Source organism: Burkholderia sp. YIM B11467 (assembly GCF_052952715.1).
This window is the reverse complement of the sequence record NZ_JBQVSQ010000001.1, coordinates 114810-228826: the sequence shown is the minus strand read 5'-3', so window position 1 is coordinate 228826 and position 114017 is coordinate 114810. Positions and strand designations below refer to the sequence as shown.

The following is a 114017-nucleotide window of genomic DNA, read 5'->3' as shown; positions in this document are numbered from 1 at the left end:
AGGGGAGAGCCTGCTGAACGACGCGGCCGGCCTCGTGCTGTTTCGCTTTGCCGTCGCGGCCGCGCTGACCGGCGCGTTCAGCCTCGAGCATGCGGTCGTGCGCTTCGCGGAGCTCGGGCTCGGCGGCGTGGTGGTCGGCTTCCTGGTCGGCAAGCTTGTCGTATGGTTCCTGAAGCTGCTCGACGACGACTATCTCGTGATCACCGTCGCGGTAATCGCCGGCTGGATCGCGTACATCGCGGGCGAAATGGTCGAGGTGTCGGGCGTGATCGCGACCGTCACGGCAGGCATGATCATCGGCTGGCATCAGCACGAGGTGTTCTCGGCGGCCGTGCGCACGCGCGGCACCGCGTTCTGGCAGGTCATCGTGTTCCTGCTCGAGGCGATGGTGTTCGTGCTGATCGGGTTGTCGCTGCGCGGCGCGATGCACCGGCTCGGCGGTTTCGAGCAGGTACTCGGCACGATGGTGCCGCCGGTGCTCGCGGTGCTGGCGGCGGTGATCGTGTCGCGCTTCGTATGGATTTATGTGGTCGAGGCGCTGAAGTGGCCGGTGCGCGGGATCGCGCGGCGCGGCGACACGCCCGACTGGAAGGCCGCGACGATCATGAGCTGGGCCGGGATGCGCGGCGTCGTCACGCTGGCGATCGCGCTGTCGCTGCCCGAGGCGATGCCCGGCCGCGACGTGATCCTGGTCGCGTCGTTCGCGGTGATCCTCGTCACGGTGCTGCTGCAGGGCACGACGATCGGGCCGCTGATCCGGCTGCTGCGCCTGCCGCAGCGCGAAGAGCGCGCCGCGCATCACCTGACCGAGCCGCAGACGTGGGCGTACGTCGAGGCCGCGCAGCTTGCGGCGATCCAGCCGCTCGTGCGCGACGAGAACGGGGTCGTGATCCATCCACGCCTGCTCGAGCAATACACGTACCGCGCGGAACTGACCGAGCGGGCGAAGAACGAGCCCACGTACCCGCCGGAAGTGCGCACCGCGCACTACGACGTCGTGCTGGCCGCGATCAAGGCCGGGCGCGCGGAGCTGTTGCGCCTGCATCGTTCGGGCCATATCCACGACGAGATGCTGCACACGGTCGAACGCGACCTCGACCTGCAGGAAGTGTCCGCGCAGCACGGGCGCGGGTAAGCGGCCACCCGCCACCATCGCACGGGCCGGCTCCCTGCCGGCCCGCCGTACGCACGGGTCGATCCTCGCCCGGCGCTTTTTTTCTTGCACTTGCCCCCTGATCCGGCCCATTTTCATCCGGCCCCCAATGCGACAGGCAGCCAGCCTTGCAGCGCATGCAAGCCTTATGGCGCCGAACTCGCAAACGTTATCGTCTTTCGAATCCGGAAATGATCCGATTTATCTGATTCCGGCTCTTTCTGAATATTTGGCAAATCTAAACCGAAGGAGATAGATGCTGTGTTCTATTTTCATTTAGAATCAGCCGGTTATCTTTATTGAGAGAAAGAATGCGGAGGTAATGCGGCCGTCGACGGGGAAAAAAACGACGTCCGGTGCCCTGCAAGGCAGTGCCGACAGGCCAAATCGGCGAAATCAGGTGGGGTTTTCAGCCGCCAAAATGAGATAGTGTCCAAGTCGGATAAACAACTCCTATGAAAGAATCGATTGGAGTTTCGGCGTTTGAAACTGTATTTATGAAAGAATCAAGCGGTGATAATGCCTCGGATTGTCTTGAATCGGGGTTATCAGTCCTTCTCGTCGACGATCAACCGTTCGTCGGCGAGGTGATCCGTCGCGCGCTGCGCAGCGAACACGACATCGACCTGCACGTGTGCACCGACGCGCACCGGGCGATGGCGGTCGCGCGCGACGTGAAGCCGACGGTCATCCTGCAGGATCTCGTGATGCCGGAGATCGACGGCCTCGATCTCGTCCGCGCATGGCGCGCGGACGCCGGCACCGCACGCGTGCCGATCATCGTGCTGTCCGCGAAGGAGGAGCCGATCGTCAAGCGCGAAGCGTTCATCGCCGGCGCGAACGACTATCTGGTGAAGCTCCCCGACGCGATGGAGCTGACCGCGCGGATCCGCTATCACTCGAATTCGTACCTGATGTCGCGGCAGCGCGACGAGGCGCTCGATTTCCTGTCGCACGACATGCGTTCGCCGCAGACGTCGATCCTCGCGCTGCTCGACGTCTACCGGACCGAGCACGGCGACATGCCGGCGATCATGGAGCGCATCGCCGGCCATGCGCGGCGCGCGCTCGCGCTCGCCGACGGCTTCATCCACCTGACCCGCGCGCAGTCCGAGCGGCGCGCACACGAGGTCGTCAGCCTCAACGAGATCGTGGTCGATGCCGTCGACCAGCTTTGGGAGAAGGCGGCCGGGCTCGGCAGCCGGGTCGTCGCGCACGTGCCCGACACCGAGTGCGTGACGATGGGCGATCGCATGATGCTCACGCGCGCGGTCGCGAACCTGATCGACAACGGGTTGAAGTACGGCCCGGTCGGCACGGACGTGCACTGCACGCTGAGCGGCGAGGACGGCGCCTGGCAGATCGGCGTCGAGGATACCGGCGCCGGCATCGCACCGGAGCAGCGCACGGCCGCGACCGAGTCGTTCGTGCAGCTCGAATCCGCGCATGGCGCGTCGCGCGGCGGTTTCGGCCTCGGGCTCGCGTTCGTCCGCGCGACGGCGGCGCGGCATCGCGGCCAGATCCTGATGCGCAATACGGCGCGCGGCTTCATGGTCGCGCTTCGGCTGCCGGTGCAAGCGGAGCGGTGATTTCGCGGCGCGGCCTGCCGGCGCCGCGTCTTCCGCATCCGACCCCGATGCGCTCGTGGCGCGCCGTCCGGCGCGCAGGCGGGCGCGGATTTTTTCAACGCTGATTTTAGAAAGCCCATAACGAACATGGCCACCGTGACGCCCCGCGCGACCAATGAAAGCCTGCATCCGACGATCGGCGCTGCCCGGCTGACGCTCGGCAATCGCATCCTGCTCAGCTTCGGCGTGCTGTTCGTGCTGATGCTGGTGACAGCCGGCGTGTCGTACGAGCGACTGCGCGCGATCAACAGCGAAGCCGTCAGCATCGAGCGCGACTCGCTGCCCGGCGTGTACCTCGCGTCGTCGCTGCGCGGTTCGGTCAACGAATCGTTCACGCTGCTGCAGCAGTCGATCTTCGTCGAAACCGACCCCGACAACGTGCATCGCGATCTCGCGAAGATCGCCGATGCGGTGAAGGAGATCGACGCGCTGTCGGTCGACTATCAGGCCACGACGTTCCGCGACGACGACCGGCAGCGCTTCGCGACCTTCCGTGGCGCGTATGACCGCTACCTGCCGCTCCTGAACGATGCGGTGCAGCAGAGCCGCACGTCGCACAGCGACGCGGTCGCCGCCTATGCGAAGGCGCTGCCGGCGTGGACCGAGGTCGTGCGCAACGCGAACATCCTGGTACAGGAAAACCGCAAGTTCGCCGAGCAGTCGGCGAAGCTGATTCGCGAATCCGTGCAGGACACCGAGGTCGTGCTCGCGACGGCGCTGGCGATCATGCTGCTGTCCGCGCTGGGGCTCGGCTACGGGCTGTTCCGTTCGGTCACGGTGCCGATGGCGCGGCTCGTCGAGGTGCATGACGTGATGCGCACCGGCAACCTGACGCGCCGCCTCGACCTGCGCCGCCGCGACGAATTCGGCACGCTCGAGACGGGCTTCAACCGGATGGCCGACGAGCTGACCGAACTCGTCTCGCGCGCGCAGCAGTCGTCGCTGCAGGTGACGACGTCGGTCGCCGAGATCGCGGCGACGTCGCGCGAACAGCAGGCGACCGCGAACGAAACCGCGGCGACGACGACCGAGATCGGCGCGACCTCGCGCGAGATCTTCGCGACGTCGCGCGACCTGCTGCGCACGATGAACGAGGTGGCCGGCGTGGCCGAACAGTCGGCGACGCTCGCGGGCGTGAGCCAGAGCGGGCTCACGCGGATGGGCGAGACGATGCGCAGCGTGATGGACGCGGCCGGTTCGGTGAACGCGAAGCTCGCGATCCTCAACGAGAAGGCGCTGAACATCAACCAGGTGGTCGCGACGATCACCAAGGTGGCCGACCAGACCAACCTGCTGTCGCTGAACGCGGCGATCGAGGCCGAGAAGGCCGGCGAGTACGGCCGCGGTTTCGCGGTCGTCGCGACCGAGATCCGTCGCCTCGCCGATCAGACGGCCGTGGCGACCTACGACATCGAGCAGACGGTGAAGGAAATCCAGTCGGCCGTGTCGGCCGGCGTGATGGGGATGGACAAGTTCTCCGAGGAAGTGCGTCGCGGGATGCTCGACGTGCAGCAGGTCGGCGGGCAGCTGTCGCAGATCATCGCCGAGGTGCAGACGCTCGCGCCGCGCTTCCAGATGGTCAACGAAGGGATGCAGACGCAGGCGAACGGCGCCGAGCAAATCACGCAGGCGCTGTCGCAGCTGTCGGAGGCCGCGCAGCAGACGGCCGAGTCGCTGCGCCAGTCGTCGCAGGCGATCGACGACCTGACGCTGGTCGCGAACCAGTTGCGTACCAGCGTGTCGCGTTTCAAGGTCGACGCGTGACGCGCGCGGATCCGCAGAACGGCGCACACGCGCTGTTCCTGATGTTCGAGCTCGACGGCGGGCGCTATGCGCTCGACGCGGCCGGCATCGAGGAGGTGCTGCCGCTCGCGACCACGAAGGCCGTGCCCGGCGCACCCGAATGGATCGCCGGGCTGCTGATGCGCGGCGGCCAGCCGGTGCCGGTGATCGACGTGCCGATGCTGGCGCTCGGGCGGCGTGCGCAAGCGCTGCGCTCGACGCGGCTCGTGATGGTGCGCTACGGCGCGGGCCAGGGCGATGGCGAGCGCGTGATCGGCCTGATCGTCGAGCGCGCGACGCAGACGATGCGGATCGACCGCGCGGCGTTTCGCGCAAGCGGCATCTCGACCGCGCGCACGCGCTGGCTCGGGCTCGTCGCGAACACGCCCGACGGCGTCGTGCAGCAGGTGTCGGTGACCGACCTGATCGACGACGTCGCGCGCCTGTATCTGTTCGACGGCCTGCCGGGCCACGGGGGGGAGTCCGCATGAAAGAGTCCGAATCGCGATTTCGCGGCTGGCTGCTGCGCGAGACCGGCATCGACCCCGATTCGCTCGGCAACGAATTTCTGACGCGTGCGCTGACGGAACGCGTGCATGCGCTGCAGGCGGACGGCGAGCGCCTGCTGTCGGCCGCGCGGCCGCCGGTGACGCAGGAAGCGCTCGACGCGTACTGGCAGCAGCTCAACGCGTCGGCCGACGAGCGGCGCGCGCTGATCGAGCTGTTCGTCGTGCCCGAGACGTGGTTCTTCCGCGACCGCGAGGCATTCGCGACGCTCGCGCGGCTCGCGGCGGAACGGTTCGCCGCGATGCCCGGCCGTGTGATTCGCGTGCTGAGCGCGCCGTGCTCGACGGGCGAGGAGCCGTATTCGGCGGCAATGGCGCTGCTCGACGCGGGGCTCGAACCGGCCAGCTTCGCGATCGACGCGATCGACCTCAGCGCGCGCGCGATCGAGCAGGCGCGGCTCGGCTGTTACGGGCGCAACGCGTTTCGCGGTACGGCGACGGAGTTTCGCGCGCGGTACTTCACGCCGGCCAACGACGGCTGGCTGCTCGACGAGCGCGTGCGCGCGTGCGTGCAGTTTCGTCATGCGAACCTCGTCGATCCGGGTGCCGATACGGGCATTCGCTACGATTTCGTGTTCTGCCGCAACGTGCTGATCTACTTCGATCGCGATGCGCAGGATCGCGTGATCCGCTCGCTCGACGGGCTTCTCGTCGATGATGGCATGCTGTTCGTCGGGCCGGCCGAAACGGGCGTCGCGATGCGGCACGGGATGCGCTCGGCGCGCGTGCCGCTGGCATTCGCGTTTCATCGCGAGCCGGCCGGCGCGGTGGCCGATGCGTACGCGGCCCGGCCGGCCGCGCCGCTGCACACGGCGGCGCCGTACCGGCGCGCGGAGCGCTTCACGGTTGCCCCGGTCGCGGCGCCGCGACCGGTGGTGGCGGTCGCGCCGCCGGCCTGGCTCGGCGACGGGCTGCAGCCGTTCGCGGCGACGCCGCCGGCCGTGATCACGGCCGCGTTCGACGCGCGGGCCGGGCGATCGGTGGTGACGGCGGAAGCCGCCGCGCCCGTCGCCGAAGGTATCGCGCCGACGCTCGAGGATGCGCAGGCGCTCGCGAATGCGGGTGCGTTCGACGAGGCCGAACGCGTGCTCGCGCAGTTCTCGGCGCGCGTCGGGCCGCATGCCGATGCGTTCTACCTGAACGGGCTGATCGCGGATGCGCGCGGGCGCGCCTCGGAAGCCGGCGACTTCTACCGGAAGGCGCTGTACCTGCGGCCCACGCACCACGAGGCGCTGACCCATCTCGCGACGCTGCTCGACGTCGGCGGCGACCGCGCGGGCGCGCAATGGCTGCTCGAGCGCGCACGGCGCTCGGCCGGCTGATACGAATACGGGATCGGGATCGACACCGCGATGACCAGAGGACTCCATGAACCGCGACGCCGCTGCCACTGACGACACGACGATCGACGTCGACGATTGCTGGAACCGGATCGGCACGCGCGGCGACCGCTCGTGCGAGCGGCTGAACGACTGCCAGCGCTGCCTGAATTGCCCGGTCTACGCGTATCACGCGGCGAGGCTGCTCGAGCGTCCGCTGGGTGACGCCGAGATGGCCGACGCCACGCGCCGGATCAGCGCGTACGGCACGACCCGCGTGCGCGCCGACGACGATACGCACCATGCGGCGCTGGCGTTTCGCGTGGCCGACGAATGGCTCGCGCTGCCGATCGGCGTGCTGCGCGAGATCGCCGGCACGCGCCCGATTCATTCGCTGCCGCATCGCCGCAATTCGGCCGTGCGCGGCGTGGTCAACATCCGCGGCACGCTGCGCATCGCGATTTCGATCGGCGCGCTGCTCGGCCTCGGTGCGGGCAAGGGCGGCAACGGCGGCGGCGACGGCCGGTTCACGCGGCTGCTGGTCGCCGCGCACCAGGGCGAGCCGGTCGTGTTTCCGGTCGACGAAGTCGAGGGCGTGCTGCGCTTCGGCGCCTCCGACTGGGTGCCCGTGCCGGCGACGGTCGGGCGCGCGAGCGCCGGCCTGTCGCGCGGCGTGCTGTCGTGGCGCGGCAAGTCGGTGGGTCTGCTCGACGACGACCGTTTGTTCGACGCCGTGACACGGAGCATGCGATGAGCGGCGATGACGATCTGAGCCACCTGTCGCTGCTCGAGCTGTATCGAGAGGAGACGCGCACGCAGACCCAGGCGCTGTCCGAGCGGCTGCTCGCGCTCGAATCGGGCGAGCCCGATTCCGTCGCGCTCGAGGCATGCATGCGCGCCGCGCATTCGCTGAAGGGCGCCGCGCGCATCGTCGGCGTGCCGCTCGGCGTCGACATCGCGGGGCGGATGGAGGAGTGCTTCGTCGCCGCGCAGGCCGGCACGATCGCACTGACGGCCACGCACGTCGACGTGCTGCTTGCCGGCGTCGACCTGCTGGTGCGCGTCGGCGATCCGCAGGGTCAGCCGGTGACGTCGACCGAGATCGACGTGTTCGCGGCGGCGCTGACGGGCGCCGACGGCGCCCGGACCATGCACGCATCGGCCGTCGTCCCGCCGCCGGTGCCGCCATCGGTCGTGCCGTACCGCGACCACGACGGCGCCGCGAACGAGCCCGTTGGCGCAAGCGCCGCGGTGCCGCCGCTCGCGGTGTCGGGCACGGTGCCCGATCCGGCCCAGGCTGGTCGTATCGCCGGCGCCGGCGCGATGCGCCGCGTGCGCGCCGATACGCTGAACCGGCTGCTGAGCCTGTCCGGCGAATCGCTGGTCGAATCGCGCTGGCTCAAGCCGTTCGCCGAATCGATGCTGCGCGTGAAGCGCGCGCAGCGCGACGCCGCCCGGTCGCTCGATCTGATGGTCGAACAGTTCGCCGACGATCTCGACTCGGGCATGCTCGCGTCGATGAACGAAGTGCGGCACATGCTCAACGACCTGCAGCGTTCGCTCGCCGAGCGCATGGACGAATTCGACCGCTTCGAGCGGCGCAGCACGCATATCGCCGAGCAGCTGTACGACGAGGCGCTGCAATGCCGGATGCGGCCGTTCGGCGATGCGACGCGTGCGTATCCGCGTATCGTCCGCGATCTCGCGCGTTCGCTCGGCAAGCAGGTGCGCTTCTCGATCGTCGGCGAGGGCACGCAGGTCGATCGCGACATCCTCGACCTGCTCGACGCGCCGCTCGGCCATCTGCTGCGCAACGCGATCGATCACGGCGTCGATTCGCCCGACGCGCGGCGCGCGCGCGGCAAACCGGCCGAGGCCAGCGTGACGCTGGAGGCGCGCCATAGCGCCGGCTCGCTGCTCGTCAGCGTGATCGACGACGGGCCGGGCGTCGACATGGACGCGCTGCGCGCGGCGGTCGTGCGCCAGCGCCTGACCGACGACGAGACGGCCGCGCGGCTGTCCGATCCCGAACTGCTCGAATTCCTGCTGCTGCCGGGCTTCTCGATGCGCGACGCGGTGACCGACGTGTCGGGCCGCGGCGTCGGCCTCGACGCGGTGCAGGAGATGGTGCGCGGCGTGCGCGGCGCGGTGCGGATCTTCAACGAACCGGGCGCGGGCATGCGCTTCGTGCTGCAGCTGCCGCTCACGCTGTCGGTGATCCGCAGCCTGCTCGTCGAGGTCGGCGGCGAACCGTATGCGTTCCCGCTCGCGCATGTGCGCCGCACGCTCGAACTCGCGCACGACGATATCGACGTGCTCGAAGGCCAGCCGCATTTTCCGTTCGACGGCCGGCGCGCGGGCCTCGTCGCCGCGCACCAGTTGCTCGATGCGGGCGAGCCCGACGCGGCGCGCACGAGCACGGCGGTCGTGGTCGTCGGCGGCGAGCCCGAGCTGTACGGCGTCGCGGTCGACCGCTTCCTGGGCGAGCGGATGCTCGTCGTGCAGCCGCTCGACAGCCGCCTGCAGAAGATCCAGAACATCGCGGCCGGCGCGCTGCTCGAGAACGGCGACCCGGTGCTGATCGTCGACGTCGAGGATCTGATCCGCTCGGTCGACAAGCTCGTGCGCGGCGGGCAGCTTGCGCGCGTCACGCGCGATCCGCAGTTCGCGCTCGCCGACCGGCGCCGCCGCGTGCTCGTCGTCGACGATTCGCTGACGGTGCGCGAACTCGAACGCAAGCTGCTGGAGAAGCGCGGCTACGACGTGACGGTCGCGGTCGACGGGATGGACGGCTGGAACGCGGTGCGCAGCGACGCGTTCGACCTCGTCGTCACCGACGTCGACATGCCGCGCATGGACGGCATCGAACTCGTCACGCTGATCAAGAGCGATCCGATGCTCAAGCGCGTGCCGGTGATGATCGTATCGTACAAGGATCGCGACGAGGATCGCCGCCGCGGGCTCGACGCCGGCGCCGACTACTACCTCGCGAAGAGCAGCTTCCACGACGAGGCGCTGCTCGATGCCGTACACGACCTGATCGGGGGCGCGCGCGGATGAACATCGGTATCGTCAACGACCTGCCGCTGGCCGTGGAGGCGCTGCGCCGCGTGCTCGCGCTGCGTGCGGACCACCGCGTGCTGTGGGTCGCGACCGACGGCGACGAGGCGGTGGATTTCTGCGTCGCGCATCCGCCCGACGTCGTGCTGATGGATCTCGTGATGCCGAAGGTCGACGGCGTCGCCGCGACGCGCCGGATCATGGAGCGCGCACCGTGCGCGATCCTGATCGTGACGGCAAGCGTCAGCGCGAACACGTCGTCGGTCTACGAGGCGATGGGCGCCGGCGCGCTCGACGCGGTCGACACGCCGACGCTCGCGCTCGGGCTGTCGACCGACGCGTCGCCGCAGGCGCTGCTCGCGAAGATCGACCAGATCGGCCGGCTGCTCGAAAGCCGCACCGCGGCGCTCGTGCCGCCGGGGCCGACGCCCGCGCGCGGCCAGCCGACGCTCGTCGCGATCGGCGCGTCGGCGGGCGGGCCGACCGCGCTCACCGCGCTGCTGCGCGCGCTGCCGGCCGACTTCCCGGCCGCGATCGTGATCGTCCAGCACGTCGACCAGGCGTTCGCGCTCGGCATGGCCGAGTGGCTCGACGGTTATACGCGGCTGCCGGTGCGCGTCGCACGGCAGGGCAGCGTGCCGCAGGCCGGCGAGGTCCTGCTCGCGGCGACCAACGATCACCTGACCCTGTCGCCGCGCGGCGTGCTCGGCTATACGCGGCATCCGGTCGAGACGCCGTATCGGCCGTCGATCGACGTGTTCTTCAACAGCGTCGCCGACGGCTGGCAGGGCGATGCGTTCGGCGTGCTGCTGACGGGAATGGGGCGCGATGGTGCGCTCGGCCTGAAGGCGATGCGCGCGAAGGGCTGCTACACGATCGCGCAGGACGAGGCGACCAGCGCCGTCTACGGGATGCCGAAGGCGGCTGCGGCGATCGGCGCGGCGTCGGCGATCCTGCCGCTCGATCGGATCGCGCCCCAACTGATCTCGCGCATCACGCGTCCGCTGCGCGACTGACGGCGCGCCGGGGCGCGACACCGTCCGGTTCCGGTGTGCCGGCGGCCGCATTGCGTGCGATGCGCGGCGTCACGTACAATTGCGGCCTGCGGAGATGGCATGCCTCCCTGCGGTCGTTCCTGGCGCGTTGCGCGCGGTACGGCCCTCAACCGCCGGTTTGCCCGGCTGATGATGCCTGCGTGTTCCTGGGTCGTCAGGAGGTCGCAGGCCGTCCATGCGGTATTCTGCCGCCCAGGTTTTGATGTTCTGTCGAATCTGGAAATCATGTTTTTCACGACTTCTGCCGATCTTCTCGCGACCGTGCGCTACGTGTGCCGCTGGCTCGCGCTCTCGGCCCTGCTCGGCGCGCTGGCCGGCACGGCTTCCGCGCTGTTCCTGATCGCGCTCGACTGGGCGACCGGCACGCGCGTTGCGCATCCGTGGCTGCTGTGGGGGCTGCCGGCCGCCGGTTTCGCGACCGGGTGGATCTACCATCGTTTCGGCCAGTCGGTCGCGCGCGGCAACAACCTGCTGATCGACGAGATTCACGACCCGAAGGCGCTCGTGCCGAAGCGGATGGCGCCGCTCGTGCTCGTCGCGACTGTCGTCACGCACCTGTTCGGCGGCTCGGCCGGCCGCGAGGGCACCGCCGTGCAGATGGGCGGCGCGCTCGCCGATCGCGTCACGCACATGTTCCGCCTCGATCGCGAGCATCGTCGCGTGCTGCTGATGGGCGGCATTGCAGCCGGCTTCGCGTCGGTGTTCGGCACGCCGCTCGCGGGCGCCGTGTTCGGGCTGGAGGTGCTTGCGATCGGGCGCGTGCGGTACGACGCACTGCTGACCTGCGTCGCATCGGCGATCGTCGCGGACGTCGTGTGCCGCGCATGGGGCGTGCATCACACGGCCTATGCGATTCCGTTCGTGCCGGCCGTGTCGGCGACGGGGCTGGCCGTGACGGTCGTCGCGGGCATTGCGTTCGGTGTCGTCGGCCGGCTGTTCGCGTATGCGACGCATGCGCTGACCGCGTGGTTCCGCCGCGTGATCCGCTATGCGCCGCTGCAGCCGGTGCTCGGCGGCCTGCTGGTCGCCGCGGCCGCCACCGTGCTGAACGTGCCGCAGTATCTCGGTCTTGGCATCCCGACGATCGAGGCTGCGTTTCACGGCCCGCTGCCGCTCTACGATTTCGCGGGCAAGTTCGCGTTCACCGTCGTCACGCTCGCGTCGGGGTTCAAGGGCGGGGAGGTGACACCGCTGTTCTACATCGGCGCGACGCTCGGCAACGCGCTCGGTCAGGTGCTGGCGCTGCCGGTGCCCGTGCTCGCGGGGCTCGGCTTCGTTGCGGTGTTCGCGGGCGCGGCCAACACGCCGATCGCGTCGACGATCATGGCGATCGAGCTGTTCGGCGCGGACATCGGCGTGTATGCGATCGTTGCATGTGTCGTCGCGTATCTGTTTTCAGGGCACGCGGGGATTTATCGCGCGCAGCGCGTGGCGGTGGGGAAGGGGGCGCAGGCTGAGGTGGAGTGAGGCGGAACCGTGGGTCGAGATGTTTGCCGACGGAAGCTGGTGCCGGGTGATCGAGCGGATCACCCGGTACACCGGAATCAGTTACTTCTTCGGCAGGCGCGCGACATTGCGGGCCAGCAGTTCCTCGATATCGACGCCTTTTTCGGCCAGCAGCGTGGTGACGATGCCGGTCAATTCGCCGAGCGTTTCCTTGACCGATTCCCGGATCGTATCGACGACAACCTGGGTGCTTCGCTCGATCTCGATGTTGACCTTGTCGTTGACGCCCTTCGCATCGAAGGTCGTCGCGCGCCGCGTTTCGGGAATCAGCCAGATCTCGAACCAGCCTTCTTCGCGATTGACGTCCGACACGGTCAGGCTGCAGCCGTTGATCGCGATATAGCCCTTCGCAAACACGTATCGCTTGAATTCGGCCGGCACGCCGATGCGGATCATCCGGTTGTGCTCGGACGTCGCGATGTGCAGGATGGTCCCCGGGAAGTCGACATGGCCGGACAGCGGATGCCCGCCGATTTCCGCGCCGTCCTTCGCGGCACGTTCCACGTTGATCCGTGCGCCGGTCGACAGGTCGGCCAGCGTGGTGATTTTCAGGCTCGGCAACATCACGTCGAAGTCGATCAGCTCCGGCGAATGGATCGTCGTCACCGTCAGGCAGACGCCGTCGACCGACACACTGGCGCCGATCTCGATGTCGTCGGTAAACCGCTCGGGGAATTCGATGCTGAAAGTGCGCAGCTCCCCGTGATCCTTGATGGCCTTGATGGCGCCTACGCCCTGGACAATTCCTGTAAACATGATCGATCCCTCGTCGCAAATTTCCTGGCCGACATGATAAGTGATCCCGGAAAAAACGACTCAGCGCCGCGCGGTGGCGGGGCAGCCGGCGATATCCGCAGACGAGAAAAAGGCCGTGCACGCGGCACGGCCTCGATCCGAATCCGGTCGGGTCGACACGGCCCGGCAGTGATGACCCCACCGCCGGGCCGCATCGCGACCCGCCTGCGTCACGCCTCGGCCGGTTCGCCCAGCGGCCCGGCGTCGTCGTCCGCGGTGCGCCGCGGCGAATCGGCGAGCCCCTTCGCGAGCTCCAGCGCCTGCCGCTCGAACAGCCGACGGTAGATACCGCCGTCGATACGGATCAGCGCGTCGTGACTGCCTTCTTCGATCACCTTGCCGCGATCGAGCACGAGCAGCCGGTCGAGCGCGCGCACGGTCGACAGCCGGTGCGCGACCACGAGCGTCGTGCGGCCGACCATCAGCCGCTCCATCGCCTGCTGGATCAGCAGCTCGCTCTCGCTGTCGAGGCTCGACGTCGCTTCGTCGAGGATCAGGATCGGCGCATCGGCGAGGAACGCGCGCGCGATCGCGACGCGCTGTCGCTCGCCGCCCGACAGCTTGATCCCGCGTTCGCCGACGAGCGTGTCATAACCGTCCGGCAGCGCGACGATGAAGTCGTGTGCGCTGGCGAGACGCGCGGCGCGCTCGATGTCCGCGCGGCTCGCGTCGGGGCGTGCATACGCGATGTTCTCCGCGAGCGTGCGGTGGAACAGCACGGGCTCCTGCTGGACGATCGCGATCTGGCCGCGCAGCGAATCCTGCCGCACGCGGGCGATGTCCTGCCCGTCGATCGTGATGCGGCCGCCCGACACGTCGTACAGCCGCTGGATCAGCTTGATGAACGTCGTCTTGCCCGACCCCGAGTGGCCGACGAGGCCCACGCGTTCGCCGGGCGCGATCCGCATCGAGAAGTCGTCGTACAGCGGCACCGGATGGTTGCCGTAGCGGAACGTCACGTGCTCGAAGCGGATCTCGCCTTGCCCGATCCGGATCGCCGGCGCGTCGGGACGATCGTCGATGCCGAGCGGCTGGCGTTCGAGCGCGACGAGTTCTTCCATGTCGTTGACCGAGCGCTGCAGGTTGCGGATGTGCATGCCGACGTCGCGCAGGTAACCCTGCAGCATGAAGAACATCGTCAGCGCGAACGCGATGTCGCCGACGCTCGCCTCGTTGTTCGCCCACAGCCGCAGCGCGACGCCGATCATCGCGGCTTGCATTGCGACGAGCATCGCGCCCTGCAACCCGCCGTTGAACGTGCCGCGCACCCACGTGCGGCGCGTGCGCTGGCGCCACTTGCCGATCACGCGTGCGAGCCGCGCTTCCTCGCGCGTTTCCGCGCCGAACGCCTTGACGACCGCGTTGCAACTGACGGCGTCGGCGAGCGCGCCGCCCATGCGCGTATCCCACAGGTTGCCGAGCCGCGCGGCCGGCGCGACGATGCCGAGCGACACGGCGACCGTCACCGAGATGTACAGCAGCGAGCCCACGCCGACGACGAGCCCCATCACGGGCCAGTGCGTGCCGAGCAGCACGGTTGCGCCGACCAGCATCGTGACCGACGGCAGCAGCGCGATCAGCACGGTGTCGTTCAGCAGGTCGAGTGCCCAGATGCCGCGCGTGATCTTGCGCACGGTCGAACCCGCGAAGCTGTTCGCGTGCCAGTCGGTCGAGAAGCGCTGCACGCGGTGGAACGACGCGGCGGCGATCTCGCTCATCATCTTCAGTGTGAGCGTGATGATGTTCAGGTAGACGCCTTGCCGCAGCAGCGTCGCGCCGATGCCGAGCGCGGCGAGCGTGCCGAACGCGGTGATGGCGGAATGCCACGCGGCGGCGCGGTCGGTCAGGCCGGTCGACAGCGCGTCGACGAGGCGGCCGGCGAACAGCGGCGTGAGCACGTCGGCGAGCGCGGCGAGCAGCGCGAACGCCGCGACCGTGGCGATACGGGCCGGCTGCTGGCGCCAGTAGCGGAAGGTGAAGCCGAAGACGGCCTGGAATGCATGGCCGCCCAGTTGGGTGGTTTTTCTGGTCATGTATCGTTGCCCGGCGCATCGCGCGACGGGACTTTCCGGTTCGGAGAACGTCGAAAACGCAACAGCCGGAGCCGCGCGGAAAACGCGGGCGGAACGAAACGGGCTGTCGGGAAAAAGCGCGGCTGACGGGTTAGCGGAAAACTCGGGAGCCGGCGCGGACGGCGGGCTGGATCAGCTGCGCCGTGAGACCACGTTCGGGAAGGTTGCTGGCATTCGGAACATCTGCACCTCCCCTGAAGTGAACGGTTGAAAGGACGCCGAAAAGACGTGTAAAGATTCTATCAGTACTGTCCGGCGCGCTGCAACGTCCGACGAATGCGGCGTTGCGGCGTCGATACGGTTAGTATTCAGGGTTTCGGCCCTGCTTTCGCGGGCTGTCCGCGGCGCGGCCCCGGCATGACGAGCGGCCCGCGACGCGGCCCTCGCAGATTCACCACGAACCATTCCTGAGGAAACGATGAGCGACGTTCAGCAAGGCATCCTGGCTCCGATCGATACGGCGGCCCGATACCTCACTTTCACGATTTCGAATGACGGCAATGTGGCGGCGGCGCTCGCCGCGTTGCGCGAGATCGTCGACGGGCGCGATACGGTCGTCGGTTTCGGACAGGCGCTGGCGGCGCACCTCGGGCGCCCGGTTCCGGGCCTGACCGATTACCCGGCGTTCGCGGTGAAGGACCGCACGCTGCCGGCGACGCCGGCCGACGTGTGGGTGTGGCTGCGCGCCGACGACCGCGGCGAGATCGTGCTGCGTGCGCGGGCGATCGAACGCGCGCTGGCGCCGGCGTTCGCGCTGCAGGACGCCGTCGACGGTTTCCGCTATTCGAACGATCGCGACCTGTCCGGCTACGAGGACGGCACCGAGAACCCGACCGGCGACGACGCGCTCGACGCGGCGATCGTGTCGGGGCAGGGCGCGGGGCTTGACGGCGCGAGTTTCGTCGCGGTGCAGCAGTGGCTGCACGACTTCGACCAGATGGAGCGCATTCCGTCGGGCGACATGGACAACATCATCGGGCGCCGCCGTTCGGACAACGAGGAACTCGACGACGCGCCCGAGTTCGCGCACGTGAAGCGCACCGCGCAGGAAAGCTTCGAGCCCGAGGCGTTCATGCTGCGCCGTTCGTCGCCGTGGTCGGACGCGCGCCGCGCGGGCCTGTACTTCGTCGCGTTCGGCTGCTCGTTCCGCGCGTTCGACGTGCAGATGCGCCGGATGAGCGGCGCGGACGACGGTATCGTCGACGGCCTGTTCCGTTTCACGCGGCCGCTGACGGGCGCGTATTTCTGGTGCCCGCCGATGAAGGGCGGCAAGCTGGATCTGTCCGCGCTCGGGCTGTAAGCGCCTGACTGCAACAAAGGACGGGCGGGCCGCGCATTGTGCGCGGCCCGCCCGTTTTGTTTTGCGCGTGGCGATCGCGCGTCAGTTCAACGTCGTCTCGATCCGCGTACCGCGCTTGATGAACTGCGTGACCGGCGTCTTCTCGCAGATCTCCGCGAGGCGCTGGCGTTGCGCGTCGTCGAGCGGGCCGTCGAGCGTCACGACGCGGCGCACGTATTGCACGCCTTCGCGATCGGCATGCAGCTCAGTGCGGACATCGATGCGCGCGGCCGGCCACGACTTGCGCTGCATATACATGCGCAGCGTCGCGGCCGTGCATTGCGCGAGACCGGCGAGCACGAACTCGTACGGCGCCGGCCCGCGGTCCTGGCCGCCTTCGCGTGGGCCTTCGTCGCCGGTCAGCGCGTGCGTGCCGGCCTGCAGCTGGACGACGTAGTCGGGCGCGTCGGCATCGAGGACGGCAGCGGCATGGATGAGCGACATGGCAAGTCTCCGGTAAGCGGGAAGAAGGCGGCAGGCGCTGCGTGGCAGCGCAAAGCCGTCAGCATACCGTTTCGCCCGGAACGGCGTCCGTAGCGTGCTACGCGTCGGCGGCGCCGGCGCTGCTGCGCACGAGCGCGGCGATGCGTTCACGCACCCACTGGTGCGCGCGGTCGGTATCGCGCGATTCGTGCCAGTACGCGAGGAGCGGGAACGGCTTGAGCCGCAGCGGCAGCGGCCGCACGACGATCGGCAGCAGCGCGGCCATCCGCACCGCATAGGTGTGCGGCAGCGTGACCAGCAGGTCGCCGGTCGCCGCGATCTGGCACGCGGCGAAATAGTGCTGGCAGGTGAGCCGGATATCGCGGAAGCGTCCATCACTGCCGAGCAGCACGTCGAGCGATTGCGGTTCGCCGAACGACGACACCGCGATATGCTGCGCCGCGAAATAATCGCCGCGCCGCAGCGCGTCGCGCGCGAGCGGATGATCGCGGCGCAGCGCGACGACGAGCGAATCGTCGAGCAGGTGTTCGGTGGCAATGCGCGGGCCCGTCTGCACGCGGCGATCGACGACGAGATCGAGATTGCCCGATGCGAGTTCGCGCTCGATGTCGGGCACCGCGATGCGGCGGCTCACGAGCCGCAGGCCCGGCGCTTCGTCGGCGAACGCGGCGACGATCCACGGCAGCGCGATCGATTCGAGCACGTCGCGAATGCCCACCGCGATGCTCAGGTCGAGCGTCGCGGGATCGAATGCCGACGGGTCGCGCGCGGTGCCCTGCAGGCCATTCAGGTGCAACTGCACGTCCGCGATGATCGAACGCGTGCGCTCGGTCGGCACGACGCGGTTGCCCTGGCGCACGAACAGCGGATCGTCGAAATGCGCGCGCAGCCGGTTGAGCGCGTGCGTGACGGCCGGCTGCGTGAGATGCAGCGCGCGGGCGGCCGCGCCGATGCCGCCGTGCACGTAGACGGCGTCGAGCACGCGAAACAGGTTCAGGTCGAGACGGTGATCGGCGGGCACGGGGTGCGGGCGGGGTGGTAAGCGGTGGATAGATTCTAAAGGATGCGCAGGCAACGGATACGCGGGCTTTCGTGCGCGGCGATCGATGGCGTTCGCCGCATGTCGATGCCGTTCGAACCGATACGCGCTGCAACACAATGCGGCCCGTGATACATGATGGCCGCAACAATCGGCCGCATAGAGAAGCGCGATTCTATTCCGGCATCGCAGCGGCCGGTGGCAGCCTGTAGTAATCCGCCATCATGCTGTCCCCGTCGGCCATTTCGCGCCAAAGGCGTGACCCGTTCGGCTAAGATGCCGTCGCTTCATATTTCGGGATAGCCGTCCTGTCGCACGCATTCAAACCAAATATAAGCCTGACAGTTCGACGGTATTAGAAGAAGTCGAAACAAGTCGGGGGCTTGGCCAGTGAATGCAGCAGATCAGAGGTGGGTCGTTATCTATTTGAGTACGGGGTTTTCGTTGGCCCAGGCCGCGCGTCTTGGCGAGGCTTTCAATCTGGCGAATCGTTTGCATGCGTTCAGTGCGGATTACCAGTTGAAGTACGTATCCGAAAGCGGGGGACTGTTGCAGTCGTCGTCCGGCGTGAGAATCGCCGCCGATCCGCTCGGCGACGAGCACAGTCGCCGTGCGCTCGCGTTCTTTCATCTTCACGGCGACCGCGCGGCCGTCAACTGGGATGACGCATTGCAGCGGCGCCTGACCGACATTCGTCATCATGCGCGCTGGATCGTCGACGCGATGGACTTGCCCGCGCTCGCGGCCACGCAGCGGCCGTCGGCGGCGATCGACATGCGGCCCGGCCGGGCCGGGCGCCGTGCCGCCACGACGATGGAACTGGAGGCCGGCGAGACCGACGTGTTCGCCGCCGCGCTCGACATGTTCCGCGACGATCTCGGCGACAGCGCCGCGCGGGAGATCGCCAGCAACATGCTGCGGCCGGTCGAGCAGCGCTATGCGCAATCGATGTGGGCGTTCCGCGAACTGAGCGCGAGCCCGTCGATCCGGATGTCGGCGCAGCGGTTGCGCGCGCAGAGCGTGAACCGCATCTCGATCGCGAACGCCGCGCAGGCCGCCGCGATGAGCGAGCGCAATTTCCTGCGGCGCTTCAAGAAGGAGATCGGCGTCACGCCGACCGAGTTCGTCCAGCACGTGCGGCTCGAGCGTGCGTGCCACATGCTGATCCACACGACGCTGCCGGCCGACAAGGTCGCGCGCCGCACGGGGTTCGGCAGCGGCGAGCGCCTCGCGAAGCTGTTTCGCCAGCGCCTGCTGATGTCGCCGACCGAATTTCGCGTCGCCGAGCGCGACAAGATCCTCGCCCACGGCACCGCGTTGCGCGATGCGGACGAGGGGCCCGCAGCCGCGTTTTGCGCGGGCGACGAGACGCGTTGTGCCGCATGCGACGATGCGCGCGAGAAAACGGGACGGATACCCGTAAAATCGTCGTGTCGCGATCTCGATCCCCTGTTTACATGCCCTTCCTCCCCACTACCGCCACTGCCCCTTTCTGCCCGTCGGAAGTAAAGGGCAGCATCACGATCGACGCCGGCGCGCCGCGCTGGCAGAAGCTCAAGCGTTTCTTCGGCCCCGGCCTGCTCGTGGCGATCGGCTACATGGATCCCGGCAACTGGGCGACCGACATCCAGGCCGGCTCGCAGTTCGGCTATTCGCTGCTGTGGGTCGTCGCGTTCTCGAGCCTCGCGGCGATCTTCCTGCAGATGCTCGCGGCGCGGCTCGGCCTCGTCGCGGGCAAGGATCTCGCGCAGGCCAGCTACGACCGCTATGGCCGGCTCGGCCGGATCGTGCAGTGGGTCACCGCCGAAGTGTCGATCATCGCGTGCGACATCGCGGAAGTTCTCGGTTGCGCGCTCGCGTTCAAGCTGCTGCTCGGCGTGCCGCTCGCGTGGGGGATCGTGTTGACCGCGCTCGACACGTTGATCGTGCTCGGCCTGCAGGGCAAGGGCTTCCGGCAGATCGAGGCGATCGTGCTCGCGCTGATCGCGACGATGGCGTTCTGCTTCGTCGCGCAGGTCGCGATCACGCCGCCCGACTGGCACGCGGTGGTCGGCGGGCTCGTGCCCGGCGATCCGGGCCACGACCGCAAGGACGCGATCGTGCTCGCGCTCGGCATCGTCGGCGCGACGATCATGCCGCACAACCTGTATCTGCATTCGTCGGTCGTGCAGACGCGGCACGTCGTCGGCGGCGCGCGCGGCGTGGTCCGCGACACGCTCGCGCTCGTGCGCATCGATACCTTCGTGTCGCTGTTCGTCGCGATGCTCGTCAATGCGGCGATCTTGATCGTCGCGGGCGCGGCGTTCCATGCGACGGGCCAGCACAACGTGACCGACATCGAGCAGGCCTACAAGCTGATCACGCCGATCGCCGGTGGTGCTGCCGCGCTGCTGTTCGGCGTCGCGCTGCTCGCGTCGGGGCAGAGCTCGACGCTGACCGGCACGATCGCCGGCCAGGTGATCATGGACGGCTTCCTGCATACGAAGATCCCGTGCTACCAGCGCCGGCTGATCACGCGCGGGCTCGCGCTCGTGCCGGCGCTGATCGGCGTGCTGTGGCTCGGCGACGGCTCGGTCGGGCAACTGCTCGTCTGGAGCCAGGTGCTGCTGAGCCTGCAGTTGCCGTTCGCGATGTGGCCGCTGATCCGGTCGGTCAGCGATCGCAACACGATGGGCGCGCACGCGATCGGCCGCGGGATGCGGGTCGCCGCGTGGGCGCTGTTCGCCGTCATCACCGGCACGAACCTGCTTTTGATTACCGGTGTCGCGGGCTGATACAGCCTGAAACAGGCTGACACAGACGCATGGCGCGCATACGGTAAACTGCGGCCTTTCGATAGCCGTCCGAAGTCCGTTATGTGGAGTGACATCAGCAACATCGGCGATGCCGCGCTGACCTTGCCGATCGCGCTGACGTGTGCGGCGTGGCTGGCGCTGACCGACTGGCGCCTCGCGGTCCGCTGGAGCGTGCTGCTCGCCGCGGGCATGAGCCTGGTCGGCGCAACGAAGATCCTGTATGCCGGGTGCGGCATCGAACTCCCGCAATTCGATTTCCGCGTGATCAGCGGCCATACGATGCTGTCGACGTCCGTGTGGACGGTCGCGCTGTCGATGCTGTGGCAGGCGTTCCGGCCGGGGAAGGCGCCCGGCATCGCGGCCGGGCTGGCCGTCGGCGCGATCACGGCGGTGGCGCGCGTATTCGATCACTCGCACACGATTCCGGAAGTCGTCGTCGGCTGGATGCTCGGCGCGCTGGTCGCACTGGTGTTCCTGCGCGGCTACGACGGTGCGCGCCAGCGTGCGTTCTCGCCGCGCGTCGCGGCGGTCTGCCTGCTGCTCGTGTCGGGCATCGCGTACGGGCACCGTGCGCCATTCCAGCAGATGATCGACACGCATTCGCCGCAGCTCTGCGCGTTCGTGCGCGCGCCATCCGGCGACGGATTCTGACGGCTGTTGGTTTCGGCGGCGGGGATTCCCACGCCGCTGTGTGGTTGCCGGCGATCGCCCGGCAATGGCCCGATTCCTTCTTCCGATCGCTTCCCGTCCATCGCGGAACGCAACGTTCGTTATCCCCCTGAATCAAACAACCGGCCGATTCGCAGGATCAGCCGCACCGGCTTGTGCATTGCCGCGGGCGTGCGAAGGTCATGAACCGAATCTATGACCGGGCATAACGAATATTCATTTCATCGATTGGCGGCATTCGCGTACGCTGGCTGTCGTTCGACCGGGGGCCGGCTGCCCGGCTTGCCCGGCGCGCGTCACGTTCGTCTCGATATACTTGCGGAAACCGTCAGGCACCTCGTCACGCCGAGGCGCCGTCAACCGGCATCTGTCAGCCGGGATACGCACGGAAAACCCGTCGCGGCAGCGTTGCGCGACGACGATTCACGATAGGAGCAGGTTCCATGACAGTCGTTTCTTCGCGCCTCGCAGGCAAGTGCGCTTACATCACGGGCGCCGCGGGCGGCCTCGGCCGCGCGATCGCACGGCGGATGGTCGAGCAGGGCGCCCGCGTGTTCGTGACCGACATCGTTGACGCGGCGGTGCTCGACGCATTCGCACAGGAACTCAACGCGGGTCATGCGACGCCGGTCGCGTTCGCCGCGACGCAGGACGTGCGCGACGAAGCGCGCTGGAAGGCGCTGCTCGCGCAGGCGACCGATGCGATGGGCGGGCTGTCGGTGCTCGTCAACAACGCGGGGGTCGGCTCGATCGGCTCGCCCGCGCAAATCGAGCTGGACGAATGGCGGCGCGTGATGGCGATTAACGTCGAGAGCATCGTGCTCGGCTGCAAGCATGCGCTGTCCTATCTGGCCGAGAGCCATCCCGCGTCGATCATCAACATCTCGTCGGTCGCCGCGTTCAAGGTCGAGCCGGATTTCACCGCGTACAACGCGTCGAAGGCGGCGGTCGCGTCGCTGACGAAGTCGGTCGCGATCGACTGCGCACGCCGCGAGATCGACGTGCGCTGCAACTCGATTCACCCGGCGTTCATCCGCACGGGGATCGTCGAGCCGCTGTTCCAGACGCTCGGCGAACGCGACGCAACGCGCAAGCTCGCCCGCGGTATTCCGCTGCGCCGGCTCGGCGAACCGGACGACGTCGCGCATGCGGCCGTGTATCTCGCATCCGACGAGAGCCGCTTCGTGACGGCCGCCGAACTCGTGATCGACGGCGGCATGTGCGCGGTCTGACGCGCATCCCGCACAACAACTACCGGAGGAGAACATCGTGTCGACACCCGTGAACCGCCAACTGCTGCTGAAGACGCGCCCGGAAGGGCGGGTCGGCCGCGAACATTTCTCCTTCGTCGAGACGCCGGTGCCGGCGCTCGCGGACGGCGAGGTGCTCGTGCGCGTGCAGTACCTGTCGATGGACCCGACCAACCGTGTGTGGATGAGCGACGTGCCGCAGTACCTGCCGCCCGTCGCGATCGGCGAGGTGATGCGCGCACTCGGCATCGGGCGCGTGGTCGCGTCGCGCCATGCCGGTTTCGCGGAAGGCGATCTCGTGCAGGGGCTCGTCGGCTGGCAGGACTACGCGGTTGTGCCGGCCGACCAGGTCGCGCAGCTCGTGAAGCTGCCCGCGCAGTCGGGCCTGCCGCTGCCGACGCTGCTCGGCGCGTGCGGGATGAGCGGGCTCACCGCGTACTACGGGCTGACCGACATCGCGCCGGTGCAGCCCGGCGAAACGTTGGTCGTGTCGGCGGCGGCCGGGTCGGTCGGCTCGATCGCCGGGCAGATCGGCAAGATCCACGGCGCGCGCGTGGTCGGTATCGCGGGCGGGGCGGACAAGTGCCGCTACCTGACCGAGACGCTCGGCTTCGATGCGGCCGTCGACTACAAGGCCGACGATTTCCGCCAGCAACTGAAGGCGGCGACGCCGGACGGCGTGCATGTCAATTTCGAGAACGTCGGCGGCGAGGTGATGCGCGCGGTGTTGTCGCGGATGGTGATCGGCGGGCGCGTCGCGCTGTGCGGCGTGATCTCGAACTACAACAGCGGGCGCGCGGCCGACGACGTCGGCGTGCTGATCTCGAAGCGGCTGACGATGCGCGGCTTCCTGATCCTCGACTACCGCAAGAGCCGCGAAGCCGTGCAGACGCTCGCGGGCTGGTTGCGCGACGGTCGGCTCAAGGCCGAGGAAACCGTGGCCGACGGTCTCGAAAACGCGCCCGACGTGCTGAATCGCCTGTTCGACGGCGACCATCGCGGCAAGCTTGTGCTGCGCGTCGATCCGGATGCGTGATCGGCGCCGCGGCGCGCGATGCCGGCCGCGGGTTGCCGTGAAGGGTTGTCGAACGCGGTGAGTTCGATCAAACGGGACTCGGTTTGGGACTTATCCCATATATCGTCCCGGCCTCTCTCCCTAAAGTGATCGCCAGCAAAAAGGCGGCGTGACAGATGAGTCACGCCGCCTTTTTTTCTGGTCACGCGGCAGTGGAGAGGGAACGTGCGGAGCAATGCGCAGCGGGCAGCATCGGCGGCGATGCGCAAGCTTCCGCGCGTGCGCGGACTACCGGCAGCCGAGTGCGTGGCACGGGGCCACGCGGGGTTGTCATTCGACCTGTTCGGCGCGCGCGTAGATATCCCAGCTCGCCATGAACAGGGCGGCGACGAGCGGCCCGATCACGAAGCCGTTGATGCCGAACAGCGCCATCCCGCCGAGCGTCGAGATCAGCACGACCCAGTCGGGCATCTTCGTGTCCTTGCCGACGAGGATCGGGCGCAGCAGGTTGTCGACGAGGCCGATCACGCCGACGCAGAACGCGACGAGGATCGCGCATTTCCAGACCTCGCCGGTCGCCAGGAAGTAGAGCGCGGCCGGTATCCACACGAGGCTCGCGCCGATCGCGGGCAGCAGCGACAGGAACGCCATCAGCGCGCCCCACAGTACGACGCCCTGGATGCCGAGGATCCAGAAGATCAGCCCGCCGAGCGCGCCCTGCACGAGCGCGACCGCGATGTTGCCTTTCACGGTCGCGCGCACGACCGTCGTGAACTTCGCGAGCAGCAGGTTCTTGTGCTCCTCGTCGAGCGGCAGCGCGCGGCGCACGCGGCGGCCGATCTCGCCGCCGTCGCGCAGCAGGAAGAACACCATGTACAGCATCACGCCGAAGCTGACGATGAACTGGAACGTGTTCTGGCCGATGCTGAATGCCTGGGCCGCCGCGAACTGGCTGATCTGCGCGGCGCCGTCCGCCAGCTTCTTCTGGATGCCGGGGATGTTGGTCAGCCCGTATTTCGCGAGCAGGCGCTGGATCGAGGTCGGCAGCGCGTGGATGATGTCCTGGAAGTACTGCGCATAGTTCGGCTGCGCGGTCTTGAGTTCCTGGTAGACGTAAGCAATTTCCTGGACGAGCGTGCCGGCGACGAACACGAGCGGCAGGATCACGATCAGGATGATCAGCGTCATCGTCACGAGCGCGGCCAGGTTGCGTCGCTTGCCGAAACGCGCGGCGAGCCAGCGCTGCACGGGCTGGAACAGGATCGCGAGAATGGTGCCCCAGAACACGGCGCCGGAGAACGGCGCGAGAATCCCGCACATGCCGACGGTGACCGCGAACAGCAGGAAATAGAAGAACTTTTGGTGGTCGTGATGTCCGCTATCCATGGGTGGCATTCGCGCAGATTGATGCTTGGTTTGATTGAATCTCGTTGCCCGGGGCGCGATCGGCTCGCGAACGTCACGGGTTCGCGGCAAAACGCATCGCAGGGGCGGCCCAACCGGAGTATGCCCGCAAAGGTGCCGCCATCATAGCCGCTGCGCGTGACCCATGCGAAAACGCCGCGGCCGGGGCCGCGGCGCTGCCGGGAAGCGGGCACGGCCTGAGGCCGCGCGCCGCGTCGTCAGATATCGAGCCGGGTGACCTTGGTGCCGTTCACCGACAGGTCGCCCATCAGGCCCGCGTTGGTCAGGACCAGCACCTCGACCGGCGCGGTGGCCGTGGTGGTATCGACCGCGCCGTTCGCACCGACCTTCACGACCGCAACCGATGCGTCGGCGCCGGCGGCCCAGCCGTCCGACTTGCGGAACGAGTCGAGTGCATCCTGCGTCATGAACAGGAACACGATCGCCTTCGACTGCGCGCCGGCCTGCAGGCCGACCGACAGCGACGACGTGTTGTAGTAGCCGACGGTGCTGCCGCCGACGCGCAGCGCGCCGTTGCCGGACTGGCCGCCGACGATGAAGCCGGCCTGCAGCACGTTCGGGAACACGAGCACGCCGCGCGATTTCCCGACGAGCTCACGCGAACCCGGCACCGTCGAATAAAGGCGCGACAGCGTTGCGTTCACGCTGGCGTCGATCGACTGTCGCTTCGACGCGCTGGTCGACGCGTTTTCGGGTTTGTCGGGCGTGGTCGTGCAGCCGGCGAGCGCGAGGCTGCCGAGCATCACGGCGGCGGCGGCTTTCATGGCGAGAGATTTCTGCATGGCGATTCTCCTTCGTTGTCTGATTGAGGACGGACGGTGCGGGCAACGGGGCGGGCAGCGGGGCGGCCGGCGCCGTTCAACGGCGGGAAAGGAGCAGGCCCGCAACGAACGCGAGGCCCGCGACGACACCGGCGGTTTGCCACGGGTTGTCGTGCACGGCCTGCGATACGCGTTCGGCCGAATCGCGCAGCCGGGCGGCCGCGCTGCCCGACGCGTGGTCGAGCGTGCTGCGCGCTTCATCGAGCCGGGACTGCACGCGCTTGCGCAGCGCGGCGATATCGCCGTCGCCATCGTTTTTTAGCAGGTCTTCCAGTTCGTCGACCAGCCCGCGCAGATCGTCGGTCACGTCGGCGTGCAGGTCACGAGCGGCCGAGCGCGTCGTGCGGCCCACGCGCCGACCGGTGCGCCGGATGTCGGACAGGCCCCGGTCCAGCTTGTGTTCGATCGAGTCGGTGAGTGCCATGGTGTTTATCCTCCTTCGATTCAAGGCTAATTTGAAGATAAGACGAATCCCAGCAACTAGTGTGATTCACTTGATCCAATTGAGTTTCGAGACAAATTTTCAATTCGTCGGCAGGATCGCCGCGAAGCCCCGTCGTGCGGGGCGGCGCAGCGGTTGAAAAAATTTCGCAATCGGGCGAGTCGGCGTATCGGGCAGCGATACGAAATGAATGCCCGGTAAATATGGCGTCGCCAGGGGCATCAGGTAAATAGTGCCGTTGCACGCGTTGTGCTGATGCAAATGCACTAGTCCACGCTGTTTCTGGGAGCACGGTTCGGGCCCGAGGCCGGCCCGGTGCCGCTGCCGTCAAGTGCGATATCGACGATGACGGGATCGTGGTCCGACGAGCGGTACGCGTCGGGTGCGTAGTAGGACGACCGTTGCGCGGGTGTCTTGTAATCGGGCACGGATTGCAGTGCAACCGGTTCGTCGGCGTTGATGTGCCAGATGTGTACGGCTTTCACGCGCGCGGCGAGCGTCGAGGTGGCAAGCGCGTGGTCGAGGTTGCCGGCTTCGCCGCGAAATACGTAGCTGTACGCAGCATCGCCGACGAAGCGGGTTATCAGGTTCGCGTAGCCGCGCGATTCGAGTGCGCGGACCGGATCTTCCTTCGCATAGCTGTTCAGGTCGCCGATCAGCAGCACGCCGTCGGCCGCGTCACCCGTCGGCGGCGCGGCGAGCCAGTCGGCAATGCGCGTGGCGGCCCGCGTGCGTGCCGCATTCCAGCAGCCCTGGCCGTCGGACTGGTCGAGGTCGGCGCCGGTCGCGTGCGGGCAGTTCTTCGACTTCAGGTGATTGACCGCGACGGTGAACGCGCGTGTGCCGCCGATGCGCCGGAATGTCTGCGCGAGCGGCGGGCGGTGCCGGCGGCCGAGCGAGACCGTGGCGGCGCGCCCGACCGGCTCGACCGTGCGGCTGTCGTACAGCAGAGCGACCGCGATCGCGTCGCGGCCGAGCCGCGCGGTGCCGGGATCGACCGCGCGCCAGCCGTCGCCGAGTTGCGCGGCGAGACGTTGCACGGCGCTCGCGTTGCCGTAGCCGTTGTTCTCGATTTCCATCAGCCCGATCACGTCGGCGCGCAGCGCACGCAACGCGGCGACGATCTTTGCTTCCTGCCGCACGAACACGGCGTGCGTTTTCGCGCCGCGGTTGGTCGGCGCGTCGAATCCGCCGCCCTGGCCGTCGCCGTTGAAATAGTTGAAGACGTTGAAGGACGCGACGCGCACATCGGCGTCCGGATGCCGGCCCGGCGCATCGGTCCGCGGATTCGCGGTGGCGTCGAACACCGGCGCCGCGCCGGCTGCCGGTTGCAGTCGCCACGTGTCGTAGCGCAGTTCGAGCACGCCTTCGACGCCGCGCACCGTGTAGCCCGCGCGCAGCGTGTTGGCGGCGCTCAACGCGGGCGGCGGATAACGGACCGTCGCGGGATCGCGGCGGTTCGAGCCGTCGTCGAGCACGATGCGGTTGAGCGCGTTGGCCGCCGCATATGCAGCGGCTTCGGCCGGCGGCGCGACCTGGGTCGGGATGCGCAACCTGCCGTTGCTGAGCACGACGCTGCCGTAGCGGCCGAGTTCGTGGGTATCGCTGACCGTCAGCGTTTGCGGCAGGCGCACCCGCATGCCTTCGTGCGCGGCCAGCACGGCCGGGGTGGCGACCGGTAGCGTGAGCGTCGCCGGCGTGACCGTCTGCCCGCGTGCGCAGACCGCGATGCCGCCCGACAGCACGAGCTGCGTGCGGCCGTATCGGTCGTCGACCCTGCCCGTGAGATGCACGAGATCGCCGGCATTCGCACGCACCTTCGGCGCGTAGACGAACAGGCCCTCCGGGACGCCCGGCCGATGCCGGCGTTGCGCGTCGGCCTGCTGGACGAAGAAACCGCCGAGGCCGTCGGCGCCGCCGAACGCCGCGGTGACGACCGCCTCGATCGAGGTCGTTTGCCCGGCCAGCGGCGACGGGCCGCGGGCGCTGCGGAGGTCGGCGATGGCCGTGGTCGCGCCGCCGCAGCCGGCGCTGACCGGCAGCGCCGCCGCGGCCGGCAGGAAGGAGAGGACGAGCGATAGCGCAACGGCAAGCGACGGAAGCAGGTGTGACATGGGACGGTCCACTGGAAGAAAATCCGACAGTTCGGGAACGCATCTTGACGGCAAAATGTCAGGAAGCGGCCGAATTGGCCGTCCGGCCAGTGCCGGATGGCTAACGATGCAGGCAGGCCCTGCCGCGGCTGTTACGCTTTCGCATCGGGTGTCGCACGCCGATCGCGCGGCGAACGCCGCTGCACCCCGTCCCCACAGGAGAAGCCCATGTCTTACATGCTGTTGATTGTCGAACCGACCGACCAGCGCGCCGAACGCACGCTCGACGAAGGGCAGGCGCTGTATGCGCGGATGGTCGATTTCGCCGAGTCACTGAAGGCGCGCGGCGTGCTGCGCGGCGTCGAGTCGCTGGAGCGCTCCGAGCGCGGCACGCGCGTGCAGGTGCGCGACGGCGAGACGCGCCTGCTCGACGGCCCGTTCGCGGAAGCCAAGGAGATGGTCGGCGGCTTCTTCCTCGTCGACGTCGACACGCGCGAAGAAGCGATCGAGATCGCGCGCCAGTGCCCGGCCGCGCAATGGTGCACGGTCGAGGTGCGCGCGGTTGGCCCGTGCTTCCTGTGAATGCGATGACTCGGTATTTACCCTGACTCGTCGCGGCGCGTGTCGATCCGGCCGGGTGCCGCCCGTCGTCAGGATAAGGCGCCGATGAACGGACGCCTCCTGCCACCGACGACAAGGAGTGAACGATGCGATTCATGATCATGATCCGGGCGAACGCCGTCAGCGAATCCGACGCGTTGCCGGACAACCGGCTGGTCGAGGCCATGACCGTCTATCACGAGGAACTGGCCAACGCCGGCGTGCTGCTCGATGCCAACGGGCTGCGGCCGAGCGCGCGCGGCTGGCGCGTGCGTTACACGGGCGGCAAGGGCACGGTGGTCGACGGCCCGTTCGCCGAGACGAAGGAGCTGATCGCCGGCTATACGCTGATCCAGGTGCGTTCACGCGACGAGGCGCTCGAATGGACGCGCCGGTTTCCCGCGCCGTTCGGCGCCGAGATGGATTGCGAGATCGAGGTGCGGCCGCTGTTCGAGCTCGACGACCTCACGCCGAGCGATGCGGTCGAGCGGTTCCGCGAACTCCACGTCGGCCGCGGCAACGCTGCCTGAATTCCCGCCTGAAGCCTGAATCCATTCCTACCGGAGCCCCCGTCATGCACAAAATGGTTTTCATCAACCTGCCCGTTACCGACCTGCCGCGCTCGAAAGCGTTCTACCAGGGGCTCGGCTTCGAGGTCGTGCCGGCCTATACGAACGACCAGGCCGCCTGCATCCGCATCAGCGACACGATCTTCGCGATGCTGCTCGTGCGGCCGTTTTTCCAGACCTTCACCGACAAGACCATCGTCGATCCGGCGACGCACGTGCAGGCGTTGTCGTGTCTGTCGTGCGAAAGCCGTGCCGAAGTCGACGAGGTCGTCGCGAAGGCGCGCGCGGCCGGCGGGTCCACGCCGCGTCCGCCGCTGGAGTACCCGGGCATGTACGGTCACGGGTTCGCCGATCCGGACGGCCACACGTGGGAGCTGATGTACATGGAGCAGGACGCGACTGCACAGGGGCACGCGTCGTGACGCGTGAGGCGACGCATCGTGCGATCGAAGCGGTCTGGCGGATCGAGGCGCCGAAAATCATCGCGCGCGCCGCGCGCGTGGTGCGGGACGTCGGCGTGGCCGAGGAACTGGCGCAGGACACGCTCGTCGCGGCGCTCGAGCACTGGCCCGTCGACGGTGTGCCCGACAACCCGGCCGCGTGGTTGATGACGGCCGTGAAGCGTCGCGCGCTCGACCGCGTCCGGCAGGAGTCACTCCATGCGGCGAAGCGCGACCAGCTTGGCCACGAAATGGACGCGCTCGAAGCGCATGTCGTTCCCGATATCGCCGATGCACTCGCCGACGCGAGCGACGACGACTTCGGCGACGATCTGCTGCGGCTGATCTTCACGTCGTGCCACCCGGTGCTGTCGACCGATGCGCGGGTCGCGCTGACGCTGCGGCTGCTCGGCGGGCTGACGACGGGCGAGATCGCGCGCGCGTACCTGACGCCCGAGCCGACGATCGCGCAGCGGATCGTGCGCGCGAAGCGCACGCTCTCGGCGGCGCGCGTGCCGTTCGAGGTGCCGGCCGCCGATGCGCGGCCCGCGCGGCTCGCATCGGTGCTCGAAGTGATCTACCTGGTGTTCAACGAAGGTTATGCGGCCACCGCCGGCGACGACTGGACGCGTCCGGCGCTGTGCGACGAGGCGTTGCGGCTCGGCCGCGTGCTGGCCGGGCTCGCGCCGGACGAAAGCGAAGTGCTCGGGCTCGTCGCGCTGATGGAGCTGCAGGCGTCGCGCATGCATGCACGCACCGACGCGCAGGGCCGGCCCGTGCTGCTGCTCGACCAGGACCGCAGCCGCTGGGATCCGCTGCTGATCCGGCGCGGTCTCGCGGCGCTCGAACGGGCGACGAAGCTCGGCGGCGTGCGCGGGCCGTATGCGCTGCAGGCCGCGCTGGCCGCCTGCCACGCGCGCGCGCGGCAGCCATCGGACACGAACTGGGCGCAGATCGTCGCGCTGTACGACGCGCTCGCCGAAGTCGCGCCGTCGCCCGTCGTCGAGCTGAATCGCGCGGTGGCCGTCGGCATGGCGTTCGGGCCGGCCGCGGCGCTCGAACTCGTCGACGCGTTGCGCGACGATCCCGCGCTCGTGCGCTATCACTGGCTGCCGAGCGTGCGCGGCGACCTGCTGGCGAAGCTCGGCCGCACCGACGAGGCCAAGACCGAGTTCCGCCGCGCGGCGGAACTGACGCGCAACGAACGCGAACGCGAATTGCTGCTCAGGCGCGCGACGGACGCGTGACGCATGAGCCGCGCGTGAGCGCGACGCACCGCGCGCCGAACCCGCGTTCCCGGCGATTCCGGCACCCGGCACTATCACCAGCATTGAAAAAGCCTATTGGGGGATGCGAACGCGAGCGCCTAGATTAAAGAGCGCGATGCGCGCCCCGGCAAACGCATCGTTCCCCACATACATCATCGGCCCGGCTTCATACGCGGCCGCGCCGACTCGCACGGAGGCGCAAATGGCTCAACTCAAGGGCAGCAAAACCGAAGAGAACCTGAAGGCCGCATTCGCGGGTGAATCGCAGGCGAATCGGCGCTATCTGTATTTCGCTTCGAAGGCTGACGTCGAAGGGCAGAACGACGTCGCCGCGCTGTTCCGCTCGACCGCCGAAGGCGAAACCGGCCATGCGCACGGCCATCTCGAATATCTGGAAGCAGTCGGCGATCCGGCAACGGGCCTGCCGTTCGGCTCGTCGCGGCTGAATCTCGAAGCGGCGATCGCCGGCGAAACGCACGAATACACCGACATGTATCCGGGCATGGCGAAGACGGCGCGTGACGAAGGCTTCGACGAAATCGCGAACTGGTTCGAGACGCTCGCGAAGGCCGAACGCAGCCACGCGAACCGCTATACGAAGGCGCTGGACAGCCTCGTCGACTGACGGGCCGCCGCGGGCCGCACGGCACGTGCCGGGTGACCGGCCAGCGGCAGGCCGTTCGTTCATCGCTGCCCGCAGCGCGCGGGCGGCGCGCTCGCGCGCATGCGCGCCACGCTGGAGCGCCCCATGCCCCACAAGGAAGGCAGTCTCGAAGCCCCGACCCGGCATCCGCTCGACTGGCAGTCCGATGCGTTCTACGACCAGGCCGCGATCGATGCGGAAATGACGCGCGTGTTCGACATCTGCGCCGGATGCCGGCGCTGCGTGTCGTTGTGCGGCGCGTTTCCGGCGCTGTTCGATCTGGTCGACGACACGCCGATGGGCGACATCGAGGAGGTGCCGAAGGAAGCGTTCGGCAAGGTCGTCGACCAGTGCTATCTGTGCGACCTCTGCTACATGACGAAATGCCCGTACGTGCCGCCGCACGCATGGAACGTGGACTTCCCGCACCTGATGCTGCGCGGCAAGGCCGCGCGCTACCAGCGCGGCGAAGCGTCGCTGCGCGACAAGATACTGTCGAACACCGATGCGCTCGGCCATTTCGCGGGTATCCCGATCGTCACGCAGACGGTGAACGCGGTGAACCGCACGCCGCCGGCGCGGCATGCGCTCGAAGCGGCGCTCGGCGTCGATCGCAACGCATGGCTGCCGGAGTTCGCGCCGCGCAAGTTCCGCCGCGCCGCGAAGCGCTCGGCCAACCCGCCCGTGCGCGACGGCGAACGCACGCCCGGCAAGGTCGCGATCTACGCGACGTGCTACGTGAATTTCAACGAACCGGGCATCGGCCACGACCTGCTCGCGATTCTCGCGCACAACGACATTCCGTACGAACTCGTCACGCGCGAAGCCTGCTGCGGGATGCCGCTGCTCGAGCAAGGCAACCTCGCCGGCGTCGCCGCGAAGAAGGCCGTGAACATGCCCGTGCTCGAACGTTATGCGCGCGAAGGCTACGCGCTGATCGGCGCGATCCCGAGCTGCGTGCTGATGTACAAGAGCGAACTGCCGCTGATGTTCCCCGGCGACGAAACCGTGCGCGCGGTGGCCGACGCATTCTGGGATCCGTTCGAATACGTGATCGCGCGACATCGCGACGGATTGCTGAAGACCGATTTCAAGACCGGCCTCGGCACCGTGTCGTATCACGTGCCGTGTCATGCGCGCGTGCAGAACATCGGCCGCAAGACGGCCGACGCGCTGTCGCTCGTGCCCGATACGCGCGTGAATGTCGTCGAGCGCTGCTCGGGGCATGCGGGCACGTTCGGCGTGAAGAAGGAATTCCATGCGGACGCGATGCGGATCGGCGCGCCCGTGTTCAAGGCGATGGCCGAGCCGAAGCCGGATTTCGTGTCGTCCGACTGCGCGCTCGCCGGCCATCACATCGTGCAGGGCATCGACGAGAAGGGGCTGCCGTCCGCGCCGCTCGCGCATCCGCTCACGCTGCTGCGTCGCGCGTACGGCATCTGAGCCGATGCCGGCCGACCCACGAGGACATCCCATGACGCTGACCCGCGATTCCCTGCTGACGCTCGAAGCGTACGCGAAGATCCGCAGGACCGAACACGCGCGGCTCGTCGCGTACAAGCGTCGCCGCGCGGTGGCGCTCGGCAACCATCTGCGTTTCCTGTTCGAGGACGAGACGACGATTCGTTATCAGATCCAGGAGATGCTGCACATCGAGAAGATCTTCGACGAGGCGGGCATCGAAGGCGAACTGGAAGCGTACCTGCCGCTCGTGCCCGACGGCACCAACCTGAAGGCGACGCTGCAGATCGAATACGAGCACGAAGTCGAGCGGCGCGCGGCGCTCGCGCGGCTGATCGGCGTCGAGGATCGCGTGTACCTGCGGGTCGACGGGCACGCGAGCGTCTACGCGCACGCCGACGAGGATCTCGAACGCGACAACGCCGAGAAGACGTCGGCCGTGCACTTCGTGCGCTTCGAACTCGATGCGCCGATGCGCGCGGCGCTCAAGGGCGGGGCCGGGCTGTCGATCGGCTGCGATCACCCGGCCTACACGATGCCGCCGCAGCGTGTGGACGCGGACGTAACCGCGTCGCTGGCCGGCGATCTGCGCTGACGCGCGCGTCTTGCACGCCGGTTTCCGTTTTTCCGTTCCGACCCGAAACAGAATTTCCGCACACGGTGCGGTGCTGCCGCGCGCCGGTCGCCGGCCGCCGGCCGCCGGCCGCCGCGAAGATGTAACAGGCGTCACGATTTGCATGCGGAGAAACAATGTGCATCGCGCGTCACCGTGTTTTCATCACTCGCGGAGAAACAATAAAAAGATTGTGCATGGAGATAATTCGACTGAGCGGTATTCGAATGATTTACCGATTCGTGAATATCTTGTTACGAAATTTCCTCTGATTTACCGATTTTCGGAAGCAATTCCGGAGATTGTTGCCGGCAGGGGCCGGAACGGCCCGAAAAGGCCTATTGGCGGGCATTCTTCAGACCCTGCGGAGCCCCGCCAGGCGGGCTTTTGCAGCGGAGCGCATAAAGATCTCGCAAAAAAATTCATGCGTAAATAGATTACCTATCCATGGCAGGTTGTTTCAGTGCGTAACATTAAGTCATTGTCATATTGAGATAAACCCTGAGGATGGTATGCTTCGTGCACAAAAATTCCCACATTGGAGTGAGACCGTGATTTGTGCGCCATTGCCGGGAATGGCGGCACCGTGAAAGTGCGGTGTCGCGCCGGCATGCACAACACCGGATAACCATAATGTGCAACCTGGCCGCCCCGCGACGCGAAGCATCGCGACGGCGCCGCCAATCGCAGCCCGGCCTGGCTGCGTGGAGAGATCTACTATGTTCTTCGATGAGCTTAACGATGAAGAGTGGTTTCGTCTTTCAACGCTGATCGCCGATGAACCCATCCGGCTGAATCGTCGTGGGCGTCCACGAGCCGAACCGCGCGTCGTTGCCAACGCGGTGCTCTGGATCCTGACGACCGGTGAAGCCTGGTCCAAGCTGCCCGGCCGTTATCCGTCCGGGCCGACGTGCCGCCGCCGCTACGAGGAATGGCTCGCGAACGGCACGTTGCTGCAGATGATCGATGCGTTGACCCAGTTCAGCGGGCGCACGTTCGCGTATATCCCGCCGCCGCCGGAGGCAGTCGTGCCTGCGCGTCGCGCGGAGCCCGTGCCCGACAACGATCGCTTGCGCGGCGTGTTCTGGCAAAACCCCGAATCGTGGCAATTGCCGGTTGCGCAGGCAAACGTTTGGGAGGGCGAAGGTGCGTCGATGAGTGCGATGCCGAACGACGAAACGGGCGATCCGTCCGGTGCGTCGTTCGCGGTGCCCGGCGCGCCGGCCGCGGAACTGCGCCATGCGCGCCCGTCGTCGGCGAGCTTCGCCGCGGCCGAACCGCAGGTCGACGAATATCGCGGTTATACGATCTGCGGTATCGCGCAGCCGGTGCAGAACCTGATGTATCGCGCATGGGCCGAGATCACGCAGGACGAACGGCGCGTCGAGCGTTCGGGCCTCATCGGTCCGCGCTTCACCGATGCCGAGGAAGCGGAGCAGTACGCGCTCGACTGGGCGCGCCAGTGGATCGATCGCCACGGTGCGAGCGACGAGCCGGCGCGCGCGCCGCAAAGCGAGGTGCTGGCCGGCTTGTCCGCGCTGGCGCGCGCGGAGTCGGACATCAAGCGCTTCATCGCCGAGCGTCATTCGGGTGCGCTGTCCGAAGGCCGCAACGATCCGGTGCAGCCGGAGCGTCGTGAATACGAGTACCGCGTAGGCTGAACGTCGTTCGAATGAAACGCGCGGGCCGTCGTGTGCCACGACGCCCGCGCGGAAGTCCCGTCTTACCACCCTGTTGCCTGCCACGCCCGCAGGCGCCGCCGTCGAAGCGGCGCCCCGGGCGCGTGATGCATTACTGCCGCATTACTGTCGGCCGTAGGTATCGTCGAAGCGGACGATGTCGTCCTCGCCGAGATACGCGCCCGACTGCACCTCGATCAGTTCGAGCGGCATCTTGCCCGGGTTCTGCAGGCGGTGCGAGACGCCGAGCGGGATGTACGTCGATTCGTTCTCGGACAACAGGAACGTTTCGTCGCCGCGCGTGATGCACGCGGTGCCGCGCACGACGATCCAGTGTTCGGCGCGGTGGTGGTGCATCTGCAGCGACAGTTGCGCGCCCGGCTTCACGACGATGCGTTTTACCTGGAAGCGCTCGCCCATGTCGATCGAGTCGTAGTGGCCCCACGGGCGATGCACCTTGCGGTGATCGGTCGCTTCCGCGCCGCGTTGCGCCTTGATGCGCCCGACGATTTTCTTCACGTCCTGCACGCGGGACTTGTCCGCGACGAGCACGGCGTCGGGCGTTTCGACGACGACCAGGTTCTGCGTGCCGACGCAGGCGACGAGCCGGCTTTCCGAATGCGCGAAAGTCGATTCGGCGTCTTCGAACAGCACGTTGCCGCGGCCGACGTTCTCGGCATCGTCCTTCGGCGAGATCTGCCAGATTGCGTCCCACGAGCCGACGTCCGACCAGCCCGCGTCGAGCGGCACGACGACGCTCTCGCACAGTTGCGGCAGGCCGGCGAGCGGTTCCATCACCGCGTAGTCGATCGAGTTCGACGGCGCCGCGGCGAACGCATCGCGATCGACGCGGAAGAAGTCGCCATCGGCCTTGCCCTGTGCGACGGCCTGTTCGCAGGCCGCGTAGATCGCGGGTTCGAGCTGGCGGATCGCCTTCAGCCAGACCGACGCGCGCACGATGAAGATGCCGCTGTTCCACCAGTATTCGCCCGACGCGACGTACTGCTGAGCAAGTTCGAGATGCGGCTTCTCGACGAAACGGTCGAGGCGGCGCACGTCGAGGCTGCCCGTCGCGGCGTCGCCGAGCGGCGCGCCGACGCGGATGTAGCCGTAGCCGGTTTCCGCGTGCTTGGGCACGATGCCCATCGTCGCGATCTTGCCTTGCGCCGCGCAGTGCACGCCGGCCGCGACGGCCGCGTGGAAGCGCGGCAGGTCGGCGACCGCATGGTCGGCCGGCATCACGGTCATCACCGCATCGTTGCCGCCGGCGACGAGCCGCAGCGCGGCGAGCGTCAGGGCGGGCGCGGTGTCGCGGCCGAGCGGCTCGAGCATGATCGTCGCGCGCTTGGCCGTCAGGCGCAGCTGTTCGGCGGTCGTGAAGCGGTGATCCTCACCGCACACGATCAGCACGTCGTCGTTCAGCGGATGGGCGGCCGTCAGGCCGTCGAGGCGCAGTGCGGTCGACTGCAGCAGCGAATGATCGCCGAGCAGGCCGATCAACTGTTTCGGAAAACGTTCGCGCGACATCGGCCACAGGCGTGTGCCGGAACCGCCGGCAAGAATCACCGGCTGCACGGCGAGGCGCGTGCCGGCGGCGGGTGCGGCGGAAGAAGAAGGGCGCGTTTCGGCTGCCACGGCCGGAGCATTCATGATGACACTCTCCACGGTTGAAGTCAGTGCCTGTCGTTTTAGCATGAAGTAAATCGACAATAAAACCGGACCCATTGCCCGCCATTCGCCGGGCGCGCATCCGGGAAATTTTCATCGATAGCATCCGATGCCAATAAAAAAATAAAAAATAATTCCGCGATTCGGCCGGGCATGACCGCCCGCAAAGGATGAGCGGAAATTGTAAAGATTCCGAAAAATTTCCAATTCCTGAACAATTCGGGAAAACGTGCCGCTTTAATTAAAAAATATCGCGGCAAGATTTTCCGATTATTTTTCGAAATACTTGTGCGCTTGAGGAGAAATTTTCTTGTCGCTTCAATAGCGTCATGCAACGTTTGAATCGAATGTGCGGCACGGGCTGCGCAAGGAGCTGTTCGGCAAACGCCTGTTCAGAGAGGAAGCAGACATGTTGAGCGTGCTGGCGAGAATCATCGATATCGCGATGGTCGTGACGGGGGCGCTGATCGCCGCCGCGCTGCACGGCGGCAGCATCTGGCTCAACGACCTGCAGCGCACGACGGTGCTGTTCGACTGCCTGCTCGTCGTTGTGTTCTTTCCGGCCGTCGGCATTTACCAGTCTTGGCGCGGCAAGCGTCTCGTCGGGCTGATGGGCCGTGTCGCGTTCGCGTGGCTCGCGGTCGAACTCGCCGGCATCCTGATGAGCTTCAGCTTTCACCAGTCGGGCGACCTGTCGCGGCTGTGGCTGGGTTACTGGGCGCTGGCGACGATGGCGCTGCTGGCCGGCTCGAAGGCCTGCGTGCACGTCGTGCTGCGGCAACTGCGCCGCGGCGGCTACAACCTGAAGGCGGTCGCGATCGTCGGCGGCACGCCGGCCGCGCGGCGGCTGATCGCACAGATGCGGGCACGGCCGGAAGCGGGCTTCAACCCGGTGTGCGTGTACGACGAAAGCGAAGCGCCGGGCGAAGTCGCGCTCGACAACGTGCGGATCGAGCGGCAGTTCGAATCGCTGGTGTGGCTGGTGCGCAGCCGGGCGATCAGCGAGCTGTGGCTCACGCTGCCGGTTTCGGAGGAGCGCCGGATTCACCAGATCGTGACGGTGTTCCGCCACGACTTCGTGAATATCCGCTTCATCCCGGACGTGCGCACGCTGTCGTTCTTCAACCAGGAGGTGGTCGAGGTGCTCGGCGTGCCGGCCATCAATCTCGCGGCGTCGCCGATCACCGATGTGCGGATCCTGCCGAAATTCGTGTTCGACCGGCTGTTCGCGCTGGCCGCGCTCGCGATGCTCGCGCCGGTGATGGTGCTGATCGCCGGCCTGATCAAGCTGACGTCGCGCGGGCCGGTGTTCTTCCGCCAGAAGCGCAAGGGCATCGACGGGCACGAGTTCGAGATCTACAAGTTCCGCTCGATGAAGGTGCATCAGGAAGTGTCCGGGCAGGTCACGCAGGCGACCAAGAACGACACGCGCGTGACGCCGGTCGGCCGGTTCCTGCGCCGCACGAGCCTCGATGAACTGCCGCAGTTCATCAACGTGCTGAAGGGCGAGATGTCGGTCGTCGGCCCGCGCCCGCATGCGCTCGCGCACGACGACATCTACAAGGATCTGGTCAAGGGCTACATGTTCCGCTACCGGATCAAGCCCGGCATCACCGGGTGGGCGCAGATCAACGGCTTTCGCGGCGAGACCGACCAGATCGAGAAGATGATGGGACGCGTGAAGCTCGATCTGTACTACATGCAGAACTGGTCGTTCTGGCTCGACATCAAGATCGTCGCGCTGACGCTCTGGAAAGGCTTCACCGGCAGCAACGCTTATTGAGCGCCCCGGGCGTGCCGCTTCGCGCCGGGTCCCCGAGACGGGACTTTCGGCGGAGCGGAAAACCCGGGGCGGCCCGGCATTTTTCCGAGCGGCAGTGCCACGCAGGCATTCCGGTTTAACGATTTTCGAATCATTGGTCACGAGGTCCGACACATCATGAATCTGACTATCATCGGCAGCGGTTACGTAGGTCTTGTCACCGGCGCCTGTCTCGCCGACATCGGGCACGACGTGTTCTGTCTCGACGTCGACCAGGCAAAGATCGACGTCCTGAACAACGGCGGCGTGCCGATCCACGAGCCGGGCCTCAAGGAAGTTATCGCGCGCAACCGCGCGGCCGGCCGCCTGCGCTTTTCGACCGACGTCGAAGCCGCGGTCGCGCACGGCGACGTGCAGTTCATCGCGGTCGGCACGCCGCCCGACGAGGACGGCTCGGCGGATCTGCAATACGTGCTCGCGGCGGCGCGCAACATCGGCCGGTACATGACGGGTTTCAAGGTGATCGTCGACAAGTCGACGGTGCCGGTCGGCACGGCCGAGCGCGTGCGCGCGGCGGTCGCCGAGGAGCTCGCGAAGCGCGGCGGCGACCAGATGTTCTCGGTCGTGTCGAATCCGGAATTCCTGAAGGAAGGCGCGGCGGTCGACGATTTCACGCGGCCGGACCGCATCGTGATCGGCTGCGACGACGACGTGCCGGGCGAGCGTGCCCGCGAGTTGATGAAGAAGCTGTACGCGCCGTTCAACCGCAACCACGAACGCACGCTGTACATGGACGTGCGCTCGGCCGAGTTCACCAAATACGCGGCGAACGCGATGCTCGCGACGCGCATCTCGTTCATGAACGAGCTGGCGAACCTCGCCGACCGCTTCGGCGCGGATATCGAGTCGGTGCGCCGCGGGATCGGTTCCGACCCGCGCATCGGTTATCACTTCCTGTATGCCGGCTGCGGCTACGGCGGCTCGTGCTTCCCGAAGGACGTCGAGGCGCTGATCCGCACGGCCGACGAGCACGGACAGGCGCTGCAGATCCTGAAGGCCGTGTCGGCGGTCAACGCCACGCAAAAGCGCGTGCTCGCCGACAAGATCGTCGCGCGCTTCGGAGAAGACCTGACCGGCCGCACGTTCGCGGTCTGGGGCCTCGCGTTCAAGCCGAACACCGACGACATGCGCGAAGCGCCGAGCCGCGAGCTGATCGCCGAGCTGCTGTCGCGCGGCGCGCGTGTCGCCGCGTACGACCCGGTCGCGCAGCAGGAAGCGCGCCGCGTGATCGCGCTCGACCTCGCCGATCACCCGAGCTGGCTCGAGCGCCTGACCTTCGTCGACGACGAAGCGCAGGCCGCGCGCGATGCCGACGCGCTCGTGATCGTCACCGAATGGAAGGTATTCAAGAGCCCCGACTTCGTCGCGCTCGGCCGTCTGTGGAAGGCGCCGGTGATCTTCGACGGCCGCAACCTGTACGAGCCGGAGACGATGAGCGAGCAGGGCATCGAATACCACCCGATCGGCCGGCCGGGCTCGCGCCAGGCCGTCGCGGCCCGCGTGCCGGGCACCGCGCGCGCCAGCGCGTAACCCTTTCCCGTCACTCGTTACGAGGCGTCATGTTCCGGAACATCCTGATCGTCTGCCACGCGAACGTCTGCCGCAGTCCGGCGGCGGAAATGCTGTTCAAGTCGCACCTCGCGTCACGCGGCGGGCCGCGCCCGACGTTTCACTCGGCCGGCGTGCATGCGAACGACGGCGACGGCATCGATCCGGTGATGCGGCGACTGCTCGCCGAGCGGGGCGTCGATGCGACGACTCACCGCTCGCGGCGGCTGTCGCGCCGGATCGTGCGCGACGCCGACCTGATTCTCGTCAGCGAGCGCGGACAGATCGCGGCCGTCGAAGCGGTCGATCCGTTCGCGCGCGGCAAGGTCCACCTGCTTGGCAAGTGGGAAGGGGCCGAGATTGCCGATCCGCACGGCGGCCCCGAGGCCGATTACCGCGAGAGCTACTCGCAGATCGAACGTCTGGTTCAAGGATGGCTACAGAAACTATGCTGAAACGCCCGATGCGCCCGGTGGCGCTTGCCGTCGCGCTGACGACTTTCCTGTCAGCCTGTGCAACCGCGCCCGGCAACTACCTCGACTCGTCGAACCTGAAGGACGAAGGCCGGCAGGAAGCGTCCGAGACCTATCCGGTTCATTACATCGACGCCAAAGTGGTGATGGACCAGCTGCAGAAGCAGCAGGTCGAGCATCCGCTGCCGCCGGGACGTTATACCGATCCGTCGCAATACGTGTACCGCGTCGGCCCGCAGGACATCCTCGGCGTCACCGTGTGGGACCACCCCGAACTGACGACGCCGCAGGGCCAGTCGTTCTCGAGCGGCGGCAACACGACGCAGACGATCGCGGGCGCGCTGCAGCAGCCCTATTCGTCGTCGCTGCCGGGCCAGGCCGATCCTTACGGCCAGACGGTGTCCGCCGACGGCACGATTTTCTTCCCGTTCGTCGGCCGTATCCACGTGGCGGGCAAGACGATCGCGCAGACCCGTGACGAGCTGGCCACGCGTCTCGCGCGCTATGTGAAGAATCCGCAGCTCGACGTGCGCGTGCTGTCGTTCCGCAGCCAGAAGGTGCAGGTGACGGGCGAAGTGAAGACGCCGGGCCCGCTCGCGGTGAGCGACGTGCCGCTGACGCTGGTCGACGCGATCTCGCGCTCGGGCGGCTCGACCACCGACGCCGACCTGCAGCGCGTGCGCCTGACGCGCGACGGCAAGCTCTACACGCTCGACGCGAACGGCGTGCTCGATCGCGGCGAAGTGCGGCAGAACGTGATGCTGCAGCCGGGCGACATCGTCAACGTGCCGGACCGCAGCGACAGCCGCGTGTTCATCATGGGCGAGGTCAAGACGCCGGTCACGGTGCCGATGCTCAAGGGCAAGCTGACCATCGCCGATGCATTGACGGCGGGCGGCGGCATCCTCGACACCGATGCGAACCCGCGCAAGATCTACGTGATGCGCGGGATGCGCGACAACCCGACGAAGCCTGAAGTGTTCCGTCTCGACATGACGCAGCCCGATGCGCTGATGCTGTCGAGCCGCTTCCCGCTTCAACCGCTCGACGTCGTCTACGTCAGCACGGCCAGCTCGGTGCAGTTCAACCGTGTGCTGCAGCAGGTGCTGCCGACGATCCAGACGATTTTCTTCATGAAGCAAATCACGCGCTGATAGCCCGCCGGGGCGGCGCCTCCGCCCCGGCACCACTCAAGCGGGAACGAATGGTGAACACGCAAGCGAAACACTCCTACGCGGATCTGTCCGTGAAAACCGAGGAAGAGGACGTCGTCCTCGGCCAGTTGCTCCAGGTGATCATGGACGACATCTGGCTGCTGCTCGGCATCGCGGTGACGGTCATCGCGCTCGCCGGCCTCTACTGCTACATCGCGAAGCCGGTCTATCAGGCCGATGTGCACGTGCGGGTCGAGAGCAACGACAACACGTCGCAGGCGCTGACGCAGACGCAGACCGGCGCGATGATCAACACCGGTCCGCAGCAGGCGCAGACCGATGCGGAAATCGAAATCATCAAGAGCCGCGGCGTCGTCGCGCCGGTCGTCGAGCAGTTCAAGCTGAACTTCTCGGTCATGCCGAAGACGCTGCCGGTGATCGGCAGCCTCGCCGCGCGCGTCGCGACGCCGGGCGTGCCGGCGCGGCCGTGGCTCGGCCTCAAGTCGTATGCATGGGGCGGTGAAGTCGCCGACATCGATTCGATCAGTGTCGCGCCCGCGCTCGAAGGCAAGAAGCTCACGCTGACGGTCGGCCCGAACGACACCTATGCGCTGGCCGACGAGAACGGCGGCCGGCTGCTGTCGGGCCGCGTCGGCGAATCGGCGCAGGGCGGCGGCGTGACGCTACTCGTGCAGAAGCTCGTCGCGCGCCCCGGCACGCAGTTCACGGTGGTCCGCTACAACGATCTCGACGCGATCAGCGGCTTCCAGACCGGCATCCAGGTGACCGAGCAGGGCAAGCAGACGGGCGTCGTGCAGATCTCGCTCGAAGGCAAGGACCCGGACCAGACCGCCGCGATCGCGAACGCGCTCGCGCAGTCGTACCTGAACCAGCACGTGGTCGCGAAGCAGGCCGAAACGACCAAGATGCTCGACTTCCTGAAGGGCGAGGAACCGCGCCTGAAGTCCGACCTCGAACGCGCGGAAGCCGCGCTGACGCAGTACCAGCGCACGTCGGGCTCGATCAACGCGAGCGACGAGGCGAAGGTCTACCTCGAGGGCAGCGTGCAGTACGAGCAGCAGATCGCCGCGCAGCGCCTGCAACTCGCGTCGCTCGCGCAGCGCTTCACCGATTCGCATCCGATGGTGATCGCCGCGAAGCAGCAGCTCGCGGAGCTGCAGGGCGAGAAGGACAAGTTCAGCAACCGCTTCCGCAGCCTGCCGGCGACCGAAGTGAAGGCCGTCCAGCTCCAGCGCGACGCGAAGGTCGCCGAGGACATCTACGTGCTGCTGCTGAACCGCGTGCAGGAGCTGTCGGTGCAGAAGGCCGGCACGGGCGGCAACATCCACCTCGTCGATTCGGCGCTGCGTCCGGGAGACCCGGTCAAGCCGAAGAAGGTGCTGATCCTGTCGGCCGCCGTGTTCCTCGGGCTGATCCTCGGCACGGGCGTCGTGTTCCTGCGCCGCAACATGTTCCAGGGCATCGAGGATCCCGACCGCGTCGAGCGAGCATTCAACCTGCCGCTGTACGGGCTGGTGCCGCAAAGCGCCGAGCTGGCGAAGCTCGACGCCGCGGCCGAGAAGGGCGGCGGCCGCGCGCGGCCGATCCTGGCGAGCCTGCGTCCGAAGGATCTCAGCGTCGAGAGCCTGCGCAGCCTGCGCACCGCGATGCAGTTCGCGATGATGGACGCGAAGAACCGCGTGATCGTGCTGACCGGCCCGACACCCGGCATCGGCAAGAGCTTCCTCGCGGTCAACCTCGCGGTGCTGCTTGCGCATTCGGGCAAGCGCGTGCTGCTGGTCGACGCCGACATGCGGCGCGGCCTGCTCGACCGCTACTTCGGCCTCACTCCGCAGCCGGGCCTGTCCGAGTTGCTGAGCGACCAGTCGGCGCTCGAGGACGCAGTGCGCGAGACGCCGATTCCGGGCCTGTCGTTCATCGCGGCCGGCACGCGCCCGCCGAACCCGTCGGAACTGCTGATGTCGACGCGCCTGCCGCAATACCTCGAAGGGCTCAGCAAGCGTTACGACGTCGTGCTGATCGATTCGCCGCCGGTGCTGGCGGTGACCGACGCGACCATCATCGGCCGCATGGCCGGCTCGACGTTCCTCGTGCTGCGCTCGGGCATGCATACCGAAGGCGAGATCGCCGATGCGATCAAGCGCCTGCGCACCGCGGGCGTCGATCTGGAAGGCGGGATCTTCAACGGCGTGCCGCCGAAGTCGCGCGGCTACGGCCGCGGTTATGCGGCCGTGCACGAATACCTGAGCGCCTGACCGGCCGACTGGAGAACCGCCATGAAAATTTCCGTGCTCGTTCCGACCTACCGGCGTCCCGCCGACCTCGCGCGCTGCCTGCTGGCGCTGCAGCGGCAGCACCGGCTGCCCGACGAGGTGATCGTCGTCGCGCGCCCGGAGGACGACGCCACGCATGAACGGCTCGCCGATCCGTCGGTCGGCGGCGCGCTGCCGCTGCGTATCGTGCCGGTCGATGTGCCGGGGCAGGTCGCCGCGCTGAACAAGGGGCTCGACTCCGCGCAAGGCGACATCGTCGCGATCACCGACGACGATGCGGCGCCGCACCCCGACTGGCTCGCGCGCATCGAGTCCGCGTTCCTGTCCGATCCGCGCGTGGGCGCGGTCGGCGGTCGCGACTGGGTGCACGAGAAGGGCCGCCTGCTCGACGAATCGCGCGAGCTGGTCGGCCGGCTCACGCTGTCGGGCAAGATCGTCGGCAATCATCACCTGGGTGTCGGCGGCGCGCGCGAAGTCGACACGCTGAAGGGCGCGAACATGAGCTACCGGCGCTCGGCGATCGGCGGGCTGCGTTTCGATACGCGGCTGCGCGGCGCCGGCGCGCAGACCCACAACGACACCGCGTTCAGCATGGAAGTGCAGCGCGCGGGCTGGAAGCTGCTGTACGACCCGGCGATCGCCGTCGATCACTATCCGGCTGAACGCTTCGACGACGACCGGCGCGACGCGGCGTCGCTGAACGCGATCAGCAACGGCGCGTACAACCTGCAACTGACGCTGCGCGAGCATCTGCCGCCGGTACGGCGCGAGATCGCGTGGTGGTGGTGGGCGCTGGTCGGCACGCGCGTCTATCCGGGCTTCGCGCATGTGCTGCTGTCGCTGCATACTGCGCGGCGCGGCCGCGTGCTCGCGCACTGGCGCGCGGTGCGCCGCGGCGCGCGCGATGCGCGCCGAGCCACCGTCGCCCCGCACCGTGCGGCCATGCCGCCGGTGACGTCATGAACGCGCCGCGCGCGATGCCGCGCGGCCGAACCCGGAGCGCTTGAATGACAGTTACCAAGGTTCACGTCCATCTGTTTTACGGCGCCGATCCGCGTACCTACCGGAAAGGCGAGAACATCGGCTGCCTGTACGGTTATCACCATGCCGAATCCGACGAGTTCCGGCTGTCCTATTCGCAGGACGGCGGCGAGAACCGCATCGCCAGCCTCGCGCGCCGCGCGCTGAAGGCGGCGCTCGGTTTCGACGTCGTGCATGCGTGGCGCAACCGCGCCGCGCTGCTGAACACCGACGTGATCTGGACGCACACCGAACAGGAGCATCTCGCCGCGTCGCTGATCCTCAAGCTCGCCGGCGCGCAGGGCAAGCGTCCGCTGCTGCTCGCGCAGAGCGTGTGGCTGTTCGACAAGTGGGGCACGTTCGGCGGCCCGCGCCGCTGGCTGTACCGCAAGCTGATCGCGCGCGCCGACACGCTGACCACGCTCGCCCGCGACAACGCCGAGCTGTGCCGTCGTTATCTCGGGCGCGATGCGGAGTTCGTCTACTACGGGCTCAACACGCAGGACTTCCCGATCATCGAGCCGCGCCAGTGGCAGCCGAACCGGCCGCTGCGGATCGCGGCGATCGGCAACGACCGCGACCGCGACTGGCGCACGTTCCTCGCCGCGTTCGGTGGCGACGAGCGCTACGACGTGCGGCTCGCGACGCGCCGCCGCGTGCCGCGCGAGTGGCATGCGCCGAACGTGAAGATCGGCTCGGCGTCGGGGCTCGCGAAGCAGCACGAGCTGTACGCGTGGGCCGACGTGATCGTCGTGCCGCTGCGGCCGAACTTCCATGCGTCGGGCATCACCGTGATGCTCGAGGCGGCAGCCGTCGGCAAGCCGATGATCGTGTCCGACGTCGGCGGGCTCAGCGATTATTTCCCGCACGATACCGCCGCCTATGTGCCGGCGTTCGACGCGCAGGCGATGCGCCAGGCCGCCGACCGCTTCGTGGCCGATCCGGTCGCGGCGCTCGACTGCGCGCGGGCTGCCGCCGCGTGCCTGCGCGAGCGCGACCTGACCACGCAGGCGTTCGCCGAGCAGCACGTGCGGATCACGCGCGACATGCTGCGCCGGCGCCGGACGCCGGCGGCCGCGGGGCGGGCGATGCCGCTCGCGGATTCGCGTCCTTCGTCGCGGTGAGTGCGCATCGATGAGTACGATTACCGCCGAACGCGCACCGTCGCGCAATCGCAGCTGGTTTGCCGAGCCGAAACACTGGGCCGGGCAGGCCGGGCTGTGGACGTTCACCGCCGCGCTGATCGCCGTTCACCAGGGCAAGGTGCTGACGCTCGCGTTTCCGGTGCTGGCCATCGCGGTCGGCATCTGGCTGTATTTCAAGAGCCCGGCGCGCTATGTCGGCTTCATGTGGTGGGTGTGGTTCCTGAGCCCGGAAGTGCGGCGTCTCGCCGACTGGTCGAAGGGGGCGTTCACGCCGACGAGCCTGATCCAGGTCGCGCCGCTCGCGGTGACGATGATCGCCGGCTTCGGGCTGATCCGGCATTACCGCGTGCTCGCGCAGCGGCGCGGCATACCGGTACTGTTGATGCTGTTCGGGCTCATGTACGCGTACCTCGTCGGGATCGTGTCGAGCGGCGTGATGGCCGCGACCTACGACCTCGCGAACTGGGTGTACCCGGTGCTGATCGGCTTTCACATCATGGTCAACGCGCGCGACTATCCCGAGTACCGCGATGTGCTGCTGTCCACGTTCATGTGGGGCATGCTCGTGATGGGCGTGTACGGGGTCGTGCAGTACTTCGTGATGCCGCAGTGGGACGTGCTGTGGATGATCGGGTCGGACATGGGTTCGCAGGGCGAGCCGGTGCCGTATGGCGTGCGCGTGTTCAGCACGATGAACTCGTCGGGGCCGTTCGCGTTCGCGATGATGGGCGCGCTGGTGTTCGTGCTCGCGGCGCCGCAGAAGATCCGCTGGGTCGCGGGGGCGGCCGGCTTCGTGTCGTTCGCACTGTGTCTCGTGCGCTCGACGTGGGGCGGCTGGGTGATCGCGCTCGCGATCCAGCTCGCGCAGTCGAACAACCGCGTGCGGATGCGGATCCTCATCAGCGGCGTCGTGCTGGTCGGCCTGTGCGTGCCGCTCCTGACCGTCGGGCCGGTGGCCGATCGTCTCGGCCAGCGTCTCCAGTCGATCACGAACCTGAAGGACGACCGCAGCTACGACGACCGCAACAAGTTCTACGCGACCTTCGCACAAACGGCATTCACCGACGTCGCCGGCGAAGGGATGGGCGCGACGGGCGCATCCACGAAGCTGTCGAGCGACAGCGGCGAGCTCGGCAAGTACGGCAGCTTCGACAGCGGCGTGATGAACGTGCCGTTCGTGCTCGGCTGGCCCGGCACGCTGCTGTACCTCGCCGGTGTCGTGATGCTGTTCGGCCGCACGCTGCGCGCGGCGTTCAAGCTGCGCAAGGACAAGTTCGTCGGCGCGTGCCTGAGCCTGTGCCTGTCGACGTTCGCGATGCTCGTGTTCACGAACTCGCTGATCGGCACGGGCGGCCTGCTGATGTTCACAGCCATTTTTTCGATTCTTTCCGCGGCGCACTGGCAAAAGGCACAACGCCTGCTGGCCGCCGCGCGTTCACGGGGAGGCGAGCATTGAGAATCGCGATCGTCACGCATGTCGTGCGACATAACGACGGGCAGGGCCGCGTCAATTACGAAATCGCGCGCGCGGCGCTGGCCGAGCACTACGAAGTCACGCTGGTCGCATCGCACGTCGCGCCCGAGCTGCTGGCCGACCCGCGCGTGCACTGGGTGCCCGTGAAGGTCGGCGGCTTCTGGCCGTCGAATCTCGTCAAGCAGCAGGTGTTCGCGCTGAAGAGCGCGTGGTGGCTGCGCGCGCACCGCGGCGACTACGACGTGCTGCACGTGAACGGCTTCATTTCGTGGATCAAGGCCGACGTGAATACCGCGCACTTCGTGCACGGCGGCTGGTTCAAGAGCCCGTACTACCCGTTCGGGCCCGCGAAGGGGCTGTGGTCGGCTTACCAGTACGTCTACACGCGCGTGAACACCGTGCTCGAGCGCTGGGCGTACCGGCGTTCGCGCGCGATCACCGCCGTGTCGCAGAAAGTGGCCGACGAGATCGCCGCGCTCGGCATCGACAGCCGCAAGATCAGCGTGATCTACAACGGCGTCGACGGCAGCGCGTTCGCGGGCGCGCAAGCCGACCGCGCGGCCTTCAAGCTGCCGGACGATGCGTTCCTGCTGCTGTTCGTCGGCGACCTGCGCACGCCGCGCAAGAACCTCGGCACCGTGCTGAAGGCGCTGACGAAGCTGCCGGCGAACGTCCATCTCGCGGTGGCCGGGTATCTGCCCGGCAGCCCGTATCCGGACGAGGCGCGCGCGCTCGGCATCGATTCGCGCGTGCATTTCCTCGGCCTGGTGAAGAACATGCCGACGCTGATGCGCTCGGTCGACGCGTACGTATTTCCGTCGCGCTACGAAGCGATGAGCCTGTCGCTGCTGGAGGCGATGGCGGCCGGGCTGCCGGTCGTCACCGCGCGCACGGCGGGCGGCGCGGAAATCATCACGCGCGAATGCGGGATCGTGCTGGAGGATCCGGACGATCCGGCCGCGCTCGCGCAGGCGATCGGCACGCTCGCGGCATCGCGCGACACCTGCCGCGCGATGGGCGACGCGGCCCGCGAACTGATGACCCGTTTCGGCTGGGCGCACATGGGCGCCCAGTACATCGCGCTTTATCGGCGCATCGGCCAACCCCCGCAGCCGTCCGCTTTCGAGCGGGTCGAGCATGCAGTCACGCAGGAGCAACCGTGATGTCTCAATCTTCCCGGCCGATCAAATCGTTGCAGATCGGTATGCACTGGTTCCCCGAACGCGCGGGCGGCCTTGACCGGATGTATTACTCGCTCGTCGGCGCGCTGCCGGGCGCGGGCGTCGAGGTGCGCGGGCTCGTCGCGGGCTCGCCGAAGGTCGCCGACGACACGGGCGGCGCGATCCAGGGCTTCGGTCCCGCATCGGAACCGCTCGCGCGCCGGATGCTCGCCGCGCGGCGCGCGCTGCGCGAGGAGATCCGCAGCGAGCGGCCGGACGTGATCTCGTCGCATTTCGCGCTGTACACGTTCCCCGGTCTCGACGTGACGCGCGGGATTCCGCAGGTGTCGCACTTCCAGGGGCCGTGGGCCGACGAAAGCCAGGTCGAGGGCGCCGCGTCGCTCGGGCAGCGCGCGAAGCGCTATCTCGAACAGGCCGTCTATACGCGCTCGTCGCGGCTGATCGTGCTGTCGCAGGCGTTCGGCCAGATCCTGACGAACCGCTACGGGATCGAGCCGTCACGCGTGCGCGTGATTCCCGGCTGCGTCGATACCGCGCAGTTCGACACGCCGCTCACGCCCGTTGAGGCGCGACACAAGCTGCAGCTGCCGCAGGACCGTCCGATCGTGCTGGCCGTGCGCCGGCTCGTGCGGCGCATGGGGCTGGAGGATCTGATCGATGCGATCGGCCTCATCAAGCATCGTCAACCGGACGTGCTGCTGCTGATCGCGGGCAAGGGCAAGATCGGCGAGGAACTGCAGCAGCGCATCGATGGGGCGGGGTTGCAGGACAACGTGAAGCTGCTCGGCTTCGTGCCCGACCATCATCTCGCGGCGCTGTATCGCGCGGCGACGGTCAGCGTCGTGCCGACGGTCGCGCTCGAAGGGTTCGGGCTGATCACCGTCGAATCGCTCGCGTCCGGCACGCCCGTGCTGGTCACGCCGGTCGGTGGGCTGCCGGAGGCGGTTGCGGGGCTGTCCGACGATCTCGTGCTGCCGTCGACCGGCGCGGACGCGATCGCGGAAGGGCTCGGCGCCGCGTTGTCGGGCGCGATCACGCTGCCCGACGAGTTCGCATGCAAGCGCTACGCGCGCGATCATTTCGACAACGCGGTGATCGCGCGGCGCGTCGCCAGCGTGTACGAAGAGGCGATCCAGACGGCGGGCTGAGCCCCCGCGGCACGCAACCGGCGTGCCGAAACGAAGGTCGAACCGGTGCGCTTGCGAGTCCGGTTCACGCGCCGGCCGCCCGAAGCGGGTGGGCCGGCTTTCCCCATGATGCGATTCGCATCGCCGGCACGCGTCACGCGCGCCTGAGCGTCGCGGCCCATACGCCGAGCGCGGCAACGCTCACGATCGCGCCGAGCGCACACACACCGGTCCATCCGGCGCGCGCATACATCATCGTCGACGCAATCGCGCCCAGCCCGCTGCCGGCCGAGTAGAACAGCATGTAGCAGCCGACGAGGCGCGCATGCGCGTCGGGTCGCGCACCGAGAATCATGCTCTGGTTGACGACATGGACGGCCTGCCCGCCGATGTCGAGCAGCACGATGCCGACGATCAGCAGTGCAATCGACGTAGTGCCGAACGCGAGCGGCAGCCACGAGAGCGCGAGCAGCGCGAGCGCGGCGCCGGTCGTCGTTTCGCCGCGCCCGCGATCCGCAAGCTGGCCCGCGCGTGTGGCAGCCGCCGCGCCCAGTGCGCCGACCAGGCCGAATGCGCCGATCTGCGTATGCGACATCGAATGCGGCGGCGCGCTCAGCGGCAGCACGAGCGCGCTCCAGAAGATGCTGAACGCCGCGAACATCAGCAGTGCGATCGCGCCGCGTACGCGCAGCACGCGTTCATCGCGCAGCAGCGCCACCATCGAGCGCAGCAACGCCGCGTAGCCGATGCGTTCGCGCGGCCCGTTCGTGTCCGGCAACAGCCGTGACAGCACGACGAGCATTGCGATCGCGAGCGCGCCCGACACGAGATAGACCGCGCGCCAGCCGGCCACGTCGGTGACGACGCCCGCCAGCGAGCGCGCGGCCAGCAGCCCGATCACGACGCCGCCCTGCGCGGCACCCACCACACGCCCGCGTTCGCCGGCGCCCGCGAGTGCGGCCGAGCACGCGATCAGCCCTTGCGTCATCGCGGTGCCGAGCAGGCCGACCGCGACCATCCCCGCCAGCAGCGCGATGCGCGTCGACGCCGCGGCCACGCCGATGCAAGCCGCCGTCAGCAGCAGAAGCTGCACGGTGATCAGGCGCTTGCGGTTCAGCAGGTCGCCGAGCGGCACGACGAACAGCAGCGCGAGCGCACAGCCGAGCTGCGTCGCGGTGATGACACCGCCGACGGCCGCTTGCGACACGCCGAAATCCCGCGCGATCGAATCGAGCAGTGGCTGCGCGTAGTAGACGTTCGCGACGCTCGCCGCGCAGCAGACGGCCAGCAGCGCGACGCTGGCCGCGGACAGGCGGCCGCCGTCGGCCGGATGCGCCGCGTTCGATGCATTCGACGCCACGGTACTTGAATGACAGGAAGACTCCACGGGTTTCCTCACGCAATGTAGTTGCAATTTGAAACTGGTGTGAGTGTAGGAAAAGTAGTTTTAAAATGCAACTTGTTGTGCGGCGGGCGACGGGCCCGCGCACGGATGGCCGGCGCTGCCGCGAAGGCGGCCGGCACGATTGCGGAGAGGAACATGGCCAGGCAGAAAAGTCTTGCGGATTCGCCGTGCCCGGTGGCGCGGGCGACCGATATCGTCGGCGATCGCTGGGCGTTGCTGATCGTGCGCGATGCGTTCGACGGCGTGCGCCGGTTCGGCGATTTCCGCGCGAGCCTCGGCGTCGCGAGCAACATCCTGTCCGACCGGCTCAGGATGCTGGTGGACGCCGGCGTGTTCGACGTCGTGCCGGCGTCGGACGGCACCGCGTATCAGGAGTACGCGTTGACCAAAAAGGGCGAGGGGTTGTTTCCGGTCATCGTGATGCTGCGGCAGTGGGGCGAGGCGAACCTGTTTGCGCGCGGCGAGCCGCATTCGGTGCTGGTCGATCGCCACACGGGGCGGGCGATCCGCAAGCTCGCGCTGCGGCACGACGACGGGCGGCCCGTGAAGGCGGCCGAGACGGTCGTGCGGAAGCTCGGCGACGAAGCGGGCGCGACGCGGCGGTGAGCGTCATGTTCGGCGGCCGCACCGTCGGATAGACTGTCGCGATCGTCGTCGACCGGAGCCGCATCACCATGACCCATCCGCTGGATTCCGCCGGCTATCGGCTGCTGCTGGACCTGCAGCGCCGTATCCACGACCACTGCGAGCGCGAGGGAGCCGAGGACGGGCATGACCATACGGATCCGGCGGAACCGTTGTGGCAGACCGATTTCAACCATGTCGTCGTCGCGCCGATGCGGGCCGGGCTGCATGTCCGGTACTTCGGCGACGCGTGGGAGGAGCCGTTCGACTGGACGCTGCAATGTCTTGCGGAACGGGACGTCGCGGATCTCGTGACCGATCTGGCGTTCAGCGGCCCGGACGAAGGGGCGAACGGCACGCGCGAATGGGATTTCGGTCCGCTGCTCGATTCGGACGCGCGCTTCCCGATGCTGCGTTCGCTGTACGTGAAGCCGACCGAGCCGGCCGATCACAACCTGTCGATGATCGTTCGCCGGGACCTGATCATGGAGGAGGGCGGCGAGATTGCCCGCTTCGCCGCGAAGGCGCCATTTCTCATCGAACTGACGGTGCCGAATGCACCCGATGCGCGCTTCGTCGAGGTGCCGCTGCCGCATCTGAACCGGCTGCGCATCGGCGGCGGATACGACACGCAGCAGTTCATCGATCGTCTTGCCGGCAGCGACAACTCGTCGTCGCTCGGCTGGCTCGATTTTGCCGAATCGACGGAGCTGCACTCGACGTGGAAGCACAAGCGCGATGCCGGCAGCGTGACGTCGTTCGATGCCTACGAGCGTTTGCTGAAGAGTAACGCCGGCCAGCGGCTCCACACGCTGACGTTGAGGAATACCTGTCTCGATCGCGAACAACTCGAAGCGCTGCAGGCACTGCATCCGCGGCTTCAGTTCATGGTGATCCAGGCCGGCAGTGGCGGCTACGTGAGTCATTTCAAGGACAACGTCTTTCCGTGGCGTCACCTGATCCAGCGCGACCCCGGCGAAGCGTGACCGCGATGAACGCACACGGTCAATCCGCAGCCGGCAGCGCCTGACTCGCGGGCGACGCGCCGCGATGCGCATCGGGCCGGACCAGCGTCGCAAGCAGCGCGGCCGTGACCAGCAACGCGACCGACACGGCCGTTTCGATCCGCAACCCGTCCACGACCTGCCACGCGCCACCGCCGCCGGCGAGCGCGCCGAACGCCGCCACGCCCATCGCACCGCCGGCCTGTCGCGCGGTATTCAGCACGGCCGACGCGATGCCGGCCCGCTCGGGTGCGACCGACGCGAGCACGGCCGTCGTCATCGCCGGCACCGCGAAACCCATGCCCGACGGAATCAGCAGGAACGGCACGAGCAGGAAGGCCAGCGGCGTCGACGCGTCGACGAAATGCAGCGACCCGTAACCGAGCGCGGCGACGAGCGCACCCGCCAGCATCGGCATGCGCGGGCCGTGACGTGCAACGATCCGGCCGCTCGCAAGATTCGACAGCAGGAAACCGCCCGTCAGCGGCAGGAACGCGAGGCCGGCCTGCAATGCCGATTCGCCGCGTGCGCGCTGCAGGTAGAGCGCGAGCACGAACACGGTGCCGTAGTACGTGAGGTTCACGCAGATCCCGAACAGCACGGCCGCGCTGAACGTGCGATGGCGGAACAGCGACAGCGGCAGCATCGGCGTGGCCGTACGCGATTCGACCGCGACGAACGCGAGCGCGGCGAGCGCCGCCAGCGCGAAACCGCCGGCGACGATCGGATGCGCGAAGCCGAGCGGCCGCCATTCGATCACGGCGCCGGTCAGCGCGGTCAGCATCGCGATCGCGATGAGCTGGCCGCGCAGATCGAGTGCGCGGGCGGACCGGGACGGCGCGGCCGGCGCCGCAGTCGCCGCTGTTGCACGGCGCGCGGGCACCCACGCGAACGCGGCCGCGAGCCCCGCCGCGCATAACGGCAGGTTCACGAGGAAGATGCCGCGCCAACCCCACGCCGCGATCAGCAGGCCGCCGACGACCGGGCCGGCCGCGATCGAGATCGAGCCGGCCGCCGTCCACCAGCCGACGGCGCGCGCGCGCAGGTGCGGGTCGTGCCGGCACGCGTCGTTGAGCAGCGCGAGCGAATTGGGCAGCATCGCCGCGGCGCCGACGCCCTGCAGCGCGCGGGCCGCGATCAGCATCGCCGGCGCATTCGCGGCGCCGCACGCGAGCGATGCGAGCGCGAACAGCACGAGGCCCGCGACATACAGGCGGCGCGCGCCGAAGCGGTCGCCGAGCGCGCCGCCCGACAGCATCAGCACTGCGAACGCGAGCGTGTACGCATCGACGACCCACTGCAGGCCGGCGACCGGCAGGTGCAGGTCGGCGGCGAGATGCGCGAGCGCGATGTTGACGATCGTCACGTCGAGCTGCGTCACGACGAAACCGATGCTGACGGTCGCGACGACACGAGCGAGCGCGGGCGGGAAGGCGGGGGAGGGTGTGGTCGTGTTCATGTGCCCATCGTAGGACGCGGCGAGCGGGCGATGTTTCAGCGGGACGTGAAGCGTCGAAACGCGCGATGCGATGGGGCAGGGCTGCGAGTGTGCAGAAGCCAGCAACGTGAAAGACGAAGGTTATGAAAGGACCGATGCGGGTGCGGCATGCACGACCCGTGCCGCTATGTGCGTCGACGCGTATTCCGCGGGACGGATTCGCTCAGTGGCGCTCGCCGCGCCAGCGTCCCGGTGCGACGCCGAAGCGTTTCGTGAACGCATGCGTGAACGTGCTCTGGTCCGCGAAGCCGACCATGCCCGCGATGTCGACGAGCGGATGCCGGCCGTCGGCGAGCAGCACGATCGCTGCGTCGAGCCGCAGCCGCTGCAGGTAGCGATGCGGCGTTTCGCCGAACGCGTCGACGAACAGTTGATGAAACCGGCGCATCCCGTAGCCGCAGTGTGCGGCGAGATCGGCGATGCGCAGCGGCTCGGCGAGCCGTGCGCGCAGCCAGCGGTCGATGCGCGCGAAATCGAGGCCCGATTCGAGGCCCGACAGTGGCGCGGCGATGCCGGCGTCGTCGAGCAGCGCGCCGCACAGGCGCGCGGCGGCCTGCCACTGGAAACGGTGCGCGGCGGCTTGTCTTGCGTCGCCGGCCGGCGCATCGAGCTGCGCGGCGGCCGCTGCGACCTGCGCGACGAGCGACGTCAGGGCCGGATCGATCGACACGGCACGCGCGCGGTCGAACAGCCGCTGCGGCACCGCGAGCGATGCGGCGGGCAGGTCGATCACGAGCTGGCGATTGTCGCCGAGGCCCGCGTAGTCGTGGCGCGCGCCGGCCGGAATCAGCCAGGCCGCGTGCCGGTCGATGCGCTGGCCGATACCGTCCACCGCCATCACCATCGCGCCATCGACGCCGAGCACGACCTGGTGGAAGTCGTGCACGTCCGACGCTTCGCACGCGTCGTAGCGGCGCAGCGCGATGGCGGGGGAGGCGATGCGTTCCATCGAACGGAAACCGGCCGGTTGCGTCGTCAGATGGCGAGCAGTTCGACTTCGAACACGAGCGTCGCATTCGGCGGAATCACGCCGCCTGCGCCGCGCGGGCCATAGGCGAGTTGCGGCGGGATCGTCAGGCGACGCACGCCGCCGACCTTCATGCCCTGCACGCCTTCGTCCCAGCCCTTGATGACCATGCCGCCGCCGAGCACGAACGCGAACGGGTCGTTACGGTCCTTGCTCGAATCGAATTTCTGACCGTCGGTCAGCCAGCCCGTGTAGTGGACGCTGACGGTCTGGCCGGCTTGCGCGACATCGCCGGTGCCTTCGGTCAGGTCTTCGTATTTGAGGCCCGATTCGGTCGTGGTGACAGACATGACTTCTCCTGAAAGAGGTTTCGTAAAACCGCTATTGTAGGCGAGCGCGCAGCGGGCCGTCGCACGTGGCGATTGCCCCGCCGCCGGCGTGTCGCGGACGGTCGCGGGCCGCGGCGCCCGCGATGGCCCGAAGCGCAAATGGAACGCGCGTTTGAATTTTTTCGGGGCTGTGCGACCGCGGTTGCACTACGCGAGTGCGCCGCGTGTATGAATCGGTGCTACCGGGGCGGCCGGCGGCGTGCCGCGCACCGCCGCCGGATTACGCGAAACGCCCGCCGCGCCTGGCTTTCGCGGCGGTGGCGGGGCGCCGTACCGGCCTCCGCACATCGCTCGCCAGCCGTCGCGCGCGTTCGAATCGCGGCGTGTCCGGGCGCCGTTCGAGCGCCGTTTTTTCCACCGTTTCGACCGTGCCCTGTTTGGAAGCGCGCATCTACCGCGCGGCTTGCGCGCGCTGGCGCGTGCGGCCTATCTTTACATCTGTCGATGTCAAGATTTTGGCGGTGCGCGACGCGCCGCCGGGGCCCGCGCCGGCCGCGTCGGATGACGCGCCGGGCCGCTCCGGAACAAGGAGAACGATCAACATGAAGTCAGCCGCTTCCGCCACCGCAGCCGGGATCATGCCGGTGCGCCGCGACCTGCGCTTCGACCTGCCGGTCGAACGCGCGAAGGACTGGCATGGCCTCGGGTCGCATGTGACCCATTTCTTCAACGCGCTGTCGCTGCTGTTTCCGGCCGGCGAGCGCTTCTTCATGGATTCGGTGCGCAATTACCGCGACCGGATCGACGATCCCGTGCTGAAGCAGCAGGTGCTCGGCTTCATCGGCCAGGAAGCGATGCATACGCGCGAGCATGTCGAATACAACGAGCTGATGCAGGCGAACCACCTGCCCGCGCGCAAGCTCGACAAGCGCGTGTGGGCGGTGCTCGGCTTCATGAAGCGCAAGCTGCCGCATTCGGTGCAGCTCGCGCATACGGTCGCGGCGGAGCACTACACGGCGATGCTCGCCGACTGGCTGCTGCGCGACCCGACGCGCCTCGAAGGCTCGGTCGAAGGCTACCGCCAGATGTGGATCTGGCACGCGCTCGAGGAAACCGAGCACAAGGCCGTGTCGTTCGACGTCTGGAATGCCGCGATGAAGCCGGGGTTGCGCCGCTACCTGATCCGCATCGGCGTGTATCTGCTGACGACGCTGACGTTCTGGCCCACCGTGTTCCTGATGCACGTGACGCTGCTGTGGCGCGATCGCGGGGCCGGGCATCACGTGCGCGGCATGCTGCGGATGCTCGCGTTCCTGTACGGGCCGCGCCGCGGGCTGTTTCCGCGCATCGCGGGCGAATGGCTGAGTTTTTTTCGACCGGGCTTCCATCCGTGGGATCACGACAACCGCCACCATCTCGCGCGGGTCGACGCGCTCGCCGCCACGTATGGCGAACACGACGGCACGCCGGCCGGCCGCGGCCGCGCGAACGTACCGGTGCCGCTCGCGTCGGGCCGGTGACGCATCCGCCGCGCCGCGATGCGCGGTGCCGGATCGCGCCTGTTGCGTTCGTGCATCAACCGACTTCCTCTGACGATTGACCGAAGTCAATCGGAACCGGTAGCGCGGGTATACGCCTGCCCGTTCGACCGGCCGCGCGGGCGCTCCCCGGCGCATCGCTTTTGCGTCCGCCGGATCGCGTGCGCGCGCCGCGCGCCAGCACCGGCGCGGCTTTGCGGGCAGGTTGCCCGTCTTTCCCGAGTTCGCGCCGCGCCCGCCACCGGGATAACACCCATCTAGCCGCACGCCTGCCGTATCGATATACCGTTCATGACAGTGTCCACCCCGGCGCGATTCATGCGCAGGGGGATTTTATTCGGACGGAAATGCGGCCAATATGTCGGTTCTATCGAGGCCGTCGCACGCGGCGGCGAGCCGATGCGCGATACCAACGCCAAGCGGGGAACAACGATGGTTGCAAGGTCACCCGACGCAAACGGGCACGCGGCGCCCGAGCTGACGCACGTGTCCGTCACCGCTCCCGAAGCCGGACGCAAGCTGTTCGTGATCATGCGTTCGCCCGACGAGCCGTTGCTTGCGCAACTGCGCGAGCTTGGCTGGGAGATTGCGGTCGCGAAGACCGCCGGCGCCGCGCAGAACATGACTTCCGGCGTGAGCGTGGCCGCCGGGCTGGTCGATTTCACCGGGTTCACGTCGCGCGAATATCCGGCGCTGAAGGCGTGCCTGAGCCAGCCGGCGATCGGCTGGATCTCCATCGCGCAGGCCGGCATCACGATCACGCCCGCCGTGCGTGAGCTGATCCGCAGCTATTGTTTCGATTACGTGACGCTGCCGCTGCCCTACGAATGGATTTCGCATGTGCTCGGCCATGCGCGCGGGATGGCCGCGCTCGATCGCGTCGACGGCGCGGCCTATGCGGCGTCGATCGGCGAACACGGGATGATCGGCAACTGCGAGGCGATGCAGCAGCTGTTCAGCACGATCCGCAAGGTCGCGAAGACCGACGCCAGCGTGTTCATCTCGGGCGAGTCGGGCACCGGCAAGGAACTGACGTCGCTCGCGATTCACGAGCGTTCCAGCCGCGGCAAGGGGCCGTTCGTCGCGATCAATTGCGGCGCGATTCCGCATCACCTGCTGCAGTCGGAACTGTTCGGCTACGAGCGCGGTGCGTTCACCGGCGCGAACCAGCGGCGCGCGGGCCGGATCGAGTCGGCGAACGGCGGCACGCTGTTTCTCGACGAAATCGGCGACATGCCGGTCGAAAGCCAGGCGAGCCTGCTGCGCTTCCTGCAGGAAGGGAAGATCGAGCGGCTCGGCGGGCAGGAATCGATCGCGGTCGACGTGCGGATCATTTCCGCGACGCACGTGGATCTCGACGGCGCGGTCGAGGCCGGGCGCTTTCGCGCGGATCTGTATCACCGCCTGTGCGTGCTGCGTATTCACGAGCCGCCGCTGCGCGCGCGCGGCAAGGACATCGACATCCTCGCGCACTACGTGCTGCAGAAATACAAGGCCGATAGCGGCCGCAAGATCAGTGGCTTCACGTCGGCCGCGCTCGACGCGATGCGGCGCTATGAATGGCCCGGCAATGTGCGCGAGCTGATCAACCGCGTGCGGCGCGCGATCGTGATGGCCGAGAGCCGGCTGCTGACACCGCACGATCTCGGGCTCGACACGCCCGGCGAAACCGAACCCGTGACGCTCGAACAGGCGAGGGCGCTCGCCGAGCGCACCGCGATCGAGAACGCGCTGCTGCGCAACGATCACCGCATCAACAAGGCCGCCGCCGAACTCGGTATCTCGCGCGTGACGCTCTACCGGATGATGATCGAGCACGGGCTCAACGATCACGACAACAACGGCGACAACGGCGGGCATGACGGCGCGCCGTCCGGCGACACGGGGCATCAGCGGGTCGGCTGAGCGGCGCGCGATGCGCGCGTGAACCGGTTCAGCGATAGGTCCAGAGCCGGTGCAGCACGAACGTGACGGGCGGCACGCACAGCACGACCGCAACGACGCTCCATGCGCGCGCAAGCCTGAGCGTCTCGGTGCCGTGCGCGAGCAGCATCGTCACGACGAGGCCGGCCAACGCGACGGCCAGAAAGCGCACGAAGTTGCCCCACGTCACGGGCGACGAAAAACTCCACAGCGTGTTGGCGAGATACGAGAACGTGGTCGAGCAGGCGAACGCCGTCGCGTTCGCGACCACGGGCGTTGCGTCGAACAGCGCGAACATCGCGGCCGCGATCAGCGCATGCAGCGCGGTCGAGCCGAGGCCCGACACGCCGAAGCGGATCAGTCTGGTGCGTTCGGCGACATAGGCGGTGCGGATCATCGAGGGCGGTCTTGCGGGCAGGGTGGTGTCGCGGGGCGCGGGTCGGTGTCGCAGTATAGCCGCGCGATCGGCCGCCCCGGCACACGTCATTCCCTCTCGCGGACGACCTGCGTCCCCAGGGCTGCCGACCGCATGTAAAGCGCATGAAACATTTCGTCTGGGCAGCCGGGCGAATTTGCGCGGCGAATCGGGCCGATCGACTGGACGCCCGTCGGTAAAAATTCCGTGGTCCATTGTTCAGCCTTATCCGGCAAGGCTTGGCCGCCACGCGGCCGACGCACGCCGCGCATCGCATGTTTCAGTTTCGCAACTTCCGGCATTCCGCGCCCGTTCCGGCTGCCGCCCGGACCGGCCAACCCCTTGTCCGGACGGGCTCGCGCGAAGCTGGCCCGCTCCTTGCGAATGAGGGCATGCGAAAGTCGACAACGCGAGGTCTGTCCGGTCCGGCAGCGAACCCTGTCAATACCGGCCAGGATGCAGTCCGCGGGGATGCGGCGGCGGAACGCGGCGCAGCAGCTGCGTTCCGGCGAGCACGGACCGTCGTCGCCTGATCGTCGGAGCACCGGCATCGTCCGGTTGCCGATACAACATCAGACTGAAAACGGGGTAGAAAAATGATCGATCATCACACGCCGCTGCCGGCAGGCCGCGATCGCAGTGATTCGGCGCATCGCCGGTCGAACCTCGCTCTCGCAGCGGGCCGGCATGCATCGACAGGCCATCTCTCCGCGCCCGGTGCGAGGCGGATCCGGCTGATTGCCGGTCATCCGCGCCGGGTCGGCACTTTCCTGCACGCGAACCCGATTCGCAAGGGCATGTGCGCACGGGCGCCGATACCTCGACGCCCGGTCTTCGCCTACTGAACGAAGTCGCACGCCATCCGGATGCATGGCCCGTCGCTCCCGTGAGCGATCGATCTGCAATCCGAATGATGTATGAAACGTCGCGCAATGCACGCGGCGGATGAAGCATTCGATGCGACGGCGAACGGTGCAATGCCGTTGCCGTCCCGTGGTGAGGGGAGGGCGGTCGGACGCGCGCGACGGGTGGTGTGCCCGTCCGCGCGCGACGCCGTTTCAGCCGCCGTAGATGTCGAAGTCGAAGTACTTCGACGCGAGCCGCTTGTAGGTGCCGTCCTTGACCATGTCGACGATCGCGCGGTCGATCTTCGCCTTCAGGTCCGTGTCCTCCTGGCGCAGCCCGATGCCGGCGCCGATGCCCAGCACCTTCTCGTCGACGAGCTCGGGCCCGACGAACGTGTAGTTCGCGCCGCGCGGCGATTTCAGGAACCCGATCGCCGCCTGCACTTCATCCTGAAGCGCCGCGTCGAGGCGGCCCGAGGTCAGGTCCGCATACACGCCGTCCTGGCTCTGGTACGACACGACGTTCGCACCTTGTTTGCCCCAGTACGCCTTCGCATACGTCTCCTGCGTCGTGCCCTGCTCGACGCCGATCGACTTGCCTTTCAGCGATTCGGCCGTCGGCAGCAGCGGCGAACCCTTCTTCACGACGAGCCGCGTCGGCTGGTTGTAGATCTTCGTCGTGAAGCCGATCTGCTGCGCGCGCTGCGGCGTGATCGACATCGACGACAGCACCGCGTCGAACTTCTTCGCCTTCAGCGCGGGAATCATCCCGTCGAAATCGTTCTCGAGCCACACGCACTTCGCCTTCAGGCGCGCGCAGATCTCGTTGCCGAGGTCGATGTCGAAACCGACGAGCTTGCCGTCGGGCGCCTTCGACTCGAACGGCGCGTAGCTGGCATCGGTGCCGAAGCGGATCGTGCTCCAGTCCTTCGCGACGGCGGGGCCTGCGGATACCGCGAGCAGGGCGATCGAAACAGCGGCAATCAGTCTCTTCATGTGCGTTCCTTGGCGAGGGGCTTCCGGTTTCTGTACGACACGGTTCCACGGACACGCACCGCGTCTGCACGCGGGGTCCGCACGGCCATTAACGCAGAAAATAAAATAAGAGTCCAGAATGGACAAAAAATATCGTTTTGTTGGATGCGCGGGGCGGCCACCGCTGGACGGTCGGCGGGTGTCGACCCTTGCAAAAATACGAAAATGGACTAATCTTGTTAGTAGATTCATTTCGAGACTAACGATCATGTCACAGCCCGCCTACGAATCGCATTCCGCCCCGCCGCAGGCTTCGGTCGCGCAGATGTCGGCGGCTGGCCTGCGTGCGTTTTTCAACATCGCGCGCGACTGGGAACTGACGATCGACGAGCAGATCGTACTGCTCGGGTCGCCCGGCCGTTCGACGTTCTTCAAGTGGAAGGCCACGCCGGCATCGGCGCGCCTGCCGCGCGATACGCTCGAGCGGCTATCGCTGCTGCTCGGCATCTACAAGGCGCTGCAGATCCTGCTGCCGCAGCCGGCCGCCGCCGATGCATGGGTCAAGCGGCCCAACGACGCGGCGCCGTTCGGCGGCAAGCGCGCACTCGACCGGATGCTGGCCGGCAACGTCGGCGATCTGGTCGCGGTCCGGCAATATCTCGACGCGATGCGAGGTGGCTGGGCGTGACGATGCCGATCGAATCACAACAATGGCCCACGACCGCAGTCGACTGGGCCCCTGCCTATCGCGTGATCCCCACCCGTTTTCCGGCGATCAACCTGTTCGATCGCGTTGCGTCATCGGACGATTTCGACGCGCTTTACGCGCTCGAATCGCTGACCAACGACCGCATCCGCAACGAAGTCGGCACGCTTGATCTCGTGCCGCCCGCCGAGCGCCGCTACGGGCTGGGCTGGGGGCCGATCATGGCCGCGTTCACGCACCTGAATCCGCAGGGCAGCCGCTTTTCCGACGGCAGCTACGGCGTGTTCTACTGCGCCCGCTCGCGCGATACGGCGATCGCCGAAACGCGCTATCACAGCGCGCTGTTCATGGCGGCGACCAGGGAGCCACCGATGCGCCAGCAGATGCGGCTCTACACGGTGTTCGCGCAGGGCGCCGTGGCCGACGTGCGCACGTGGCCGCAGCGCGATCCGGCGTTGCTGCATCCGCTCGATTACAGCGCGGGGCAGGCGCTCGGCCGCGCGGTGCGCAATGCCGGCGGCGCGGGAATCGTCTATCCGTCGGTGCGCGATCCGAGTGGGGAGTGCCTGGCGGCGTTCCGCACCGCGCTGCTGCGCGACTGCCATCACGCGGCCTATCTCGAATACAACTGGAACGGCACGGCCGTCGACGCGGTGTTCGAGCTGAGCCAGGTCGGTTAGGTCGCGCGCGTCCGTCCGCATGCCGTTGCCGGCGCGAAGGTGCGAAGGTTTGAAGGTGTTACGGCAGCGGCCAGTCGCCCGCGTGGCGTTCGCGCGCTTCGGCCTGCGTCATCGACCACGTGCTGCCGGTGCGCGGCTCGGCAAGCGTGAGCCGCCCGGACGGCGCGAACGCACCCGTGTCGATGAACCATTGCGCGCCGATCCGCTGCGGCGCGCGCACCGGCGTATGCCCGGTGCAGGTCAGCGACAGCCCGGCCTGCCGCGCGGGATCGGCGAGCCCCTGGACGAGATCGCGGCCCCAGATCAGCCGTTCGCGCACGTCGTGCGAATAGCTGCCCGTGTCGAGATCGGCGTCCGAGCCGAAGAATTCCGCATGCAGCACGTTGAAGCGCCCGGGGCCGTCGCCGATCACGCGCACCAGCGGCAGCGCGTCGACGCGCGCCGCATGCGCGTGCAGCCGTTCCGGCGGCAGGTCGGCGCCCCAGTCGCCACCGATCCCGCGCCACGCGTCGGGCGACAGCTTGCCGCGCGATACGAGGCTCATGACTTCCTCGTGATTGCCGCGCACGACGTGGCACCACGGGCGGTCGAGCAGGTCGAGCGTGGTTTCGGACGCGGGGCCGCGGTCGACGAGATCGCCGACCGAGAACAGGCGGTCGCGAGCCGGATCGAAGCGGATGTCGTGCAGCAGCGCGCGCAGCACGTCCACGCAGCCGTGCAGATCGCCAACGACGAAGTCGCGGCCGGCCGTGTTCGCGGGATGGCGGCAGAGGGGGGCGGTGGCAGTCATCCCCTTATCTTAGGCGCTCGCGCCCATCGCCACGTCACGATGGAATGGCGATAATCGGGGGCGGTACCCGCCGGTGCGGCGCAGCGGGCCTCTCGCGCGCCGGCCGAACCCTTTCCATCCGCTTTCGGAATTTCACGATGACGTTTTATCCGCAGGTATTACGCAACCGGCCGCGCATGGTTGCGGCGTTCGTCGCGGGCTTGCTCTGCGCGGTGCTGCTGCCGTTTCCGCTGCGTCCGACCGTGCGTGCGCTGATCGGCTGGGATTGCGCGATCTGGCTGTATCTCGCGTTGATGTGGGTGCGCATGGTTACCGCGCACCATCACAAGGTGCGCGAAATCGCGATCCGCGAGGACGAAAACGCCACTACCGTGCTGACCGTCGTGTGCCTTGCGACGGTCGCGAGCGTGGCCGCGATCGCGATCGAGCTGGCGACGGCCAAGGGCGTCGGGTTTCGCGCGGGGCTCGGCCACTACGCGGTAACCGGCGCGACGCTGTTCGGCGCATGGTTCCTGATCCCGACGATCTTCACGCTGCACTACGCGCGGCTCTACTACGGCTCGCCGAGCAGCGACCGCGCGCTGCGCTTCCCCGACCAGCACCCCGAACCCGATTACTGGGATTTCCTGTATTTCGCGTTCACGCTCGCGGTCGCATCGCAGACGGCCGACGTGTCGCTGACGAACCGTTCCGCGCGGCGTTCGGTGCTCGCGCAGTCGATCCTGTCGTTCTACTTCAACATGGCCGTGCTCGGGTTGTCGATCAACGTCGCGGCGGGATTGCTGAGTTGACGCCGGTTACTTGAGCAGTTCGTACGGGCCGCCGCGTTCCAGCGCCCGCTGGTACGCGGGCCGTGCGTGGATCGCATCGAGAAAGCGCGCGATCGCGGGATGCCGGCTGCTGCCCCCGCGCGCGGTCGCGGCTTCGAGCGGAAAGCTCATCTGGATGTCGGCTGCGCTGAAGCCGTCGCCGACGAACCAGCCGGTGCGGCTCAACGTGTCGTCGATATAACCGAGATGCAGCGCGATCTGCGGATCGACGAAACCCGACTGCAGCGTCGCGGCGATCTTGCGCGCGATCGGCCGCGCGAAGAACGGCATCGGCGCATGCGCGATCCGCAGCGCGACGAGCTTGAGCAGCAGCGGCGGCATCGCCGACCCTTCCGCGTAGTGGAGCCAGTACGTGTAGTCGTGCCGCTCCGGCGTGCCGGGCGGCGGCGCGAGGCGCCCGTTGCCGTAGCGTTCGACCAGGTACTCGATGATCGCGCCCGATTCGGCGAACGTGCGGCCGTCGTCGGTGACGACGGGCGACTTGCCGAGCGGATGGATCGCGCGCAGCGCGGGCGGCGCGAGCATCGTTTTCGGATCGCGCTCGTAGCGCACGATCTCGTACGGCACATCCAGTTCTTCGAGCAGCCAGAGCACGCGCTGCGAGCGCGAATTGTTCAGGTGATGGACGGTGAGCATGTCGAGGCCGGAAGGGGGGCGGGAACGACATCATACCTAGCGCGCATCGCGTGCACGCGAATCACATGGCGGGCCGCTTCGATCCGTTATGCGCGCCGCACCGCGATCCACGCGCCCCAGAACAGGCTCGCGAAAAACCGCAGCGGCACATCGAAGCCCGCATCGCGCAGCAGGCCGAAAACGGCTTCCTCGGACCCCGGCGGATCGGCGCCCTGCAGGATCTTCGCGAGTTGCGCGCGCACGGCGTCGGGCGTGGCGCCCTTCATGCGCCAGCGCTGCTGCCACGCGTCGAGCAGGCGCGGGTGCTCCGCGTAGCGGCGATGGTTGCCGGCGAGCACGAGCGGCGCGCCGGGCTTCAGGCGCCGCGCGATCGCGTGCAGCAGCGCGGCCTTCGCATCGTCGCCCGGGATATGGTGCAGCACGCCGATCAGCGTCGCGCCGTCGAACGCGGGTGCGTCGGGCAGCGCATCGACGCCGTCTTCGACGAACGTCGTGCGCGCGCCGAAGCCCGCGCCTTCGACGTTCGAGCGCGCGAGCGCGAGCATTGGCGCGGACGGGTCGACGGCCGTGAACCGCCAGCCCGGCTCGAGCGCGGCCGACACGCAGATCTCCTGCCCGGTGCCGCCCGCACCCGCGACGAGGATCCGCGCATCGGCGGCGCCGATCGCCGACGCGAGCATGCACGCGGTGAGTTCGTGGCACGCATCGTAGCCGGCGAGTGCGATGCGGGATTGCTCGGCGTATTCGTGCGCGCGTGCCGGATCGAATTTCGCGGCGCTGGCGGGAAGCGACATGACGGGGTCCTCGGGTCGGGTGCGGACGACGTGTCCGCGAGCATGGCGCAGAGCGTAAGTGTGCGCAGCCGGCGCAACAAGGCGAGCGATCATTCCGGTATGCCGACTACCCGACTCGGCGCGTGCCGGAGCGCCGGTTTTCCAGGGGTCGATTCGTATTTAAAAATGTCCAACCACGCCGCATCGAGGTGGCGAATCCGGCGCATACTCGTTTCTCTCCCCCCGCCTGGCCATCGCATGCCGGGCCCCGATGCGCCGCGCCGCTGGCGCGGCCATGCCGCTCGGCACGCACGAGGAGCGCATGATGTCCGATTGTCCGCACGATCCGTATGCGCAGCACTACATTCATTGTTTGCCGTTCGGCGCACAGCCCTGTGGCGCGCTCTGCGCGACGCCGCGCACGCATTTTCGCGTGTGGGCGCCGGGCAGCACGCAAGTCCAGCTCGAACTCGATACCGGCTTCGGTCCGACCTTCATCCCGATGACGGCCGCGGGCCCGAACTGGTTCGAAGTCTTCGCCGATTGCGGCGCGGGCGAGCGTTACCGCTATCGCCTCGACGATGCCGTATCGATTCCCGATCCCGCGTCGCGCTCGCAACCCGAAGGGCTCAACGGCCCGAGCGAGGTCGTCGATCCGCGCGCGTTCACGTGGCGCCACACGTTCTGGCGCGGGCGCCCGTGGGAAGACATCGCGCTCTACGCGATTCGCCCGCACGCGGTGGGCGGCTTCGAAGGCGTGCGCCGCCGCCTGCCGCAACTCGCGCGCCTCGGCGTGACCGCGCTGGAACTGCTCGCGTCGCCGCACGACAGCCTGCCGTTCGCACCGCTCGCGGCCGAAGGCGGCCCCGATGCGCTGAAGGCGCTGATCGACGACGCGCACGGCTACGGTCTCGCGGTGCTGCTGGAACTCGACTACGCGCGCTTCGGCAGCGGCACCGACGCGCTGCGTCACTACGCGGCACCGTTCTTCCATACGCGTGACGATCCGCTGCAGGCGGCGCCGCTGGCGCTCGATCATCCGGAAGTCTGCGATTTCTTCTGCGACAACGCGCTGTACTGGATCGACGAATACCGTTGCGACGGGCTGCGCCTGCGCGAGGCCGACCGGATCGGCGTGTCGTGGCTGCGCGAGATCGCGGACCGCGTGCGCGCGGCCGTGCCGGCCGACCGGCTGATCCATCTCGTGCTCGGCAGCGAGCGGCATCCGGCGCATCTTGCCGATACCCATTTCGATGCGCAGTGGAACGGGTGCGGCGAACGCGCGCTGCATCGGCTGACGGGGCGCGATACGTCGGCCCACGAAGGCATTTCCACGCACCAGTCGATCCACACGCTCGCCCGCGCGCTGACCGCGTCCGGCACGGCCTTCCAGCCCGAAGGCATGGGCGCCGACAGCGGACTGTCGTTGACGTCGCTGGTGCTGTCCGATGGCGCGTGGCGCGACAGCGGCCTGGGCGACCCGGCGCAAGCGGGTGGTCTGGCCGCGCTCGCGCTGTCGCTGCTCACGCCGCAGATCCCGCTGATCTTCGACGAAACCGCGCGCGACGCCGATCGTGCGCATTTCGTGCAGTCGGCGCTCGCGGTGCGCGCGAAGCTGATCTCGCCGCGGCTGTCCGATTGCCGGCCGCAGGACGCGCATGCGCTGAAGGCGGACGGCGACGGCGATGCCGACGCGCTGCTCGCATCATGGCGGCTCGCCGACGACGAGACGCTGACGATCGCGTTGAACCTGTCGCCCGATGCGGTGCCGTTCGACGCGCCGAGAGGGCAGGTCGTGTTCGAGACGCCGGCGCGTGCGCGCGACCGGGTCGATGAAGGGGAATTGCCGCCGTATTCGCTCGTCGCGTGGCTGACGGGCGACGTCAACCGGTATGCGCTCACGCACGACGCGCGTCTCATCGACGATGGTTCGTGGCGCGGCGTGCGGCCGAACCTGAACGCATGAGCATGTGAAAGCGTGATTGTCCGACGGCCGGGCGCAGCTGCGTCCGGTTTGCGCCGCAGATACGCCCCGAGTTACCAGAACCCGCGAATACCCGCGATACCGTACGCGCCGTGGCGGCGCGCATCGTCGAGGTGCGCGCGCGTCATCCCGCCGAGCGCGTAGACGGGCATCACCGCTTGCGCGGCCAGCGCGCCGAATTGTTTCCAGCCGAGCGCGGGCGCGCCGGGATGGCTGAGCGTCGGCAACACGGGCGACAGCGTGACGAAATCCGCGCCGGCGCGTGCGGCCAGCAGCAGGTCGTCGTGTGTGTGGCAGGCGGCGGACACCCATCGCCCGGCCGGCAACGGCCGCTGCGCGGCGGCGCGCAATGCCGCGCCGTCGAGATGCCAGCCGGCGCCGTCGAGCCGCATCACGCCGGCCGCATCGATCGGGCCGTTGAGCATCAGGTGCGCGCCTGCCGCTTCGCAGCGCGCGAGCGCCGCGGCGGCGAGCCGCGCGAACGCGGCCGCGTCGAACGATTTCACGCGCAGTTGCACGAGCGTTTCACCGCGCGCGAGCACGGCCGACAGCCGGTCGACGAACGCCGCGCAATCGGCTGCCGACGCGGACACCGGTTCCGGCGTGATCACGCAGCAGCGCGGCAGCGTTGCGTTCATCGCGTGCGGCGACGACCACGAAAGGCCGTCATTCGTCGGCCTCCTTCGCGATCTTCGGATAGACGCGCACGAGCACGATGCGCGGCCCGTTCATCTTCTTCACGACGACGTCGAAGCGGTCGAACGACACGCGCTGTCCTTCGGTCGGCAGGTCGCTGAGCGCCTGGATCACAAGGCCGCCGACCGATTCCGCGCGGCCTTCGTCGATGTCGATGCCGAGCGCCTGCTCGAGCGACACGACGGGCAGGCTGCCCTTGCCCATCAGCGTGCCGTCGTCGAGGCGGCTCCAGTCGGCGTCGCCCTGGCGGAACTCGTCGTGGATCTGGCCGACCAGCGCGCCGAGCAGGTTGTCGAGCGTCAGGAAGCCGATCGGCTTCTCGCCCTTGTTGCCGACCAGCGCGAAGTGCGGCGCACCCTTGCGGAAGCGGCGGAACAGGTCGAGCGCCGGCGTGTCGGGCTTCACGTACTGCACCGGGCGCACGTAGTCGGACAGGTCTTCGAGGGCCGCACCGGCGTGACGTGCGAGCAGCAGGTCCTTCAGGTGGATCAGCCCGCTCACCTGTTCGCGCGACGCATCCTCGAACAGCGGATAACGGCTGAAGCGGTGCCGCGCGACGATCTCCATGTTGTCCGGCAGCGGCAGGTCGCGCCGCAGGCCGATCATTTCATGCGCCGGCCGCATCAGGTCCGACACGGTCATCGACGAAAAATCGAGCGAATGCGCGAGCGTGTTCCACTCGTCGTTGCTGTACGTGCCGCGCGCCGGCTGAGCCGCGTTGCCGGCCGTGCTGCGGCGGCTGCGCAGGATCAGCTTCAGTTCGTCGGTCGAGTAGTGCGCATCGCCGCCGTGGTCGGCCGACAGCCCCGCGAGCCGCAGCACCGCGTTGGCGCTGTTGTTGAGCACCCAGATCGCCGGATACATCGCCCAGTAGAACGCATACAGCGGCAGCGCGACCCACAGGCCGACTTTCTCGGACTGGCGGATTGCCATCGATTTCGGCGCGAGCTCGCCGACGACGATGTGCAGGAACGAGATCAGCGAGAACGCGAACACCAGCGAGATCAGGTGCACGACGCGTTCGGACTGCACGCCGATCAGGTCGAGCAGCGGGCCGATCAGTTGCGCGAAGGCCGGTTCGCCGACCCAGCCGAGGCCGAGCGACGCGAGCGTGATGCCGAGCTGGCACGCGGAAAGATACGCGTCGAGCCGGCCGTGCACGATGCCGAGGATGCGGCCGCGCAGGCCGTGCTTGCGGGCCAGTGTCTTGACGCGCGTGGCGCGCAATTTGACGAGGCCGAATTCGGCCGCGACGAAGAACCCGTTCAGGGCCACCAGGAACAACGCGCCGATGAGCGCGAAGATCTGTACCAAAGAATCGCTCCGGTTATGTAAGGCCCATCAGTATAGAGCCAGAAAGGAATTTGTAATGTATCGAGCGAACGGCCGATGACTTACACCGGCGCCTCGCAGGGAACGGAGAGCGTGATGACGGCGGTTGCCCCGTTGGCGAACGCGGTATGCGACAACGTGCCGCCGTGCGCGAGCGCGACGCGCTGGCAGAGCGCGAGCGCCCAGGCGATCCGCTTCGCGTCGCGCTCGCGCAGCATCTCGCGGCGCGCGAACGATTCGAACGCGTGCGGCTGCGCGGGATCGGCGAGTGCGTCGGCGTTCACGGTGCAGGTGGCGCGCGCGACGAACTGCGCGCCGTCGCGCGCGCACGCGAACGTCACGCGGTCGCCGGTGGCGCTGGCCTCGACGGCGGCCGTCAGCATCGTCCAGAGTGCCTGCGCGATGCGTTCGCGGTCGGCGGTCAGCGACGGCTCGTCGTCCGGCAGCGTTACGTCGAGCGCGACCTGCCGTGCATCGGCGAGCGCAAAACGGACCAGCGCGAGCGTGTCGTCGAGCAGCGCGCGCAGCGCGAACGGCCGCGGCGTGATCGCGAGCGTGCGGGTTTCCGCGCGCGGCGCGTCGAGCACGTCGTCGATCAGCGCGACTTGCTGGTCGATGCCCGTGCGGATGCCCGCGAGCGCGCGTTGCAGGTTGGGGTCGGCGCTGGCGAGCTGGCGTTCGAGCACGTACGCCCAGCTATGCATCGCGTTCAGCGGGCTGCGCAGGTCGTGCGATGCGGTGGAGAGCGCCTGGTCGCGCAGGAACAGCGCCGCCTCGGTGGCGTAGCGCGCTGCGCGTTCGCGCAGCAGGTCGGCGGCGGGATCGACGGAAGTGGACGTCACGGAGCAGGCCTGTCGGAAGCGGTTGGCGTGGAAGTCACGCGAACCGCCATTATAGGGACGGTGCGTGTCACGCCGGCAGCGCGTCCTCGTCCTTTTTCCGGGCGTCGCCGTTCGGCAGCAACTGGCACGCCAGCAGACCGGCCAGCATCAGCGCGCAGCCGAACAGCGCGCGCAGCGTCAGCGTTTCGCCGAGCGCGGCCCAGCCGGCGATCGCCGCGAACACGCCTTCCATGCTGAAGATCACGGCTGCGTGCGCAGGCGCCGCGTCGCGTTGCGCGACGACCTGCAGCGTATAACCGACGCCGACCGACAGCAGCCCGCCGTACAGCAGCGTCGGCAGCGCGCCGCGCAGCATCGCGACGCTCACCGGCTCGATGACGAGGCCGACCGCGAGGCACGTCACGCCGCATACGGCGAACTGCATGAACGCGAGCACGAGCGGATCGTGGCGCTTCGCGAGATGGCCGACCGCCATCACGTGCGCGGCGATGATGACGGCGCCCGCGAGCTGGAACCAGTCGCCGTAGAGCACCGAGAAATGCTCGTCGATGCTGAGGAAATACAGGCCGATCGCCGCGAGCAGCGCGCCGAACCAGGTGCCCGCGCCGATCCGGTGACGCGCGAACACGCCCATCAGCGGCACGATCACGACGTACAGCGAGCTGATGAAGCCCGCGTTGGCGACCCGCGTGTACTGCAGGCCGAACTGTTGCAGCGAAATCGACACGGCGAGCAGCCCGCCGAGCGCGAGGCCCGGCAGCAGCAGCGCCGGATCGCGGCGGATCGCCGCGAGCTGCGCGCGCGATGCCGCGTTGAGCATCAGCAGCGGAACCAGCACGAGCGCGCCGAGCAGGAAGCGCAGCCCGGTGAACAGGAACGGCCCGATCACGTCGAGGCTCAGGCGTTGCGCGACGAAAGCCGTGCCCCAGATCGCGGCGGCGGCGAGCATCAGCAGGTTGGCGCGGAGGTGCTTGCGGGCTTCGGGCTTCATCGGAATTCTTCAGGAGATTGCGGGCGGCGGAACCCGCTAGTTTACGCCGAGATTGCAAGGCTGTCGGCAAACCTGCGCAACGCGGCGGCCGCCCGGGCGTCGCGCACGCGCGAATACAGCACGACCTGCGACAGCGGCAGCGGCGGCAGCCCGAATTTCGCGCCGACGTCGACCAGCGTGCGCGGTGCGACGCGCCGCGCGAGCGGGCAGACGGCGAGCCCCGCGGCGGCGGCGGCCGTGACCGCCGCGACCCCGCCGCCGGTGAAGCGTTCGCGCCACGGCCGCCCCGCAAGGTCGAGCGCGCGCAGCGCGGCGGCCCGCACGCCGCACGGGCCGGCCAGCACCGCGAGCGGCAGCGGCTCGTCCGCGCGCGGTGCCCAGTCCGGCGCGGCGAGCCAGGCCAGCGGTTCGGTAAACAGCAGCGTGCCGTCTTCGCGCGGCGGATCCTCGCCGGGTTCGTGCCGCACGATCGCCGCGTCGAGCCGGCGCTCGTCGTATTGCACGAGCAGGCTCGACGACATCCCGAGATGCATTTCCAGCGACAGCCCCGGATCCTGTCGATGCAGGCTCGTGAGCACGGCCGGCAGGTCGGGCACCGCGACGTGCTCGCTGACGCCGAGCGACAGGCGATGCGTGCCGGCCGAGATCGCGCCGAGCGCGTGGTCGTGCGCATCGAGCAGCGCACGGGCGGCCGGCAGGAAGTTCTCGCCGTCGGCGGCCAGCTTGACCACGCGCGGCGTGCGCTCAAGCAGCGGCTTGCCGAGGTGGGCCTCCAGCCGCTTCAGCTTCAGGCTGACGGCCGATTGCGTGGTGCCGAGCGCATCGGCAGCGCGCGTGAAGCTGGCGAGATCGGCGACCAGCACGAACGCTCGCACGGCATCGAGGTCGAGTACTTTCATTTCAAGTGTAAATGGATGAAATATGCGTCGATGACTTTTTATTATAGATCGACGGGCCTAACCTGACGCCGTGTTTCCGTTCTTCAACGTCACCGACAGGAGCAGGACCATGCCATTCACCCGTATCGCAGTGCGCGAGGGCAAACCGGCCGCCTACCGCGCGGCACTCGTCGACGGCGTGCATCGCGCGCTGATGCACACGTTCAACGTGCCCGAAGACGACATCTTCATGGTCGTGACCGAGCATGCGGCCGAGAACTTCGTGTTCGGCCGCCATTACCTCGATATCGAACGCAGCGACGATCTCGTGATGATCCAGATCACCGCGAACAACACGCGCACGCTCGAGCAGAAGCGGGCGCTGTACCGGACCATCGCGGAGAACCTCGCGCAGCAGCCCGGCGTGCGGCAACAGGACGTATTCATTAGTCTCGTCGAGGTGCTGAAGGAGGACTGGTCGTTCGGCAACGGCATCGCGCAATACGCCGTTTGACGTGCGACACGGCGACAGGGCCAGATCGTCGCCTGAGCGGTTTTCCGACGTGTACTATGGAAGTTGCTTCACAGGCGACGCCGGCGCGGTCGATGCGCCGGCGATTCTTCATGTGCGGGAGCCTCCATGTCGCGTGTGCTGGAAATCGTGTTGTCGTTGTCGCTGGAAGGTTGGCCGGTCAAGGCTACGAGTCGCGCTCGAGGCACGCAGCGCGACTTCGGCGCCGAACTTGTACGTGCGTGGCGGATCTGTCCGCAGGTCCGGATGCGTCGAGGCCATGAACGTGTGACGATCGAGCCGTGCCAGGTCGAGGAGGCCGAGCCGAGCCCCGGCGCGAGCTGGTGGACCTGGGTCGAATCGAATGCACATGGAAGGCGGGTCGTTGCGTCCCGCGCCAGGGCGTTCGCGCCCGGCGTCACGCAGCGCGAACTGTTCGACGCGGAGCATGCGGGGATCGTCGTCGCGATGCCGCTACCCATTCCCGCGACCGCCGCGCCGGCCGATGCCGATGCGGCGATCGGCGAAGTCGACGGCGTCGCGCCGAACGCCACCGCACCCTCGGCCGCCGGTGAGCTGCCCGAATCGTCGGCGTTGCGCCTCGTTAGCGAACGGCGGCGCGGGCGGTGGGCGGACGACAGCGGCGTCGTGGTCGAGATGACGCTCGACGACGTCACGCTGCACGGCGGCGGCGAGTCGCCGCGCCGCTACGTCGAGCTGCGTCTCACCGCGCCCGACTGGGAAACCCTCGCCGCGCGCACGGCCGCGCTGCACGCGCTGTTTGCCGCGGCGCGCGAACTGAGCGGCGCATGGCCCGCCTTCGTGCAACTGACGAGCGTGATTGACCGCGCCTGTGCGGGCGAGCCGGCTACCACCGGGCCCGTCAAGGCGCAGCTCGTCGACCTGACCGGCATCCGCTCGCAACGCACCGCGCTGTTCGCGCTGTCCGGCGACATTGCCGCGCAATGGCTCGGCAACGAGGGCGGCGTGCTCGATCGCGACGATCCCGAATTCGTGCACCAGATGCGCGTCGCGCTGCGCCGCCTGCGCACGCTGATGCGCTTCTTCCCGCTGTTCGCCGACCGGCAATGGCAGGACACCTTCGGTGTCGACCTGCGCTGGCTTGCCGCGCTGCTCGGCACGGTGCGCGACTGGGACGTGTTTTCGACCGAAAGCCTGCCCGCGCTGATCGCGGCCGACGGCGGCGGCGCCGACTGGGACGGCACGCTCGACGCGGCGCACGCGCAGTGCGTGACCGCGCGCGTCGAATTGCGGCAGGCGCTGCATTCGGCCCGCTATGCGCGGCTGACGCTCGGTTGGCTCGAATGGTTGAGCTCGCTCGCACTGCCGCCTGCCGAAGCCGTCGACGCACCTTCACTGCGGCGTCATGCGACCAAGCGCGTGCGCCGGCTGTTCGGCGAACTTTATGCATCGCCGTCGCTCACTTCGCTCGATACCGCCGCGCGCCATCAGGTGCGGATCGATGCGAAGCGACTGCGCTATGCGCTCGAATTCTTTGCATCGCTGGCGTCGCGCCGCACGCGTACCGAGACGGTCAAGACGCTCACGCGCGTGCAGAGCGTGCTTGGCGAAGCGAACGACACGATCGTCGCGCTGCATCATCTCGAGCAGCTGGCGGCGCCGCCGTACCAGCTCGGTTTCGTGCGCGGTTACGGCGCGGCGCTCGAGCAGCGCGCCGCGCGCGACGCCGAGGCGCTGCTGGCCAGCCTGCGTCCGCCGAAGCTCGACGGCAAGCCGGGTTGAGCGGCGCACGCTGACTATAATGGCCACCCGTTTCCCGCACGCCGCCCGATGACCGACGCACCGCATTCTTCCCCGTCTTCCGAACCGCTCGAACTGGGCGGCGAGCTGTGGTTGCGCGCAGGCGAGCAAACGCTCGGCGGCGCCACGCGCATCGCGTTGCTCGCGGCGATCGGCGACACCGGTTCGATCACGCGCGCGGCCAAGGCCGTCGGCCTCAGCTACAAGGCCGCATGGGATGCGGTCGACACGATGAACAATCTCGCCGGCGAACCGCTCGTCGCGCGATCGACGGGCGGCAAGGGCGGCGGCGGCACGACGCTGACCGCGCGTGCGACGTCGCTGATCGCCGCGTTCCGCACGATCGAGCGCGAGCATCGCCGTTTCATCGAGGCCGCGAGTGCGGCCGTTGCCGGCTTCGACGTCGACTGGGCGCTGATCGGCCGGATCGGGATGAAGACCAGCGCGCGCAACCAGTTGTTCGGCAAGGTCGCGTCGATCGTGCGCGGCACGGTCAACGACGAGGTGACGCTCACGCTGCCAGGCGGGCAGCCGGTCGTCGCGGTGTTGACGCACGAAAGCGCCGATGCACTCGGTCTGCAGGCGGGCGCGGACGCATGCGCGCTGGTGAAGGCGTCGTGGGTCGTGCTCGCGGCCGACGATGGCGGGCCCGACCTGAAGGTGTCCGCACGGAACCAACTGCACGGCAGCGTCGAATCCGTCACGGCGGGCGCGGTGAACAGCGAAGTGACGCTCGCGCTCGACGGCGGCGGGACGCTGACGGCTGTCGTGACCAACGACAGCGTCGATGCGCTGCAGCTCGCCGACGGCCGGCGGGCGATCGCACTGTTCAAGGCGTCGAGCGTGATTCTCGCGGTGACGGGCTGACGGCGCGAGCAAGGCGGCGCGCTGTGGCGCGCGTACGAAGAAGGACGGAGTGAAGCCGGCGTCGCGCAGCGTCTGCTTGGCGCCAGCTTCGTTTCCGTTTTCAGCTTATGCCGCTACATGCGGCTTCTCTCAGGCTCCAACGTGCCTGCCACGACCACGGCCTCGCGCGCTCATGCGACGCGCGTCGGCCACTCGGCGTGCGGCGATGTCGCCTGCACGCGTCCTTCGCTCAACTGCACGACCTGATCGCCGAATGCGGCGACGTCGTCGGGATCGTGCGAGATCAGCACCATCGGGATATCGAGCCGCGCCTGCAGTTCGGCGAGCTCGTGGCGCATGCGCTGGCGCATCGCGCCGTCGAGCGCAGCGAACGGTTCGTCCAGCAGCAGGATCCGCGGTTGCGCGACCAGTGCGCGCGCCAGCGCAACGCGCTGTTTCTGCCCGCCCGACAGTTGCGACGGATACTGCCCCGCGAGCGATTCGAGATCGAACGCGTGCAGCCAGTACGCGACTTCGGGCGGCACCGTTTTCGCGCGCGGGTTGCGCAGCCCCGGCGTGAGCCCGAACGCGATGTTCTGGCGCACGTTCAGATGCGGAAACAGCGCGTAATCCTGGAACAGGTACGCGACGCGGCGCTCACGGGTCGGCACGTCGATGCGGCGCGCGGCGTCGAACAGCGGTTCATCGTTCAGCGTGATCGTGCCTTCGTCCGGCGACAGCAGGCCGGCGATCGCCTGCAGCGTCATGCTCTTGCCGGCGCCGGACGGCCCGAATAGCACGACGCGCTGCGTCGTCGCCACGAACGACATGTCGAGCGTGAAGCGGCGCTCGGCGTTCGCGTAGGTCTTGCGGATGTCGACGACGAGGCTCATGCGGGCCTCCGCCGAAGCAAGCCGGCCGCCGGGCGAAACAGCCGATACGGACGAGACCGATGCTTCATGTCAGCTGACTCCGTGACGCGCGCGCCGGCACGAGCCAGCCGGCTGAGAGCAGCACGAGCACGCAGGTGATCGACGTCACCAGCACGAGGAAGTTGGCCGTGTTGTCGTCGCCGGCCTGCACGGCCGCGTAGATCGCGACCGACAGTGTCTGCGTGCGGCCGGGCAGGTTGCCCGCGATCATCAGCGTCGCGCCGAACTCGCCGAGCGCGCGTGCGAATGCGAGCAGCGCGCCCGCGAGGATCCCGCGCGTGGCGAGCGGCAGCGTCACGCGGAAGAACACCGCGGCTTCGCCGAGCCCGAGCGTGCGCGCGGCGCGTTCGAGATGCGGATCGACGCCTTCGAACGCAGCACGCGCCGACTTCAGGATCAGCGGAAACGCGACGACCATCGACGCGATCACCGCGCCTTGCCACGTGAAGACCAGCTCGATGCCGAGCTGGTCGAGCCAGGCACCGAACACGCCGCGCCGGCCGAGCAGCACGAGCAGGTAATAGCCGAGCACCGTCGGCGGCAGGACGAGCGGCAGCGTCAGCAGCGAATCGACGACGTCGCGCATCGGCGAGCGCCAGCGCGCGAGCGCGAACGCGGCCGCGACGCCGAGCACGATGTCGAGCGCGGTCGCCCAGCCGGCGACCTTCAGCGACAGCAGCAGCGGTACCCAGGCGCCTTGCATCTCCATATGCTTACTTGCCCGCAGGCTTGAAACCGAACGTCGACAGCACGGCCTGGCCCTGCGCCGACGAGACGAAATCGATGAACGACTGCGCCTGCACGGCGTGGCGGCTGTCCTTGACCACGGCGATCGGATAGGTGATGGCCGTCTTGGTCGGCACCGTCAGCGCAACCTTCACGCGGCCGGGCATGATCGCGGCGTCGGTACCGAACACGAAGCCCGCGTCGACTTCGCCGCGCGCAACGTAGTCGAGGCTCTGGCGCACATTGGCGGCCAGCACGCCCTTCGCGCTGACGGCGTCCCACACGCCGGCCGCGCGCAGCGCGCCTTCGGTGTAGCGGCCGACCGGCACCGATGCCGGGTCGCCGTACGCGATGCGCTTCACGCCCGGCGCGGTCAGGTCGTTCAGCGACGTCGGCGCGGCCGCGTGGCTGTCCGCCGGCACGATCAGCACGAGCGAGTTCGCGGCGAAGTCGCGGCGCGTGCCGGGCACGATCACCTTTTCGTCGGCCGCGCGATCCATCGCCTTCTGGTCGGCCGATGCGAACACGTCGGCCGGCGCGCCCTTGGCGATCTGCTGCATCAGCACGTCCGACGCACCGAAGTTGAACAGCACCTTGGTGTCCGGATGCTGCTTCTCGTACGCGTCGCCGACGGCCTTGAACGCGTTCGTCAGGCTGGCGGCCGCCGACACGACCAGTTCGTCGTCGGCGGAAGCGGGCGCGCTGAACCCGACACCGGCGGCAAGCGTGACGATCGGCAGCAGGCGGAGCAGGGTGCGGCGAAGCGGACGGACGGGTGAGCGCATGGTGGATTCGTTTGAATGGGTGGAAAACGTAATCGTAATATAGGGTGGGTTATAACGCTCGACATACCGATCATGCGACGGCGTGCATGAATTGGTCAGACCTGAAAGGAGGCGGGCGTGACGGCCGGGCGGCCTGTCACGTGTGGAGCGTGTGCGTCGCCGATTCGGTACGCTGCAGCGACGACGGCTGCGACGCGGGGCGGTAGTTCGGATTGGCCTTCCAGCGCGCGCGGACGAACGGGCGCTCGTGCCCCGACAGTTGCAGCGCAACCTTGGTGACCCAGCGATGCGACGGCACCGTGATGCCGTGCAGCGCGACGGTGACGAGCGCGAGGCTCGCGACGACCGCCGGCACCGACCAGCGGTGCGGCACCGCGCGCCACGAGCCGGCGATGAACGCGAGCGCGGCGATCGCGCCGACGATGCAGCCGGTGATCGATTCGGACGGCGAATGCGCATCGAGCGCGACGCGCGACACGCCGACCGCGACGCCGGCCGCGAGCCCGAGCGCGATGCCGACGATCCGAACCGGCGTGCGCGTGCGGATCAGCATCAGGAAAATCGCGACCGGATAGACCGACGTCGACAGCATCGCATGGCCGCTGAACCCGGTGAAATCCCATGCGCGGATGCCGATGCCCCAGCCGAGGAACGCGATCTTCGTCAGCGCGACCACGCCGATCGCGGCCGCCAGCACGCCCAGCCAGGCGGTGGCGCGCTGCCACGAGTAACCGAGCGCGAGCCAGACGGCAATCGTGATCGCGAGCGGCAAGGTCAGGCCGGCGCCGCCGAACGCGGTGATCATGATCCACAGGTGAGACGACAGGTCGAACATCGGAAAACGGACGAACGGAGGCGGGGAGGATGCTTAAATCAACGCGCGAGCCGGGAAGAACGACTACAACGGATACAAGCGGCGAAACCCCAGTATAGCGCCGCGTGCGCACGTGCCCCGTTTTTTGCGCCACCGGGAACTATCCGCGCGCAGGAAAAATCCCAGAAACAATGTTATGGTGCATTGCACAAAGCCGAACGATGCATCCGTTGCGGCGCCTTCATGGCGCCCCTATTTTTCCTGACTGCGAGCCCGATCGATGACCAAAAGTCTGACCAAGGTGTGGCTGGGCGGCATGAAACGCATGCTGTCTCCGGCCGCCAAACATGCGGTGCGCGATGCGCAGCGCATCACACGCGACGCACTCGAGGCCGCTGCCTCGCCCGCTGTATCCGATCTGTCCCCGCCGCGCGAATCGCGCGTGCGTCCGCGTGCGGCCGCGTGGGCGGCGGGTGAGTGGACGCGCGGCGAACATCCGATGACGCCCGCGCTCGGGCGTCTCGTCCAGAATCTCGCGTATGGCCTTTACGTGCCGCCCGGCCGCCGGCGCGGCGCGATGCCGCTCGTCGTGATGCTGCACGGCTGCCAGCAGTCCGTCGACGAATTCGTGCAGGGCACGCGGATGAACCTGCTGGCCGACAAGCACGGTTTCGCGGTGCTGTATCCGGAGCAGTCGCTGCGCGCGCACGCGCACGGCTGCTGGCACTGGTATGAAGACACCGAGCGCGCGGGCCGCGGCGAGGCGAACTCGGTTGCGTCGCTCGTCGACGCGGTCGTCGACGAACACGGTTTCGACGCGTCGCGCGTCTATGTCGCGGGGCTGTCGGCCGGCGCGGGCCTCGCGGCGCTTCTTGCACTGCACCATCCCGACCGCTTCGCGGCGGTGGCGCTGCACTCGGGTCCCGCGCTCGGCGAGGCGAATTCCGGCATCACAGCGATGGACGTGATGCGGCGCGGCCTGCGGCAGAACCCGGCCGCGGCCGTCGATGCGCTGGTCGATGCCGGCACGTATCCGGGCATGCCGGCGCTGATCGTCCAGGGCGACGGCGACCACGTCGTCGCGCCGAAGAATGCCGACCAGCTGACGGTGCAGTTCATGCGCCTGAACGGGCTGGCCGACAGTCGCGGTGCGCTGCGCGGCGGCGAGCGGGTCGAGACGCGCGAGTCGGGCGCGCAGATGACCGACGTCTGCCGCGATGGCGAACCGGTCGTGCGGCTCTGCCATGTGAAAGGGCTCGATCATGCGTGGGCCGGCGGCGACGAAGCCGTGCCGTTTCATGCGGCCGTCGGCCCCGATGCGAGCTCGATGATCTGGGCCTTTTTCGAAGCACATCGCCGCACTGTGGCGACCGAACGACGCATCGTCTGATCGACGCTGGCCAAAGCCTAGGGTTTTCCCTATAATTCGGGAAAACCCTAGTCAAAGAACCTTTGGATTGCGAGATCGACCATGTACCTGCTGAGCCACCTCTTCCTGATGCTGACCAAGAACGCTGAAACGGCCCGTAAAGAGCGCGCCGAGGCGTACCTGTCCGAAGCGACCGACATCTACGATCTCGAATTCCGTATGCGCAAGATCGATCGCGAAGCGGCGATGAACCGCCCGTATTCGCTCGGCTCGCGCTAAGCAGCGCAGGCGGGCCCGCCGGCCCGCCGCTCCGGCGAGTCACGCAAAAGGGCGCGTGCGGCTAGATGCCGCACGCGCCCTTTTTGCATTCGCGGGCTTGCGTCGCGTCAGACGACCGTCAGGCGCACCGGCACGTTGTTGCGCGTGGCGTTCGAATACGGGCACACGTGGTGCGCCTTGTCGACCAGCGCCTGCGCGTCGGCCTTGTCGAGCCCCGGCAGCGATACGCGCAGCTCGATGTCGAGCCCGAAGCCGCCTGCGTCGTTCGGGCCGATGCCCACTTCCGCCGTGACCTGCGTATCGGCCGGCAGCGCCTGCTTGTTCTGGCCGGCGACGAATTTCATCGCGCTCAGGAAGCAGGCCGAGTAACCTGCGGCAAACAGCTGCTCCGGATTCGTGCCTTCCGCGCCCGTGCCGCCGAGTTCGCGCGGCGCGGCCAGCTTCACTTCCAGCTTGTTGTCGGCGGATACTGCGCGGCCGTCGCGGCCGCCCGTGCTCGTGGCGCTGGTCTTGTACAGAATGTTCATCGTGCAGCTCCTGTCGGGAAAAGGGGAGAAAAGCGGCCCGGTCTAACGGGATGTCGCCGGCCACGAATAAAATATAGAACACAAATCATTAGTGTGCAAATGAAATTTTGAAGAAAAAGCCCGGTAGTACCGGGCCGGTCGGCCGACGCTCGCTCGTCAGCGTTCGTTGGCGGCCGACAGCGCGTCGCGCAACTGCTGGAGGTCGGCACGCAGCCTGACCAGGAACTCGGGGGTTTGCTGCATCGCGCAAAAGAGATCGGCGGGCACCGAGCGTGCGCGGTCCTTCAGCGCACGGCCTTCCGGCGTCACGCGTACGTTCACGACGCGTTCGTCGGTCGCGCTGCGCACGCGCTCGACGTAGCCGAGCGCTTCCAGCCGCTTGAGCAGCGGCGTGACCGTGGCCGGATCGAGATCGAGCCGCGCGGCGATGTCCTTCACCGCGATGTCGTCGCGCTCCCACAGCACGAGCATCGCGAGATATTGGGGATAGGTCAGCGACAGCTTGTCGAGCAGCGGCTTGTACGCCTTCGTCATCGCGTGGGAAGTCGAGTAGAGCGCAAAGCACAGCTGTTCGTCGAGCGTCTGGGGTAGCGGGGGCAGGCGGTCCATGATTCGGGAGGCGCGGCGGACGCGCGAACAATTTGCACACAAATTATTTTGCGCGCAAAAGATCGGGTTGAACAGGGGCGCCCGGCCAGGGGCGGATGCCGGCGGATGCCGCGAAACAGGGGGATCGGGAGAGGCGCCGGGAGACAACCCGGCGCGCGGAACGGCATGACGGCCGGCGGCGCGCGCCGGCCGGGAGAGGTTTCAGCGGCCCGACGTGGGAGTCGGCGCGCCCGGTTCCTGCACGCCGAAGCAGCCGCGATAGGTCGCGTAGAACGAGCAGTACAGCATCGTGACGATGATGATCGTCACCGGCATCATGATCGTCAGTGCATAGGCGCCGGCGCCGAGCGCCTGCAGCAGCAGCGACAGCGCGAGCGATGTGCCGAGCGCGACGCCGAACCACAGCGCGCCGTACACGGTGAACGCGCCGCGATTGCGCCAGCAGCTGACGATGCTGAAGAACAGCGCCTTGGCGGGCGGGACGTCATGCCACGCGACCAGCACCGGCGCGAACCAGAACAGCATCGAGATCGGCAGATAGAGCAGCGTTGCGAAGAACAGCGCGCCGAGCGTGCCTTGCGCGGCGAGCGTTTCCGGCGTCGTGCTCGCTTCGTCCGCCGCACCCATCATCACGTGGAACAGCGCGCCGCCGTCCACGAACGACGACGCGGCGAACACGAGCACCATCGACGCGACGTAGATCACGCCAAGCACCAGCAGCCGCTGGGACGCGACGGCGCCGTACGAGCGGAAGCCGTCGATCAGGATAGTCGGCATCACGGGCTTGCCGGCCACCGTATCGCGGCACGCGGCCATGAAGCCGACCGCGATGCCGGGAATGAACACCAGCGGCAGCGCCGAGCCGATCACGGGCACCATCGATACCAGCGTGATCGCCAGCAGGTACGTGAAGAACAGCGTGATGAACGCGAGCGGGTTCCGGCGGAACAGCCAGACGCCTTGACGGAACCAGACATAGCCCGTTTTGGCGGGCACTTCGATCAGTTGCATGCGGTTTGGATCTCGGGAAGCGCGGGCGTATGGGCGATACGCTCTCGCAGGATGCGTTCGAAATGGCCGGGGTCGTGCGGCTTGAGCATTTCCGCCGCACGCGGCAGGTAGAAGTCGTACAGGCGCGATACCCAGAAGCGGTACGCGCCCGCGCGCAGCATGTCGCTCCAGTGGCGGCGCTCCTCGGCCGTGAACGGCCGCACCGTCTGGTAGGCGCGCAGCAGCGCATCGGCGCGCGCGACGTCGAGCACGCCGGTCGCGAGGTCGACGCACCAGTCGTTGACGGTCACCGCGACGTCGAACAGCCACTTGTCGCAGCCGGCGAAATAGAAGTCGAAGAACCCGCCGAGCCGCACGCTGTGGCCGGTGCCGGGCGCCGCGTGCGCGAACAGCACGTTGTCGCGGAACAGGTCGCAATGGCACGGCCCGGCCGGCAGCGCCGCGTAGTCGTCCGACGCGAAGAAACTGGCCTGGTGCGCAAGCTCACCTTCGAGCAGCGTGCGTTGCGCGTCCGTGATGAACGGCACGATCGCCGGTACGTTCTCCTGCCACCACGGCAGGCTGCGCAGGTTCGGCTGGTTGCGCGGGTAATCGCGCCCCGCGAGGTGCAGGCGCGCGAGCATTTGTCCGACTTCGATGCAGTGTTCGACCCCGGGCGCGAGTTCGGCCGCGCCGTCGAGCTTCGTGACGATCGCGGCCGGTTTGCCGTGCAGCTCGCCGAACAGCGCGCCGTCGTCACGCGGCACCGGATCCGGCACCGGCACGCCGTGGCCGGCCAGATGGCGCATCAGGTCGAGGTAGAACGGCAGTTGTTGCGCCGTGAGCTTTTCGAAGATCGTGAGGACGTACTCGCCGCGTGTCGTCGTCAGGAAGAAATTGCTGTTTTCGATACCGGACGGAATGCCGCGGAACGCAAGCACGTCGCCCAGTTCGTAGTGGCGCATCCATTGCGCGAGATCGGAGTCGGAAACAGCAGTGAAAACGGCCATGCGAGATGCGTCAGGTCAGGTTGTCGGCACGCGTGCGGCGTGCGTCGCAACAGCAGGTGGAGGGGAGGCGGCGCGCCGTGATCGACACGGCGCGCCACGAAATCAGTAGCGCAGGTTCAGCGACGGCAGGCGCGTGATCGGGATGCCCGCGTCGTGCGGCTTCGGCGACGTGTCGGGCGTCGAGCTCATCTGGTAGCGCGTGCCGAAGTTCGACTTCACGTCGATTTCGACCGGCTTGCCGCGGTCGCGGTACTCGGTGACCTCGGTGCCGTTCTTGCTCTTTTCGTGGAAGCTCGGCGTGCGGCGAATGTCGGCGAAGTCGACTTTCGACGAGACTTCGGCGCCCGGCCGGTTGATTTTGCGGAGATCGGGCAGGCCGGCGGCTTCGTTGGCCTCGGCCCGGGCCTGCGCGTCGGCGTCAGGCGTGGCGCCGGCGGCGTAAGCGCTGCTGGCGGCGGCAAACGCGACGGCAGCGGCGACGAGAATGAGCGGCTTCATGATGAGTCTCCAGTGAACCCACCGATTTTAGCAAATACTGCGCACCATCCGGCCCCTGCGTGTATCCGGGCGGCCATAAGGGTGACCGGGTTCCGTGGTAATGTCGTCGGATCAGACGAGGTGATGAAAATGAAGAACGATTTGAGCCGCCGGCACCGAGTGCTGACGCCCGAGAGCCCGTCGGTCGAGGCTTTCGACGATTCGATCGCCGCCGTCGCGCGGCTGTCCGCCATCTACGACACGAATACCGGCTTCCTGCGCGACGCATTCGCGCGCTATCGCCGCCACGAACCGATTACCGAGCACGTGCGCGCGTGCTACCCGTTCGTGCGGATCCGCACCGACGTCAACACGCACGTCGACTCGCGCCGTTCGTACGGTTTCGTCGCGGGCCCCGGCGTGTTCGAGACGACGGTCACGCGCCCCGATCTCTTCGCGAACTACTATCGCGAGCAATTGCGCCTGCTGTCGAAGAACCACCACGTCAAGATCGAGATCGGCGTGTCGTCGCAGCCGATTCCGATTCATTTCGCGTTTCCGGAAGGCATCCATCTCGAGGGTGAGCTCGACCGCGACCGCCTGCTCGCGATGCGCGACATCTTCGACACGCCCGACCTGTCGTATCTCGACGACCGCATCGTCAACGGCACGTTCGAGCCGGCGCCGGGCGAGCCGCATCCGCTCGCGCTGTTCACGGCCGCGCGCGTCGACTTCTCGCTGCACCGGCTGCGCCACTACACGGCGACGTCGCCCACGCATTTCCAGAACTACGTGCTCTACACGAACTACCAGTTCTACATCGACGAGTTCGTGAAGCTCGGCCGCACGATGATGACGGAAAGCACCGATCCCGAGGTGCGCGCGTACCGCAGCCAGTACAGTTCGTTCGTCGAGCCGGGCGATGTCGTCACGTACAACGCGAACCTCGGCAGCGAGCCGGCCGAGGGCGCCGCGCCGCCGCGCCTGCCGCAGATGCCCGCGTATCACCTGAAGCGCGCGGACGGCAGCGGGATCACGATGGTCAATATCGGCGTCGGTCCGTCGAATGCGAAGACGATCACCGATCACATCGCGGTGCTGCGCCCGCACGCGTGGGTGATGCTCGGTCACTGCGCGGGGCTGCGCAACACGCAGCGCCTCGGCGACTACGTGCTCGCACACGGTTACGTGCGCGAGGATCACGTGCTCGACGCCGACCTGCCGCTGTGGGTGCCGATTCCGGCGCTTGCCGAAGTGCAGCTCGCGCTGGAGCGCGCGGTGGCCGATGTCACGCGGCTCGAAGGCGTCGAACTGAAGCGCGTGATGCGCACGGGCACGGTCGCGAGCGTCGACAACCGCAACTGGGAACTGCGCGATCATCGCGAGCCGGTGCAGCGGCTGTCGCAGAGCCGCGCGGTCGCGCTCGACATGGAAAGCGCGACGATCGCCGCGAACGGCTTCCGGTTCCGCGTGCCGTACGGCACGCTGCTGTGCGTATCGGACAAGCCGCTGCACGGCGAGCTGAAACTGCCGGGGATGGCCGACACGTTCTATCGCGGGCAGGTCGATCAGCATCTGCAGATCGGCGTGAAGGCGATGGAGATCCTGCGCACGAACGGGCTCGACAAGCTGCATAGCCGGAAGCTGCGGAGCTTCGCGGAAGTGGCGTTCCAGTAAGCGTGACAACCGGCGGGCCTTGCGGGGCGCCGCCGCCGGGTTTTACGCCGTCCGGCCTGCCGGAGGTGGTTTGCTCGGCTTCAGTCCTCTGATTCGACTCGGTCGGTTGCCGTGGCCGTGGTTACCATTGCACCGGCTCGATCGTCCGGTCGAACGCGGCTTCGAGCAGCGCGGTTTCTCGATCGTCAAGCGTCAGGTCGAGCGCCGCGAGCGCATCGGTCACGTGATGCGGCTTCGACAATCCGACGATCGGCGCCGTGACGCCGGGCCGTCGCAGCGCCCACGCGAGGGCGATCCGGGCGGGCGCCAGGCCGCGTGCCTGCGCCACCTGTCCGACGGCCTCGACGGTCGCCGCGACCGCATCGCGGCCGTCGTACCAGGACACCATCTGCCGGTCCGTCGCGGCCCGCGTCGTCCCCGCATCGCGTGAGCCGGCCAGCAACCCGCGGCCTAGCGGCGACCACGGCGTGTACGCGATGCCTTCCTCGATGCACAGCGGCAGCATGTCGCGTTCGTCGCCGCGGCAGATCAGGCTGTACTGGCTCTGCATCGACGCGAACCGGGCGAGGCCGTGATGCCGCTGGAATGCGAGCATTTTCATGAACTGCCACGCATGCATCGACGAGGCGCCGAGATAACGGACCTTGCCGCTCCTCACGATTGCGTCGAGCGCGTCGAGCGTTTCGTCGATCGGCGTATCCGGATCGAACCGGTGAACGACGTAGAGATCGACGTAATCGGTCCCGAGGCGCTGCAGCGACGCGTCGATGCTCGCGAACAGATGCTTGCGCGACAGCCCGTGCGCATTCGGACCGTCACCGGTCGGGAAGAACACCTTGGTCGCGATCACCACGTCGTCGCGCGTCGCGAAATCGCGCAGCGCGCGACCGAGGATGCGTTCGCTCTCGCCGCCCGAGTAGATGTCGGCCGTGTCGAAGAACGTCACGCCGGCGTCCAGTGCCGCGCGGATGAACGGGCGCGCTACGTCCTCGGTCGCGACCCACGGCCGCCACGACGGATCGCCGTAGGTCATGCAGCCCAGGCACAGCTTCGACACCTTCAGCCCGGACGTTCCCAGTCTCACGTACTCCATTGATTCATCCTCCTTGCGACGCCGATCAGCGCATGCCGCCGATCGTGTAGCCGCCGTCGACGAGGATCGATTCGCCGGTCACGAAGCGCGCTTCGTCGCTGCAGAGCCAGACGGCCGCGTCTGCCACGTCCTCGGGGGTGCCGATCCGTCGCGCGGGCGTGAACGCGGCGAACGGGCGAAACATCTCGTCGTCGCCGAACCGGCGCGCCATCGGCGTGTCGATGATGCCGGGGTTGACGTTGTTGATCCGGATCCCGTGCGGGCCGCCTTCGAGCGCGACCGCGCGCACCAGCGCATCGAGCGCGCCCTTGCTCGCCGAATAGGTCGACGAGCCGGCAAGCGCGCCTTTCGCGAGCCAGGACGACGTGTTCACGATCGCACCGCCGCCGTGCGCGAGCATCGCCTCCATCTCGTATTTGATCGACAGCCAGGTGCCCTTGAGGTTGGTGGCGATCACGTCGTCGAAGTCGGCTTCCGTCTGCTCGACGATCGGCTCGAACGTGCCTTCCGTGCCGGCGTTGTTGAACGCCGCGTGCAACGCGCCGTAGCGTTCGACCGTTGCGTCGACGAGCGCGCGTACGCCGTCGGCCGAGGCGATGTCGACGGGGATTGCGAACGCTTCGCCGCCGCGTTCGGCGATCGCGCGCACGGTGTCGTCGAGCGGCGCCGCGCGGCGTCCGGCCACGACGACGCGGGCGCCGTCGCGCGCGAACGCGAGTGCGGCTGCGCGGCCGATGCCGGTGCCGCCGCCCGTGACGAGCGCGACGCGCCCGTCGAGCCGGGGCCGCGGCTGCGTCGTGGAGGAGGGAGTGGACAGGGGGTGTGAATCGGACATGATGGGTGGCGCTCCGCGTCAGGGTGAAACGAGCCGGCCGAAGGGCCGGCGCTCAGTCTTCGCCGTCCGGAACGGTCAGCGGTGCGCCGGGCGTGCCGGCGTAGAACACGATCAGCTCGGCGGTTTCGTCGCCGGTCTCGCCGCGATGCGCGCCATCGACCATTTCCGGCACCACGTCGCCGGGGCCGAGCGCCAGCCGCTTGCCGTCGCTGCGGCGCACGGCGGTCAGATGGCCCGACAGCACGTAGCCGATGTTGATCGACGGATGCGTGTGCCAGGGCAGTACGGCGTGCGGCGGGATGGTGTAGCGTACGACCGTCACCTCGGGCTGATGCGTCGGGTAGGCTTGGTAGGGCGAACCGTCCCATGCGTGCGTGGTTCGCAGCAGCACCGTTTCGACGACGCGGGCGGGCGCATCGTCCGCGAGCGCGGGCGACGACGCACCGGCGATGATCGAGGCGACCGCGACGGCGGCCCGGAAGGCGATGGGAAACGAGCGCAGGTTCATGGTGAGCGGCCCGTGCGGGCTGATCGTCGAGGATGGCGCCATTGTGCGAAGCGGGGCGGCACGCGAGTAGTACCGATCCGGTTGTAACCGATTCAACTTGACGGACCGGCGTCGCGACGCCATTGACGAGTGCCCGGACGTGCCGGGTTCGACAGGAGCACCGAATGGATCGTTTGAAGGCGCTGACGGTATTCGTCCGCGTCGCAGCCGCGGGCGGGATCAGCGCGGGCGCACGCGAGCTCGGCATGACGCCGCAGGCGGCCAGCAAGCAGGTCGCTGCGCTCGAGGCGTTGCTGAACGTGCGGCTGTTCCAGCGCTCGACGCATCACATCGCGCTGACGGCCGAGGGCGAGCGCCTGCTCGCGCAGTGCCGCGGCGCGGTCGGGGAACTGGAAACCGCATTGCGTACGCTCGACGACGATCGCGCGCACGCGGTCGGCACGATCCGCGTCGCGGCGCCTTACTCGCTCGCCCGGCGCTTTCTCGCGCCGTTGCTCGGCGAGTTCTGCGACCGGCAGCCGGGCGTGACGGCCGAGCTGATCGTCAGCGACGACATGGCCGACATCGTCGAGCAGCGGATCGACATCGCGGTGCGGACCGGCAATCTGCCCGACAGCGGGCTGATCGCGCGTCGCGTCGCCGATCTGCAACTGGTCGTCTGTGCGGCGCCGGCGTATCTGCGCCGCCACGGCGAGCCGCAAACGATCGATGCATTGCGCGATCACCGCTGCACGGCGTTCCTGTATCCGCGCACGGGCAAGCCGTTTCCATGGGAATTCCTCGTCGACGGCCGCGTCGACACGCAACAGGTGCACCCGTTCATCGCGACCAACGACATCGACGCCGAGCTCGACATCGTGCTGAGCGGTGCCGCGATCGGCCAGTTCTTCGGTTATTCGGTCCACGCGCACGTGCGCGAGGGCCGTCTCGTGCCGCTGCTGACGAAGCACGCCACGTCTCGCTACGGGCTCTATCTGTGCATGCCGCAGCGCACCCATCTTCCGCTGCGGAGCCGGTTGCTGATGGATTTCCTTGCGGCCCGGCTCGGCGCGCATCCGGAACTCGCGCCACTCCCGCTGGCGGAGGCGCCGGCTTGACGCGCGGCGCCCGGGTTGCGAGCGCGCCGATGCGCTCGGGTGTCGGATACCGGCGCGCGTGCGTCAGTGCGCGGGTGTGGCGGTGCCGCCGTGCGACCGATCGCGCTGCGTATCTCGCATCGCATCGAGGACGGCCTCCAGCATTCCGATCGCGTCCGCCTGCCGCTTGATCGCCAGCCGCTGTTCCCCGAGCGAGCGCAGCGTCGCTCCGCCGAAATATTCCATGATGTCCGGCAGGCGGCGTACGACGCCGCGGCTGCCCCAGCAGCCGTCGTCGATTTCCGTCGGCAGCACCCAGACGCGCGACGCGATGGCGTCGAGCGGAACGCCTTCCGCGCGTGCAACTGCGGCCGTGACGTCGGCGATCAACCCGGCGCGCGCGGCGTCCGTGTACTGGCCTTCCGGCACGGTCGGCACGATCCGGTAGATGGGTGCCGGCGCCAGTTCGCCGGAGCGGTACACGGCCGCCGGCCGGTGGACGAAGATCCACGTCACATCCCGCACGCGCGGGTCACTCGGGTCGAGTCCTTCGTGACGGATCAGGATCTCGGTCAGTTCGCTCATCAACTGCGCTTCGGCTGGCTGCGCGAGTGCGCTTTCGGGGATCGCGACGTCGATCATCGGCATGGTGTTGTCCTGGTTCGGTTGAGAGGGCGTCGTTCCCGGTTCCGGGCGACGTGAACCCAGTGTAGGAACCGCGCCCTTGCGCGCGAAGTGGCGAAACTGCCATTCGGCAATGCCATTCCGGACATTGCGATCGATGCCGATGCTCGGCGGCTAGCGCATGAAGCGGCGGCGATATTCTCCGGGCGCAATGCCCGTCTCGCGCTTGAACAGCTGGCGAAAGCCGCTGATGTCCGTATAGCCGACGCGCTCGCAGACCGCGTCGACCCCGATCTTCGTTTCGGCCAGCAGCCGCTTCGCGACCTCGATCCTGAGCGTCTGCAGATACTTGAGCGGCGGTGCCCCCACGGCCTCCCGGAAGCGACGATGCAGCGTGCGTTCGCTCATCGCCATGTGCTCGCTCAAGCGGGCGAGGCTGAATGGTTCGCGCAGGTGTCTTTCCATCCAGCGCAGCGCGCGCGCAACGGACGCATCATCGTGTCCGGCGCGGCTCATCTGTGCGACATCGATGTACGAATCCTGCGAAATGCGGTTCATGTCGATCAGCATGAGCTTCGCGACGGACGCCGCGAGACGCGGGTTCGCGAGCTTGTCGACGAGGCGCAGCGCGAGATTCTGATACGACGTGATGGCGCCGCCGCAGAGTATGCCGTCCTGCTCGGTGAGCACCTCCGATGCGCGCAGCGCGACGTCCGGGTAACGCGCCTGGAAGCTCGAGGCTTTCGACCAGTGCGTGGTGGCGGCGCGCCCGTCGAGCAAGCCGGCCTCGGCCAGCAGGAACGCGCCCGTGCAATAAGTCGCGATCAGCGTGCCGCGCGCATGCTGTCTGCGTAGTGCGTCGAGCAGCGGCGCGAGCGAGCCGGGGCGTGCGAGCAGCCGCTCCAGATCGGCGACGAACGGCGCGGTCAGCCAGATCGCATCGGCGGCACTCCCACCGTCGATCGTGCCGTCGACCGGGACGAGCTGGCCGGAGGCCGTGCGAACCGGCCGGCCGTCGATCGATTCTATGCGCCACCGGAACGGGGTGACTGTCCGGCGGGCCGGCGTCGTAGGGGCGAGATGATTGGCCGCGGTAAGGATGTCGGTCGGCGCGGCGATGCCGGACGCGAGGGCATGGTTGACTGCCCAGATCCTGATGAGTGGCATGGTGGCGGAAATGGCCTTGTGTGAGGCCGATCCTACCACCTCACATCATGTGTCCGCAGCGCATGACCGACTGCCGGATGCGCGGCCGGATGGCCTGCGCGTTGTGCGATCGGCCTGCACCGGGGTGCCCCGTTCGGTATCCCGGCGACGGTCGCGTTTTCCAGAAGCGGGGCGCCAGAAACGACAAGGCCGCCCGGCGCCGAAGCGCGCGGGCGGCCCTGCTTGTCAGGCGAGGGTGAGGTCGATCAGCACTCGCCTTTCTTCGCGTGTCCCGGCGGGCAGTGGTAGTCGCCGCGGCGGTCGTGGTCGTCGTGACCGCGATGACGCTGGTGATCTTCCCACTCGCGGCGTTCCCAGTAACGGTGGCCGTCCCAGTAGCGGTCGCCATGCCAGCCGACGATGACCGCGGGCCCCGGAGCGACCATGACGGGTGCGGGGGCGACGACGACCGGCGCGGGCGTGCCGATGTTGACGTCGACGTTGACTGCATGAGCGAGGCCGGACAGCGAAAGGCCAAGGCCGGCGAAGGCGAGGGCGATCAGCGAGCGTTGCATGTTCTTTTCCGTGAGGTCGTTATGAATAGGCCGGCGCGACGCGATGGAAGCGAGGGGGACCGTTCCACCGGGGGGAACGCCGCGCCGACAGAATGCAGTGTGCGGGCGCGTGACGGAAAAGGCGAGGCGGGTTTATTACAGCGGGTTGGCGGCCGGCGAGGGCGGGGTACGGGTATCGGGCCGCGCAATTTGACAATGGCGGGCCGCGGGTATGGACGATTGCGCCGCGTCGCGCGGCACCGGCTGCACGGATTTGACATTCGACGGCGCGCGGCCGCGAAACCCGATTAACAGCGCGTTACAAAGTGACGCGCGGCAGGTGGCAGAATCGCCGGCCTGCCGCGCGGGAAGCAGTGCGCCGGCCGTCGGGCCGGCTCATGCCACCGATGAATTACAGATAGAACATCCGGTCTTCGTCAGGCCGCGGCTGCTGCTCTTCCGAGCCTTCGCCTTCCTCTTCGCCGCTGTCCTCGTAGAACGCGAGCACTGCTTCGAGCACCTGGTCGGGATCGTCGATCACCTGCATCAGATCCATGTCTTCCGGATTGATCAGGCCCATCGGAATCAGTTGGTCGCGGAACCATTGCAGCAGCCCCTTCCAGAACTCGCTGCCGACGAGGATGATCGGCACGAGGCGCGATTTTTTCGTCTGGATCAGCGTGAGCACTTCGGACAGCTCGTCGAGCGTGCCGAAACCGCCCGGCATCACGATCACCGCATCCGAGTTCTTCACGAACGTGACCTTGCGCGTGAAGAAGTGGCGGAAGCGCAGCGAGATGTCCTGGTAGTGGTTGCCGGCCTGCTCGTGCGGCAGCTCGATGTTCAGGCCGACCGACGGCGCCTTGCCGGCGTGCGCGCCCTTGTTCGCGGCTTCCATGATGCCGGGGCCGCCGCCGGAGATCACGGCGAAGCCGGCGTCGGACAGCTTGCGCGCGATCTGCGCGGCCAGCTTGTAGTGCGGCGTATCGGGTTTGAGGCGGGCAGAACCGTAGATGCTGACAGCCGGGCGGATCTCCGACAGGTACTCGGTCGCCTCGATAAACTCTGCCATAATCGTGAACATCTGCCACGATGCGCGCGCCTTCTTGGCCGTCGCGCGTTCTTGATCTGCGAGCGAACGCAGACTCGGAATCACTTTTCTCTTGTTCATAATGCCTGAAGAACGAAATCTGGAAGGTAAGACCCTGCTATTGGTTGACGGTTCGAGCTATCTGTATCGGGCCTACCATGCGATGCCTGATTTGCGTGGCCCTGGCGGGGAGCCGACAGGAGCGCTCTACGGAATCATCAACATGCTGCGCCGTATGCGCAAGGAAGTCAGTGCAGAGTATAGCGCTTGCGTGTTCGATGCAAAGGGCAAGACGTTCCGTGACGACCTTTATGCCGACTATAAGGCAAACCGTCCGTCGATGCCGCCCGACCTCGCATTGCAGGTCGAGCCGATCCACGGCGCCGTGCGTGCGCTCGGCTGGCCGCTCCTGATGGTCGAAGGTGTCGAGGCCGACGACGTGATCGGCACGCTCGCGCGCGAAGCCGAACGGCACGGGATGAACGTGATCGTGTCGACGGGCGACAAGGATCTCGCGCAGCTCGTGAGCGACCACGTCACGCTCGTCAACACGATGACCAACGAGACGCTCGACCGCGACGGCGTGATCGCGAAATTCGGCGTGCCGCCCGAGCGGATCATCGACTATCTGGCATTGATCGGCGACACCGTCGACAACGTGCCGGGCGTCGAGAAGTGCGGGCCGAAGACGGCCGTGAAATGGCTGGCGCAATACGACAGCCTCGACGGTGTCATCGAGCACGCGGGCGAGATCAAGGGCGTGGTCGGCGACAACCTGCGTCGCGCGCTCGACTTCCTGCCGCTCGGTCGCCAGCTCGTGACCGTCGAGACGGCCTGCGATCTCGCGCCGCATCTCGAATCGATCGAAGCGTCGCTGAAGAGCGACGGCGAAGCGCGCGACCTGATGCGTGACATCTTCGCGCGCTACGGCTTCAAGACGTGGCTGCGCGAAGTCGACAGCGCACCGGCGGAAGGCGGTGGCGCCGATGCGCCGGAAGGCGAGCCGGCACCGGTGGTGGCGGCCGACATCGTGCGCGAATACGACACGATCCAGACCTGGGAACAGTTCGACGCGTGGTTCGCGAAGATCGACGCGGCCGCGCTGACCGCGTTCGACACCGAGACGACCGCGCTCGACCCGATGCTCGCGCGGCTGGTCGGCCTGTCGTTCTCGGTCGAGCCGGGCAAGGCGGCCTACCTGCCGGTCGCGCACCGCGGCCCCGACATGCCCGAGCAGCTTCCGCTCGACGAAGTGCTCGCGCGCCTGAAGCCGTGGCTCGAATCGGCCGATCGCAAGAAGGTCGGCCAGCACATGAAATACGACGCGCAGGTGCTCGCGAACTACGACATCGCGCTGAACGGCATCGAGCACGACACGCTGCTCGAATCGTACGTGGTCGAATCGCACCGCACGCACGACATGGACAGCCTCGCGCTGCGTCATCTGGGCGTCAAGACGATCAAGTATGAAGACGTGGCCGGCAAGGGCGCGAAGCAGATCGGTTTCGACGAAGTGGCGCTCACGCAGGCCGCCGAATACGCGGCCGAAGATGCGGACGTCACGCTGCAACTGCATCACGCGCTGTATCCGCAGGTCACGCGCGAGCCGGGCCTCGAGCGTGTGTATCGCGAGATCGAGATGCCCGTGTCGCTCGTGCTGCGCAAGATGGAACGCACGGGCGTGCTGATCGACGACGTGCGCCTGCAGGCGCAGAGCACCGAAATCGCGACGCGTCTGATCGAACTCGAAGGGCAGGCGTACGAACTGGCGGGCGGCGAATTCAATCTCGGCTCGCCGAAGCAGATCGGGCAGATCTTCTTCGAGAAGCTGCAGTTGCCGGTCGTGAAGAAGACGCCGAGCGGCGCGCCGTCGACCGACGAGGAAGTGCTGCAGAAACTGGCCGAGGACTACCCGCTGCCGAAGCTGCTGCTCGAGCATCGCGGGCTGTCGAAGCTGAAGTCGACCTATACCGACAAGCTGCCGCGGATGGTGAATCCCGCAACGGGCCGTGTGCACACGAACTATGCGCAGGCCGTCGCGGTGACGGGCCGCCTCGCATCGAACGATCCGAATCTTCAGAACATTCCGGTGCGCACGGCCGAAGGCCGGCGGATCCGCGAGGCGTTCATCGCATCGCCGGGCCACCGCATCGTGTCGGCCGATTATTCGCAGATCGAACTGCGGATCATGGCGCACATCTCGGGCGACGCGTCGCTGCTGCGCGCGTTCTCGCAGGGCGAGGACATCCACCGCGCAACGGCCGCCGAGGTGTTCGGCGTGACGCCGCTGGAGGTCCATTCCGACCAGCGCCGGATCGCGAAGGTGATCAACTTCGGGCTCATCTACGGGATGAGCGCGTTCGGGCTCGCGTCGAACCTCGGCATCACGCGCGACGCGGCGAAGCTCTATATCGACCGTTATTTCGCCCGCTATCCGGGCGTCGCGCAGTACATGGAAGACACGCGCGCGATCGCGAAGGAGAAGGGCTACGTCGAAACCGTTTTCGGTCGCCGCCTGTGGCTGCCGGAGATCAACGGCGGCAACGGCCCGCGCCGCCAGGCGGCCGAGCGCGCGGCAATCAATGCGCCGATGCAGGGCACGGCGGCCGACCTGATCAAGCTGTCGATGATCGCGGTGGACGACTGGCTCACGCGCGACCGGCTTGCGTCGCGGATGATCATGCAGGTGCACGATGAACTGGTGCTCGAGGTGCCCGACGACGAACTGTCGCTCGTGCGCGAGAAGCTGCCGGAAATGATGTGCGGCGTCGCGAAGCTGAAGGTGCCGCTCGTCGCCGAGGTGGGTGCCGGCGCGAACTGGGAAGAGGCACACTGACGCACCCCCGAGCGGTTCCCGTTTCCCGCGGCATATTGTTGCAGGGATGCTGAATATCGAGATGGTTTGCTTGTGGTCAACGCGCAAGCTCCCGGACAATGCATGTCGGTCATGTCATTGAAGCGGGGGCGGCGCGCCCCGCGTTCCGGGATCGGACGCATCGAAGTGCTTCGAACTGCACATCGATGATGTCCGAACCGGTTAATCCACCGGGCGGCAAGAATGCATCGCGTTCGCGGCGTCCGGCGGCAGCAGTTTCGAATCGCAAAGGGGGAATCAGATGCATCGGATCATCATCGTAGGCGGAGGCGCGGGCGGCCTGGAACTGGCGACGCGGCTCGGCGACCGTTACGGCGCGCGCGGCAATCGTCCCGCGCGTGCGCTTGTCACGCTCGTCGACCGCAATCCGACCCACATCTGGAAACCGCTGCTGCACGAGGTGGCGGCCGGCAGCATGGACCCGTTCACGCAGGAGCTCGAATATGCGGCGCAAGCGCGTTGGCACGGCTTCGAGTTCCAGCAGGGCGAGCTGACCGGGCTCGACCGCGCGGCCAAGCGCGTCACGCTGTCGCCGATCAACGACAGCGACGGCGAGGAACTGCTGCCGGCGCGCGAGCTGGAATATGACACGCTCGTGATCGCGATCGGCAGCACGACCCACTTCTTCGGCGTGCAGGGCGCGCCGGAAAACGCGATCGCGCTCGATACGGTCGGGGAGGCCGAGCGCTTCCGCAAGCGGCTGATCGCCGCGTGCATGCGCGCCGAGCACCAGGCACCGGCGCCGACCGCGCCGGGCGACACGGCCGAGCCGCGCATCCAGGTCGTGATCGTCGGCGGCGGCGCGACGGGTGTCGAGCTGTCCGCGGAGCTGCGCAACACGGCACAGGTGCTGTCCGTGTACGGGCTGCACAAGCTCGACCCGCGTCACGACGTCGGCATCGTGCTGATCGAATCGGGGCCGCGGATTCTGCCGGCGCTGCAGGAGCGCGTGTCGGCGGCGACTGCCGAGCTGCTCGAAAAGCTCGGTGTGCGGCTGATGCTCAGCGAGCGCGTGACCGAGGTCGCGCCGGGGCTCGTGCATACCGCGAGCGGCAAGACGGTGCGCGCGGACCTGACGGTCTGGGCGGCCGGCATCAAGGCGCCGTCGGTGCTTTCGCATCTCGACGGCCTCCAGGTCAACAAGCTCGGCCAGCTCGACGTGCGCCGCACGCTGCAGACCTTCACCGACGACAACGTGTTCGCGCTCGGCGATTGCGCGGCATGCGTGTGGCCCGGCAACGAACGCAACGTGCCGCCGCGTGCGCAGGCCGCGCACCAGCAGGCGAGCTTCCTGCTGAAGGCGATCGGTTGCCGGCTCGACGGGCGTCCGCTGCCGGAGTTCACGTATCGCGATTTCGGTTCGCTCGTGTCGCTCGGCCACTTCAGCGCGGTCGGCAACCTGATGGGCGGGCTGATCGGCGGCAACATGCTGATCGAAGGGCTGTTCGCGCGCTTCATGTACATGTCGCTGTACCGGCTGCACATCGCGGCGCTGCACGGCTATCCGCGGATGATGCTCGACACCGTCGCGCACTGGCTGCGGCGCACGACGCTGCCGCGCGTCAAGCTGCACTGACCGCGCGTTCGCGCGACGGGCGGGCGGGGCGTGCGCACGACATGCGTGTTCCCCGCCCGTTGTTCTTTGCGGGCAGCCGGAAGGTCGTGTGTGCGCTTGCCGGGCAGCATCGTCCGCGCGTTTTCCGTTTCATTTCGCAAGCATCCGGTCGCGCGACGACGATCGAAATACACTGGCCGCACTACGATCGGAGCGGTCGGATCGAATCGTCGTAATTGAGTCTTACACATCTGACAGTTGACGCGACAACGGATTATTGGGCATCTTGTCCGAGTTTTCGTTTGCGGCGGGGTGCCAACCGCCGCGATATTCGCGCCGCGCGCCGACACGATGCTCCGTCATGCCGCATCCATGATCGTGACGGTGGCGCTCAATCGAGGAGTGCATTCATGTTGAAACCCGAAGTCGACAGCCTGGTCCCCCACGTCCCGTTCTCGCGCCGCAAGTTCATGCAGGCCGCGCTGGGCGGCACCTTCGCGGCGGCCGTGCTGCCCGTGTCGGCGCAGACGGTCACGACCGACAGTGCCGGGCTGGACGTCGACACCGTCGAGATCCGCTCCGGCGACGCGAGCGTGCCGGCCTATCGCGCGCAGCCGGCCGGCAAGACGAACCTGCCGGTCGTCATCGTGATCCACGAGATCTTCGCGGTGCACGCGCATATCGCCGATGTCTGCCGCCGTTTCGCGAAGCTCGGCTACCTCGCGATCGCGCCCGACCTGTTCGCGCGGCAGGGCAGCGTGTCGACGTATCCGACGATCCAGGGGCTCGTCGACAACATCGTCAGCAAGGTGCCGGACCGGCAGGTCACCGAGGATCTCGATGCGACCGTCGCATGGGCCGGCAAGAACGGCGGCGACCTGGCGCGTCTCGGCGTGGCGGGGTTCTGCTGGGGTGGTCGCCAGGCGTGGCTGTATGCGGAACATAACCCGCACGTGCGGGCGGCCGTCGCGTGGTACGGGTTCGTCGAGGGCAAGACCGACGAGATGACGCCGTTCAATCCGGTCGATCATGCGTCGCAGCTGAAGGTGCCCGTGCTCGGGCTGTACGGCGAGAAGGATACGAACATCACGCAGGCGTCGCTTGCCGACATGCGTAAGGCGATCCAGACGAGCGATTCGAAGCTTGCGCGCGAATCGGAGATCGTCGTGTATCCGGATGCCGGTCACGCGTTCTTTGCCGACTACCGGCCGAGCTATGTGAAGGGCGATGCCGAAGAAAGCTGGAAGCGCGCGATCGCGTGGTTCCACAAGTACGGCGTGCTGTAAACGGCACGCGGCGGCCGAATGGCCGCCGCTTCGCTTCGCCGGTGCGCCGCGCGCCGGCTTACGGGTTCGGGCCGGTGGCGATCGGCCGCGACGGATCGGCGCTCCATTCGCTCCACGAACCCGGATACAGCGACGCGCCGTGCAGCCCCGCAATCTCCAGCGCAAGCGCGTTGTGGCAGGCGGTGACGCCGGAGCCGCATTGCAGGATCACGCTGTTCGGTTCGATGCCCGCCAGCAGCGTGGAGAACGTCTCGCGCAGTTCATGGCCGGTCTTGAAGCGGCCGTCGGCGGTCAGGTTGTCCTTGAAGAACCGGTTGCGCGCGCCGGGGATGTGGCCGCCGACACGATCGATCGTTTCGTTTTCGCCGCGGTAGCGGTCCGGTGCGCGAGCATCGATCACGACGCGCGTGGGCGACTTGATGTTCGCGAGCACGGCTGCCGCGTCGACCGTCGATTCGAGCGGCGCGCCCGCGCGGAAGTCGCCGGCGGCCGGTTGCGGCACGTCGGTCGCCAGCGGCTGGCCGGCTGCTTCCCAGGCCTGCAGGCCGCCGTCGAGCACGGCCACCGAATCGTGGCCGAGCCAGCGCAGCAGCCACCACAGGCGCGCCGCGTAGGCACTGCCTTGTGCGTCGTATGCGACGACCTGCTGGCCCTGCTTGAGGCCGCGGCTGGCGAGCAGCGTGGCGAGTGCATCGCGGGTCGGCAGCGGATGGCGGCCGTTGGTGCCCGTCTTGCGGCCCGACAGGTCGCGGTCGAGATGAAGATACTGCGCGCCGGGGATGTGGCCGGCCGCATAGGCGGCTTCGCCCGCGCCCGGATCGGCGAGATCGAAGCGGCAATCGAACAGGACGACGCTGCCGGGCGCCGCGGCCAGGCGCTCGGCGAGATTGGCGGCGGAGATGAGCGTGGTGTAATGGGTGTGTGGCATGACGGCTCCCTGGAGTGCGAATGACCTGACACTCCAAGTCTAAACAAAAAAAGACGGGCCGAAGCCCGTCTTTTCGTCTGCCGGATGGGGCGCGGCGACAAAGCGCCGCACCGGCCGTCAGATGTCGCCGAGGTGGCGGCGCAGGAACTCGTGGAAGTGCTGCATGCCGTCTTCCATCGGGCTCTGGTACGGGCCGACCTGCGACTCGCCGCGTGCCATCAGCGCACGGCGGCCTGCGTCCATCCGCATCGCGATCTCGTCGTCCTCGACGGCCGTTTCCATATAGGCGGCGCGTTCGGCCTCGACGAATTCGCGTTCGAACAGCGCGATTTCCTCGGGGTAATAGAACTCGACGATGTTGGTCGTCTTCTGCGGGCCGCGCGGGATCAGCCACGATACGACGAGCACGTGCGGATACCACTCGATCATCAGGCCCGGGTAGTAGACCATCCAGATCGCGCCGAACTCCGGCGGCACGCCGTTGCGGAACTTCAGCACCTGCTCGTGCCATTTCTGGTAAGTCGCGCTGCCCGGTTTCGCGAGTGCATTGTGCACGCCGACCGTCTGCACGCTGTACCAGTCGCCGAATTCCCACTTGAGGTCGTCGCACGACACGAAGCTGCCGAGGCCCGGGTGGAACGGGACGACGTGGTAATCCTCGAGGTAGACCTCGATGAACGTCTTCCAGTTGTAATCGCACTCGTGCACTTCGACGTGATCGAAGAGGTACTCGGAGAAATCGAAGTGATGTTTCGTGCCGAGGTGCGCGAGGTCGCGCGCGACATTCCGGCCTTCGGCCTCGAACAGCAGCCCCTGCCAGTTCTGCAGCGGGCTCTTGCCGAGGTTCAGGCACGGCTTCTCGGGGAAGTGCGGCGCGCCGAGCAGTTCGCCTTCCAGATCGTACGTCCAGCGGTGCAGCGGGCACACGATGTTCTGCGTGTGGCCGCGCCCGTTGAGCATGATGGCCTGCCGGTGGCGGCAGACGTTCGACAGCAGTTCGATCTGGTTCGCCTGGTTACGGACCAGCACGCGGCCTTCCTTCTCGGACGGCAGCGCAAAATAATCCCCCGCCTCGGGCACCATCAACTCGTGCCCGACGTAACGAGGTCCTTTCTTGAAGAGGGTTTCGATCTCGCGCTCGAGTAGCGCCTCATCGAAGTATGCAGTGACTGGAAGCTGGCTGTGAGCCGACTTCAACTGAAGCGCATCGCTCAGATTGGACATTCCCACTCCCGGTGTTAGCGTGAAAGCAGTGAACAACCCAACCATCGAAAAATCGATTTAGGGAAACGGAGAATTATACCCGGTTCGCCTCGCAAGGCTAGAATTAAGTGCCTGATTTGTGTCAATTTTTTGTCCGGCGACAATCAGGAGGCGCACACTGTGCATCGGAGGTGGGGCCAGAATATGCACGAGGCCGCCCACGTCGGCAGATCGGAGAATTCTCTTTTGCCGTAGAATGTCCGACTTGTTTTGAAATTTGACACCCTCGTCCATGGCGAAAACCGCATCCCCAGGCGCCACGCCGCCCGGTAATGGCACCGAACCGTTGCCGGACAATTATGAGATGGCGCTCGCGGAACTCGAGACGCTGGTTGCCCGGATGGAAGGCGGCGCGTTGAGCCTCGAGGATTCACTGACGGCATACCGCCGCGGTGCGACCCTCGTTGCGTTTTGCCAACAGCAGCTTGAGAAAGTGGAGCAGCAGGTTCGCGTGCTCGACGGCGCGACGCTGAAGCCGCTTTCGTCCGGAACGGCCGCCACGGACGGCGAAGACGACGATCTATGACATTCGAACAATGGACGCGGTCCGTGCTTGACCGTGTCGAAGACGCACTCGGCCATTATTTGCCCGCTGAAACCGCGATGCCCGCGCAACTCCACGAGGCGATGCGCTACGCGGTCCTCGGCGGCGGCAAACGCGTTCGCCCGCTGCTGTGCCATGCAGCAGGCGAGTTGACCGGCGCGACGGAAGCGGCGCGCAACGCGGCGGCGGCGGCGCTGGAGATGATCCACGTCTACTCGCTCGTGCACGACGACATGCCGTGCATGGACGACGACGCGCTGCGACGCGGCAAGCCGACCGTGCACGTGCAGTACGACGAGCCGACGGCACTGCTCGTCGGCGATGCGCTGCAATCGCAGGCGTTCGTCGCGCTGACCGACGCCGAAGCGCTGACACCGGTGCAGCAGGCGGCGCTCGTGCGCGAGCTTGCGCTCGCGAGCGGCTCGATCGGCATGGCCGGCGGGCAGGCGATCGACCTGGCGAGCGTCGGCCTCAAGCTGACGCGCGAGCAGCTCGAGACGATGCACCGGATGAAGACGGGCGCCTTGTTGCGCGCGGCCGTGCGGATGGGCGCACTGGCCGGCGACACGCCGACGGCGGAAACGATGGCTGCGCTCGACGTCTATGCGGGGGCCGTGGGTCTGGCCTTCCAGGTCGTCGACGATATTCTCGACGTCACGACCGATTCGGCGACGCTCGGCAAGACGGCCGGCAAGGATGCCGCGAACGACAAGCCGACCTACGTTTCGATCCTCGGCCTCGAGGCGTCGCGCGAGCTCGCAGCGCAACTGCGCGCCGAAGCGCATGATGCGTTGAAACCGTTCGGCGCACGCGCACAGCGTCTCGCCGAACTTGCCGACCTGGTAGTGAACCGGGTCAGCTGACGCGAAAGCCCGCCGCCGCGCACACGCTACGGTGCGTGCAAAAGAATGCGGGCGCGTTTGATTTCCTACAATGGAACGACGATGTACGACTTGCTGAAAACCATCGACGACCCGGCGGATTTGCGCCGCCTCGATCGTCGCCAACTGCAACCGCTCGCGGATGAACTGCGCGCGTTCGTGCTCGACAGCGTGTCGAAGACGGGCGGCCATTTGTCGTCCAACCTCGGGACGGTCGAGCTGACGATCGCGTTGCACTACGTGTTCAACACGCCGAACGATCGCATCGTCTGGGATGTGGGTCACCAGACCTATCCGCACAAGATCCTGACGGGCCGCCGCGACCAGATGCATTCGCTGCGCCAGTACGACGGGATCTCGGGCTTCCCGCGCCGCAGCGAATCCGAATACGACACGTTCGGCACCGCGCACTCGAGCACGTCGATTTCGGCCGCGCTCGGCATGGCGATCGGCAGCCAGCTGAACGGCGACGACCGCTTCTCGATCGCCGTGATCGGCGACGGCGCGATGACGGCCGGCATGGCGTTCGAGGCGATGAACAACGCGGGCGTGTCGGAAGACGCGAAGCTGCTCGTGATCCTGAACGACAACGACATGTCGATCTCGCCGCCGGTCGGCGCGCTGAATCGCCATCTCGCACGCCTGATGTCGGGCCGCTTCTATGCGGCCGCGCGCGCGGGCGTCGAGCGCGTGCTGAGCGTGGCGCCGCCGGTGCTCGAACTCGCGCGCAAGCTCGAGGAGCATGCGAAGGGCATGGTCGTGCCGGCCACGCTGTTCGAGGAGTTCGGCTTCAACTACATCGGCCCGATCGACGGTCACGATCTCGATTCGCTGATCCCGACGCTGCAGAACATCCGCGAACTGCGCGGCCCGCAGTTCCTGCACGTGGTGACGAAGAAAGGCCAGGGCTACAAGCTCGCCGAAGCCGATCCCGTGCTCTATCACGGCCCCGGCAAGTTCAATCCGGCCGAAGGCATCAAGCCGTCGCCCACGCCCGCGAAGAAGACGTACACGCAGGTGTTCGGCGAGTGGCTGTGCGATGAAGCCGAGCGCGATTCGCGCGTCGTCGGCATCACGCCCGCGATGCGCGAAGGCTCGGGCATGGTCGAGTTCGAGAAGCGCTTCAAGGATCGTTACTACGACGTCGGCATCGCCGAGCAGCACGCGGTGACGTTCGCAGGCGGCCTCGCGACCGAAGGGCTCAAGCCGGTCGTCGCGATCTACTCGACGTTCCTGCAGCGTGGTTACGACCAGTTGATCCACGACGTCGCGCTGCAGAACCTGCCGGTCGTGTTCGCGATCGACCGCGCGGGCCTCGTCGGCGCGGACGGCGCGACGCACGCGGGTGCGTACGATCTCGCGTTCATGCGCTGCATCCCGAACATGACGGTCATGACGGCATCCGACGAGAACGAATGCCGCCAGATGCTGCACACGGCACTGCAGCAGCCGAACCCGACCGCGGTGCGCTATCCGCGCGGCGCGGGCACGGGCGTGCCGACGGTGAAGGAACTCACCGAGATTCCGCTCGGCAAGGGTGAAGTGCGTCGCCACACGGCGCAGCCGGAAGGCAAGCGTGTCGCGATCCTCGCGTTCGGCACAATGGTCGCACCGTCGCTCGCCGCGGCCGAGGAACTCGACGCAACCGTCGCGAACATGCGCTTCGTGAAGCCGGTCGATGCCGCGCTCGTGCGCGAACTCGCCGAGACGCACGACTACCTCGTGACGATCGAGGAAGGCTGCGTGATGGGCGGCGCGGGCTCGGCCTGCGTGGAAGCCCTGATGGAGAGTGGGGTTATCCGACCCGTACTACAATTGGGCCTCCCTGACCAGTTCGTCGATCACGGCGACCACGCAAAGCTGTTGTCGCAATGCGGCCTCGACGGCGCGGGCATCGCGAAATCGATTCGCGAACGCTTCCTGAACCCGGCGGCCGATGTCGCCGGTCAGGCGAAGCGCGTCGCATAAGCTGGCACCGCCCGCGGGCGGTGTCGGTGCGACTGGCGCAACCGGTCTTCATTGATGCGGAAAACATGGGCCTGCGGGCCCATGTTGCTTTTCCGGCTGCCGCATGACGCGGCGTGCGCGTTGTCGAACGCGCGGCTTACAAGGATTGAACAAGATGAACCAGATGAATCCCGCCTTCGTGATGCCCGACGTGCAGAGCACGGTGGATACCCGCCAGATTCCGATTCAGCGCGTGGGCGTGAAGGCGGTCCGGCATCCGTTGACGGTGTGTACCGAAAGCGGCGACGTGCAGCCGACCGTCGGTGTCTGGAATCTCGATGTGCGCCTGCCGGCCGACCAGAAGGGCACGCACATGTCGCGCTTCGTCGCGCTGCTCGAAGAGAACCGCGCGCCGCTGACGGTCGAGCGTTTCCGCGCGATGCTCGCGTCGATGCTCGAGAAACTCGAAGCCGAGGCCGGCCGTATCGAGGTGACGTTCCCGTACTTCGTGAACAAGACGGCGCCGGTGTCCGGCGTGCAGAGCCTGCTCGACTATGAAGTGACGCTTGCGGGCGAAAGCCGCAACGGCGACACGCGTCTGTTCCTGAAGGTGCTTGTGCCCGTGACGAGCCTGTGCCCGTGCTCGAAGAAGATCTCGCAGTACGGCGCGCACAACCAGCGCTCGCACGTGACGATCGATGCCGAACTCGCGGGCGACCTGCCGGTCGAGGCGCTGATCCGCATCGCTGAAGAAGAGGCGTCGTGCGAGCTGTGGGGCCTGCTGAAGCGCCCGGACGAGAAGTTCGTCACCGAGCGTGCATACGAGAACCCGAAGTTCGTCGAGGATCTCGTGCGTGACGTCGCGCAGCGTCTCGATGCGGACGAGCGCGTGGTCGCGTACGTGCTCGAAGCCGAGAACTTCGAGTCGATCCACAATCACAGCGCCTATGCGTTGATCGAACGCGACAAGCGGCTGGCAGCATAACGCCGCGGCGTTTTGTCGCGCCGATGAAAAAGGCCGCTCGTTTGAGCGGCCTTTTTGTTGTTCTGCCCGGGCGTCGCGTTGCGCGACTCAGCGTGCGAGCGATGCGAGATCCCAGCGCGGCTTCACCGTGAATGCGTAGTCGGCGTTCGCCTGCTCGGGCCAGCGCGCGAGCCGCAATGCACCGGCGAGCGCGATCATCGCGCCGTTGTCGGTGCACAGCGCGAGATCGGGGTAATGCACGTTGAAGCCGCGCTTCGCGGCGGCGGCCGACAGCGCGTCGCGCAGTTGACGGTTTGCGCCGACGCCGCCCGCGACCACGAGGCGCTTGAGCTTCGTTTTCTTCAGCGCCGCGAGCGACTTCGCGACGAGCACGTCGACGGCTGCGTCGACGAAGCCGCGCGCGAGGTCGGCCTTCGCGCGTTCGAGCGCTTCACCGGTCAGCTGCGCCGCTTCGAACTTCTTCATTTGCGTGAGCACGGCCGTCTTCAGGCCGCTGAAGCTGAAGTCGAGATCGCCCGAATGCAGCATCGGGCGCGGCAACACGACTGCGCCTGGCGTGCCCGTTTCGGCGAGCTTCGACACTTCCGGGCCGCCCGGGTAGCCGAGGCCGATCAGTTTCGCCGTCTTGTCGAACGCTTCGCCGGCCGCATCGTCGAGCGTTTCGCCGAGCGTCTCGTACACGCCGACGTCGGTCACGCGCATCAGTTGCGTATGGCCGCCGGAAACCAGCAGCGCGACGAACGGGAACGGCGGCGGCTCCGCGACGAGCAGCGGCGACAGCAGGTGGCCTTCGAGGTGATGGATGCCGACGGTCGGCTTGTTCCACGCGAGCGCGAGCGCATTCGCGATGCTCGCGCCGACCAGCAGCGCGCCGGCGAGGCCGGGGCCTTGCGTGAACGCGATCGCGTCGATGTCGTCGCGGCGCGTGCCGCTTTGCGCCATCACTTCCTCGAGCAGCGGCAGCGCGCGGCGGATGTGGTCGCGCGACGCGAGCTCGGGCACGACGCCGCCGTAGTCGCGGTGCATCGCGATCTGCGAGTGGAGCGCGTGTGCGAGCAGGCCGCGCTGCGTGTCGTAGAGCGCGAGGCCGGTTTCGTCGCAGGAGCTTTCGATGCCGAGAACGAGCATGGGTGCGGGCGGGGCGCGCCGTATCGAGCGCGCCGCAGGAAGGTCAACGTAACCGGAAATTATAGCAGGCGAGGGCCGGCCGCCGCTGGCTGCGGCCCGGGCCCGATGCCGGGCAGGTACAATCCGCGCCATGGAAACTTTTGACATCGCCGTGATCGGCGCGGGCGCCGCCGGGATGATGAGCGCCGCGGTCGCCGGGCAGCTCGGCCGCCGCGTCGTGCTGATCGATCACGCGCCGCGGCTCGCCGAGAAAATCCGCATCTCGGGCGGCGGCCGCTGCAACTTCACGAACCTGTATGCAGGCCCCGACAACTACCTGTCGTCGAATCCGCATTTCGCGCGCTCGGCGCTGGCGCGCTATACGCCGCGCGACTTCCTCGGGCTGCTCAAGCGCCATCACGTGACCTGGCACGAAAAGCACAAGGGCCAGCTCTTTTGCGATCACGGCAGCGACGCGGTCATCGACGTGCTGAAGCACGAGTGCGATGCGGGCGGCGTCGCGTGGCGCCGGCCGGTCGTCGTCGACGCGGTGCGCCACGCACCGTCCGACGGCTTCACGCTCGACACGCAGCAGGCGGGGCCGATCGGTGCGCGCGCACTGATCATCGCGACCGGCGGCCTGTCGATCCCGAAGATCGGCGCGACCGACTTCGGTTACCGGCTCGCGAAGCAGTTCGGCCACAAGCTCATCGATACGCGGCCCGCGCTCGTGCCGCTCACGTTCGCGCAGCAGGACTGGGAGCCGTTCGCCGCATTGTCCGGCGTGTCGCTCGAAGTGCGCGTGTCGACCGGCGACAAGAAGCGCGGCGGCGAATTCGTCGAGGACCTGCTGCTGACCCATCGCGGCCTGTCCGGGCCCGGCATCCTGCAGATCTCGAGCTACTGGCAGCCTGGCGACCCGATCCGCGTCGACCTGCTGCCGCAGCGCGACACGGTGGCCGACCTGCTCGACGCGAAGCGCACGTCGAAGCGCCAGATCGGTTCGCTGCTCGCGGACTGGGTGCCGTCGCGCCTCGCGCATGCGTGGCTCGACACGCATCGCGTCGCGGCCGACGCGCGGCTCGCGGACCTGCCCGACAAGACGCTGCGCCAGATCGGCGACGCGCTGTCCGGCTGGACGCTGACACCGAACGGTACCGAAGGCTACAAGAAGGCCGAGGTGACGAAGGGCGGCGTCGATACGCGGGAACTGTCGTCGGCGACGATGATGAGCGCGCGGGTGCCGGGACTGTACTTCGTCGGCGAGGCGGTAGACGTGACGGGCTGGCTCGGCGGCTACAACTTCCAGTGGGCGTGGGCGTCCGGCACGGCGGCCGGGCAGGCCGCGGCGGAGTATTCGCGCGGCGCGTGACATGCCCGGCAGGCCCGGTTTTAGCGGGACCAGGCCCCGTGCCTTTGAGCAATCGCTCTGCTATACTCGGTAGTCTTTCCCTGCAAACCTTTATTCGTGTCGGATCATGACGATCATTCGCGTTAAAGAGAACGAGCCGTTCGAAGTTGCAATGCGTCGCTTCAAGCGCACGATCGAGAAGAATGGTCTGTTGACCGAGCTTCGCGCGCGCGAGTTTTTCGAGAAGCCGACCGCGGAGCGCAAGCGCAAGAAGGCTGCTGCAGTGAAGCGTCATTACAAGCGTATCCGCAGCCAGACGTTGCCGAAGAAGTTGTACTGAACGATTGGGCGCCGCGCGGTTCGCTAAGCGGCGCACCGGCGACTCCGTGCGATCGGGCGCGATCACGGACGATCAAGCGCAATCGTGCAGCCGGTCGGGAAACCGATCAGTTGGCCGATCAGGCAGCGAGCCGCCGATGCCGGATTCGAGCAACCCGCTTGAGACACTGTCCCAAGCGGGTTTTTGTGTTGACGCCTGTTCGCGGGCGTCGGATTCACGTTTCCATCCCGGGTGAAAGATGAGTTTGAAAGAGCAGATCAGCGAAGACATGAAGACCGCGATGCGCGCGAAGGACAGCGAGCGCCTGTCGACGATTCGACTGCTGATGGCCGCGATCAAGCAGCGCGAAGTCGATGATCGGGTCACGCTCGACGACGCGGGCATCACGGCCGTGATCGACAAGATGATCAAGCAGCGCAAGGATTCGATCAGCCAGTTCCAGGCCGCCAGCCGCGACGATCTCGTCGCGAAAGAGCAGGCCGAACTGGTCGTGCTGGGCGCCTACATGCCCGCGCAACTGTCGGACGCCGAAGTGGCGGCCGAAGTCCAGGCGGCGGTCGCGCAAACCGGCGCGGCCGGCCCGCAGGACATGGGCAAGGTGATGGGCGTGCTGAAGGGCAAGCTCGCGGGCCGTGCCGACATGACGGCCGTTTCCGCGCAGGTCAAGGCCGCGCTCACCAAGTAAAACCCGTTCCCGGCGCGCCCAGCGATGCGTGCGCCGGGCATCGTATTGTCTTTTTTCGCTCGATCCCACGGTGATTCCGCATTCGTTCCTGCAGGATTTGCTGAACCGCGTCGATATCGTCGACGTGGTGGGTCGGTACGTGCAGCTCAAGAAGGGCGGCGCCAATTTCATGGGGCTGTGCCCGTTCCATAACGAGAAGAGCCCGTCGTTTACCGTCAGCCCGACCAAGCAGTTCTATCACTGCTTCGGTTGCGGCGCGCACGGCACGGCGATCGGCTTCCTGATGGAACATGCGGGGCTCACGTTCCCGGAGGCGGTGCAGGAACTCGCGCAATCCGTCGGGCTGACCGTGCCCCACGAGCCGTCGATGCGCGGCGGTGGGGGCGGAGGCGGTGGCGGCGACTATCCGGCGCCGGTGTCGAAATCGGTTGCGACCGCATTGTCCGACGCGATGTCCACCGCGTGCGACTACTACCGCAAGCAGCTGCGCGGCGCGACCGTCGCGATCCAGTACCTGAAGAACCGGGGCCTGACCGGCGAGATCGCCGCGCGCTTCGGGCTCGGTTATGCGCCGGACGGCTGGCAGAACCTCGAAACCGCGTTTCCGGACTATCGCGACGAGTCGCTGGTCGAGTCGGGGCTCGTGATCGTCAGCGAGAAAACCGATGCGCAGGGCACCGCGCGCCGTTACGACCGGTTCCGCGAGCGGATCATGTTCCCGATCCGCAATGTGAAGGGGCAGGTGATCGGCTTCGGCGGCCGCGTGCTCGGCAGCGGCGAGCCGAAGTACCTGAACTCGCCTGAAACGCCGCTGTTCAACAAGGGCAGCGAGCTGTACGGCCTGTTCGAGGCGCGGCTCGCGATTCGCGAGCGCAAGTACGTGCTGGTCGTCGAAGGCTACATGGACGTCGTCGCGCTGGCGCAGCTCGGGTTCCCGAACGCGGTCGCGACGCTCGGCACCGCGTGCACGCCGATTCACGTGCAGAAGCTGCTGCGCCAGACCGACACAGTTATTTTCAGTTTCGACGGCGATTCGGCCGGGCGGCGTGCGGCCCGGCGCGCGCTCGAGGCATGCCTGCCGCATGCGGCGGACAACCGGACGATCCGGTTCCTTTTTCTGCCGACCGAGCACGACCCGGACAGCTATGTCCGCGAGTTCGGCGCGGAGGCGTTCTCCGAGCAGGTCGAGCGCGCGATGCCGCTGTCGCAATTTCTGCTGAACGAAGCAATTGCCGGCAAGGCGCTCGATCAACCGGAAGGCCGCGCGAAGGCGCTGTTCGATGCGAAGCCGCTGCTGCAGGCGCTGCCCGCGAACGCGTTGCGCGCGCAGATCATGCACATGTTCGCCGATCGTCTCGATATCCCGTTCGAAGAAGTCGCGGGGCTGTCCGACGTCGATACGCGGATCGCGGCGCCGCCGCGCCAGGCGCCTGCGCGCAGCGAACGGCGTCGCGTGACGGACAGCGAAAAGCGTGCGCTGCGCACGCTGGTGATGCATCCGCGTATCGCGTCGCAGCTCGACGACGAACAGATTGCGACCCTGCGCGCGTTGCCGCGCATCGGCGAACTGTTCGCCGAAGTCGTCGACCATGCGCGTGCGCTGGGCGACGGCGCGGAGTTCCGGCTGCTGTCGGATGTCCTGCGGACCTCCTCGAATGGGGCGACTTACGAGGAAATCTTCCGCGAAATTCTGGACTATGATGAAAACGTCCGCGATTTGCTGTTACAGAATCCGGAAGACGAGACGGTGCCCGAGCGGCAGCGTGAACAGGAACGGATCGCGGGGGAGGAGCTGCAGGCGGCGGTGCTCAAGATGCGCTATGACGCCTGTTGCGACCGGCTTGACCGGCTGGCGCGGCAATCCACCTTCACACCCGAGGAATTGGCCGAACTGACGGAATTGAACCAGCAGCGAACCGACATGAAACGTCGGCTCGGGCTGTAGGCGGCCGGGGCGCTTAGAGAGGGCGCCCCAGCGTGCTATAATATAAGGTTTCCAGCGGTTTGTTTTCTAAGCAGAGGCGAGAATCGCGATGGCAAAGACGACAGGCGGAAAGAAAGCAGCAGGCAAGGGCTCGACGGAGCCGACCAAAAAGGTCACAGCGGCCAAGTCTGCTTCTTCCACCAGGACAACGTCTTCAGCCACGTCAGCCTCTGCGGGGAAGAAAACCGCGGCCGGCACTGCTCAGGCTGCGCCGGCGTCGGCAGCCAGAACACGGGCTGCCGCCAGACCCGACTCCGGGCCGGCCAAGCCGGCGGCGAAGCGGGCAAGTGCGAAAAGCGCAAGGGACACGACTGCCGCCGCGGACGAAACGGCAGTACGTACTACTCATGCACCCACGGTTCAACCGGCTGTCGTCCAGCAGCCGCGAGTCGATATAGCCGGTACGGCGAACTCCATGACCAAAAAGCTGAACGAAGTATCCGTCGTTGACGACGCAAATCAGAGCGACGAGCAGCCCGCAGCCGCGGCTGCCCCGGGCAAATCCAAGGTGCGCGATCGTCGCGCCAAGGAAAAGGCGCTGCTGAAGGAAGCGTTCGCGACGAGCACGCCCGGCACGGCCGAGGAGCTCGAAGAGCGCCGCGTGAAGCTGCGCGCGCTGATCAAGCTCGGCAAGGAGCGCGGCTTCCTCACGTACGCCGAAATCAACGACCACCTGCCGGACAACTTCACCGAGACCGAAGCCCTCGAAGGCATCATCGGCACGTTCAACGACATGGGCGTGGCGGTCTACGAGCAGGCGCCGGACGCGGAAACGCTGCTCCTGAACGACAACGCGCCGGCCGCGTCGTCGGACGATGAAGTCGAAGAGGAAGCGGAAGTCGCGCTGTCCACCGTCGATTCGGAATTCGGCCGCACGACCGATCCGGTCCGGATGTACATGCGCGAGATGGGCACGGTCGAGCTGCTCACGCGCGAAGGCGAAATCGAGATCGCGAAGCGGATCGAGGACGGCCTGCGCCACATGGTGATGGCAATTTCCGCGTGCCCGACGACGATCGCCGACATCCTTGCGATGGCCGAACGCGTCGCGAACGAAGAGATCCGCGTCGACGAGCTCGTCGACGGCCTGCTCGATCCGAACGCTTCGGACACCGCCGATACCGACGGCTTCTCCGCGAAGGAAGCGGAAGCCATCGAGAACGAGGACGAGGAAGCCGAAGAGGAAGAGGAAGAAGAGGAAGAAGAGGAGGACGACGGTGCCGCGCAAGCGTCGGCCAACGCCGCCCAGCTCGAAGCCCTCAAGCGCGCTTCGCTCGACAAGTTCTCGCAGATCAGCGAGTGGTTCGACAAGATGCGCCGCGCGTTCGAGAAGGAAGGCTACAAGTCGAAGTCCTACCTGAAGGCGCAGGAAACGATTCAGACCGAGCTGATGACGATCCGCTTCACCGCGCGTACCGTCGAGCGCCTGTGCGACACGCTGCGTGCGCAAGTGGATGAAGTGCGTCAGGTCGAGCGCCAGATCCTGCACACGGTCGTCGACAAGTGCGGCATGCCGCGTTCGGAATTCATCGCGCGCTTCCCGGGCAGCGAAACGGATCTCGACTGGTCCGAGAAGATCGCGGCCGAAGGCCATTCGTACGGCGCGGTCCTGTCGCGCAACATCCCGGCGATCCGCGAACAGCAGCAGCGCCTGCTCGACCTGCAGGCGCGCGTCGTGCTGCCGCTGAAGGACCTGAAGGAAACCAACCGCCAGATGGCGGCCGGCGAACTGAAGGCACGCCAGGCGAAGCGCGAAATGACCGAGGCGAACTTGCGTCTCGTGATCTCGATCGCTAAGAAGTACACGAACCGCGGTCTGCAGTTCCTCGACCTGATCCAGGAAGGCAACATCGGCCTGATGAAGGCGGTGGACAAGTTCGAATACCGTCGCGGCTACAAGTTCTCGACCTATGCGACGTGGTGGATCCGTCAGGCCATCACGCGTTCGATCGCTGACCAGGCGCGCACGATCCGTATTCCGGTTCACATGATCGAGACGATCAACAAGATGAACCGCATCTCGCGGCAGATCCTGCAGGAAACCGGTCTCGAGCCGGATCCGGCAACGCTCGCCGAAAAGATGGAGATGCCGGAAGACAAGATCCGCAAGATCATGAAGATCGCGAAGGAGCCGATCTCGATGGAAACGCCGATCGGTGACGACGACGATTCCCATCTCGGCGACTTCATCGAGGACAACAACACGGTCGCGCCGGCGGATGCCGCGCTGCATGCGAGCATGCGCGACGTCGTGAAGGACGTGCTCGATTCGCTGACGCCGCGCGAGGCGAAGGTGCTGCGGATGCGCTTCGGTATCGAGATGAGCACCGATCACACGCTCGAGGAAGTCGGCAAGCAGTTCGACGTCACGCGCGAGCGGATCCGTCAGATCGAGGCCAAGGCGCTGCGCAAGCTGCGTCACCCGAGCCGTTCCGACAAGCTGAAGTCGTTCCTCGAAGGGAACTGATTTCCAGCGTCTCTCCTGCGAACGCCGCCGGTATCCATGTGATGCCGGTGGCGTTTGTCTCTTTTGCTGTCTTTGTTGTTACAATGCCGGCCCGGCTTCGTTGCCGGGGCTGCGTGTAGCACGCATCGCTTCTCATCAGGGCTTGTAGCTCAGCGGTTAGAGCAGTCGACTCATAATCGATTGGTCGCGGGTTCGAACCCCGCCGGGCCCACCATATTCCGTTCCAAGGTTAGCCGAGGAAAATTCGAAACCCGTGATGCCGCAAGGCTTCACGGGTTTTTTGTTTTTCAGGGTGTCCGGGTGGATTCGTAGGCAGCCAGGGGGAAGTGGGGCGCCGGCGTTTGTCGTGTTTCTTGTTGCCTCCGCAACGGTCAGAGCCTGTCTGCAGCGTATCCGTGCGCACCTCGGGGTGAGCAACAAGGTCCAGTTGGGCAGGGTGCTCGCTCCAGAT

General features: G+C 67.5%; 102 protein-coding genes, 1 tRNA gene and 1 riboswitch (1 of these 104 only partly in view). Of the genes, 61 read left to right on the top strand and 42 right to left on the bottom strand.

Features of this window, described 5'->3' with window-relative positions:
* The 9 genes from ACTRWB_RS01005 to ACTRWB_RS00965 form a co-directional block, all read left to right on the top strand.
* Window positions 1–1135 carry the 3' portion of a Na+/H+ antiporter gene (locus ACTRWB_RS01005; protein WP_446900608.1) on the top strand. 449 nt of this gene lie to the left of the window's left edge, so only the last 1135 of its 1584 coding nucleotides appear in the window; the start codon falls outside the window, past its left edge; it ends in the stop codon at window positions 1133–1135.
* A 473-nt stretch (window positions 1136–1608) separates the two neighbouring features.
* Complete coding sequence (locus ACTRWB_RS01000; protein ID WP_446900607.1) at window positions 1609–2742, top strand: hybrid sensor histidine kinase/response regulator; 1134 nt, start codon at window positions 1609–1611, stop codon at window positions 2740–2742.
* A 126-nt stretch (window positions 2743–2868) separates the two neighbouring features.
* Window positions 2869–4545, top strand: coding sequence for a methyl-accepting chemotaxis protein (locus ACTRWB_RS00995; protein ID WP_412025016.1), 1677 nt, complete (start codon window positions 2869–2871; stop codon window positions 4543–4545).
* Window positions 4542–5054, top strand: a complete 513-nt coding sequence (locus tag ACTRWB_RS00990; RefSeq protein ID WP_048250158.1) for a chemotaxis protein CheW — start codon at window positions 4542–4544, stop codon at window positions 5052–5054. Before ACTRWB_RS00995 ends, ACTRWB_RS00990 begins: the two co-directional genes overlap by 4 nt.
* On the top strand, window positions 5051–6451 hold the full coding sequence (locus ACTRWB_RS00985) for a CheR family methyltransferase (RefSeq protein ID WP_446900606.1): 1401 nt from the start codon (window positions 5051–5053) through the stop codon (window positions 6449–6451). The genes ACTRWB_RS00990 and ACTRWB_RS00985 overlap by 4 nt, the downstream gene beginning before the upstream one ends.
* A 46-nt stretch (window positions 6452–6497) precedes the next feature.
* A complete protein-coding gene (locus ACTRWB_RS00980) occupies window positions 6498–7202 on the top strand; it encodes a chemotaxis protein CheW (RefSeq protein WP_048250160.1) in 705 nt (234 codons plus the stop codon).
* Window positions 7199–9508, top strand: coding sequence for a response regulator (locus ACTRWB_RS00975; protein ID WP_446900605.1), 2310 nt, complete (start codon window positions 7199–7201; stop codon window positions 9506–9508). Before ACTRWB_RS00980 ends, ACTRWB_RS00975 begins: the two co-directional genes overlap by 4 nt.
* Entirely contained in the window at window positions 9505–10524 is a 1020-nt protein-coding gene (gene cheB, locus ACTRWB_RS00970) for a chemotaxis-specific protein-glutamate methyltransferase CheB (RefSeq protein ID WP_446900604.1), read from the top strand. Before ACTRWB_RS00975 ends, cheB begins: the two co-directional genes overlap by 4 nt.
* A gap of 81 nt (window positions 10525–10605) precedes the next feature.
* Window positions 10606–10709, top strand: a riboswitch (Fluoride riboswitch).
* A 79-nt stretch (window positions 10710–10788) separates the two neighbouring features.
* Window positions 10789–12030, top strand: coding sequence for a voltage-gated chloride channel family protein (locus ACTRWB_RS00965; RefSeq protein WP_446900603.1), 1242 nt, complete (start codon window positions 10789–10791; stop codon window positions 12028–12030).
* An 81-nt stretch (window positions 12031–12111) separates the two neighbouring features.
* Here ACTRWB_RS00965 and ACTRWB_RS00960 read toward each other — a convergent pair whose 3' ends face one another.
* Both ACTRWB_RS00960 and ACTRWB_RS00955 read right to left on the bottom strand, forming a co-directional pair.
* Complete coding sequence (locus ACTRWB_RS00960) at window positions 12112–12825, bottom strand: riboflavin synthase subunit alpha (protein ID WP_343490448.1); 714 nt, start codon at window positions 12823–12825, stop codon at window positions 12112–12114.
* A gap of 209 nt (window positions 12826–13034) precedes the next feature.
* Complete coding sequence (locus ACTRWB_RS00955) at window positions 13035–14897, bottom strand: ABC transporter ATP-binding protein (RefSeq protein WP_193101046.1); 1863 nt, start codon at window positions 14895–14897, stop codon at window positions 13035–13037.
* A gap of 457 nt (window positions 14898–15354) precedes the next feature.
* Here ACTRWB_RS00955 and ACTRWB_RS00950 point away from each other — a divergent pair, with 457 nt between their 5' ends.
* Window positions 15355–16236, top strand: coding sequence for a Dyp-type peroxidase (locus ACTRWB_RS00950; RefSeq protein WP_048250167.1), 882 nt, complete (start codon window positions 15355–15357; stop codon window positions 16234–16236).
* Between the two features lie 81 nt (window positions 16237–16317).
* Here ACTRWB_RS00950 and ACTRWB_RS00945 read toward each other — a convergent pair whose 3' ends face one another.
* Together ACTRWB_RS00945 and ACTRWB_RS00940 are read right to left on the bottom strand one after the other, a co-directional pair.
* Entirely contained in the window at window positions 16318–16719 is a 402-nt protein-coding gene (locus tag ACTRWB_RS00945) for an OsmC family protein (RefSeq protein ID WP_048250168.1), read from the bottom strand.
* A gap of 97 nt (window positions 16720–16816) precedes the next feature.
* Window positions 16817–17740 carry a LysR family transcriptional regulator gene (locus ACTRWB_RS00940; protein WP_446900602.1) on the bottom strand — a complete coding sequence of 308 codons (924 nt, stop codon included), beginning with the start codon at window positions 17738–17740 and terminating at the stop codon, window positions 16817–16819.
* 462 nt (window positions 17741–18202) lie between these two features.
* On the opposite strand from ACTRWB_RS00940, the gene ACTRWB_RS00935 reads away from it, so the two are divergent.
* The 5 genes from ACTRWB_RS00935 to ACTRWB_RS00915 all read left to right on the top strand — a co-directional run bounded on the left by ACTRWB_RS00935 (window position 18203) and on the right by ACTRWB_RS00915 (window position 23508).
* A complete protein-coding gene (locus tag ACTRWB_RS00935; protein ID WP_446900601.1) occupies window positions 18203–19267 on the top strand; it encodes a helix-turn-helix domain-containing protein in 1065 nt (354 codons plus the stop codon).
* Window positions 19216–20532 carry an Nramp family divalent metal transporter gene (locus ACTRWB_RS00930; RefSeq protein WP_446900600.1) on the top strand — a complete coding sequence of 439 codons (1317 nt, stop codon included), beginning with the start codon at window positions 19216–19218 and terminating at the stop codon, window positions 20530–20532. Before ACTRWB_RS00935 ends, ACTRWB_RS00930 begins: the two co-directional genes overlap by 52 nt.
* 81 nt (window positions 20533–20613) lie before the next feature.
* The gene (locus ACTRWB_RS00925; protein WP_446900599.1) at window positions 20614–21204 is read left to right on the top strand and encodes a phosphatase PAP2 family protein; all 591 of its coding nucleotides are present in this window, start codon (window positions 20614–20616) and stop codon (window positions 21202–21204) included.
* 461 nt (window positions 21205–21665) lie between these two features.
* Window positions 21666–22454: an SDR family oxidoreductase gene (locus ACTRWB_RS00920; protein WP_446900598.1), complete on the top strand. Its 789-nt coding sequence runs from the start codon at window positions 21666–21668 to the stop codon at window positions 22452–22454.
* Window positions 22455–22491: 37 nt separating this feature from the next.
* Window positions 22492–23508, top strand: a complete 1017-nt coding sequence (locus tag ACTRWB_RS00915; protein WP_193101038.1) for an NADP-dependent oxidoreductase — start codon at window positions 22492–22494, stop codon at window positions 23506–23508.
* A 309-nt stretch (window positions 23509–23817) separates the two neighbouring features.
* Here ACTRWB_RS00915 and ACTRWB_RS00910 read toward each other — a convergent pair whose 3' ends face one another.
* The 4 genes from ACTRWB_RS00910 to ACTRWB_RS00895 form a co-directional block, all read right to left on the bottom strand.
* Window positions 23818–24873, bottom strand: coding sequence for an AI-2E family transporter (locus tag ACTRWB_RS00910; RefSeq protein WP_129516818.1), 1056 nt, complete (start codon window positions 24871–24873; stop codon window positions 23818–23820).
* 236 nt (window positions 24874–25109) lie between these two features.
* A complete protein-coding gene (locus ACTRWB_RS00905; RefSeq protein WP_048250176.1) occupies window positions 25110–25694 on the bottom strand; it encodes a BPSL1445 family SYLF domain-containing lipoprotein in 585 nt (194 codons plus the stop codon).
* 76 nt (window positions 25695–25770) lie between these two features.
* Window positions 25771–26157, bottom strand: a complete 387-nt coding sequence (locus ACTRWB_RS00900) for a DUF883 family protein (RefSeq protein WP_175776084.1) — start codon at window positions 26155–26157, stop codon at window positions 25771–25773.
* A gap of 284 nt (window positions 26158–26441) precedes the next feature.
* Window positions 26442–28289, bottom strand: coding sequence for an ExeM/NucH family extracellular endonuclease (locus ACTRWB_RS00895; protein WP_446900597.1), 1848 nt, complete (start codon window positions 28287–28289; stop codon window positions 26442–26444).
* 207 nt (window positions 28290–28496) lie between these two features.
* Between ACTRWB_RS00895 and ACTRWB_RS00890 the strand changes: the two genes are divergently transcribed.
* From ACTRWB_RS00890 to ACTRWB_RS00855, 8 genes are all read left to right on the top strand, one after another.
* Complete coding sequence (locus tag ACTRWB_RS00890) at window positions 28497–28850, top strand: YciI family protein (RefSeq protein ID WP_069750127.1); 354 nt, start codon at window positions 28497–28499, stop codon at window positions 28848–28850.
* Between the two features lie 125 nt (window positions 28851–28975).
* Window positions 28976–29398: a YciI family protein gene (locus tag ACTRWB_RS00885; RefSeq protein WP_065502590.1), complete on the top strand. Its 423-nt coding sequence runs from the start codon at window positions 28976–28978 to the stop codon at window positions 29396–29398.
* A 44-nt stretch (window positions 29399–29442) separates the two neighbouring features.
* Window positions 29443–29859, top strand: coding sequence for a VOC family protein (locus ACTRWB_RS00880; protein WP_048250180.1), 417 nt, complete (start codon window positions 29443–29445; stop codon window positions 29857–29859).
* On the top strand, window positions 29856–31124 hold the full coding sequence (locus tag ACTRWB_RS00875; protein WP_419687574.1) for an RNA polymerase sigma factor: 1269 nt from the start codon (window positions 29856–29858) through the stop codon (window positions 31122–31124). Before ACTRWB_RS00880 ends, ACTRWB_RS00875 begins: the two co-directional genes overlap by 4 nt.
* A gap of 223 nt (window positions 31125–31347) precedes the next feature.
* On the top strand, window positions 31348–31770 hold the full coding sequence (locus ACTRWB_RS00870) for a rubrerythrin family protein (RefSeq protein ID WP_048250182.1): 423 nt from the start codon (window positions 31348–31350) through the stop codon (window positions 31768–31770).
* 123 nt (window positions 31771–31893) lie between these two features.
* A complete protein-coding gene (locus ACTRWB_RS00865) occupies window positions 31894–33231 on the top strand; it encodes a heterodisulfide reductase-related iron-sulfur binding cluster (protein WP_193101033.1) in 1338 nt (445 codons plus the stop codon).
* A gap of 31 nt (window positions 33232–33262) precedes the next feature.
* Window positions 33263–33844: a DUF3501 family protein gene (locus ACTRWB_RS00860; RefSeq protein WP_412025000.1), complete on the top strand. Its 582-nt coding sequence runs from the start codon at window positions 33263–33265 to the stop codon at window positions 33842–33844.
* Between the two features lie 737 nt (window positions 33845–34581).
* The gene (locus ACTRWB_RS00855; RefSeq protein ID WP_193102187.1) at window positions 34582–35523 is read left to right on the top strand and encodes a transposase; all 942 of its coding nucleotides are present in this window, start codon (window positions 34582–34584) and stop codon (window positions 35521–35523) included.
* 141 nt (window positions 35524–35664) lie between these two features.
* On the opposite strand, the gene ACTRWB_RS00850 is transcribed toward ACTRWB_RS00855, so the two are convergent.
* Window positions 35665–37191 (bottom strand): mannose-1-phosphate guanylyltransferase/mannose-6-phosphate isomerase, encoded by a 1527-nt coding sequence (locus tag ACTRWB_RS00850; protein ID WP_446900596.1) that lies wholly within the window; start codon window positions 37189–37191, stop codon window positions 35665–35667.
* Between the two features lie 427 nt (window positions 37192–37618).
* Here ACTRWB_RS00850 and ACTRWB_RS00845 point away from each other — a divergent pair, with 427 nt between their 5' ends.
* The 10 genes from ACTRWB_RS00845 to ACTRWB_RS00800 all read left to right on the top strand — a co-directional run bounded on the left by ACTRWB_RS00845 (window position 37619) and on the right by ACTRWB_RS00800 (window position 50468).
* Window positions 37619–38992, top strand: a complete 1374-nt coding sequence (locus ACTRWB_RS00845; protein ID WP_129516826.1) for an undecaprenyl-phosphate glucose phosphotransferase — start codon at window positions 37619–37621, stop codon at window positions 38990–38992.
* A 156-nt stretch (window positions 38993–39148) separates the two neighbouring features.
* On the top strand, window positions 39149–40561 hold the full coding sequence (locus ACTRWB_RS00840) for a UDP-glucose dehydrogenase family protein (protein WP_129516827.1): 1413 nt from the start codon (window positions 39149–39151) through the stop codon (window positions 40559–40561).
* A 29-nt stretch (window positions 40562–40590) separates the two neighbouring features.
* On the top strand, window positions 40591–41034 hold the full coding sequence (locus tag ACTRWB_RS00835; protein ID WP_048250188.1) for a low molecular weight protein-tyrosine-phosphatase: 444 nt from the start codon (window positions 40591–40593) through the stop codon (window positions 41032–41034).
* Window positions 41028–42206, top strand: a complete 1179-nt coding sequence (locus ACTRWB_RS00830; RefSeq protein WP_446901392.1) for a polysaccharide biosynthesis/export family protein — start codon at window positions 41028–41030, stop codon at window positions 42204–42206. The genes ACTRWB_RS00835 and ACTRWB_RS00830 overlap by 7 nt, the downstream gene beginning before the upstream one ends.
* 50 nt (window positions 42207–42256) lie before the next feature.
* A complete protein-coding gene (locus ACTRWB_RS00825) occupies window positions 42257–44482 on the top strand; it encodes a polysaccharide biosynthesis tyrosine autokinase (RefSeq protein ID WP_446900595.1) in 2226 nt (741 codons plus the stop codon).
* Window positions 44483–44503: 21 nt separating this feature from the next.
* Window positions 44504–45463 (top strand): glycosyltransferase family 2 protein, encoded by a 960-nt coding sequence (locus tag ACTRWB_RS00820; protein WP_343490434.1) that lies wholly within the window; start codon window positions 44504–44506, stop codon window positions 45461–45463.
* 44 nt (window positions 45464–45507) lie between these two features.
* Window positions 45508–46644, top strand: a complete 1137-nt coding sequence (locus ACTRWB_RS00815) for a glycosyltransferase family 4 protein (RefSeq protein WP_446900594.1) — start codon at window positions 45508–45510, stop codon at window positions 46642–46644.
* Window positions 46645–46654: 10 nt separating this feature from the next.
* Entirely contained in the window at window positions 46655–48121 is a 1467-nt protein-coding gene (locus ACTRWB_RS00810; protein WP_419687564.1) for an O-antigen ligase family protein, read from the top strand.
* The gene (locus ACTRWB_RS00805) at window positions 48118–49302 is read left to right on the top strand and encodes a glycosyltransferase family 4 protein (protein WP_446900593.1); all 1185 of its coding nucleotides are present in this window, start codon (window positions 48118–48120) and stop codon (window positions 49300–49302) included. The genes ACTRWB_RS00810 and ACTRWB_RS00805 overlap by 4 nt, the downstream gene beginning before the upstream one ends.
* Window positions 49302–50468 carry a glycosyltransferase family 4 protein gene (locus ACTRWB_RS00800; RefSeq protein ID WP_446900592.1) on the top strand — a complete coding sequence of 389 codons (1167 nt, stop codon included), beginning with the start codon at window positions 49302–49304 and terminating at the stop codon, window positions 50466–50468. Before ACTRWB_RS00805 ends, ACTRWB_RS00800 begins: the two co-directional genes overlap by 1 nt.
* Before the next feature lie 133 nt (window positions 50469–50601).
* Here the strand turns inward: ACTRWB_RS00800 and ACTRWB_RS00795 are convergent, their stop codons facing one another.
* Window positions 50602–51834 (bottom strand): MFS transporter, encoded by a 1233-nt coding sequence (locus ACTRWB_RS00795; protein ID WP_446900591.1) that lies wholly within the window; start codon window positions 51832–51834, stop codon window positions 50602–50604.
* A 153-nt stretch (window positions 51835–51987) separates the two neighbouring features.
* Between ACTRWB_RS00795 and ACTRWB_RS00790 the strand changes: the two genes are divergently transcribed.
* Window positions 51988–52458 carry a winged helix-turn-helix transcriptional regulator gene (locus ACTRWB_RS00790; RefSeq protein ID WP_412024991.1) on the top strand — a complete coding sequence of 157 codons (471 nt, stop codon included), beginning with the start codon at window positions 51988–51990 and terminating at the stop codon, window positions 52456–52458.
* A 68-nt stretch (window positions 52459–52526) separates the two neighbouring features.
* Window positions 52527–53462, top strand: a complete 936-nt coding sequence (locus tag ACTRWB_RS00785; RefSeq protein WP_446900590.1) for a hypothetical protein — start codon at window positions 52527–52529, stop codon at window positions 53460–53462.
* A gap of 19 nt (window positions 53463–53481) precedes the next feature.
* On the opposite strand, the gene ACTRWB_RS00780 is transcribed toward ACTRWB_RS00785, so the two are convergent.
* From ACTRWB_RS00780 to ACTRWB_RS00770, 3 genes are all read right to left on the bottom strand, one after another.
* The gene (locus tag ACTRWB_RS00780) at window positions 53482–54939 is read right to left on the bottom strand and encodes an MFS transporter (RefSeq protein WP_446900589.1); all 1458 of its coding nucleotides are present in this window, start codon (window positions 54937–54939) and stop codon (window positions 53482–53484) included.
* Window positions 54940–55141: 202 nt separating this feature from the next.
* Complete coding sequence (locus ACTRWB_RS00775; protein ID WP_446900588.1) at window positions 55142–55927, bottom strand: AraC family transcriptional regulator; 786 nt, start codon at window positions 55925–55927, stop codon at window positions 55142–55144.
* 26 nt (window positions 55928–55953) lie between these two features.
* The gene (locus ACTRWB_RS00770) at window positions 55954–56295 is read right to left on the bottom strand and encodes an FKBP-type peptidyl-prolyl cis-trans isomerase (RefSeq protein ID WP_048250201.1); all 342 of its coding nucleotides are present in this window, start codon (window positions 56293–56295) and stop codon (window positions 55954–55956) included.
* Window positions 56296–56876: 581 nt separating this feature from the next.
* Here ACTRWB_RS00770 and ACTRWB_RS00765 point away from each other — a divergent pair.
* Together ACTRWB_RS00765 and ACTRWB_RS00760 are read left to right on the top strand one after the other, a co-directional pair.
* On the top strand, window positions 56877–57794 hold the full coding sequence (locus ACTRWB_RS00765; protein WP_343490423.1) for a metal-dependent hydrolase: 918 nt from the start codon (window positions 56877–56879) through the stop codon (window positions 57792–57794).
* Window positions 57795–58244: 450 nt separating this feature from the next.
* On the top strand, window positions 58245–59717 hold the full coding sequence (locus ACTRWB_RS00760) for a sigma-54 dependent transcriptional regulator (protein WP_193101018.1): 1473 nt from the start codon (window positions 58245–58247) through the stop codon (window positions 59715–59717).
* 28 nt (window positions 59718–59745) lie between these two features.
* Here the strand turns inward: ACTRWB_RS00760 and ACTRWB_RS00755 are convergent, their stop codons facing one another.
* Window positions 59746–60132, bottom strand: a complete 387-nt coding sequence (locus ACTRWB_RS00755) for a GtrA family protein (protein WP_412024986.1) — start codon at window positions 60130–60132, stop codon at window positions 59746–59748.
* Between the two features lie 1076 nt (window positions 60133–61208).
* Entirely contained in the window at window positions 61209–61991 is a 783-nt protein-coding gene (locus ACTRWB_RS00750; RefSeq protein WP_446900587.1) for an ABC transporter substrate-binding protein, read from the bottom strand.
* A gap of 247 nt (window positions 61992–62238) precedes the next feature.
* On the opposite strand from ACTRWB_RS00750, the gene ACTRWB_RS00745 reads away from it, so the two are divergent.
* Window positions 62239–62658: an MbcA/ParS/Xre antitoxin family protein gene (locus tag ACTRWB_RS00745; RefSeq protein ID WP_048250205.1), complete on the top strand. Its 420-nt coding sequence runs from the start codon at window positions 62239–62241 to the stop codon at window positions 62656–62658.
* A 2-nt stretch (window positions 62659–62660) separates the two neighbouring features.
* On the top strand, window positions 62661–63356 hold the full coding sequence (locus tag ACTRWB_RS00740; RefSeq protein ID WP_419687551.1) for an RES family NAD+ phosphorylase: 696 nt from the start codon (window positions 62661–62663) through the stop codon (window positions 63354–63356).
* A 58-nt stretch (window positions 63357–63414) separates the two neighbouring features.
* Here ACTRWB_RS00740 and ACTRWB_RS00735 read toward each other — a convergent pair whose 3' ends face one another.
* Window positions 63415–64146 carry a metallophosphoesterase gene (locus ACTRWB_RS00735; protein ID WP_412024983.1) on the bottom strand — a complete coding sequence of 244 codons (732 nt, stop codon included), beginning with the start codon at window positions 64144–64146 and terminating at the stop codon, window positions 63415–63417.
* Between the two features lie 137 nt (window positions 64147–64283).
* Here ACTRWB_RS00735 and ACTRWB_RS00730 point away from each other — a divergent pair, with 137 nt between their 5' ends.
* Entirely contained in the window at window positions 64284–64937 is a 654-nt protein-coding gene (locus ACTRWB_RS00730; RefSeq protein WP_048250208.1) for a DUF1345 domain-containing protein, read from the top strand.
* Window positions 64938–64943: 6 nt separating this feature from the next.
* Here ACTRWB_RS00730 and ACTRWB_RS00725 read toward each other — a convergent pair whose 3' ends face one another.
* Window positions 64944–65612, bottom strand: a complete 669-nt coding sequence (locus tag ACTRWB_RS00725; protein ID WP_446900586.1) for a glutathione S-transferase — start codon at window positions 65610–65612, stop codon at window positions 64944–64946.
* Between the two features lie 86 nt (window positions 65613–65698).
* The gene (locus tag ACTRWB_RS00720) at window positions 65699–66406 is read right to left on the bottom strand and encodes a class I SAM-dependent methyltransferase (RefSeq protein WP_446900585.1); all 708 of its coding nucleotides are present in this window, start codon (window positions 66404–66406) and stop codon (window positions 65699–65701) included.
* A gap of 304 nt (window positions 66407–66710) precedes the next feature.
* Between ACTRWB_RS00720 and ACTRWB_RS00715 the strand changes: the two genes are divergently transcribed.
* Window positions 66711–68351, top strand: a complete 1641-nt coding sequence (locus tag ACTRWB_RS00715) for a DUF3459 domain-containing protein (protein WP_446901391.1) — start codon at window positions 66711–66713, stop codon at window positions 68349–68351.
* Between the two features lie 71 nt (window positions 68352–68422).
* On the opposite strand, the gene ACTRWB_RS00710 is transcribed toward ACTRWB_RS00715, so the two are convergent.
* From ACTRWB_RS00710 to ACTRWB_RS00690, 5 genes are all read right to left on the bottom strand, one after another.
* A complete protein-coding gene (locus tag ACTRWB_RS00710) occupies window positions 68423–69007 on the bottom strand; it encodes a thiamine phosphate synthase (RefSeq protein WP_446900584.1) in 585 nt (194 codons plus the stop codon).
* 28 nt (window positions 69008–69035) lie between these two features.
* Window positions 69036–70379 (bottom strand): hemolysin family protein, encoded by a 1344-nt coding sequence (locus ACTRWB_RS00705; protein WP_129516847.1) that lies wholly within the window; start codon window positions 70377–70379, stop codon window positions 69036–69038.
* Between the two features lie 80 nt (window positions 70380–70459).
* On the bottom strand, window positions 70460–71239 hold the full coding sequence (locus ACTRWB_RS00700) for a sensor histidine kinase (RefSeq protein WP_446900583.1): 780 nt from the start codon (window positions 71237–71239) through the stop codon (window positions 70460–70462).
* A gap of 67 nt (window positions 71240–71306) precedes the next feature.
* The gene (locus ACTRWB_RS00695; protein WP_343490414.1) at window positions 71307–72230 is read right to left on the bottom strand and encodes a DMT family transporter; all 924 of its coding nucleotides are present in this window, start codon (window positions 72228–72230) and stop codon (window positions 71307–71309) included.
* 41 nt (window positions 72231–72271) lie between these two features.
* On the bottom strand, window positions 72272–73129 hold the full coding sequence (locus ACTRWB_RS00690) for a LysR family transcriptional regulator (RefSeq protein WP_343490413.1): 858 nt from the start codon (window positions 73127–73129) through the stop codon (window positions 72272–72274).
* A 109-nt stretch (window positions 73130–73238) separates the two neighbouring features.
* Between ACTRWB_RS00690 and ACTRWB_RS00685 the strand changes: the two genes are divergently transcribed.
* The 3 genes from ACTRWB_RS00685 (at window position 73239) to ACTRWB_RS00675 (ending at window position 76268) form a co-directional block, all read left to right on the top strand.
* The gene (locus ACTRWB_RS00685; RefSeq protein WP_047901420.1) at window positions 73239–73622 is read left to right on the top strand and encodes a tautomerase family protein; all 384 of its coding nucleotides are present in this window, start codon (window positions 73239–73241) and stop codon (window positions 73620–73622) included.
* A gap of 126 nt (window positions 73623–73748) precedes the next feature.
* Window positions 73749–75383 (top strand): CHAD domain-containing protein, encoded by a 1635-nt coding sequence (locus ACTRWB_RS00680; RefSeq protein WP_446900582.1) that lies wholly within the window; start codon window positions 73749–73751, stop codon window positions 75381–75383.
* 48 nt (window positions 75384–75431) lie between these two features.
* On the top strand, window positions 75432–76268 hold the full coding sequence (locus tag ACTRWB_RS00675; protein WP_446900581.1) for a TOBE domain-containing protein: 837 nt from the start codon (window positions 75432–75434) through the stop codon (window positions 76266–76268).
* 170 nt (window positions 76269–76438) lie between these two features.
* Here ACTRWB_RS00675 and ACTRWB_RS00670 read toward each other — a convergent pair whose 3' ends face one another.
* The 4 genes from ACTRWB_RS00670 to ACTRWB_RS00655 all read right to left on the bottom strand — a co-directional run bounded on the left by ACTRWB_RS00670 (window position 76439) and on the right by ACTRWB_RS00655 (window position 79525).
* Window positions 76439–77140: a sulfate/molybdate ABC transporter ATP-binding protein gene (locus tag ACTRWB_RS00670; protein WP_419687537.1), complete on the bottom strand. Its 702-nt coding sequence runs from the start codon at window positions 77138–77140 to the stop codon at window positions 76439–76441.
* 64 nt (window positions 77141–77204) lie between these two features.
* A complete protein-coding gene (gene modB, locus ACTRWB_RS00665; RefSeq protein WP_419687535.1) occupies window positions 77205–77882 on the bottom strand; it encodes a molybdate ABC transporter permease subunit in 678 nt (225 codons plus the stop codon).
* A 10-nt stretch (window positions 77883–77892) separates the two neighbouring features.
* A complete protein-coding gene (gene modA, locus ACTRWB_RS00660; RefSeq protein WP_446900580.1) occupies window positions 77893–78690 on the bottom strand; it encodes a molybdate ABC transporter substrate-binding protein in 798 nt (265 codons plus the stop codon).
* Between the two features lie 136 nt (window positions 78691–78826).
* Window positions 78827–79525, bottom strand: coding sequence for a phosphatase PAP2 family protein (locus ACTRWB_RS00655; protein WP_048250221.1), 699 nt, complete (start codon window positions 79523–79525; stop codon window positions 78827–78829).
* 259 nt (window positions 79526–79784) lie between these two features.
* Here ACTRWB_RS00655 and ACTRWB_RS00650 point away from each other — a divergent pair, with 259 nt between their 5' ends.
* Together ACTRWB_RS00650 and ACTRWB_RS00645 are read left to right on the top strand one after the other, a co-directional pair.
* On the top strand, window positions 79785–80894 hold the full coding sequence (locus ACTRWB_RS00650; protein ID WP_446900579.1) for an extracellular catalytic domain type 1 short-chain-length polyhydroxyalkanoate depolymerase: 1110 nt from the start codon (window positions 79785–79787) through the stop codon (window positions 80892–80894).
* A gap of 81 nt (window positions 80895–80975) precedes the next feature.
* Window positions 80976–81152, top strand: coding sequence for a DUF3563 family protein (locus tag ACTRWB_RS00645; protein WP_080970993.1), 177 nt, complete (start codon window positions 80976–80978; stop codon window positions 81150–81152).
* 107 nt (window positions 81153–81259) lie between these two features.
* Here ACTRWB_RS00645 and ACTRWB_RS00640 read toward each other — a convergent pair whose 3' ends face one another.
* From ACTRWB_RS00640 to ACTRWB_RS00620, 5 genes are all read right to left on the bottom strand, one after another.
* A complete protein-coding gene (locus ACTRWB_RS00640) occupies window positions 81260–81679 on the bottom strand; it encodes an organic hydroperoxide resistance protein (RefSeq protein WP_031399791.1) in 420 nt (139 codons plus the stop codon).
* Between the two features lie 156 nt (window positions 81680–81835).
* Window positions 81836–82288, bottom strand: coding sequence for a MarR family winged helix-turn-helix transcriptional regulator (locus ACTRWB_RS00635; RefSeq protein ID WP_343490404.1), 453 nt, complete (start codon window positions 82286–82288; stop codon window positions 81836–81838).
* Window positions 82289–82489: 201 nt separating this feature from the next.
* A complete protein-coding gene (locus ACTRWB_RS00630; protein ID WP_446900578.1) occupies window positions 82490–83299 on the bottom strand; it encodes a BPSS1780 family membrane protein in 810 nt (269 codons plus the stop codon).
* Window positions 83290–84288, bottom strand: coding sequence for a homoserine kinase (locus tag ACTRWB_RS00625; protein WP_412024972.1), 999 nt, complete (start codon window positions 84286–84288; stop codon window positions 83290–83292). The genes ACTRWB_RS00630 and ACTRWB_RS00625 overlap by 10 nt, the downstream gene beginning before the upstream one ends.
* A gap of 102 nt (window positions 84289–84390) precedes the next feature.
* On the bottom strand, window positions 84391–84786 hold the full coding sequence (locus ACTRWB_RS00620; RefSeq protein WP_419687526.1) for a hypothetical protein: 396 nt from the start codon (window positions 84784–84786) through the stop codon (window positions 84391–84393).
* 129 nt (window positions 84787–84915) lie between these two features.
* On the opposite strand from ACTRWB_RS00620, the gene ACTRWB_RS00615 reads away from it, so the two are divergent.
* On the top strand, window positions 84916–86442 hold the full coding sequence (locus ACTRWB_RS00615; protein ID WP_129516860.1) for an AMP nucleosidase: 1527 nt from the start codon (window positions 84916–84918) through the stop codon (window positions 86440–86442).
* Window positions 86443–86563: 121 nt separating this feature from the next.
* Here ACTRWB_RS00615 and ACTRWB_RS00610 read toward each other — a convergent pair whose 3' ends face one another.
* Genes ACTRWB_RS00610 through ACTRWB_RS00600 form a run of 3 tightly spaced genes read right to left on the bottom strand, consistent with a single transcriptional unit; the run spans window position 86564 to window position 88878 of the window.
* Window positions 86564–87535 (bottom strand): aldo/keto reductase, encoded by a 972-nt coding sequence (locus ACTRWB_RS00610; RefSeq protein ID WP_446900577.1) that lies wholly within the window; start codon window positions 87533–87535, stop codon window positions 86564–86566.
* A gap of 25 nt (window positions 87536–87560) precedes the next feature.
* A complete protein-coding gene (locus tag ACTRWB_RS00605) occupies window positions 87561–88370 on the bottom strand; it encodes an SDR family NAD(P)-dependent oxidoreductase (RefSeq protein ID WP_419687521.1) in 810 nt (269 codons plus the stop codon).
* Window positions 88371–88422: 52 nt separating this feature from the next.
* Window positions 88423–88878 (bottom strand): cupin domain-containing protein, encoded by a 456-nt coding sequence (locus tag ACTRWB_RS00600; RefSeq protein ID WP_446900576.1) that lies wholly within the window; start codon window positions 88876–88878, stop codon window positions 88423–88425.
* A gap of 164 nt (window positions 88879–89042) precedes the next feature.
* On the opposite strand from ACTRWB_RS00600, the gene ACTRWB_RS00595 reads away from it, so the two are divergent.
* Complete coding sequence (locus ACTRWB_RS00595; RefSeq protein ID WP_129516864.1) at window positions 89043–89975, top strand: LysR family transcriptional regulator; 933 nt, start codon at window positions 89043–89045, stop codon at window positions 89973–89975.
* Between the two features lie 63 nt (window positions 89976–90038).
* Here the strand turns inward: ACTRWB_RS00595 and ACTRWB_RS00590 are convergent, their stop codons facing one another.
* The 4 genes from ACTRWB_RS00590 to ACTRWB_RS00575 form a co-directional block, all read right to left on the bottom strand.
* Window positions 90039–90602: a tautomerase family protein gene (locus ACTRWB_RS00590; protein ID WP_446900575.1), complete on the bottom strand. Its 564-nt coding sequence runs from the start codon at window positions 90600–90602 to the stop codon at window positions 90039–90041.
* Between the two features lie 150 nt (window positions 90603–90752).
* On the bottom strand, window positions 90753–91745 hold the full coding sequence (locus tag ACTRWB_RS00585) for a GlxA family transcriptional regulator (protein WP_446900574.1): 993 nt from the start codon (window positions 91743–91745) through the stop codon (window positions 90753–90755).
* Between the two features lie 245 nt (window positions 91746–91990).
* Window positions 91991–92299 (bottom strand): hypothetical protein, encoded by a 309-nt coding sequence (locus ACTRWB_RS00580; protein ID WP_419687512.1) that lies wholly within the window; start codon window positions 92297–92299, stop codon window positions 91991–91993.
* Between the two features lie 391 nt (window positions 92300–92690).
* Entirely contained in the window at window positions 92691–93449 is a 759-nt protein-coding gene (locus tag ACTRWB_RS00575; protein ID WP_129516867.1) for an LOG family protein, read from the bottom strand.
* A gap of 1 nt (window position 93450) precedes the next feature.
* Between ACTRWB_RS00575 and polA the strand changes: the two genes are divergently transcribed.
* The 3 genes from polA (at window position 93451) to ACTRWB_RS00560 (ending at window position 99084) form a co-directional block, all read left to right on the top strand.
* Window positions 93451–96204 (top strand): DNA polymerase I, encoded by a 2754-nt coding sequence (gene polA / locus ACTRWB_RS00570; protein WP_446900573.1) that lies wholly within the window; start codon window positions 93451–93453, stop codon window positions 96202–96204.
* 280 nt (window positions 96205–96484) lie between these two features.
* The gene (locus tag ACTRWB_RS00565) at window positions 96485–97819 is read left to right on the top strand and encodes an NAD(P)/FAD-dependent oxidoreductase (RefSeq protein WP_343490395.1); all 1335 of its coding nucleotides are present in this window, start codon (window positions 96485–96487) and stop codon (window positions 97817–97819) included.
* 389 nt (window positions 97820–98208) lie between these two features.
* A complete protein-coding gene (locus tag ACTRWB_RS00560; RefSeq protein ID WP_446900572.1) occupies window positions 98209–99084 on the top strand; it encodes a dienelactone hydrolase family protein in 876 nt (291 codons plus the stop codon).
* Between the two features lie 58 nt (window positions 99085–99142).
* On the opposite strand, the gene ACTRWB_RS00555 is transcribed toward ACTRWB_RS00560, so the two are convergent.
* The gene (locus ACTRWB_RS00555; protein ID WP_446900571.1) at window positions 99143–100012 is read right to left on the bottom strand and encodes a sulfurtransferase; all 870 of its coding nucleotides are present in this window, start codon (window positions 100010–100012) and stop codon (window positions 99143–99145) included.
* A gap of 117 nt (window positions 100013–100129) precedes the next feature.
* Window positions 100130–101236, bottom strand: a complete 1107-nt coding sequence (locus ACTRWB_RS00550) for an aromatic ring-hydroxylating oxygenase subunit alpha (RefSeq protein ID WP_129516872.1) — start codon at window positions 101234–101236, stop codon at window positions 100130–100132.
* 271 nt (window positions 101237–101507) lie between these two features.
* On the opposite strand from ACTRWB_RS00550, the gene ACTRWB_RS00545 reads away from it, so the two are divergent.
* The 4 genes from ACTRWB_RS00545 (at window position 101508) to folE2 (ending at window position 105632) form a co-directional block, all read left to right on the top strand.
* The gene (locus ACTRWB_RS00545; protein WP_011355806.1) at window positions 101508–101801 is read left to right on the top strand and encodes an exodeoxyribonuclease VII small subunit; all 294 of its coding nucleotides are present in this window, start codon (window positions 101508–101510) and stop codon (window positions 101799–101801) included.
* The gene (locus tag ACTRWB_RS00540) at window positions 101798–102682 is read left to right on the top strand and encodes a polyprenyl synthetase family protein (protein WP_446900570.1); all 885 of its coding nucleotides are present in this window, start codon (window positions 101798–101800) and stop codon (window positions 102680–102682) included. Before ACTRWB_RS00545 ends, ACTRWB_RS00540 begins: the two co-directional genes overlap by 4 nt.
* Window positions 102683–102763: 81 nt before the next feature.
* Window positions 102764–104668 (top strand): 1-deoxy-D-xylulose-5-phosphate synthase, encoded by a 1905-nt coding sequence (dxs, locus tag ACTRWB_RS00535; RefSeq protein WP_048250241.1) that lies wholly within the window; start codon window positions 102764–102766, stop codon window positions 104666–104668.
* Between the two features lie 154 nt (window positions 104669–104822).
* Window positions 104823–105632, top strand: coding sequence for a GTP cyclohydrolase FolE2 (gene folE2, locus ACTRWB_RS00530; protein WP_446900569.1), 810 nt, complete (start codon window positions 104823–104825; stop codon window positions 105630–105632).
* A gap of 87 nt (window positions 105633–105719) precedes the next feature.
* Here the strand turns inward: folE2 and tsaD are convergent, their stop codons facing one another.
* Window positions 105720–106760, bottom strand: coding sequence for a tRNA (adenosine(37)-N6)-threonylcarbamoyltransferase complex transferase subunit TsaD (gene tsaD, locus ACTRWB_RS00525; RefSeq protein WP_048250243.1), 1041 nt, complete (start codon window positions 106758–106760; stop codon window positions 105720–105722).
* 121 nt (window positions 106761–106881) lie between these two features.
* Between tsaD and ACTRWB_RS00520 the strand changes: the two genes are divergently transcribed.
* The 6 genes from ACTRWB_RS00520 to ACTRWB_RS00495 all read left to right on the top strand — a co-directional run bounded on the left by ACTRWB_RS00520 (window position 106882) and on the right by ACTRWB_RS00495 (window position 113780).
* On the top strand, window positions 106882–108111 hold the full coding sequence (locus tag ACTRWB_RS00520) for an NAD(P)/FAD-dependent oxidoreductase (protein WP_446901390.1): 1230 nt from the start codon (window positions 106882–106884) through the stop codon (window positions 108109–108111).
* A 106-nt stretch (window positions 108112–108217) separates the two neighbouring features.
* The gene (gene rpsU, locus ACTRWB_RS00515; protein WP_006751743.1) at window positions 108218–108430 is read left to right on the top strand and encodes a 30S ribosomal protein S21; all 213 of its coding nucleotides are present in this window, start codon (window positions 108218–108220) and stop codon (window positions 108428–108430) included.
* Window positions 108431–108668: 238 nt separating this feature from the next.
* A complete protein-coding gene (locus ACTRWB_RS00510; RefSeq protein WP_048250245.1) occupies window positions 108669–109115 on the top strand; it encodes a GatB/YqeY domain-containing protein in 447 nt (148 codons plus the stop codon).
* Window positions 109116–109185: 70 nt separating this feature from the next.
* Window positions 109186–111060 (top strand): DNA primase, encoded by a 1875-nt coding sequence (gene dnaG, locus ACTRWB_RS00505; protein WP_048250246.1) that lies wholly within the window; start codon window positions 109186–109188, stop codon window positions 111058–111060.
* Between the two features lie 88 nt (window positions 111061–111148).
* A complete protein-coding gene (rpoD, locus tag ACTRWB_RS00500) occupies window positions 111149–113566 on the top strand; it encodes an RNA polymerase sigma factor RpoD (RefSeq protein WP_129516876.1) in 2418 nt (805 codons plus the stop codon).
* 138 nt (window positions 113567–113704) lie between these two features.
* Window positions 113705–113780: transfer RNA gene (locus tag ACTRWB_RS00495), tRNA-Ile, on the top strand.
* Window positions 113781–114017 lie beyond the last annotated feature (237 nt).

Bases quoted from the DNA above. Each gene is read 5' to 3' on its own strand.
- ACTRWB_RS01000 (WP_446900607.1), top strand. From the start codon at position 1,609: ATGAAAGAATCGATTGGAGTTTCGGCGTTTGAAACTGTATTTATGAAA.
- ACTRWB_RS00995 (WP_412025016.1), top strand. From the start codon at position 2,869: ATGGCCACCGTGACGCCCCGCGCGACCAATGAAAGCCTGCATCCGACG.
- ACTRWB_RS00985 (WP_446900606.1), top strand. From the start codon at position 5,051: ATGAAAGAGTCCGAATCGCGATTTCGCGGCTGGCTGCTGCGCGAGACC.
- ACTRWB_RS00980 (WP_048250160.1), top strand. From the start codon at position 6,498: ATGAACCGCGACGCCGCTGCCACTGACGACACGACGATCGACGTCGAC.
- ACTRWB_RS00975 (WP_446900605.1), top strand. From the start codon at position 7,199: ATGAGCGGCGATGACGATCTGAGCCACCTGTCGCTGCTCGAGCTGTAT.
- cheB (WP_446900604.1), top strand. From the start codon at position 9,505: ATGAACATCGGTATCGTCAACGACCTGCCGCTGGCCGTGGAGGCGCTG.
- ACTRWB_RS00965 (WP_446900603.1), top strand. From the start codon at position 10,789: ATGTTTTTCACGACTTCTGCCGATCTTCTCGCGACCGTGCGCTACGTG.
- ACTRWB_RS00960 (WP_343490448.1), bottom strand. From the start codon at position 12,825: ATGTTTACAGGAATTGTCCAGGGCGTAGGCGCCATCAAGGCCATCAAG.
- ACTRWB_RS00955 (WP_193101046.1), bottom strand. From the start codon at position 14,897: ATGACCAGAAAAACCACCCAACTGGGCGGCCATGCATTCCAGGCCGTC.
- ACTRWB_RS00950 (WP_048250167.1), top strand. From the start codon at position 15,355: ATGAGCGACGTTCAGCAAGGCATCCTGGCTCCGATCGATACGGCGGCC.
- ACTRWB_RS00945 (WP_048250168.1), bottom strand. From the start codon at position 16,719: ATGTCGCTCATCCATGCCGCTGCCGTCCTCGATGCCGACGCGCCCGAC.
- ACTRWB_RS00930 (WP_446900600.1), top strand. From the start codon at position 19,216: ATGCCCTTCCTCCCCACTACCGCCACTGCCCCTTTCTGCCCGTCGGAA.
- ACTRWB_RS00925 (WP_446900599.1), top strand. From the start codon at position 20,614: ATGTGGAGTGACATCAGCAACATCGGCGATGCCGCGCTGACCTTGCCG.
- ACTRWB_RS00920 (WP_446900598.1), top strand. From the start codon at position 21,666: ATGACAGTCGTTTCTTCGCGCCTCGCAGGCAAGTGCGCTTACATCACG.
- ACTRWB_RS00910 (WP_129516818.1), bottom strand. From the start codon at position 24,873: ATGGATAGCGGACATCACGACCACCAAAAGTTCTTCTATTTCCTGCTG.
- ACTRWB_RS00905 (WP_048250176.1), bottom strand. From the start codon at position 25,694: ATGCAGAAATCTCTCGCCATGAAAGCCGCCGCCGCCGTGATGCTCGGC.
- ACTRWB_RS00900 (WP_175776084.1), bottom strand. From the start codon at position 26,157: ATGGCACTCACCGACTCGATCGAACACAAGCTGGACCGGGGCCTGTCC.
- ACTRWB_RS00895 (WP_446900597.1), bottom strand. From the start codon at position 28,289: ATGTCACACCTGCTTCCGTCGCTTGCCGTTGCGCTATCGCTCGTCCTC.
- ACTRWB_RS00890 (WP_069750127.1), top strand. From the start codon at position 28,497: ATGTCTTACATGCTGTTGATTGTCGAACCGACCGACCAGCGCGCCGAA.
- ACTRWB_RS00885 (WP_065502590.1), top strand. From the start codon at position 28,976: ATGCGATTCATGATCATGATCCGGGCGAACGCCGTCAGCGAATCCGAC.
- ACTRWB_RS00880 (WP_048250180.1), top strand. From the start codon at position 29,443: ATGCACAAAATGGTTTTCATCAACCTGCCCGTTACCGACCTGCCGCGC.
- ACTRWB_RS00870 (WP_048250182.1), top strand. From the start codon at position 31,348: ATGGCTCAACTCAAGGGCAGCAAAACCGAAGAGAACCTGAAGGCCGCA.
- ACTRWB_RS00865 (WP_193101033.1), top strand. From the start codon at position 31,894: ATGCCCCACAAGGAAGGCAGTCTCGAAGCCCCGACCCGGCATCCGCTC.
- ACTRWB_RS00860 (WP_412025000.1), top strand. From the start codon at position 33,263: ATGACGCTGACCCGCGATTCCCTGCTGACGCTCGAAGCGTACGCGAAG.
- ACTRWB_RS00855 (WP_193102187.1), top strand. From the start codon at position 34,582: ATGTTCTTCGATGAGCTTAACGATGAAGAGTGGTTTCGTCTTTCAACG.
- ACTRWB_RS00850 (WP_446900596.1), bottom strand. From the start codon at position 37,191: ATGAATGCTCCGGCCGTGGCAGCCGAAACGCGCCCTTCTTCTTCCGCC.
- ACTRWB_RS00845 (WP_129516826.1), top strand. From the start codon at position 37,619: ATGTTGAGCGTGCTGGCGAGAATCATCGATATCGCGATGGTCGTGACG.
- ACTRWB_RS00840 (WP_129516827.1), top strand. From the start codon at position 39,149: ATGAATCTGACTATCATCGGCAGCGGTTACGTAGGTCTTGTCACCGGC.
- ACTRWB_RS00835 (WP_048250188.1), top strand. From the start codon at position 40,591: ATGTTCCGGAACATCCTGATCGTCTGCCACGCGAACGTCTGCCGCAGT.
- ACTRWB_RS00830 (WP_446901392.1), top strand. From the start codon at position 41,028: ATGCTGAAACGCCCGATGCGCCCGGTGGCGCTTGCCGTCGCGCTGACG.
- ACTRWB_RS00825 (WP_446900595.1), top strand. From the start codon at position 42,257: ATGGTGAACACGCAAGCGAAACACTCCTACGCGGATCTGTCCGTGAAA.
- ACTRWB_RS00820 (WP_343490434.1), top strand. From the start codon at position 44,504: ATGAAAATTTCCGTGCTCGTTCCGACCTACCGGCGTCCCGCCGACCTC.
- ACTRWB_RS00815 (WP_446900594.1), top strand. From the start codon at position 45,508: ATGACAGTTACCAAGGTTCACGTCCATCTGTTTTACGGCGCCGATCCG.
- ACTRWB_RS00810 (WP_419687564.1), top strand. From the start codon at position 46,655: ATGAGTACGATTACCGCCGAACGCGCACCGTCGCGCAATCGCAGCTGG.
- ACTRWB_RS00800 (WP_446900592.1), top strand. From the start codon at position 49,302: ATGTCTCAATCTTCCCGGCCGATCAAATCGTTGCAGATCGGTATGCAC.
- ACTRWB_RS00790 (WP_412024991.1), top strand. From the start codon at position 51,988: ATGGCCAGGCAGAAAAGTCTTGCGGATTCGCCGTGCCCGGTGGCGCGG.
- ACTRWB_RS00785 (WP_446900590.1), top strand. From the start codon at position 52,527: ATGACCCATCCGCTGGATTCCGCCGGCTATCGGCTGCTGCTGGACCTG.
- ACTRWB_RS00780 (WP_446900589.1), bottom strand. From the start codon at position 54,939: ATGAACACGACCACACCCTCCCCCGCCTTCCCGCCCGCGCTCGCTCGT.
- ACTRWB_RS00775 (WP_446900588.1), bottom strand. From the start codon at position 55,927: ATGGAACGCATCGCCTCCCCCGCCATCGCGCTGCGCCGCTACGACGCG.
- ACTRWB_RS00770 (WP_048250201.1), bottom strand. From the start codon at position 56,295: ATGTCTGTCACCACGACCGAATCGGGCCTCAAATACGAAGACCTGACC.
- ACTRWB_RS00765 (WP_343490423.1), top strand. From the start codon at position 56,877: ATGAAGTCAGCCGCTTCCGCCACCGCAGCCGGGATCATGCCGGTGCGC.
- ACTRWB_RS00760 (WP_193101018.1), top strand. From the start codon at position 58,245: ATGGTTGCAAGGTCACCCGACGCAAACGGGCACGCGGCGCCCGAGCTG.
- ACTRWB_RS00755 (WP_412024986.1), bottom strand. From the start codon at position 60,132: ATGATCCGCACCGCCTATGTCGCCGAACGCACCAGACTGATCCGCTTC.
- ACTRWB_RS00750 (WP_446900587.1), bottom strand. From the start codon at position 61,991: ATGAAGAGACTGATTGCCGCTGTTTCGATCGCCCTGCTCGCGGTATCC.
- ACTRWB_RS00745 (WP_048250205.1), top strand. From the start codon at position 62,239: ATGTCACAGCCCGCCTACGAATCGCATTCCGCCCCGCCGCAGGCTTCG.
- ACTRWB_RS00740 (WP_419687551.1), top strand. From the start codon at position 62,661: ATGCCGATCGAATCACAACAATGGCCCACGACCGCAGTCGACTGGGCC.
- ACTRWB_RS00735 (WP_412024983.1), bottom strand. From the start codon at position 64,146: ATGACTGCCACCGCCCCCCTCTGCCGCCATCCCGCGAACACGGCCGGC.
- ACTRWB_RS00730 (WP_048250208.1), top strand. From the start codon at position 64,284: ATGACGTTTTATCCGCAGGTATTACGCAACCGGCCGCGCATGGTTGCG.
- ACTRWB_RS00725 (WP_446900586.1), bottom strand. From the start codon at position 65,612: ATGCTCACCGTCCATCACCTGAACAATTCGCGCTCGCAGCGCGTGCTC.
- ACTRWB_RS00720 (WP_446900585.1), bottom strand. From the start codon at position 66,406: ATGTCGCTTCCCGCCAGCGCCGCGAAATTCGATCCGGCACGCGCGCAC.
- ACTRWB_RS00715 (WP_446901391.1), top strand. From the start codon at position 66,711: ATGTCCGATTGTCCGCACGATCCGTATGCGCAGCACTACATTCATTGT.
- ACTRWB_RS00710 (WP_446900584.1), bottom strand. From the start codon at position 69,007: ATGAACGCAACGCTGCCGCGCTGCTGCGTGATCACGCCGGAACCGGTG.
- ACTRWB_RS00695 (WP_343490414.1), bottom strand. From the start codon at position 72,230: ATGAAGCCCGAAGCCCGCAAGCACCTCCGCGCCAACCTGCTGATGCTC.
- ACTRWB_RS00690 (WP_343490413.1), bottom strand. From the start codon at position 73,129: ATGAAAGTACTCGACCTCGATGCCGTGCGAGCGTTCGTGCTGGTCGCC.
- ACTRWB_RS00685 (WP_047901420.1), top strand. From the start codon at position 73,239: ATGCCATTCACCCGTATCGCAGTGCGCGAGGGCAAACCGGCCGCCTAC.
- ACTRWB_RS00680 (WP_446900582.1), top strand. From the start codon at position 73,749: ATGTCGCGTGTGCTGGAAATCGTGTTGTCGTTGTCGCTGGAAGGTTGG.
- ACTRWB_RS00675 (WP_446900581.1), top strand. From the start codon at position 75,432: ATGACCGACGCACCGCATTCTTCCCCGTCTTCCGAACCGCTCGAACTG.
- ACTRWB_RS00670 (WP_419687537.1), bottom strand. From the start codon at position 77,140: ATGAGCCTCGTCGTCGACATCCGCAAGACCTACGCGAACGCCGAGCGC.
- modB (WP_419687535.1), bottom strand. From the start codon at position 77,882: ATGCAAGGCGCCTGGGTACCGCTGCTGCTGTCGCTGAAGGTCGCCGGC.
- modA (WP_446900580.1), bottom strand. From the start codon at position 78,690: ATGCGCTCACCCGTCCGTCCGCTTCGCCGCACCCTGCTCCGCCTGCTG.
- ACTRWB_RS00655 (WP_048250221.1), bottom strand. From the start codon at position 79,525: ATGTTCGACCTGTCGTCTCACCTGTGGATCATGATCACCGCGTTCGGC.
- ACTRWB_RS00650 (WP_446900579.1), top strand. From the start codon at position 79,785: ATGACCAAAAGTCTGACCAAGGTGTGGCTGGGCGGCATGAAACGCATG.
- ACTRWB_RS00645 (WP_080970993.1), top strand. From the start codon at position 80,976: ATGTACCTGCTGAGCCACCTCTTCCTGATGCTGACCAAGAACGCTGAA.
- ACTRWB_RS00640 (WP_031399791.1), bottom strand. From the start codon at position 81,679: ATGAACATTCTGTACAAGACCAGCGCCACGAGCACGGGCGGCCGCGAC.
- ACTRWB_RS00635 (WP_343490404.1), bottom strand. From the start codon at position 82,288: ATGGACCGCCTGCCCCCGCTACCCCAGACGCTCGACGAACAGCTGTGC.
- ACTRWB_RS00630 (WP_446900578.1), bottom strand. From the start codon at position 83,299: ATGCAACTGATCGAAGTGCCCGCCAAAACGGGCTATGTCTGGTTCCGT.
- ACTRWB_RS00625 (WP_412024972.1), bottom strand. From the start codon at position 84,288: ATGGCCGTTTTCACTGCTGTTTCCGACTCCGATCTCGCGCAATGGATG.
- ACTRWB_RS00620 (WP_419687526.1), bottom strand. From the start codon at position 84,786: ATGAAGCCGCTCATTCTCGTCGCCGCTGCCGTCGCGTTTGCCGCCGCC.
- ACTRWB_RS00615 (WP_129516860.1), top strand. From the start codon at position 84,916: ATGAAGAACGATTTGAGCCGCCGGCACCGAGTGCTGACGCCCGAGAGC.
- ACTRWB_RS00610 (WP_446900577.1), bottom strand. From the start codon at position 87,535: ATGGAGTACGTGAGACTGGGAACGTCCGGGCTGAAGGTGTCGAAGCTG.
- ACTRWB_RS00605 (WP_419687521.1), bottom strand. From the start codon at position 88,370: ATGTCCGATTCACACCCCCTGTCCACTCCCTCCTCCACGACGCAGCCG.
- ACTRWB_RS00600 (WP_446900576.1), bottom strand. From the start codon at position 88,878: ATGAACCTGCGCTCGTTTCCCATCGCCTTCCGGGCCGCCGTCGCGGTC.
- ACTRWB_RS00595 (WP_129516864.1), top strand. From the start codon at position 89,043: ATGGATCGTTTGAAGGCGCTGACGGTATTCGTCCGCGTCGCAGCCGCG.
- ACTRWB_RS00590 (WP_446900575.1), bottom strand. From the start codon at position 90,602: ATGCCGATGATCGACGTCGCGATCCCCGAAAGCGCACTCGCGCAGCCA.
- ACTRWB_RS00585 (WP_446900574.1), bottom strand. From the start codon at position 91,745: ATGCCACTCATCAGGATCTGGGCAGTCAACCATGCCCTCGCGTCCGGC.
- ACTRWB_RS00580 (WP_419687512.1), bottom strand. From the start codon at position 92,299: ATGCAACGCTCGCTGATCGCCCTCGCCTTCGCCGGCCTTGGCCTTTCG.
- ACTRWB_RS00575 (WP_129516867.1), bottom strand. From the start codon at position 93,449: ATGAACAAGAGAAAAGTGATTCCGAGTCTGCGTTCGCTCGCAGATCAA.
- polA (WP_446900573.1), top strand. From the start codon at position 93,451: ATGCCTGAAGAACGAAATCTGGAAGGTAAGACCCTGCTATTGGTTGAC.
- ACTRWB_RS00565 (WP_343490395.1), top strand. From the start codon at position 96,485: ATGCATCGGATCATCATCGTAGGCGGAGGCGCGGGCGGCCTGGAACTG.
- ACTRWB_RS00560 (WP_446900572.1), top strand. From the start codon at position 98,209: ATGTTGAAACCCGAAGTCGACAGCCTGGTCCCCCACGTCCCGTTCTCG.
- ACTRWB_RS00555 (WP_446900571.1), bottom strand. From the start codon at position 100,012: ATGCCACACACCCATTACACCACGCTCATCTCCGCCGCCAATCTCGCC.
- ACTRWB_RS00550 (WP_129516872.1), bottom strand. From the start codon at position 101,236: ATGTCCAATCTGAGCGATGCGCTTCAGTTGAAGTCGGCTCACAGCCAG.
- ACTRWB_RS00545 (WP_011355806.1), top strand. From the start codon at position 101,508: ATGGCGAAAACCGCATCCCCAGGCGCCACGCCGCCCGGTAATGGCACC.
- ACTRWB_RS00540 (WP_446900570.1), top strand. From the start codon at position 101,798: ATGACATTCGAACAATGGACGCGGTCCGTGCTTGACCGTGTCGAAGAC.
- dxs (WP_048250241.1), top strand. From the start codon at position 102,764: ATGTACGACTTGCTGAAAACCATCGACGACCCGGCGGATTTGCGCCGC.
- folE2 (WP_446900569.1), top strand. From the start codon at position 104,823: ATGAACCAGATGAATCCCGCCTTCGTGATGCCCGACGTGCAGAGCACG.
- tsaD (WP_048250243.1), bottom strand. From the start codon at position 106,760: ATGCTCGTTCTCGGCATCGAAAGCTCCTGCGACGAAACCGGCCTCGCG.
- rpsU (WP_006751743.1), top strand. From the start codon at position 108,218: ATGACGATCATTCGCGTTAAAGAGAACGAGCCGTTCGAAGTTGCAATG.
- ACTRWB_RS00510 (WP_048250245.1), top strand. From the start codon at position 108,669: ATGAGTTTGAAAGAGCAGATCAGCGAAGACATGAAGACCGCGATGCGC.
- rpoD (WP_129516876.1), top strand. From the start codon at position 111,149: ATGGCAAAGACGACAGGCGGAAAGAAAGCAGCAGGCAAGGGCTCGACG.